This is a genomic window from Mesorhizobium sp. M0208 (assembly GCF_040322015.1).
GTDB lineage: Bacteria > Pseudomonadota > Alphaproteobacteria > Rhizobiales > Rhizobiaceae > Mesorhizobium.
In genome coordinates, this window is sequence record NZ_JAMYSP010000028.1 from 1 (window position 1) to 80,832 (window position 80,832).

The 80,832-nt window shown below is 63.9% G+C and carries 76 protein-coding genes, 1 tRNA gene and 1 pseudogene; 33 read left to right on the forward strand and 45 right to left on the reverse strand.

All coding sequences use genetic code 11. The features are described from left to right. Window positions 1–115: 115 nt before the first annotated feature. Window positions 116–1,399: an MFS transporter gene (locus NKJ17_RS23885; RefSeq protein WP_352509068.1), complete on the reverse strand. Its 1,284-nt coding sequence runs from the start codon at window positions 1,397–1,399 to the stop codon at window positions 116–118. 82 nt (window positions 1,400–1,481) lie between these two features. Here NKJ17_RS23885 and NKJ17_RS23890 point away from each other — a divergent pair, with 82 nt between their 5' ends. Both NKJ17_RS23890 and NKJ17_RS23895 read left to right on the forward strand, forming a co-directional pair. After that, window positions 1,482–2,087 (forward strand): TetR/AcrR family transcriptional regulator, encoded by a 606-nt coding sequence (locus tag NKJ17_RS23890; RefSeq protein WP_352509069.1) that lies wholly within the window; start codon window positions 1,482–1,484, stop codon window positions 2,085–2,087. Window positions 2,088–2,184: 97 nt separating this feature from the next. Beyond that, on the forward strand, window positions 2,185–2,775 hold the full coding sequence (locus NKJ17_RS23895) for a hypothetical protein (protein ID WP_352509070.1): 591 nt from the start codon (window positions 2,185–2,187) through the stop codon (window positions 2,773–2,775). Between the two features lie 17 nt (window positions 2,776–2,792). On the opposite strand, the gene ppa is transcribed toward NKJ17_RS23895, so the two are convergent. From ppa to NKJ17_RS23925, 6 genes are all read right to left on the reverse strand, one after another. Next, window positions 2,793–3,323, reverse strand: a complete 531-nt coding sequence (gene ppa / locus NKJ17_RS23900; RefSeq protein ID WP_023721304.1) for an inorganic diphosphatase — start codon at window positions 3,321–3,323, stop codon at window positions 2,793–2,795. 116 nt (window positions 3,324–3,439) lie between these two features. After that, a complete protein-coding gene (locus NKJ17_RS23905) occupies window positions 3,440–3,946 on the reverse strand; it encodes a GNAT family N-acetyltransferase (protein ID WP_254817749.1) in 507 nt (168 codons plus the stop codon). 117 nt (window positions 3,947–4,063) lie between these two features. Then, window positions 4,064–4,702 carry a TPM domain-containing protein gene (locus NKJ17_RS23910; protein ID WP_352509071.1) on the reverse strand — a complete coding sequence of 213 codons (639 nt, stop codon included), beginning with the start codon at window positions 4,700–4,702 and terminating at the stop codon, window positions 4,064–4,066. A 10-nt stretch (window positions 4,703–4,712) separates the two neighbouring features. Beyond that, the gene (locus NKJ17_RS23915; RefSeq protein ID WP_502896210.1) at window positions 4,713–5,537 is read right to left on the reverse strand and encodes a TPM domain-containing protein; all 825 of its coding nucleotides are present in this window, start codon (window positions 5,535–5,537) and stop codon (window positions 4,713–4,715) included. A 70-nt stretch (window positions 5,538–5,607) separates the two neighbouring features. Further along, complete coding sequence (locus NKJ17_RS23920) at window positions 5,608–6,417, reverse strand: TPM domain-containing protein (protein WP_352509073.1); 810 nt, start codon at window positions 6,415–6,417, stop codon at window positions 5,608–5,610. An 85-nt stretch (window positions 6,418–6,502) separates the two neighbouring features. Beyond that, window positions 6,503–7,147, reverse strand: a complete 645-nt coding sequence (locus NKJ17_RS23925) for a LemA family protein (protein WP_352509074.1) — start codon at window positions 7,145–7,147, stop codon at window positions 6,503–6,505. 162 nt (window positions 7,148–7,309) lie between these two features. On the opposite strand from NKJ17_RS23925, the gene NKJ17_RS23930 reads away from it, so the two are divergent. The 3 genes from NKJ17_RS23930 to NKJ17_RS23940 all read left to right on the forward strand — a co-directional run bounded on the left by NKJ17_RS23930 (window position 7,310) and on the right by NKJ17_RS23940 (window position 9,315). Continuing rightward, the gene (locus tag NKJ17_RS23930; protein ID WP_352509075.1) at window positions 7,310–7,561 is read left to right on the forward strand and encodes a hypothetical protein; all 252 of its coding nucleotides are present in this window, start codon (window positions 7,310–7,312) and stop codon (window positions 7,559–7,561) included. Between the two features lie 9 nt (window positions 7,562–7,570). Next, the gene (gene pdxY, locus NKJ17_RS23935; RefSeq protein ID WP_352690243.1) at window positions 7,571–8,455 is read left to right on the forward strand and encodes a pyridoxal kinase PdxY; all 885 of its coding nucleotides are present in this window, start codon (window positions 7,571–7,573) and stop codon (window positions 8,453–8,455) included. Between the two features lie 92 nt (window positions 8,456–8,547). Then, window positions 8,548–9,315: a DUF429 domain-containing protein gene (locus tag NKJ17_RS23940; RefSeq protein WP_352690300.1), complete on the forward strand. Its 768-nt coding sequence runs from the start codon at window positions 8,548–8,550 to the stop codon at window positions 9,313–9,315. A gap of 11 nt (window positions 9,316–9,326) precedes the next feature. On the opposite strand, the gene NKJ17_RS23945 is transcribed toward NKJ17_RS23940, so the two are convergent. Beyond that, entirely contained in the window at window positions 9,327–10,529 is a 1,203-nt protein-coding gene (locus tag NKJ17_RS23945) for an aromatic ring-hydroxylating oxygenase subunit alpha (protein WP_352690245.1), read from the reverse strand. 413 nt (window positions 10,530–10,942) lie between these two features. Here NKJ17_RS23945 and NKJ17_RS23950 point away from each other — a divergent pair, with 413 nt between their 5' ends. Next, window positions 10,943–11,347 carry a hypothetical protein gene (locus NKJ17_RS23950; RefSeq protein WP_352649429.1) on the forward strand — a complete coding sequence of 135 codons (405 nt, stop codon included), beginning with the start codon at window positions 10,943–10,945 and terminating at the stop codon, window positions 11,345–11,347. A gap of 88 nt (window positions 11,348–11,435) precedes the next feature. On the opposite strand, the gene NKJ17_RS23955 is transcribed toward NKJ17_RS23950, so the two are convergent. Both NKJ17_RS23955 and NKJ17_RS23960 read right to left on the reverse strand, forming a co-directional pair. Further along, the gene (locus NKJ17_RS23955) at window positions 11,436–13,523 is read right to left on the reverse strand and encodes a PAS domain S-box protein (protein WP_352690246.1); all 2,088 of its coding nucleotides are present in this window, start codon (window positions 13,521–13,523) and stop codon (window positions 11,436–11,438) included. 44 nt (window positions 13,524–13,567) lie between these two features. Beyond that, a complete protein-coding gene (locus NKJ17_RS23960; RefSeq protein ID WP_254817757.1) occupies window positions 13,568–14,347 on the reverse strand; it encodes a response regulator in 780 nt (259 codons plus the stop codon). Window positions 14,348–14,393: 46 nt separating this feature from the next. Between NKJ17_RS23960 and NKJ17_RS23965 the strand changes: the two genes are divergently transcribed. Continuing rightward, entirely contained in the window at window positions 14,394–15,080 is a 687-nt protein-coding gene (locus tag NKJ17_RS23965) for a response regulator transcription factor (RefSeq protein WP_292663715.1), read from the forward strand. Window positions 15,081–15,156: 76 nt separating this feature from the next. Here NKJ17_RS23965 and NKJ17_RS23970 read toward each other — a convergent pair whose 3' ends face one another. Continuing rightward, window positions 15,157–15,324 (reverse strand): hypothetical protein, encoded by a 168-nt coding sequence (locus NKJ17_RS23970; protein WP_254817759.1) that lies wholly within the window; start codon window positions 15,322–15,324, stop codon window positions 15,157–15,159. A gap of 599 nt (window positions 15,325–15,923) precedes the next feature. Between NKJ17_RS23970 and NKJ17_RS23975 the strand changes: the two genes are divergently transcribed. After that, a complete protein-coding gene (locus NKJ17_RS23975; protein WP_254817760.1) occupies window positions 15,924–16,388 on the forward strand; it encodes a L,D-transpeptidase in 465 nt (154 codons plus the stop codon). 70 nt (window positions 16,389–16,458) lie between these two features. Here the strand turns inward: NKJ17_RS23975 and NKJ17_RS23980 are convergent, their stop codons facing one another. Beyond that, window positions 16,459–19,542 (reverse strand): efflux RND transporter permease subunit, encoded by a 3,084-nt coding sequence (locus NKJ17_RS23980; RefSeq protein WP_352690248.1) that lies wholly within the window; start codon window positions 19,540–19,542, stop codon window positions 16,459–16,461. Further along, window positions 19,539–20,816, reverse strand: coding sequence for an efflux RND transporter periplasmic adaptor subunit (locus NKJ17_RS23985; protein ID WP_502900501.1), 1,278 nt, complete (start codon window positions 20,814–20,816; stop codon window positions 19,539–19,541). Before NKJ17_RS23985 ends, NKJ17_RS23980 begins: the two co-directional genes overlap by 4 nt. A 150-nt stretch (window positions 20,817–20,966) precedes the next feature. Here NKJ17_RS23985 and NKJ17_RS23990 point away from each other — a divergent pair, with 150 nt between their 5' ends. The 4 genes from NKJ17_RS23990 to NKJ17_RS24005 all read left to right on the forward strand — a co-directional run bounded on the left by NKJ17_RS23990 (window position 20,967) and on the right by NKJ17_RS24005 (window position 24,926). Continuing rightward, on the forward strand, window positions 20,967–21,503 hold the full coding sequence (locus NKJ17_RS23990; protein WP_352690250.1) for a TetR/AcrR family transcriptional regulator: 537 nt from the start codon (window positions 20,967–20,969) through the stop codon (window positions 21,501–21,503). A 211-nt stretch (window positions 21,504–21,714) separates the two neighbouring features. Then, window positions 21,715–22,359, forward strand: coding sequence for a carbonic anhydrase (locus NKJ17_RS23995; RefSeq protein ID WP_352690251.1), 645 nt, complete (start codon window positions 21,715–21,717; stop codon window positions 22,357–22,359). Between the two features lie 14 nt (window positions 22,360–22,373). Continuing rightward, window positions 22,374–22,781 carry a nuclear transport factor 2 family protein gene (locus NKJ17_RS24000; RefSeq protein ID WP_352509095.1) on the forward strand — a complete coding sequence of 136 codons (408 nt, stop codon included), beginning with the start codon at window positions 22,374–22,376 and terminating at the stop codon, window positions 22,779–22,781. 90 nt (window positions 22,782–22,871) lie between these two features. Further along, complete coding sequence (locus tag NKJ17_RS24005; protein ID WP_352690253.1) at window positions 22,872–24,926, forward strand: M3 family metallopeptidase; 2,055 nt, start codon at window positions 22,872–22,874, stop codon at window positions 24,924–24,926. A 298-nt stretch (window positions 24,927–25,224) separates the two neighbouring features. Here NKJ17_RS24005 and NKJ17_RS24010 read toward each other — a convergent pair whose 3' ends face one another. The 4 genes from NKJ17_RS24010 to NKJ17_RS24025 form a co-directional block, all read right to left on the reverse strand. Further along, window positions 25,225–26,562: an LGFP repeat-containing protein gene (locus tag NKJ17_RS24010; protein WP_352690254.1), complete on the reverse strand. Its 1,338-nt coding sequence runs from the start codon at window positions 26,560–26,562 to the stop codon at window positions 25,225–25,227. A gap of 224 nt (window positions 26,563–26,786) precedes the next feature. Then, a complete protein-coding gene (locus tag NKJ17_RS24015) occupies window positions 26,787–29,999 on the reverse strand; it encodes an AfsR/SARP family transcriptional regulator (RefSeq protein ID WP_352690256.1) in 3,213 nt (1,070 codons plus the stop codon). A 120-nt stretch (window positions 30,000–30,119) separates the two neighbouring features. Then, window positions 30,120–30,578, reverse strand: a complete 459-nt coding sequence (locus NKJ17_RS24020) for a hypothetical protein (RefSeq protein WP_352480022.1) — start codon at window positions 30,576–30,578, stop codon at window positions 30,120–30,122. Between the two features lie 233 nt (window positions 30,579–30,811). Further along, window positions 30,812–30,887, reverse strand: a tRNA-Ala gene (locus NKJ17_RS24025). 164 nt (window positions 30,888–31,051) lie between these two features. Between NKJ17_RS24025 and NKJ17_RS24030 the strand changes: the two genes are divergently transcribed. Then, entirely contained in the window at window positions 31,052–31,342 is a 291-nt protein-coding gene (locus NKJ17_RS24030; RefSeq protein WP_023678162.1) for a YggT family protein, read from the forward strand. Between the two features lie 13 nt (window positions 31,343–31,355). Then, window positions 31,356–31,676, forward strand: coding sequence for a DUF167 family protein (locus NKJ17_RS24035; RefSeq protein ID WP_352690258.1), 321 nt, complete (start codon window positions 31,356–31,358; stop codon window positions 31,674–31,676). 253 nt (window positions 31,677–31,929) lie between these two features. Here the strand turns inward: NKJ17_RS24035 and NKJ17_RS24040 are convergent, their stop codons facing one another. The 7 genes from NKJ17_RS24040 to NKJ17_RS24070 form a co-directional block, all read right to left on the reverse strand. Next, entirely contained in the window at window positions 31,930–32,898 is a 969-nt protein-coding gene (locus NKJ17_RS24040) for an ABC transporter ATP-binding protein (RefSeq protein WP_352690260.1), read from the reverse strand. Continuing rightward, window positions 32,898–33,908: an ABC transporter ATP-binding protein gene (locus tag NKJ17_RS24045; RefSeq protein ID WP_352690304.1), complete on the reverse strand. Its 1,011-nt coding sequence runs from the start codon at window positions 33,906–33,908 to the stop codon at window positions 32,898–32,900. Before NKJ17_RS24045 ends, NKJ17_RS24040 begins: the two co-directional genes overlap by 1 nt. Then, window positions 33,905–34,822 carry a dihydrodipicolinate synthase family protein gene (locus NKJ17_RS24050; RefSeq protein WP_352690263.1) on the reverse strand — a complete coding sequence of 306 codons (918 nt, stop codon included), beginning with the start codon at window positions 34,820–34,822 and terminating at the stop codon, window positions 33,905–33,907. The genes NKJ17_RS24045 and NKJ17_RS24050 overlap by 4 nt, the downstream gene beginning before the upstream one ends. 18 nt (window positions 34,823–34,840) lie before the next feature. Next, window positions 34,841–35,740 carry an ABC transporter permease gene (locus tag NKJ17_RS24055; protein ID WP_352690265.1) on the reverse strand — a complete coding sequence of 300 codons (900 nt, stop codon included), beginning with the start codon at window positions 35,738–35,740 and terminating at the stop codon, window positions 34,841–34,843. Then, on the reverse strand, window positions 35,740–36,699 hold the full coding sequence (locus tag NKJ17_RS24060) for an ABC transporter permease (protein WP_352690267.1): 960 nt from the start codon (window positions 36,697–36,699) through the stop codon (window positions 35,740–35,742). The genes NKJ17_RS24055 and NKJ17_RS24060 overlap by 1 nt, the downstream gene beginning before the upstream one ends. Before the next feature lie 65 nt (window positions 36,700–36,764). After that, window positions 36,765–38,345 (reverse strand): ABC transporter substrate-binding protein, encoded by a 1,581-nt coding sequence (locus NKJ17_RS24065; protein ID WP_352690269.1) that lies wholly within the window; start codon window positions 38,343–38,345, stop codon window positions 36,765–36,767. Between the two features lie 20 nt (window positions 38,346–38,365). Continuing rightward, window positions 38,366–39,079, reverse strand: coding sequence for a FadR/GntR family transcriptional regulator (locus NKJ17_RS24070; RefSeq protein ID WP_352690271.1), 714 nt, complete (start codon window positions 39,077–39,079; stop codon window positions 38,366–38,368). Window positions 39,080–39,180: 101 nt separating this feature from the next. Here NKJ17_RS24070 and NKJ17_RS24075 point away from each other — a divergent pair, with 101 nt between their 5' ends. Genes NKJ17_RS24075 through NKJ17_RS24085 form a run of 3 tightly spaced genes read left to right on the forward strand, consistent with a single transcriptional unit; the run spans window position 39,181 to window position 42,084 of the window. Then, entirely contained in the window at window positions 39,181–40,152 is a 972-nt protein-coding gene (locus NKJ17_RS24075) for a Gfo/Idh/MocA family protein (RefSeq protein WP_352690274.1), read from the forward strand. Then, entirely contained in the window at window positions 40,149–41,144 is a 996-nt protein-coding gene (locus NKJ17_RS24080; protein WP_352690277.1) for a Gfo/Idh/MocA family protein, read from the forward strand. The genes NKJ17_RS24075 and NKJ17_RS24080 overlap by 4 nt, the downstream gene beginning before the upstream one ends. Continuing rightward, a complete protein-coding gene (locus NKJ17_RS24085; RefSeq protein ID WP_352690278.1) occupies window positions 41,134–42,084 on the forward strand; it encodes a dihydrodipicolinate synthase family protein in 951 nt (316 codons plus the stop codon). The genes NKJ17_RS24080 and NKJ17_RS24085 overlap by 11 nt, the downstream gene beginning before the upstream one ends. Window positions 42,085–42,118: 34 nt before the next feature. Here the strand turns inward: NKJ17_RS24085 and NKJ17_RS24090 are convergent, their stop codons facing one another. Next, on the reverse strand, window positions 42,119–43,066 hold the full coding sequence (locus tag NKJ17_RS24090; protein ID WP_352509100.1) for an LLM class flavin-dependent oxidoreductase: 948 nt from the start codon (window positions 43,064–43,066) through the stop codon (window positions 42,119–42,121). Window positions 43,067–43,196: 130 nt separating this feature from the next. Beyond that, on the reverse strand, window positions 43,197–43,352 hold the full coding sequence (locus tag NKJ17_RS24095) for a hypothetical protein (RefSeq protein ID WP_023678176.1): 156 nt from the start codon (window positions 43,350–43,352) through the stop codon (window positions 43,197–43,199). A 264-nt stretch (window positions 43,353–43,616) separates the two neighbouring features. Here NKJ17_RS24095 and NKJ17_RS24100 point away from each other — a divergent pair, with 264 nt between their 5' ends. Beyond that, complete coding sequence (locus NKJ17_RS24100; protein ID WP_352509101.1) at window positions 43,617–44,384, forward strand: SDR family NAD(P)-dependent oxidoreductase; 768 nt, start codon at window positions 43,617–43,619, stop codon at window positions 44,382–44,384. Between the two features lie 16 nt (window positions 44,385–44,400). Here NKJ17_RS24100 and NKJ17_RS24105 read toward each other — a convergent pair whose 3' ends face one another. The 10 genes from NKJ17_RS24105 to NKJ17_RS24150 form a co-directional block, all read right to left on the reverse strand. Further along, window positions 44,401–45,345: an ABC transporter permease gene (locus tag NKJ17_RS24105; protein ID WP_352509102.1), complete on the reverse strand. Its 945-nt coding sequence runs from the start codon at window positions 45,343–45,345 to the stop codon at window positions 44,401–44,403. Next, window positions 45,342–46,397 (reverse strand): ABC transporter permease, encoded by a 1,056-nt coding sequence (locus NKJ17_RS24110; protein ID WP_352509103.1) that lies wholly within the window; start codon window positions 46,395–46,397, stop codon window positions 45,342–45,344. The genes NKJ17_RS24105 and NKJ17_RS24110 overlap by 4 nt, the downstream gene beginning before the upstream one ends. Then, window positions 46,397–47,881, reverse strand: a complete 1,485-nt coding sequence (locus tag NKJ17_RS24115; protein WP_502896211.1) for an ABC transporter ATP-binding protein — start codon at window positions 47,879–47,881, stop codon at window positions 46,397–46,399. Before NKJ17_RS24115 ends, NKJ17_RS24110 begins: the two co-directional genes overlap by 1 nt. A 209-nt stretch (window positions 47,882–48,090) precedes the next feature. Further along, window positions 48,091–49,122, reverse strand: coding sequence for a BMP family protein (locus NKJ17_RS24120; protein WP_352509104.1), 1,032 nt, complete (start codon window positions 49,120–49,122; stop codon window positions 48,091–48,093). Window positions 49,123–49,291: 169 nt separating this feature from the next. Beyond that, window positions 49,292–50,497, reverse strand: coding sequence for a 3-oxoadipyl-CoA thiolase (gene pcaF / locus NKJ17_RS24125; RefSeq protein ID WP_352509105.1), 1,206 nt, complete (start codon window positions 50,495–50,497; stop codon window positions 49,292–49,294). 175 nt (window positions 50,498–50,672) lie between these two features. Further along, on the reverse strand, window positions 50,673–52,736 hold the full coding sequence (locus tag NKJ17_RS24130) for a 3-hydroxyacyl-CoA dehydrogenase NAD-binding domain-containing protein (RefSeq protein WP_352690280.1): 2,064 nt from the start codon (window positions 52,734–52,736) through the stop codon (window positions 50,673–50,675). Window positions 52,737–52,856: 120 nt separating this feature from the next. Then, window positions 52,857–53,804: an ABC transporter permease gene (locus NKJ17_RS24135; RefSeq protein ID WP_023678189.1), complete on the reverse strand. Its 948-nt coding sequence runs from the start codon at window positions 53,802–53,804 to the stop codon at window positions 52,857–52,859. Between the two features lie 2 nt (window positions 53,805–53,806). Beyond that, on the reverse strand, window positions 53,807–54,781 hold the full coding sequence (locus NKJ17_RS24140; protein ID WP_352690281.1) for an ABC transporter permease: 975 nt from the start codon (window positions 54,779–54,781) through the stop codon (window positions 53,807–53,809). 1 nt (window position 54,782) lies between these two features. Further along, on the reverse strand, window positions 54,783–56,276 hold the full coding sequence (locus NKJ17_RS24145; protein ID WP_352690306.1) for a sugar ABC transporter ATP-binding protein: 1,494 nt from the start codon (window positions 56,274–56,276) through the stop codon (window positions 54,783–54,785). Window positions 56,277–56,350: 74 nt separating this feature from the next. After that, a complete protein-coding gene (locus tag NKJ17_RS24150; RefSeq protein ID WP_254817784.1) occupies window positions 56,351–57,364 on the reverse strand; it encodes an ABC transporter substrate-binding protein in 1,014 nt (337 codons plus the stop codon). Between the two features lie 212 nt (window positions 57,365–57,576). On the opposite strand from NKJ17_RS24150, the gene NKJ17_RS24155 reads away from it, so the two are divergent. The 6 genes from NKJ17_RS24155 to NKJ17_RS24180 all read left to right on the forward strand — a co-directional run bounded on the left by NKJ17_RS24155 (window position 57,577) and on the right by NKJ17_RS24180 (window position 65,577). Then, on the forward strand, window positions 57,577–60,003 hold the full coding sequence (locus tag NKJ17_RS24155) for a glucan 1,4-alpha-glucosidase (protein WP_352690283.1): 2,427 nt from the start codon (window positions 57,577–57,579) through the stop codon (window positions 60,001–60,003). Window positions 60,004–60,017: 14 nt separating this feature from the next. Further along, window positions 60,018–61,034, forward strand: coding sequence for a phosphogluconate dehydrogenase (NAD(+)-dependent, decarboxylating) (gnd, locus tag NKJ17_RS24160; protein WP_352649406.1), 1,017 nt, complete (start codon window positions 60,018–60,020; stop codon window positions 61,032–61,034). A 22-nt stretch (window positions 61,035–61,056) separates the two neighbouring features. Continuing rightward, window positions 61,057–62,433 (forward strand): glucose-6-phosphate dehydrogenase, encoded by a 1,377-nt coding sequence (zwf, locus tag NKJ17_RS24165; RefSeq protein ID WP_352690285.1) that lies wholly within the window; start codon window positions 61,057–61,059, stop codon window positions 62,431–62,433. A 19-nt stretch (window positions 62,434–62,452) separates the two neighbouring features. Further along, window positions 62,453–63,157: an ROK family protein gene (locus NKJ17_RS24170; RefSeq protein WP_352690288.1), complete on the forward strand. Its 705-nt coding sequence runs from the start codon at window positions 62,453–62,455 to the stop codon at window positions 63,155–63,157. Window positions 63,158–63,320: 163 nt separating this feature from the next. After that, window positions 63,321–63,785: a Ros/MucR family transcriptional regulator gene (locus NKJ17_RS24175; protein ID WP_352479997.1), complete on the forward strand. Its 465-nt coding sequence runs from the start codon at window positions 63,321–63,323 to the stop codon at window positions 63,783–63,785. Between the two features lie 550 nt (window positions 63,786–64,335). Beyond that, the gene (locus NKJ17_RS24180) at window positions 64,336–65,577 is read left to right on the forward strand and encodes an MFS transporter (RefSeq protein ID WP_352690290.1); all 1,242 of its coding nucleotides are present in this window, start codon (window positions 64,336–64,338) and stop codon (window positions 65,575–65,577) included. On the opposite strand, the gene NKJ17_RS24185 is transcribed toward NKJ17_RS24180, so the two are convergent. From NKJ17_RS24185 to hemC, 6 genes are all read right to left on the reverse strand, one after another. Continuing rightward, complete coding sequence (locus NKJ17_RS24185) at window positions 65,578–66,294, reverse strand: glutamine amidotransferase (RefSeq protein ID WP_352690292.1); 717 nt, start codon at window positions 66,292–66,294, stop codon at window positions 65,578–65,580. An 18-nt stretch (window positions 66,295–66,312) separates the two neighbouring features. Continuing rightward, a complete protein-coding gene (locus NKJ17_RS24190; RefSeq protein WP_352509112.1) occupies window positions 66,313–66,792 on the reverse strand; it encodes a tellurite resistance TerB family protein in 480 nt (159 codons plus the stop codon). A gap of 39 nt (window positions 66,793–66,831) precedes the next feature. Then, window positions 66,832–68,448 carry a heme biosynthesis protein HemY gene (locus NKJ17_RS24195; RefSeq protein ID WP_254817793.1) on the reverse strand — a complete coding sequence of 539 codons (1,617 nt, stop codon included), beginning with the start codon at window positions 68,446–68,448 and terminating at the stop codon, window positions 66,832–66,834. An 8-nt stretch (window positions 68,449–68,456) separates the two neighbouring features. Further along, window positions 68,457–69,977, reverse strand: a complete 1,521-nt coding sequence (locus NKJ17_RS24200) for a COG4223 family protein (protein ID WP_352690294.1) — start codon at window positions 69,975–69,977, stop codon at window positions 68,457–68,459. Window positions 69,978–70,479: 502 nt separating this feature from the next. Then, on the reverse strand, window positions 70,480–71,187 hold the full coding sequence (locus NKJ17_RS24205) for a uroporphyrinogen-III synthase (protein WP_352509115.1): 708 nt from the start codon (window positions 71,185–71,187) through the stop codon (window positions 70,480–70,482). A gap of 1 nt (window position 71,188) precedes the next feature. Next, on the reverse strand, window positions 71,189–72,115 hold the full coding sequence (gene hemC, locus NKJ17_RS24210; RefSeq protein WP_352509116.1) for a hydroxymethylbilane synthase: 927 nt from the start codon (window positions 72,113–72,115) through the stop codon (window positions 71,189–71,191). Window positions 72,116–72,216: 101 nt separating this feature from the next. On the opposite strand from hemC, the gene tsaD reads away from it, so the two are divergent. The 6 genes and pseudogenes from tsaD (at window position 72,217) to NKJ17_RS24240 (ending at window position 76,311) form a co-directional block, all read left to right on the forward strand. Next, entirely contained in the window at window positions 72,217–73,302 is a 1,086-nt protein-coding gene (gene tsaD, locus NKJ17_RS24215; RefSeq protein ID WP_352509123.1) for a tRNA (adenosine(37)-N6)-threonylcarbamoyltransferase complex transferase subunit TsaD, read from the forward strand. Beyond that, window positions 73,299–74,309, forward strand: a complete 1,011-nt coding sequence (locus NKJ17_RS24220; RefSeq protein WP_352509117.1) for an NAD(P)H-dependent glycerol-3-phosphate dehydrogenase — start codon at window positions 73,299–73,301, stop codon at window positions 74,307–74,309. Before tsaD ends, NKJ17_RS24220 begins: the two co-directional genes overlap by 4 nt. Before the next feature lie 26 nt (window positions 74,310–74,335). Further along, on the forward strand, window positions 74,336–74,632 hold the full coding sequence (locus NKJ17_RS24225; protein ID WP_352509118.1) for a YciI-like protein: 297 nt from the start codon (window positions 74,336–74,338) through the stop codon (window positions 74,630–74,632). Between the two features lie 134 nt (window positions 74,633–74,766). Continuing rightward, window positions 74,767–75,193 (forward strand): annotated as a pseudogene (locus tag NKJ17_RS24230) (EVE domain-containing protein). After that, the gene (locus NKJ17_RS24235) at window positions 75,190–75,846 is read left to right on the forward strand and encodes a class I SAM-dependent methyltransferase (protein WP_352509124.1); all 657 of its coding nucleotides are present in this window, start codon (window positions 75,190–75,192) and stop codon (window positions 75,844–75,846) included. Before NKJ17_RS24230 ends, NKJ17_RS24235 begins: the two are co-directional and overlap by 4 nt. Before the next feature lie 48 nt (window positions 75,847–75,894). Beyond that, complete coding sequence (locus tag NKJ17_RS24240; RefSeq protein WP_352509119.1) at window positions 75,895–76,311, forward strand: DUF1761 domain-containing protein; 417 nt, start codon at window positions 75,895–75,897, stop codon at window positions 76,309–76,311. 3 nt (window positions 76,312–76,314) lie between these two features. Here NKJ17_RS24240 and NKJ17_RS24245 read toward each other — a convergent pair whose 3' ends face one another. Then, window positions 76,315–77,271, reverse strand: a complete 957-nt coding sequence (locus NKJ17_RS24245) for a LysR substrate-binding domain-containing protein (RefSeq protein ID WP_352690296.1) — start codon at window positions 77,269–77,271, stop codon at window positions 76,315–76,317. A gap of 162 nt (window positions 77,272–77,433) precedes the next feature. Here NKJ17_RS24245 and NKJ17_RS24250 point away from each other — a divergent pair, with 162 nt between their 5' ends. After that, window positions 77,434–77,673 (forward strand): hypothetical protein, encoded by a 240-nt coding sequence (locus tag NKJ17_RS24250; RefSeq protein WP_254817801.1) that lies wholly within the window; start codon window positions 77,434–77,436, stop codon window positions 77,671–77,673. A gap of 76 nt (window positions 77,674–77,749) precedes the next feature. On the opposite strand, the gene NKJ17_RS24255 is transcribed toward NKJ17_RS24250, so the two are convergent. Further along, window positions 77,750–78,286: a L,D-transpeptidase family protein gene (locus NKJ17_RS24255; protein WP_352690308.1), complete on the reverse strand. Its 537-nt coding sequence runs from the start codon at window positions 78,284–78,286 to the stop codon at window positions 77,750–77,752. A gap of 144 nt (window positions 78,287–78,430) precedes the next feature. On the opposite strand from NKJ17_RS24255, the gene NKJ17_RS24260 reads away from it, so the two are divergent. Together NKJ17_RS24260 and NKJ17_RS24265 are read left to right on the forward strand one after the other, a co-directional pair. Then, window positions 78,431–79,114: a response regulator transcription factor gene (locus NKJ17_RS24260; RefSeq protein WP_023680479.1), complete on the forward strand. Its 684-nt coding sequence runs from the start codon at window positions 78,431–78,433 to the stop codon at window positions 79,112–79,114. 125 nt (window positions 79,115–79,239) lie between these two features. After that, a complete protein-coding gene (locus NKJ17_RS24265) occupies window positions 79,240–79,695 on the forward strand; it encodes a Crp/Fnr family transcriptional regulator (RefSeq protein ID WP_352690298.1) in 456 nt (151 codons plus the stop codon). A 46-nt stretch (window positions 79,696–79,741) separates the two neighbouring features. Here NKJ17_RS24265 and NKJ17_RS24270 read toward each other — a convergent pair whose 3' ends face one another. Beyond that, entirely contained in the window at window positions 79,742–80,635 is an 894-nt protein-coding gene (locus tag NKJ17_RS24270; RefSeq protein WP_352649396.1) for a sugar phosphate isomerase/epimerase family protein, read from the reverse strand. Between the last annotated feature and the right edge of the window lie 197 nt (window positions 80,636–80,832).

Consider the following 80,832-nt stretch of genomic DNA (forward strand, 5'->3'; position numbering starts at 1 on the left):
GGCATCCCGAACCCCCCAGCGCAAAGCGCGCCAAACTGTTCGCGATGTCCTCGCACACCTGTTCGCGATGTCCCCGGTCCAAACAGGGGGAAGATTAGCGCTCAGCCGTTACAACTCAAGCCGCCTGCGGTTCCGGCTCGAAGGCCGGGCGGCTGGTGTTGATCAGCAGCGAGATGCAGGCGGCGGCTATTGCCGTCATACCGGCGATCAGGAAGGCAAGCTCGTAATTGCCTTGCAGCTCGCGCATGGTGCCGCCGAAGAAGGCCGCTGTCGCGGCGCCAACCTGATGGCCGGCGACGATCCAACCGAAGACGATCGGTCCGCTGCGGTCGCCGAACGCCTCGTTGGAAAGCCTCAGCGTCGGCGGCACCGTGGCGATCCAGTCCAGTCCGTAAAACACGGCGAAGATGATCAGGCTGGTTGCCGAAAAGCCGGAATAGGGCAGATAGATCAACGACAGGCCGCGGATGCCGTAATAGACGCCGAGCAGCTTGCGCGGATCGAAACGGTCGGTGAGCCAGCCCGATAGCGTCGTGCCGATCAGGTCGAAAATGCCCATCATCGACAGCAGGCCGGCGGCTTGCACTTCGCCTATGCCCATGTCGCCGCAAAAGGCGATCAGGTGCGTGCCGACCAGCCCGTTGGTGGTGAAGCCGCAGACGAAGAAAGTGGCGAACAGGTACCAGAACACACGTGTACCGGCGGCGCGGCGCAGCGTGCTCAGCGTATGCGAAAGGAAATTGCCTTGCGCGGCCGGCGGCGCCGGCGGCACGTCGTTGGCATCGGCGCCATAGCGGACCATGCCGATCGAGGCCGGGCGCTCCGGCACCAGCATATAGACCAGCGGCACCAGGCAGGCGGTGGCCACGGCAATGGCGATGGCGACCGGCTTCCAGCCGCCTGACTGGGCGAGCGAGGCGAGCAACGGCAGGAAGACCAGCAGCCCGGTGGCGCTGGACGCCGACATCAGTCCCATCACCAGGCCGCGATTGGTCTTGAACCAGCGGTTGACGATGGTTGCGCCGAGCACGGTGGCGACGGCGCCCGAGCTGACGCCGGAAAACACGCCCCAGGTGAGGAGCAGATGCCACGGCTTGGTCATCAACAGGCTGAGCGCGGTCGATCCCGACATCAAAAGCAGCGCGGCAAGCAAGGTGCGGCGCAGCCCGATCCGCTCCATCAGCGCCGCGGCAAACGGCCCGGTCAGGCCATAGAGGAAGATGCCAGTGGCAGCGGCCAGTGAGACGACGTCGCGCCGCCAGCCGAAACTGTTCTCCAGCGGCAGCATCATGACTGCCGGCGCCGAACGCAGGCCCGCTGCGATCAGCAGGCAAAGGAAGATGACGGCGACCACGACGAAAGCGTAGCGCTGGCCAAACGGGCGGGATTGAGCTATCATGTTACTGACCGGTACGTTGCAGGAGCGCGAAACATACGTACCGACCGGTAACATTGTCAACCAGCTAATCGGTACACCAGACATGAAAAGCATTGAACCAACGATCAAGGCGAATGACGCACCGCCGCCTCGCGCCGCCGAACGGATTCTCCAGGTGGCGCGCGACCTGTTTTACCGGCAAGGCATCAGGGCGATCGGCGTCGACGAGATCGTGCGGCGTGCCGGCGTCACCAAGCCCAGCCTCTACCGCAGCTTTCCGTCCAAGGATGAGTTGGCCGCATCCTATCTCCGGCACTATGACCTCGAATTTTGGGAGCGCTTCGACGAGGCGGTGAATGCCCATCCCGGCGATCCGCGCGCGCAGATCCTCGCCTTCCTGACGCGTGTCGGCAAGCGTACGCAAAGGCCCGATTATCGCGGCTGCGGCATGACCAATGCCGCGGTCGAATATCCCGAACATGGCCATCCAGCCCGCGTCGTGAGCGAAGCCAACAAGCGGGAATTGCGCCGGCGCCTGCGTGCCATGGCGGCAGAGATGGGCGCCGGCGACGCCGACACGCTAGGCGACGGGCTGCTGCTCCTGATCGAGGGCGCCTATATCAGCGGCCAGCTGTTCGGTGTCGGCGGGCCGGCGCAGTCGGTCGCCCGCAACGCCGACCTTCTGATCGAGGCAAGCTTGAAGAAATAGCGTTCCGTTTACCAGATCACTGTGAGCAGCCTGAGTTCGTCTAGGCTGCTGCTAGATTTGACGGTACGCTGCGGCAGCCCGAACGGAGTTGTCCGCCATGCGCGCTCTTTTGATCCCGCTTGCCTTCGCCGGCTTCTGCAACGCCGCCCGGGCTGGCGACATATCCAGCGTCTATACCGATCTCGTCTGGGAGAAGGACTGCGTGACTTATGCCCAGGCGGAGGAAGGCGACGGCGACTGGGCCGACCTCGCCTGTTCGGGTTATGGCGGCTACCCGGTGATGGTTTCCTACGACGACGCGCGGGAATCGCTGTTCTACGGCTTTCCACCCGGCGATATGACCACGGTCTGGGAAAGCTTTTCCGGCCTCAACTCGGCTGGACCTAAAGTCGAGTGGCGGATCGAAACCAACGGCAAAACTACCATTCCGTTCGCCGTCATTCATCGTCGCTCGATCAGCGATACCGAGGGCGAGAACAAGTCGACGGAAGTGTTGATCGTCGCCAAGGTTGCCCAGCCTGACGCCCACGAAGGCTGCACGATCGGCCTTGTGCTCGCCACCGGCAATCCCGCCGCCAACGATCAGGCGCGCAAGCTTGCCGACGAGAAGGCACGCACCTTCGCCTGCGGCAAGGACAAGCGCGTAGTGATCGGCGACGCGCCCGCTTTCGGCCGCGTCGACAACTGATTATTTGCGCCCGATAATTATTTGCGCTTGGCCCGCTCGATTGCCTCGACGATCATCTTCTTGGCATAGGCCGCATCGTACCAGCCTTCGATCTTAACCCATTTGCCGGGTTCGAGATCCTTGTAGTGCTCGAAGAAATGCTGCACTTGCTGGCGGGTAATGTCAGGCAATTGCGTGTATTCGTGGACGTCCTCGTAGCGTAAGGTCAGCTTGGGCGAAGGCACCGCGATGACCTTCTCGTCCTGGCCGGCATTGTCCTCCATCACCAGCACGCCGATCGGCCGCACATTGATGACGCAGCCTGGCACCAGCGCGCGCGTGTTGCAGACCAGCACGTCGATCGGGTCGCCGTCGCCCGATAGCGTGTGTGGTACGAAACCGTAATTGCCGGGATAGCGCATCGAAGTGTGAAGGAAGCGGTCGACGAACAGCGTGCCGGCCTCTTTGTCCATCTCGTATTTGATCGGCTCGCCGCCGATCGGCACCTCGATAATGACGTTGACGTCCTCGGGCGGGTTCTTTCCGCTGGCAATCGCTTCGATCCGCATCGCTTTATCCCTCTCTCGATTGAAGATCGATAGCGGCCGATGGCGAATGGTGCAATGCGGCGAATGGTACTGGGGGGATCGTCCGAACCGAAACCGGCCGGATCATGCGCTGGCCGTCATTCCCAGACGAAAGCGACCTTCTTCAGCGCCTTCTGCTCGAAGATCTCGACGCCCTCGGCCACATCGCGGCCGCCGGCGCCGGCATAGAAGGCAAGTGCGTTCTGATTGTCTTCCAGCGCCCAAACCACCATGCCTTTCAGGCCATGGTCGGCCAGCCGTGCCCGTGCGGCTGCGAACAGCCGGCTGCCGAGCCCGATGCCTTGATACTCCGGCCGCAAGTAAAGCTCGTAGATCTCGCCCTGCTGCCTGAGCTCACGTGCTCGGTTCTTGCCGATCGTCGCGTATCCGGCAATTTTGCCGCCGATTTCGACGACCAAGACGGTGGCGGCCCGGCGAATGGCATTTGCCCACCAATCGGCACCGCGGCGGTTGATCATCGATGTCAGTGTACGGTGCGGGATGATGCCCGAATAGGCGCCGCGCCAGGCCTCGAGATGCACGTCGGCAATGGCGGCTGCATCGCGTGGTTCGGCTTTCCTGATGTCGATGCTCAGCGTATTCATGATTGGTTAACCATAAACCCGCCGCGCCCGATTGCAAGAGTCCGGTCGGCCGCCGCGATGCTTTCACACAGCCGAACAGTGCGTCCTTGAGACGCTGGAAAACCGCTTTTAGCGAGATCAAATCTCGACCAGATGGTCGTCCAGTTCGTTGCTGTCGCCGGTCGAGACCGGAAAATGCTCGGCCAGTACCGCACCGACCGCTTCGATCGCCTTGACGAACCCGTCGGCAAGCCGATCGTCGCCGGCATGCGCCGTAAGGTCGCGGACGACACCGTCCCAGACATGCTGGCCGACACGAGAATCGATGCCGCTGTCGGCGACCACCTCGGCATAGCGCTCGGCGATCGAGACGAACACCAGCACGCCCGTGCGCGCCGTGGTGCGGTGGACGTTGCGGGCGAGAAACTGCTTCATCGCATTGGCGTGGGCGGCTTGGTAGCGCAGACGCCTCGGCACCAAATGGATGCGCAATGCGGGCAATGCCCACAACAGAATGAGCACACTGGCAAGCGCCAGCAGCTCGGCGATGACGAAATGCGGCAAGCGGATCGACAGCCACCAGGCTTCCAGCCCGTAACCGACGGCGAGGCTGACGATGAGCATGCCTAGCATCGCCATGAAAGCGGCCGGGAAAAAATAGCCGTCGCTGGCATGCGCCACGACGCAGTAGATCTCGCCGTCGGTCTTTGCTTCGGCAGCGCGGATCGCATCGGCGATCCGCTCATGATCTTCGGGGCTGATCGGTCGTGTTGCCATGATTGATGTCTCACCAGCTTCCTGAAGAACCGCCGCCGCCGGACGAACCGCCGCCACCTGAAAACCCACCACCCGAACTTCCGGACGACCAACCGCTGCCGGAACTTCCAGACGACCAGCCACTGCCGGACGAGGTCCCCGACGTCCAGCCAGCGCCACCGGAGGATGACGAAGCTGGCCCACGGCCGTAGCGGAACGTCATGCCCAGCCACTTGTACACGCCCGGCGACAGCTTCGTGCCGAAGATCGGCGGCAGGAATGCCATTGCCAGGCCGCCGAAGAACATCGTCGCCCACAGGACGATGAACAGAACGAAGATGGGATCGACAGGATTGTCATTCGCCGGATTGCGCTTGCCGCGCGCTTCCAGCTCTTCGGGATTGCCTTCCAGCACCATGATCATGTCATTGACGGCCTTGCTGATGCCGCCAGAGAAATCGCCGGCACGGAAGGCCGGCACCATGTCGTTTTCGATGATCAGCTTGGTGTGCAGGTCGGTCAGCGTGCCTTCCAGCCCATAGCCGACCTCGATGCGCATCTTGCGGTCGTTCGGCGCCACCAGAAGCAGGACGCCGTTGTTCTCCTTCGCCTGGCCCAGTTTCCAGGCGCGGAACAGCCGGTTGGCGTAAGGCTCGATCTCCTCGCCGTCGAGGCTGGGGATGGTCGCGACGACGATCTGGTCCGAACCTTTGGTCTCGAAATCGGCAAGCTTCTGCGTCAGCGCCGCCTCGGTTGCGGCATCGATGATGCCGGCATTGTCGACGACTCGTCCGGTCAGCGCCGGCAATTCGGCGGCAATGGCCGCGAAGCCGACCAGCAGCACCGCCATGCCCATAAGCGCGGTGCCGATCGTTTTGATGAAACGGCCGAATTCCACCGGGCTGATGGCGTGTCTTGTCATCTCGTCACCAACTTCCCGAGGAGCCGCCGCCACCGGACGAACCGCCGCCGCCGGAAAACCCGCCACCGCTTGAACCCGACGACCATCCCCCGCCGGAACCTCCCGACCAGCCGCCGGATGACCGCCGGTTTGGCTCGAAGGTCATGCCCAGCCAGCGATAGCGGCCGGGACCGATCTTCTGGCCGAAGATCGGCGGCAGGATGGAGGCTGCGAGGCCACCGAAAAAGATGATTGCCCAGATGGCTATGAAGATCGTGAAGAACAGATCGTCGCTGTTGAACGGCGCCTGCTGGTTGCGTTTACCGCGCGCTTCCAGCTCTTCGGGATTGCCCTCCAGCACCATGATCATGTCGTCGACGGCCTTGCTGATGCCGCCAGAGAAATCGCCGGCACGGAAGGCCGGCACCATGTCGTTTTCGATGATCAGCTTGGTGTGCAGGTCGGTCAGCGTGCCTTCCAGCCCATAGCCGACCTCGATGCGCATCTTGCGGTCGTTCGGCGCCACCAGAAGCAGGACGCCGTTGTTCTCCTTCGCCTGGCCCAGTTTCCAGGCGCGGAACAGCCGGTTGGCGTAAGGCTCGATCTCCTCACCGTCGAGGCTGGGGATGGTCGCGACCACGATCTGGTCCGAACCCTTGGTCTCGAAATCGGCAAGCTTCTGCGTCAGCGCCGCCTCGGTTGCGGCATCGATGATGCCGGCATTGTCGACGACCCGTCCGGTCAGCGCCGGCAATTCGGCGGCGAGAACGATGAGAGGGAGCAGGAGAAAGGTTAGAACGAAGCCAAGAAAAATCAGGGCGGCGTTTCTTCCCACCCCCCGCTGTGGGGAGATGTCCGGCAGGACAGAGGGGGGCGCGAAGGAATACAAGGCCAACAGGCCCAGGCTCAACAGGCGCCGTTCACCCGCCTTGCGTGGTGTTGGTGCCGAAATCGACCTTCGGCGGCTGCATCTTATCCTCCTCGATGGTGAAATTCGCAAACGGCTGGTTGCCGCGAAACCACAAGGTCGCCCAGATCACCGACGGGAAGGTCCTCAGCGTCAGATTGTACTCTCTCACTGCCTGGATATAGTCGCGGCGAGCGACCGTGATGCGGTTCTCGGTGCCTTCGAGTTGTGCTTGCAGCGCCAGAAAGTTCTGGTTGGCCTTGAGATCGGGGTAGTTCTCCACCACCGCCAGCAGGCGCGACAGCGCGCTGGTCAAGCCGGCCTGGCTGTCCTGGAATTTCTTGAAGGCTTCCGGATTGTTCAGCGTTTCCGGCGTCACGGTCACCTGCGTCGCCTTGGCGCGCGCTTCGACCACGGCGTCGAGCGTATCCTTCTCGTGCGCGGCGTATCCCTTGACCGTGTTGACAAGATTGGGGATGAGATCGGCGCGGCGCTGGTATTGATTTAACACCTCGCTCCATGCTGCCTTGGCGTTTTCCTCAGCTGTCGGGATGGTGTTGTAGCCGCAGCCCGCAAGCAGCGGCAGCATGACGGCCATGACCAGGAACGCAGCTAAATTACGGAAGATTGGCGGTGAACAAAGGCGCTGGGCAAGCATGATAAGGTCCCCTCGATAGCATTGGCAGGCGAAGCATTAGCACAATCCTTGCGTAAGAAAATGACTTCGGCCGAGAAGTGTTACTGGTTTCTGCCATTCACCGTCAGGCCCTGTGACAGACAAGGCGAACGGGTTAAGCTCGGCATGAAACGGGGTATCACCATGGCGAAACGCCACGGCAGCGACGCGGAATCGCGCCGCATCATGGAGCGGGTGGCGCGCGAGACCGACCCGGGCGGCACCTCGTTCCTCGCGCGAACAGCCAGAGGTGCGCGCGACCGCGTCACCGCGGCCGATGCCGACCGGTCGGATCCGATCGAATATTGGGGCACCCGCATCGGTCGGGCAGCGGGCTTGCTTATTGCCATCGGCCTGTTGATCTGGCTCGTGCTTTTCGTCACCAGGGGCAGTTAGGAAAAATCAATGAGTGCCGAAAAAACCGACGCGCCGCGCGCGGTCATCGTCGTCTCCAGCCATGTCGCACGTGGCTCGGTCGGCAACCGTGCCGCCGTCTTTGCGCTGGAGACGCTCGGCTTTCCGGTTTGGGCGGTGCCGACCGTCATCCTGCCCTGGCATCCGGGCCATGGCCGGGCCACCCGCATCGTGCCGCCGATGGACCAGTTCAAGGCGCTGATGACCGACCTCGAGCGCGCGCCGTGGCTGGGCGAGGTCGGCGCCGTGCTGTCCGGCTATCTCGGCGAGGCTGGCCAGGCCGACGCCGTTGCTTCGCTGGTCGGCGCGGTCAAGGCGAAGACACCGGAAGCCCTCTATATCTGCGACCCGGTGATGGGCGATTCGGGCGGCCTCTACGTACCTGAGCCGACCGCTATCGCCATGCGCGACCGGCTGATGCCGATCGCCGATATCGCCACGCCCAACCGCTATGAGCTGGAATGGATGGCCGGAGCGCCGCTGCCAGACCTGAAATCGGCAATGGCTGCGGCCCTGCAGGCCGGCCCACCGGCCATGCTGGTCACTTCGGCGCCGGCGATGATGGCCGGCGGCACCGGCAATTTGCTGCTCACAGGCAGGGAGGCGCTGCTTGCCGAACACCGGCTCATCGACAAGCCGCCGAATGGGCTCGGCGACCTGACGGCTGCCGTCTACCTGGCGCGGATCCTGTCCGGCCAGCCGGCCGCCAAGGCTCTGCAATCGACCACCGCGGCGGTCTACGAGATCCTGGCGCGCACCGCCAAGCGCGGCGGCGACGAGTTGCAGCTCGAGACCGATGCCCAGAGCCTGTCGCACCCAATGGCGATGGTGCAGCTTCGCCATCTCCTGCATCCGGAACGGGACCGCCGGGCGTGACTCGGGCCGAAAACGCCGTGCCGCAGGACGATGCGCCCGAGGATGTTGTGCCCGACCATGTTGTGCCCGAGAGCGTTGTGCCCGAGGACGTTGTGCCCGAGGACGTTGTGCTTGTCGGCGTCGACGGTTGCAAGGCTGGCTGGATTGCCGTCCGCCGCGATCCCGGTGCGGCACCGTCTACAACCGTTTTCCCAAGCTTCGCGGCGTTGCTCGACCGACTGCCCGTCAATGCGATCGTGGCGGTCGATATGCCGATCGGCCTGCCCGATTTCTCGCAAAGAGGCGGTCGCGGCCCGGAGGCGCTGGTGCGGCCGCTGCTCGGGGCTCGGCAGTCCAGTGTCTTTGCCATCCCCTCCCGCGCCGCGCTCTACGCCGAGATCGAAGCCTTCACCACGGTCGATGCCTGGTACGCCGCACATCGCAAGGCAAGCGAGGTGGCCAGGACGACATCAGATCCGCCGCGCGGCGTCTCGATCCAGGCCTTCGGCATCTTCGCCAAGATCCGCGAGATCGATTCGCTGCTGATCGCGCGGCCCGAACTGCGCAGCCGCGTCTTCGAATCGCATCCGGAAGTTGCCTTCTGCAAACTGAACGGCGACCGCGCTATGCGCCTGCCCAAGAAGATCAGGGGCAACATCAATCCGGCCGGCATGGCCGAACGCAAGGCGCTGCTTGCCCAGCATGGCTATAGCGAGGATTTTCTCGAACAGACGCCGCCGCGCGGCGCGGCTGCCGACGATTTCCTCGACGCCGCGGCAATGATGGTGGTTGCCGGACGCATCGTCAGAGGCGAGGCAATGCCGTTTCCGGATCCGCCGCTCGCCGATCGTTTAGGCATTCCGGTCGCCATTTGGGCCTGAGGACCAGGGCGTCAGGAGCGTGATCTGAGCGCCTCGTTGAGTGCCCACATATCCTTCTCCTCGGGCGCGGTCTCCAATCCGAGCACGGGAATTTGCTTACGCAAATGGTCGTGGTGGGTGCGCACGCCATATTCGAGATCGGAGAGGTAAAAACCTCCGAAGGCTTCGGACAGCATAGATTCGTTGGACCATATCGAGAGCTGCACGTCCTCGGCCAGCGTGTCGCGATCGATGCGGTGGGATAGGTAGCGCGCAGCCGCCTGTTGCCTGGTCTCGTCGCGATAGCGGTAGATGGCGCCGCGCAGCAGCGTCTCACCCGTCGACAGCGGGAATTCCTGATAGAACTGCACCGATTCCGGCATGATCGACAGCACGTTGTTCGGGAAGATGCTGTAGTAGATCCAGGCCTTGCGCAGGTGCTCCGGCAGGTGCTTCGCCTCGGGTGCGAGCTTGATATATTGCGCGACGCTCCAGCGCCGTCCGGCATGCGGATTGTAAGTGGCGAAGGAGCGCGACACGCCGTTGACGAACGGCTCGTCGAAATAGGTCGCACCGTAAAGATCCTGCAGCGCCGGATGTGCCATGGCGACGTGGTAGCCTTCATTGTCGACGTCGCGCACCGACTTCCAGTTGACCGGCGTATTTTGGGTCCAGATGCCCCGGGACGGCACCATCTCGACCACGCCGTAATGAGCAATCTCGGCTTCGATCGGCTTCAACAGCTCGGCCACGGATGGCTGCGGCCCACCCTTGCGGAAGCGGATGAAGATGAAGCCCATCCAGATTTCGAGCTCGAGCGGCATCAAGCCGAATTCGGTCTTGTCGAGGTCGGGGAAGGAACGCGGGCGGGCAGCACCGCGCAGTGTGCCGTCGAGATTGTAGACCCAGCCATGGAAAGGGCAGACCAGCGCGTTCTTGCAAGTGCCCTGACTGTCGGCGACAACGCGACTGCCGCGGTGGCGGCACATATTGTTGAAGGCGCGTACAACGCCATCCTTGCCGCGCACGATCAGCGCCCGCTCGCCGACCACATCCATCGTCAGATAGTCGCCGGCGTTCGGCACGTCGCAGACATGGCCGGCGATCTGCCAATGATTGCGGAAGACGTGCTCTTTCTCGAGTTCGAGCAAGGCGTCGGAATGATAGCTCCAGCCCGGCAGCCCCCGCCGATCCCAATCGTTGGGAATTGCCACGTCACGCAGATGCGGGTTCATAAAGGCTCTTTATTTATTGAATGATCGTTCAATAAAAGCATATTTTCCGTTGAAATGCAATGGCTTGCAAAAATGGGGAGAATTCTTGGCGGGAAATCGAGCCGGATTTGAGAGCCGAGTCCGAACGATCGAAGCCGGGAAAATCCCGGGAATTCCGGACGTTAATCCCCTCACGCTTGTTGAGCGCCCGACGCTCCGTGGGCCTGGCAAGGCGACGTGGATCTGGTGCCGTGGGTAGCGGAAAACGAGAATGCCACCTGTGCTGCAGCTACGCCTGATCGCTTTGCCCAGGAATGGCCGCGGGCTTGGTTTCATGCCGGTTACACAATCGTTAATCCATCATCGTTGGCCGGTTACAAGGTGCGATTAGGTTCGTTTCAACAGAGAAAAGAAGAAGACCGAAGGAAACGACGATGCGTACGAAAATCCAGATCACCGATACCGACCTTCGCCAGCAGGGTCCCCAGCGTAGCGACCGGCGCCCGAAGCTGGCGCTGCGCCAGCGCGCCAGTGATCATCCAATGGCGATGTTCATGCTGCTGGCGGCTGCCGCATTTGCCGGCATGGCGTTGACGCCGACTGTCGGTCCGGCCTTCGCCTCACTGAACCCGCCGGCCAACCTCATCGATGGCGCGACGACCACCACCAAGACGGCGCGCCTGCCGATTTCGGAGATCGATTTCGCCTGCAAGGGGCAGGCCTGGGGCGCCGAGAGCCTAGACTGCCTGCGCGTCATCGCCGCCCAGTCGGGCAAGGCACGGCCGGTCCGCATGATCGCCAACGCCGCCCCGCTGGCCGATACGCCGAACGTTTTTTGATTTTTTGCGAGCGCCCTCCAGCACTCCAGTCAGGCTCCCGCCGCAATGTCGGCCGGGAGCCTTTTTCTTCCGGGAGAGATGGCGGAGTCTAGCCGCCCAGAGCGGCCTGCTCGGCAATGGCCGAGAGCACGCCGCGCACATCCAGCGTGCTGAACGGTTTTTCGAGGATTGGCGGCCGTTGCGGCGCCGGCAGCGCCTCGATCTCGCCTTTCGCGCCGATCAGATCGCCGGTGACAAGCACGAAGCGCCGCGCTAGACCCGGCAATTCGCCGAGTAGCTCGCGATAGACGGCTATGCCGCTGGTGCCGGGCATGCGCAAATCGGAAAACACGATGTCCGGCGGGACATGGCCACTCAGCGTAGCGGCGGCCGAGACCCAGGCCGGCACGATCCGCGACTTGATGCCCATCAACTCCAGAATGTCGGACAGCGACGCGGCGACATCCGGCTCATCGTCTATGATCAGCGCGTGACGCAAGCCGCTCGACCGCGACGGAGCTTCGCCGGCGGCGGCCGCGCCGGCCGCGATCGCCGGCAGCTGCACGACAAAACGCACACCTCTCGGCGAAACCTCCTCGAACCAGATATTGCCATTGTGCCGCTCGATGATCGATTTCGAGATTGACAGACCGATGCCGGTACCGACACCGACCGGCTTGGTGGTGAAATAGGATTCGAATATGCGTGAACGTATCGCTTCCGGCACGCCTGGTCCGTTGTCCTCGACCGAGAATCCGGGATTGCCGCGGTCGCTGCGAAACGTCCGGACCTTGATCCGGCGGTCGCCGGCAACGCCGGCCAAGGCATGCTGGCTGTTGATGAGGAAGTTGGCGGCTACCTGCGTCACGTGGTCGGCATCTGCCATGGCCAGCAGTGGGCCGCTGGCGAAATCGGTGTCGATGATGATGCCGCTCGACCGTGCGCCATAGGCGGTCACTTCGAGTGCGGCGCGGATCACCTGGTTGAGGTCGGTTTCTGCCTGTGCAGCCGGGTGCAGGCGGACCATCGACAGGAAGCTCTTGACGATACGGCCGCAGCGCTCGGCAGCGGCGCGCACCTTTTCGGCGCGCACCTTGGTCTGCGGATCGGCGGCGAATTCGTGCAGCAGCGTCGACTGGGCGACAACCACGGCCAGCGGATTGTTGAGCTCGTGCGAAACGCCGGCGAGCAGCGACCCCATTGCCGCCATCTTCTCGTTCTGGTGCAGTTTTTCGCGCTGGCGGTTGATTTCCTCCTCAGCCCGCAACTTGTCGCGCAGGTCGCGGATGGAGCCGAAGATCAGCTGGCGATCGGCGACCCGCATCTCGGTTGCCGTCAGCTCGATCGGAAAAACCTCGCCGGCGGCATTCTGGGTGACCGTTTCAAGCCGTTGGCCGACCATCGGCGCACCGCGGCCCGACATGTATTCGGCGCCCGACGCATAGCCCTTGCGATAATATTCCGGCACGACCGTATCGAGCAGGTCCTTGCCGAGGATATCGCTGCGCCGATAGCCGAACATCTTCTCGGCGGCCGGATTGAATTCGATGATCGAGCCGGTCTCGTCGATGACGATGATAGCATCGAGCGAAGCCTGCAGCATGGTGCGGCGAATGACGTCGCTGGCATGCGCGTCGGACGGCGACCGTTCGATGGCATCGCCGATGGCGAGTGCCACCATGTGCAACGCCGCCTCTTCCTGGTCGGTCCATTCGCGTTCGTGGATGCAGTCGTTGATCGCCAGCGTGCCCCACAAATTACCGTGCGAAAAGACCGACACCGAGAGGAACGACTTGATGTTCTGCTTTTCGAAATCCGTCCGCAGAAAGCCTTCGAGATCGCGTGTGTGCCCGGCGAAGATCTTGCCTTGACGCTCGTCCTCCGCCAGCCGTTCCAGCAATGGGTCCGAATCGACGACCGACTGCATGATGACGGTCGGTGACGCCAGCTCGCCGCCAAACCGGGGGGCGATCCAATAAGCGGCGACCGACTGGGCGAAGCCCTGGCCGGGCAGTTCGCGCAGGCGAAACAGGATGCCGCGGTGACAATCCATGGCTTCGCAAAGCGTTTGGAGGATACCCTCCATCTCGCGCTGCCAGTCACCGGCTTCGCGCAGCCGGCGAACCACATGCACGGCCACCATCGCCGCGCCCTGCCTGGCGCCCTGCACGTCCACGCGTGTTGTTTCAGCCGTCATGATCAGCCGTCATTTCCTGGCCGCGGCTTCCTCAAGCCGTCGCCTTAGTTATTTTCGCCCACTGGCAGCGAGAAGATATAGCCCTCGCCGCGCACCGTGCGCAGGAATTTCGGATTGGCCGGATCCGCCTCGATCTTCTTTCTCAGCCGCATGATGCGGATGTCGACGGCGCGGGACGATTCCGGATCCTCGACGAAACCGATCGCCTCGGAGATCGCCGCCCGCGTCAACAGCCGGTTGGCGCGCGTCAGGAACACCTCCAGCACGTCGAACTCGCTCTTGGCCATGTCAATGACCGCGCCGTTGGCGCCGGTGACGAGCCTGCCGTCGAGATCGGCGTGAAAGGGTCCGAAGCTCACGGACCGGCGGCCGCCGGATGTTTCAGCCTTGGCCTTTTGTGGCTCGGTCGGCTCCGGAACGCGACGCAGCACGCTGCGCACCCTGGCCAGCACTTCGCGCAATTCGTAAGGCTTGACGATGTAGTCGTCAGCGCCGAGCTCCAGTCCGACGATGCGGTCGAGCGCGGTACCGGCGGCCGTCGCATAGATGATGCCGATCGGCATTTTCGAGCGCATCCAGCGCCCGAGCGACAAGCCGTCCTCGCCCGGCATGGCGATGTCGAGAATGGCCAGGTGGAAGGACTGCACTTCCAAGAGGTCGCGCGCCGCCGCCGCACTTTCGGCCGTGGCCACATCATAGCCGCTGGCGCCGAGATACTCGGCGACCGCGTCCCTCAGGTCGGGCTCGTCCTCGACGATGACAATTCGTGCACGCACGATGCTTTCGCTCCCGCTTTCAGTGGAAAGTAGATTGGGTATAAACATGATGTCCAGCACTCTTCTTGGGTTGCCGTATGCGGGGTAGAAAAACATGGCTGCACGATCCGTTATCGCGCTTGTTTCCGTCGCTGAAGTAATTGCCACCGATCTCGCCGATCATCTCGAGCGGCGCGGTCATGACGTCCGTGCGGCGCGACAGCCGTGGGAAGCCGAATCGCTGCTTTCGGAAAAGGGTATCGATGTCGTGGTTGTCGGCGACAGCGTCAGCCAGGCGGAGGGGCGAGACCTGCTCAGGCGACATGGCGGCGAAGGTGGCCCGGATTTCATCCTGATCTGCCGCCCGGCCGATCTGGTCGACAAGGTTCTGGCGCTCGAACTCGGCGCCGCCGACGTCGTCGAAAGCCCGCTCAATGTCAGGGAGCTTGCGGCTCGCGTCGGCGGCCTTCTGGCTCGGCGCGGCAGGAGCGCCGGGGAACTGATCGTGCTGGAGAACGCGACCGTCGATCTCCGATCGGCCATTGTCATGCACCGCTCGGGAACGGAAGAACAGCTGTCCCCCGGGCAGGTGGCGCTGCTCAGGCTGTTCCTGGCCAGCCCGCGCAAGGTGCTGACGCGGGACGACATCATCGCCGCCGCGCCCGCCGAAAATGCCGAAGCCTTCGATCGGTCGATCGATTCGCGCATCGTGCGGCTGCGCCGCAAGCTCGATACCGAAACCATCACCACCATACGGGGTGCCGGTTACCGGTTCGATCCGCCGACGCAATTCGCCGATTGAATGCAGGACAGCCACCCTTTTGTCTTGAGCATCGGGTTTTCCCAAAACCGGTTTCCACTTTGGGGTCCGATGCTCTTCAGCGCACCACGAGAAGCGACGGGCCGGACGGCATGTCACCGGTCGTACTGACCTCGCCGGCATGAGCACGTTCCTTCAACAGCACGGTGGCGAGGCCGGCAATGCCGAGCAGCCCCTGGACGTAAAGCAGGGCGGAAAGCACGGAAGCGGCGAATTTCGTTTTCATCCTGTTCGTTCCTCAAAATTGGAATTTACGGGCACTTCAGGGGAACCCCCGAAGCGCCCGCGCCGCCAGCGGAGCCCCCCGTTGCGGCGCGGGCCTTCGGTCCTCTCGGCTGCAAGTTGCCGGAGGCGCCGCGCATCCTCAACGGCCCTAAGCCGCCCCCGCCAGAGGGGCTTGAGCCGGTCGACGCGCAGGCTGGAAAGTGTCCAGATCAATCCAGGCCGTAGCGAAACAGTGTTGGCTTCCGATCGTTCGTTGCCCGCTGTTTTCGTTAGGTCAACTTTGCCTGTTCGCTGTATCCGGATCATGCCGCCGACGCTGCGCTTTGTTGCAGCTCGGTTTCGGAGTCAGGTGAATTCCTATCAAACGAAAGGCAATCGCGTATTGGCGCCGCGGTTTGGCCGATCCGCCTAGGCAAACACGCCACCCGTCATGACGACGTCGTGCGACTGCAAGCTGCTTTGCACGGACCTTTTCTGTTAACCAGGGGAAACAGAATCGAAACACAAACGAGCATCTTGCGAAATCGGCTTGAAACATGACGCCCCGATAAGCCGGTCATGAATTGCGCCGGCCCCGACCGGCAGAATAGGGGAGACATCATGTACACTGCCATTTCCGCCAAGCTCATCAACATCGCCGCCGCCGTCATCACCGGTACTGCCTTGCTTGTCAGTGCCGGCAACGGCGCAGCCCACGCCGCCGCCAACAAGATCGTCGCGCGTGTGTCGCTATCGCAGCAGACCATGGAAATTCTGGTCGACGGCCGGCCGACATTCGCCTGGAAGGTTTCGACGGGCGACAGGACGCACGTCACACCGACCGGTTCGTTCAAGCCGACCCGCATGCATGAAATTTGGTATTCGAAGAAATACGACAACGCCCCGATGCCGCATTCGGTGTTCTTCAACGGCGGCTACGCCGTACATGCGACAAGCGCCATCAAGCGCCTCGGCCAGCCGGCCTCGCATGGCTGCGTGCGTCTGCATCCGGACAACGCCGCCGATTTCTACCAGCTCGTCGAGGTCTTCGGCCCGGCCAACACCAGCATCGTCATCGTCAAATGAGCGATGCTGCTCTCGTCGCTCTCAAAAAGGCCGGAAATCCGGCCTTTTTATTGTACAATATCAGTACAATCTAATCCGGCATCGCCGGCATCAGCTTCGGATCCGGCTTTTCGGCGTGATGCGGCAGGTCCTTGCTGGCGATAAAGGTGTAGAACATCGGCACCACGAACAGCGTGAACATGGTTCCGACCAGGATGCCGGTGAAGATCACCAGGCCCATCGAATAGCGTGCCGCGGCACCGGCGCCGCTGGAGATGATCAGCGGCACCACGCCTAGCGCCATCGCCGCCGTCGTCATCAGGATCGGCCGCAGCCGCACCCTGGCCGAGGCGATGATCGCATCGCGCCGCCGCATGCCGTGCATTTCACGCTGCTGGTTGGCGAACTCGACCAGAAGGATGCCGTGCTTGGTGATCAGGCCGATCAAGGTGATCAAGCCGACCTGGGTGTAGATGTTGAGGGTGCCGAGCCCGATATTAAGCGGCACGATCGCGCCGAAGATCGAGAGTGGCACCGCCATCATGATGATCAACGGATCGCGGAAGCTTTCGAACTGCGCCGCCAGCACCAGGTAGATGACGAGCACTGCCGCCGCGAAGGCGATGATGATCGTGTAGCCCTGTTCCTTCTCCTGCCGCGATTGACCGGTATAGTCGATGAAGAAAGTGTCCGGCAGGCTCTCCTTGGCGATATCCTCGATCGCTTTCAAACCGTCGCCGGTGGTGACGCCAGGCAGCGGCAAGGCGGAAATCGTTGCGGAATTCAACTGGTTGAATTGCTCGATCGCCGCCGGCGACGCGTTGGTCGAGATCTTCACCACCGCAGAGAGCGGCACCATCTCACCCGAGACGCTGCGCACGAAATACTCCCCAAGTTTTTCGGGATTGTCGCGGAATTGCTGCGGCACCTGCGGGATGATGTCGTAGCTGTTGGATTCGCGGTCGAATTGCGCCACCTCGGCGCCACCGACCAAGAGGGTCAGCGTCCGGCCGATTTCGGCGATCGGCAGGTTGAGTGCCGCGGCGCGGTCGCGGTCGATCGTCACTGTCACTTGCGGCGCATCGTAGGACATGGAATTCTGCACGGCGAGGAAGCGACCGGAGGCCTGCGCCTTGTTCTTGATATTCTCGGCGGCCTCGTACACTTGGGAGGCCTCGCCGGTCGAGCGCACCACCATCGTGATTGGCAGGCCGCCGCCGGAGCCGGGCAGCGTCGGTGGTGCGAAGACGAAAGCCTCGACGCCTGCCACCTTGGCAAGGCGGGCAGTGATGTCTTCCTGAAGTTCCTTCGAGCTGCGCGCGCGCTCGGCCCAGTCCTTGAACGCAAAGCCGACGAAAGCGCTGTTGGTCGGGCCTTGGAACGCGACGGCGGAGAACCGTGCCCTGGTTTCGGGGATATCATTCACCAGCCCGAGAATCTGGTTCACATAGGTCTCGGTGTAGTCCGACGTCGCGTAACGCGGCGCGTTCACAATAGACAGCAAGAAGCCCTGGTCTTCTTCCGGCGCCAGTTCGCTCGCGGTCTTTGTGAACATGAAGCCGGTCGTGGCGACCAGTGCGATGACGATCATCAGCGTCACCGGGCGATATTTCAGCGAGCCGCTGACCAGCCGCTCGTAGACGTGTTCGACGCGCCCGAACGTGTTGTCGACAATGCGCTGGAAGCGGCTGTGCGAGCCGGCCCTCAGGATGCGTGCCGACATCATCGGCGTGACGGTTAGGGCGACGACCCCCGAAAGCACCACCGAGCCGGCAAGCGTCACCGCGAATTCGCGAAACAGTGCGCCTGTCAGGCCGCCGGTGAAGGCCAGCGGCGCGAACACCGCGGCCAGCGTTATCGTCATGGCGACGACGGCGGACGAGATCTCCCGCATGCCGTTGAAGGCCGCCTGCATCGGCGACAAGCCGTCTTCCTCCATGTGGCGGTGGATGTTTTCCACCACCACGATGGCATCGTCAACAACCAGTCCGATCGCCAGCACCATGGCCAGCAACGATAAAAGGTTGATCGAATAACCCAAAGAAAACAGCAGGAAACAGACGCCGATCAGCGACAGCGGAATGGTCACGATCGGCATCAGCACCGAGCGGAACGAGCCGAGGAAGAGCAGGATGACGACGATGACGATGGCGACCGCCTCGCCGATGGTCTTGAACACCTCCTCGATCGACGCGCTGATCTGCTCGGTCGAATCGTAGACGATCTCGATCGTCATGCCGAGCGGCAGCGTCTCCTGGATGGTCGGCACAATCTTGTGGATCGCCGCCGCGGTGGTCAGTGGATTGGCGGCGGGCGTCGGAAAGATGGCGAGAAAGATGCCGGGCTTGCCGTTGAACGTGACCCTGGTGTCGGTGCTCGCCGCGGCGAGCTCGACGCGGGCCACGTCGCGCAGCCTCACCACATTGCCGTCTTTCGAGCGGAGCGGAAGGGCAGCGAAAGCCTCCGGCGTCTGCAGGGTCGAGCGAACCGTGATCGAGGAAGCCACATATTCGTTTTCGGTATCGCCGGGCGCGGAGAGGAAATTCGATTCGTTGATGGCGGTCAGCACTTCCGCCGCCGTCACGCCGCGCGCCGCCAGTTTGATCGGGTCGATCCAGACACGCATCGAATATTCGGCGGCGCCGAAAATCTGCACGTCGGCGACACCTTCGACCGTCGAGATACGCGGCCGCACGACACGCTCGATATATTCGGTGAGCTGTTCCGGTGTCATGTTCGGATTCTGCATCGATATGTACATCATCGCGAACTGCTGGCCGGTGCCCTTGACGATCACCGGGTCTTTGGTTTCGTCCGGCAGATCGCCGCGAACACTCTGAACCTTCGACAAGACTTCGTTCAGCGCGACGTCGGGGTCGGAGCCGAGCTTCATCTGCACCGTCACGGTGCTGGAGGACGGCCGGCTCGACGACGTGACATAATCGATGTTTTCGGTCGAAGCGACGGCACGCGCGATCGGCGCGGAAATGAACCCCTGGATCAGGTCGGCGCTGGCGCCGGGATAGGCCGTGGTGATGGTGATGGCCGTTTCTTCAACCTCTGGATACTGCCGGATCGAAAGGTTGAAGATGCCCTGAAAACCCAGAAGCAGGATCATGCAGGCAAGCACGGTCGAAAGGACCGGGCGGCGGATGAAGAGATCGGAAAAGCTCATTGCTGGGCTGCCTGCTGGTTCGCCGGCTTGCTCGGATCGATCGTGTTGTCGACGGCAACGGACATGCCGTTGGAGAGCCGGTTCTGGCCGGCCGTAACGACTTCGTCGCCGGGCTGGATGCCTTCCAGGATCTCGACCAGGCCGGCGTTGTGGCGGCCTGGCTTGACGAACACCTGGGCGAGCACGAGCTGCGGCTTCTGTTCTTCCGCTGCCGGCTTGCCTTCCGCTGCCGGTTTGGCTGGGGTAGCGGCCGGCTTTTCTTCGGGTTTTGCCGCGGGTGCTTCGGCTGCGGGCTTGGCAGCATCTGCAGCCGGCTTTTCTTCCGGCTTTGCCTCGGGAGCCGCGCCGTTGGCTTCGGCGGGTTTGGCCGGGCGCACCACGAAGACGAAGTCGCCGTACAGGCTGGAAGTCAGCGCCGTCTGCGGCAGCGCCAGCACGTCGTTCTCCTCGGGCAGTTCGACGCGCACCTGGACGAACTGGCCCGGCGTCAGCTTGCCTTCGGGATTGCCGACCTCCGCCCTTACCGTCACCAGCCGGCTGGTCGGGTCGATCTTCGGATCGATGCCGCGGATGCTGCCGGTGAACGGCATGTCGCCGCCGCCGACGCCCAACCGCACCGTCTGTCCGATCTTCAGCTGCGGAAGCTGCTGCTCCGGCACGGTGAAATCGACACGCATCGTATCCATGTCCTGCAAGGTCACCACGGCGGTGCCGGGTGTGAGATACTGGCCAAGGTCGATTTTCGGAATACCGACAGTGCCCTTGAAGGGGGCGGTCAACTGCTTTTGGTCGAGCACCGCTTGCAGCTTGTTTACCTGCGCGGCGGAGACCGATGCTGCTGCCTGCGCCGTGTCGAGCGTGGCATCGGTGCCGACCCCGCGCTTCTGCAGCTCGAGAGCGCGCATCAGCGTCGTCTGGTCGGAGGTGGCTTGCGCCTTCGACGCGACGAGGTCGGCTCGCTCGACGGCATCGTCAAGCTGCAGCAGGACGGCGTTGGCGGCGACCTTCTGATTGGCATGGAACAGGATGTCCTTGACGATGCCAGCAGTTTCGACCGTCAGGTCGACGCCGCGTACGGCACTGACAGTGCCGATCGCCTCGATGCCGGGCGTCCAGGACATCGGTTTGACGATGACTGTCGACACGGTCGCGGCCGGCGGCTTCATGGTGGCGAAGAACTGTTTGATCGCATTGTCGCGAAACAGGTTGAAGCCGACGATGCCGCCGCACACCAGCACGAGCAGAATGAAGGCGATGATGAAGCGCTTGATCACGAACAGTTCCCTCGGCCATGGCCCAGCATAACGGTCGGATGACCGGAACACATACCTGTGACTGGTCCCACTTTCAAATGATGGCGATCTTACTGTACCGTCTGGACGGTCTTGTCAATTCCGCCTAAGCCAATGAACGGGGAACGATTGATGAAGGTCCGCAGAGCAAATTCGCGCGAAAAAATTCTCGCTGCTGCCGCCGCGGTAGCGCGCGAGACGGGTCCTGGCAGCCTGTCGCTGGACGCTGTTGCCAGCCGTGCCGGCGTGTCGAAGGGTGGTCTTCTCTACAATTTCCCGACCAAGGCGAAATTGATGCAGGCGCTGGTGGAGGATTATCTCAGCGCATTCCAACAGGCGCTGGAGGCCGCCCGCAAGAACAGCGGCAGCGGCGAGAGCCCGCTCGCCGCCTATATCAGGCTTTCGGCCGAGCATGCCGAGGAGACGAAGCCATCGGCATCCTGGATATTTTCGGCTATCGCCGAGGATCCCGACTTCCTGACGCCGATAAAATCGTTCAGGCGGCAGGTGTTCGAACGGCTGAAGGAGGAGACGCCGAACCTCAAGGCGCTGCTGATCTGCTATCTCGCCATCGAGGGACTTCGCAGCATGAATCTGTTCGGTTCGGATATTCTTTCCGCCGACGAGCGCCGGCTGCTGATATCGACCCTGCTGGAGATCGCGGAATAGTCTAGGAATACGCTGGCCGGGTTCAGTTGCTTCGACTGTCGGGATGTGGCTGGAGCGAGGTGCCGTCCACTTGGGGCAGAGTGAGCTCCACGCTTTGAACCTGCGTCTCGGTGCTTTCCGAAAATCGGTTCCGATTTTCGGGCCGATGCGCTAGAGCCTTTCGGGATTGAACCGAGCTGCCTTCAACCCGGAAAGGCTCCCACCGCTGCCCATGCCCCATCTTCCCGAGCATCTTCTCACCGGCTACCGCAGTTTCATGAGCGGCCGCTATCTCACCGAAAGCGGCCGTTATCGCTCGCTGGCGCGGGAGGGCCAGGCACCGGAAACAATGATCGTCGCCTGCTGCGATTCCCGTGCCGCGCCCGAAGCGATCTTCGATGCCGGGCCGGGCGAGTTGTTCGTGCTGCGCAATGTCGGCAATCTGGTGCCGCCCTATGCGCCAGACGATCAGTTCCACTCGACATCGGCGGCGCTCGAATTTGCGGTGCAGAGCCTCAAGGTCAAGAACATCGTGGTGATGGGCCACGGCCGCTGCGGCGGCATCCGCGCGGCACTCGACACCACGGCCGCACCCTTGTCGCCGGGCGATTTCATCGGCAGATGGATGAGCCTGATCGCACCTGCGGCCGAGACCGTATCGTCGAGCACCTTCATGACCGCGACCGAGCGCCAGACGGCGCTGGAGCGCATCTCGATCCGTTATTCCATCGCCAATCTGCGCACCTTCCCTTGTGTTTCGATCCTCGAAGGCAAGGGGCGGCTGTCGCTGCACGGCGCCTGGTTCGACATCTCGACCGGCGAGCTTTGGGTGATGAACAAGGACACAGGCGATTTCGAGCGGCCGGAGACGGAGTAGGAGACGAGGGCATGATGCGAGCTCGGTTCGCGTTCGCGGCGGCGGCACTACTGTGCTCAGCAAATGTTGCCAGCGCCGACGATAGCGCGATCATAGACCGCTGGTATTCGGCACTGCTGGTCGCCGACCGCACCGAATTGTCGGACCTGCTCGCCGACAACGTCCGCATCAAGCTCGACGACCTCGGCGTCGTGCAAAGCAAGCAGGAATTCATCGCCTCGATCGCCGAGTGGCAGGGCGCCGTCGCCGGGGCCGAAATCCGCCACCGGATCGAGAAGACGGAGGGCGGCGTCACCACTGTGATCGCCTGCTATGATTTTCCCAGCAACGACATGCTGATGCAGGAGACTTTCGCGGTCGCCAACGACCAGATCAGCGCCAGTTCGCAAGCCGCGATCGCCGAAAATTGCGACGGTTACTGACGGAACCATGAACGGGACCCGCTGTTGCGCGCAACCGGCCGGCGCCTTACATCGGTGACGATTCATCTTCTCCCGCCACTCAGCGAAAGTTTGCCCATGCCGTCCACCGTCGACCTCGCTGCCCATCCGCTGACCGCATGGCAAGGGCCGCTCGGCCTGCCCGATTTCACGCGCATCGGCGATGGCGATTTTTCTCCGGTCTTCGACGCGGCCCTGAAGGCGCATGAAGCCGAGATCGAGGCGATTGCCGGCAACACCGGGACGCCGACCATCGAAAACACGCTTGCCGCGCTCGAGCTTGCCGGCGAGGCTCTCGACCATGTCTCGTCGATCTTCTGGTGCCGCGCCGGCGCCCACACCAACGAGGCGATCCAGGCGCTGGAGCGCGACATCTCGCCGAAGATGTCGCGGCACTTCTCGGCAATCTCGATGAACGAACGCCTGTTCGCCCGCATCGACCACCTGCATCAGCGCCGCGATGCTTTGAAGCTCGATGCCGAAACGCTGCGGGTCTTGGAAAAGACCTGGAAAAACTTCGTTCGCTCCGGCGCCATGCTCGACGCCGAAGGCAAGAAGCGGCTGGCCTCGATCAACGAGGAATTGTCGTCGCTCGGCACCAATTTCGGCCAGAACGTGCTTGCCGACGAGCGCGACTGGGCGTTGTTCCTCGACGAAGCCGACCTTGCCGGCCTGCCGGAATTCCTGAAGAGCTCGATGGCGGAAGCCGCCGAGATGCGCGGCCAGAAGGGCCGCTACGCCGTCACTCTGTCGCGTTCGATCTACGAGCCGTTCTCGACCTTCTCAGAACGCCGCGATCTGCGCGAGACAGCGTTCCGCGCCTTCATCATGCGTGGTCAGAATGGCGGCGCTGCCGACAACACGGAAGTGGTGCGCGAGATGCTGCGGCTGCGCGCCGAGAAAGCGAAGCTGCTCGGCTATGCTTCCTACGCCGCATTGAAGCTCGACGATACTATGGCCAAGACGCCGGAGGCGGTGCACGCGCTGCTCGATCCGGTCTGGGAAAAGGCGGTGGAAAAGGCCGCAAGCGACCAAGCCGAATTGCAGCGGCTGGCGGCCGAGGCCGGCAGCAACGAAAAATTCGCTGCCTGGGACTGGCGCTTCTATCAGGAGAAGCTGCGCGCAGAGAAATTCGCCTTCGACGAGGCCGAGCTGAAGCCGTACCTGCAGCTAGACCGCATCATCGACGCCTGTTTCGATGTGGCAACACGATTGTTCGGCATTTCTTTCGAAGAAAAGAAGGGCATTGCCACCTGGCATCCGGACGCTCGGGTTTTCGTGGTGAAGAATGCCGACGGCAGCGAGCGCGGCCTGTTCCTTGCTGATTATTTCGCGCGACCCTCGAAGCGCTCCGGCGCCTGGATGAGCGCGCTGAAATCCGGCTACAAGCTTGGCGATGGCTCCAAGCCGGTCATCTACAACATCATGAACTTCGCCAAGCCACCGGCCGGCGAGGCAGCCTTGCTGTCGGTCGACGAGGCCAAGACCCTGTTCCACGAATTCGGTCACGCGCTGCACGGCATGCTGACCGACGTTACCTGGCCATCGGTCGCTGGCACCTCGGTCAGCCGCGATTTCGTCGAGCTGCCTTCGCAGCTTTACGAGCACTGGCTGACGGTACCGGCGGTGCTGGAAAAACATGCGCTGCATGTCAAGACCGGCAAGCCGATGCCAAAGGCGCTGGTCGACAAGATGCTGGCGGCGCGCACCTTCGGCGCGGGCTTCGCCACGGTCGAGTTCACTGCCTCGGCGTTGGTCGACATGGCTTACCACGCGCGGCCGGATGCACCGGACCGGCCGCTTCGTTTCGAAGCCGAAACGCTGGAACGGCTTAACATGCCCGACACCATCGCCATGCGTCACCGCACCCCGCATTTCGGCCACATCTTTGCCGGCGACGGCTATTCGGCCGGCTATTATTCCTACATGTGGTCGGAAGTGCTCGATGCCGACGCCTTCGCCGCCTTCGAGGAGACGGGCGATCCGTTCAATCCGGCGCTGGCCGAGCGGCTGCGCAAGAACATCTACGCCGCCGGCGGCTCGAAGGACCCCGAAGAACTCTACACCGCCTTCCGCGGCAAGATGCCTTCACCGGAAGCAATGATGGCCAAGCGCGGACTGGTGTGATGCGTGCCCGCTCTTGTCACGGTTCTCTTCCATCCTGATTGATGTCGGCCGTCATGGCGTCGGGTTGCGCCCCGCCTGATCAGGTTTCTGTCGGCCCCGGCTCGGCCTCGCTGGCTGCGGCAGTGTCGTTGAGGTGACTGCCCGCTATGCTGATCGGCCGCTGGCGCATCCGGACCGCCTTGTGACGACCGCTACGGAAATAAATCTCTCAGTCGCGAACGTCAGCCCCGCCAACGGAAGGCGGGGCTGGTAAGTTGATTGTCCCGGCAAGCTTTTTTGCCGGGGCGATTGGCCTAGACTAGGCAGGCACAAAGCCAAAATAGGCTTTGTAGGACGCCCCTTCGCCGGAAATCAGGGGCGTTTCCACTTTGAACCCAATCCCGCTGAAGGTGGTATTGTTCGTACGTGCCGCGAGCAACACCATCTGCTTTGCGGAGATGGTCACTGTCGCGCTCCCGATCCTGTCATCGCCCCAATCGAAGAGATCGCTGATGGCGCCGCCGATCGATGGCATCAAGGATCCCAGGGCCGGGCCGGCTATTGCGGCAATGATAGGTCCTGCCACCGGAATGAGGCCCAAAGCCAGCGTACCCGCCGTATGGACGCCCATCACGACCTTCTGCACTTCGTCCTTGTACTTGTTTGGATCGCCGAAATCGTTTTCCATCAGCACCGTACCGATATTGATGCCGTAGGGCTTGCCTCGATAGACCTCCATCAGGTCGGGTCTCGTATCTCCCGCATCGACGTCGCCATAGACCTGGCTGCGCTTGGTGTCGGCCATCTGCGGCGTTGTCACGCTGACGATGACATAGGGCTCGTCCGCACTCGACCCCTGATCCCAGTCGGTCTCGCCGAAGCAATGGAGGCCGGTATAGTGGACGACGACATCTCGAAGGTCGATCGCGCCGGTGTCGGGCCACCAGTATATGCCGCCGTTTTCAAACAGATTGGCACGGCCACCGTCGGCAAATTCGGTCTCGTCGGTGGTTGGGTACCCCAGATATGACTGTTCCCAGCCCAGGCTTTCCCACTTCTTGCGGATGTCACCGTACACCACGTTGGCTCCGGTGTTCGGTGTCCAGTAGATCGAGCCGGCATTGGCAAAATGGTTGTAGCGCCCGACGCCGTCGGGAGTTCCGGTTTCGTCGGTGACCGGATAGCCGAGAACCGAGCGCTCCCAGCCCATTGCTGCCCATTTGCTGCGAATTGCCCCCCAAATCGCTTGAGCACCGGTATTCGGTGTCCAGTAGATCGAAGCGGTATTGTTGTTGAAGTGATTGTATCGCCCGACGCCGTCGGGTGTTCCGGTTTCGTCGGTGCAGGGAATGCCCCACGCGAGACCGCCAAGCGCAATCCATTTCCTGTAGATGTCGCCGTGGATCTCAAAGGCGTCGTGCATGGCATCGTTGTAACAAATGCATGAGCCGTTCTTGAGATACCAGGCTTTTCCAGTCTCCTTCCTGTCGATCTCGGCGAAGCCGGCGCCTCCAAGGGAGTTGTACTTTTGCTGTATGACAGCTTCGGGCGAGAGGAGCGACCAAGGCCCGATCCTGAGCTGGTCGGAAAGTCTTGTGGCTCCAGCGCGGATGGTGCCGGCACGCACTCTCGAAGTTGCTCTGGCAGTATACGGCATGACCTTTTCCTTCCTGTGAGTGTTGGTATCGGGGGCTTCAGGCCTCCGGCGATCGGTTTTGATCGACGGGCCGAGGTTCCCAGACCGCGACTTACGGACGGCTTACAGAGTTCTGAGCTGCGCCAGAGCAATTCCAGGAAAAGTGTGGAACGGTTTTCCGTCCGGAACTGCGAAAAAATAAAGAGATAGAGCGGTTCGGCGTTTCCGTGAAACGATGAACCGGTCTAGAGAAACGGGCGCACGAGCGAACGCAGCAAAGGCGAGGGCTCGTCATCGCCGGTCGAAGCGAGCGCGCGTTCATAGCGCCGGTAATCCTCGATGGCGCCGGCGTGGTCGTTTCTGGAGAGGCTCTCCTGGATGAGCGTGCCATGGAGTTTGGCCGATTCCGGGTAGAAATCGAGCGCACGCCGGCACGCTTGGCGTGCCCGATCTGCGTTGCCTCGGCTCTGCCAGTGTTTGGCGATCCGCACGGCAAGCTCCACCAACCCGTCCCGCACCCGGTCGGCCGCGGCGTTCGACCAGGCGGGCGTCGGGCCATTCGAGAAAAGCGGGCCGACAAAGCCTTCCAGCAGCATCTCCTGCTCCTCGATTGCGCTGTCTCTTTGGCCCGACAGAACGGGTTTCAGCCGGTCTTCCCAATCCTGCAGATCGATCCAGACCTTGTCGGCAGCGAGCCGCAAACGGCCTTCTCTCAGCGTTACGAGTTCGCCTTGCCCGAGCAATTTGCGCAGACGATGCAGCGCCTGCTCCAAGGCCGCTTTGGCCTGGTCGCCGTCGAGGTCGGGCCAGAGCCAATCCTGCAGGGTTTCCACCGAACAGACCTGATCCCTCGACAGGCAGATAATGCGCAATATGTCGAGAGCGCGGGTAGGTTTGGCACCGGGCGCGACCTCGGCGCCATCGATCTCGAGGCGGAAGCCTCCCATCAAGTGTATCCTGAGCGGCCAAGGCCACTGGGCGGGGCGACCAGCGGGCGGGACCAGATATCGCGCCCGAACGACGCGGCGGCAGAGATCGACATCGATCTTTCGCTCCAGCGCATCGGCGATCAGCTCGGCTAGCAAGTCCGGCAGGTTGAGCAAGATCGCCGAGGGATTGACCTCGCGCAATGCCGCCATGAATTCAGCCAGACGAGTGCCATAGGACGCGCCGCCGTTCCACTTCTGCTCCAGGGCCCGTGCGGCTAGAATGCTGAGTTCGACACGCTGGCGAGGGCCGCCGCTCAGCCTTTCGGCGATCCCCTGAAGTAGCGCAATCGCCTCCGCCGGACGCCGGTCGGCCAGCAGGACCTGGTATTTGGTGACGTAATGCGGCCAGCGCTCGATCATCGGCTCGTTCGCCCGCTCGATCGCATCCATGAAGACATCGCAGTCGAGATAGGCCTTGGCGAAGTCGCCGTTGCGCGTGTGCATCGCCGCATGGCAGTCGGCGACGACCGCGACCTGGGTGGTGAACCTGCTGTCCGCGATCTCGCCCAGTCGGGAGACCAGCGCATTGAACTCCGAGAACCTGTTGTGAAGCTTCATCAGCAATTGGAGCTGGTAGAGGGCGCTGAACTCGACGCCCCGTAAGGCGTGCTGCTCGCCTATCGCCGTTGCGCGTCGCAACGCATCCTCGGCCGAGGCATAGACAAAACCGCGCCGCGAATAGGGGAAGTAACGGCCGCTGGCCGAGCCAAAGGACACCAGCCACATGCCGAGCACCAGCGGTGGGATATCCGGATGTTCGAGATCGGCGGCAACGCTGTCCACGGCATTGGCAAAAATGTCGCGCTGCCCCGACGAGGTCGCGTAGTCGATGAGCGCTTCGCTTGCCAGCAGGCGCAACTCGACCGAATCCTCGATCGGCAGATGTGTCAGGCGCTGCTGGATATCATTCACGAGGCGCTTCGCGTCATGGGCGTCGAATTCGCCAGGTTCGGCGAAATCGACGGCCCGCAAGATGCCGAGCCTGACCATCATGAGTTCCTCCGGATCCAATTCCGGCAACCCCTTGGCAAGAACCTGTGAGGCTCGGCGCGTCCAATCCGCCAGCCCCTCATGCGTACGCCAGCTGGCGGTCTTGACTACGACCGCCCGCGCGACCGTCAGGCATTGGCCGCGCATGTCGGTGTTCTCGAATGCTTGCCATGCCTTGGAGAAGTGCGGCTCGGCCTTCGCATCGTCCGACGCGAAGGCGACGCCCAGCCAATAATGGACCCACCCGTCCATCTCGTCGGGGGGCAGCCTGTTGCACCATTCGACGAAGCTGGCCCTGCGCCCTTGCGAGAGAACGCCGTTAGCGCACTCCAGAATGAGCTGGCGTGCCAGCGGCCAGGCGCCCGCCTGCAACGCCAGCACGATTGCCGCGTCGGTTTTGCCGGCCTCGTGCAGGACCTTTGCTGCCTGCTCGCGCAGCCTGGAACGGTCCGCTTCCGTCACGCGCCGGTCCAGTAGGGCGGCAAGGTATTCGCGCAACAAGTCATGCAGCTGGAAGGCGGCGCCGCCCGGACCGTCGCGCGTGATCAGCAGCTGGCGATGCTGCAGCCGCACCAGCAGGCGGGCAGCCTGCGGCGAACCCAGGAACGCATCGGCAAGGTCCGTGCTGATCTCCGGCAGAAGGTTGAGCCTGATCAGCAGATCCTGGTCCTCCGGCGCGATGTCGCGCAGGAAATAACGTCCGACAATCTCCCGAAGGCCGGCGCCTCCGGCAAGGCCGGTCTGCGAAAGCGGGTAGTACATTCCAGCATTGGCCAGCAGGAGAAGGCCCACCGCCCAGCCGCGCGCCTCCGAAATGTCGCCGACCTCGGACGGCGATTGCGAGCGGGCGGTGACGAGGTTGCGAGCCTCCGCAGGCGAAAACTCCAGCAGCGTTTGGTTGAGGACCGGCAACTGTCCCGACAGCACGAGGTCGGCGACATCGCCCTCGGGCAGCATCCGCGATGTGCAGATGCAGCGGACGGTATTGGGGCGTTCGCGCAACAGGATCGCCAGCGTCCGGCGAAAGCCTGGTGCATCGGCACGATGCAGATCGTCGAGGACTAGGATCGTGCCCGGATCAAGCCGCGAGAAATAGGTGCGGAAGAACAGCCGCGCGAAATCGTCGGAATTGTCGGCATATTCCGGACCAAAGACCGGCATGCCGGCATGCCTGCCGTCGAGCGACAGCGTCAGATAATGGAAAAGCCGCGCAACGTCCTGGTCCTCGGTGTCGACCCGATACCAGTTGTATGCCGATTCGCTTTGCTCCGGCCCGCCTTGTTCCAGCCCGCCGTGTTCCAGAAAGTCGATCACCGCGGTGGTCTTGCCGTATCCACCAGGCGCAGCCAGCCAGCATGCACCGCTGTCGAGGGCCTGCGAAAGCAGCGCCACTACGCGCGGACGGCTGACAATTCCCACTGGCCGGGGTGCCGAGAGCTTTGCTATCTCGCGCGGCGCGTCCCGGAAGGATTTATCCATTGTGAGGACTCTCGCAGCGCAGTCGCCTCGCGAAAACAGGTAATCGGTTCGCCCGCAACAACAAATCGCCGGCCGGCGTTGTGCTCGCCTGACGCGCCGTGCTCGCCGGCAAGGTCGCGGTTATCCCTTGTGCGACATGATATGCGAAACCCCGACACTCACGTCAGCGGTGTGTCTTGCCATCACTGCGTTCATTCGCATTGCAATCGTCGCATAGCCATTTCGTTCGTGGTCGGTAACTTCCGAGGGCTTGAAGAGCCACGGAAGGGGTGCAACCTGCGCGTCTTCGAAATTGGCCGGCAGATTCGATGGCACCGCCTTTTTTCCTAGAGGCAGCTCTAGCCCAAGGTCACTAAATTCCTTCTCGAGGCTGGCGTGCAGATGAGAAAGGACGACATAGATCGCCAGCTTTGATCTAGTCCTTTCTGTGTTGTTTAGATTGTACTCTTGAAGAACCTCATCGAACGATGGCGATACGTCACTTTCGGCAGCGGTAGCTCGTGTTGCAACAGCACCGGCCAGGGCCGTCGCTGCCACTCCTGTAAGACCTACAAAATCACGTCTTGTCGTGCCGGTCATGGTGAATTCCCCTCGGTTTTGAAGACGGGCCAAGTCTGGCAAGGAGGAGGCGCAGTGGCAATAGGCCGCATACGCTATTGGTGTAGAGGGCCTTTACGTCGCCGATGTGAATCCACCCGGCGACGACAGTGCCAAGCCGGCAGAGGCTCGCGATGCATTCGGTTGCTTGATCTGAGGACCCATGGAATCCAAGAAAGGTTCCTCAGCATTCACGGGGGGTTCGAAAAATCCGCTGGTGGAGCTGAGGAGGATCGAACTCCTGACCTCGTCATTGCGAACGACGCGCTCTCCCAGCTGAGCTACAGCCCCGTCCAGCGGATTGGGCTTTTATCGGCCGCTGCGGTTTCCTGTCAAGGCTGCCCTTGCTGCCGAAATGCCGTTCGGCCGTTCGTGCGCCTCGCCCACGCGTCGGAACGCGGCTCTTGCCGCTTTCAGCTACAGTGGCTACATGTCGGCAACAATCGGAGACCGGCATGATCGCCCTCATTCAGACCATTGTCATGGCGCTTGACCTTTACTGGTGGATCATCATCGCCTCGGCGATATTTTCCTGGCTCTACGCCTTCAACGTCGTCAACTCCCGCAACCAGTTCGTCGATACCATCAGCAACATGCTCTATCGGCTGACCGAACCGGCGCTGCGGCCGATCCGCCGCTTCATGCCCGATCTCGGCGGCATCGACATCTCGCCGATCATCCTGCTGCTGATCCTGTTCTTCATCCGGCAGTTCCTGCTCACCACCGTGCTTTCGCTGGTCGTCTGAGTGCAGGCGTCCCATGCGCGCGCTGTTCCGGACGCGCGCCGACGGTATCGACCTGTTCGTCCGGCTGACGCCGAAATCAGCGATGGACAGGCTCGAGGGGGCCGAAACGACTGCGGATGGGCGAAGCCATCTGAAGGCTCGCGTTCGCGCCGTGCCGGAAAACGGGGCCGCCAATCGAGCGCTGGAAAGGCTGGTCGCCAAGGCGCTTGGCGTGGCCGCTTCGGCCGTCTCGATCGTCGCCGGCGGCACCGCTCGGCTGAAGACGGTCCGTGTGCTTGGCGATCCCGCGGCGCTGGCGAAACGCATCGATACGCTGGGCACGCCTGCGCCATGATCTCGGCTCGCTCACCAACCCCGTAGAAAAAAGGCCGGGCTGCAAAGCCCGGCCAGATGTGAAGGTCGAAAACCTTCAGAGGGGAACGCGCCGGACGAATGGGAGGAAACATCCGGCGCAGCGTGCATATGGGTCGGCATCGCTGACGTTTCAATGACGGGAACGACAATAACAGCTTCGTGAAACCGGGCGGTGGATGTCGATGAACGCCTGGGATTGGGGACCTGTTTGACCGTTGTCTGGGCAATTATTCCTAAGCGATGTCGTCGCGAATGCAGGCCTTCAGATGGCCGTCGGCTGTCGCCCTCAGTGGCGGCACGGCCGCGGCGCAAGCCTCCAACGCGAACGGGCAACGGGTTCGGAAAACACAGCCCGACGGCGGGTTCGCCGGACTGGGAATATCGCCTTTGAGCACCTGCCGGCCTTGCCTCGCCAGCGGATCGAGCGATGGAATGGCTGACAGCAGCGCACGCGTGTAGGGATGCTGCGGCCGGGCATAAAGCTCGGCCGCCGGCGCAACCTCCATGATGCGCCCGAGATAGAGCACGATGACTGTGTCGCAGATGTACTCGACGACGGCCAGATCGTGCGAAATGAACAGCATGGTCAGGCCGAGCCGGAGCTGCAGGTCGCGCAACAAATTGATGATTTGCGCCTGGATCGAGACGTCGAGTGCCGAGACCGGCTCGTCGGCGACGATGAATTCCGGCTCGAGCGTCAGCGCCCGGGCGATGCCGATGCGCTGGCGCTGGCCGCCCGAGAATTCATGGGCGTAGCGGTCATAGGCGTCGAACGGCAACTCGACCGCGGCAAGTGCCTTCGCGGCCTTCGCCCGCCGCTCGGACCTCTTGCCAATGGCTTGAATGTCAAGGCCTTCGGTGAGGATCTGCCCTATCGTCATGCGCGGCGACAGGCTGGCGAAGGGATCCTGGAAAATATATTGCATCTTGCGACGCTGGCGGCGCAACTGGGCGGCACCCAGCCTGGTGATATCGGTGCCGTCATAGGTGATTTGGCCGGATGTCGGCTCGATCAGACGCAGCACCGAGCGGCCGATCGTGGTCTTGCCGGAGCCGGACTCGCCGACCAGGCCGACCACCTGGCCACGCCTGACATCGAAGGAAATGTCCTCCAGCGCCCTGACCACCGGGGCACGCGAGAATGCTGTCGGCGCAAAATGCTTAGTCAGGTTTTTGACCGAGAGGAAGGGAACGTCGGCCATCAGAGCTCCTCCCAACGCAGGCAGCGGCTTTGCTGGGTCGGCGTCGCCGCAAACAAGGGCGGGACTGCGGCGCGGCAGGCAGCGATAGCCATCGGGCAGCGCGGCGCGAAGGAACAGCCTTTGGGCAGCAGCGCGAGCGACGGAACATTTCCGGCAATGGTCGGCAGCGGCGTGCCCGCCAGCTTCAGTGCCGTGGCCTGGCCGAGCCGCGGCACCGAGCGCATCAACCCGGCGGTGTAGGGATGACGCGGACGGGTGAACACTTCGCTCACCGGACCTGTCTCGACGATACGCCCGGCATACATCACTGCTACCCGGTCGGCGATTTCGGCGACGACGCCGAGATTGTGGGTGACGAACAGGATGCCCATGCCGCGCTGCGCCTGCAGCTCGGCCAAAAGATCGAGGATCTGGGCCTGGATGGTGACGTCCAGTGCGGTCGTCGGCTCGTCGGCGATCAGCAAGCCTGGATCGCAGGACAGGGCCATGGCGATGGTGGCGCGCTGGCGCATCCCGCCCGAAAGTTCGTGTGGATACTGCCGCGCCCGCCGCTTCGGATCGGGAATGCCGACCTGCTCCAGCAGCCGCACCGCGTCTGCTTCTGCCTCGCGGTGCGATCTGCCGAGATGGATGCGGATCGGTTCGGCGATCTGCTCGCCGATCGTGTAGACCGGGTTGAGGCTGGTCATCGGCTCCTGGAACACCATGCCGATCTCGTTGCCGCGTATCTTGCGCAGCGACTCGGCATCGAGGTTGGTCAGTTCGGTGAGCGTGCCGTTCTTGCGGCGCAGCGCGATCGACCCCTCGGCGATATGTCCGACCCCTTTCGGCAGCAATCCGATGATCGACAGGCTGGTGACGGACTTGCCCGATCCGGATTCGCCAACGAGCGCCACGGTCTCGCCGGAGCCGATCGTCAGGTTGACATCCCTTACCGCCGCGATGTCGCGCCCCGCAATGCGGAACACCGCGCGCAGGCCGGAAATCGACAGGATCGGCGTGGCGCTCAGCGGAGCAGCCCCACATCGCGAAGGATCATGTCGATCTTTGCGGTTTCCTCGTCGTTCAGGCTGCGCTGCGGCCGCGCCATGGTGTTCGAGGCGATGATGCCGAGGCTCTTCATCGCCGCCTTGAAGGCGCCGACGCCGGCCGAGCCGGCGCTGGTCCTGCCGAGCGAGATCCAGACGATCTCGAACAGTTTCAACAACCGCTCCTGCTCGAGGCGGGCTTCGGCAAGCTGGCCCGCCTGCGTCAGCTTCCACAGCCTGACATAACCATGCGGGTCGACATTGGCGAGGCCCGGCACGACGCCATGCGCACCCATCGCCAGCACGCTGTCGACCAGGATCTCGGAACCGGTCATGCCGAAAAAACTGGGATCGTCGGCCATGTCCTTGAGCACGTAACGCAGATTGCCGTCATCGCCGCTGGAATCCTTGATACCCGCAATGGCTCCTTCCCTGGCGAGACCGACCGTGGTCTTGCGCTCCAGCTTGACGTGCACGCAGACCGGGATGTCGTAGGCGATGACCGGAATGTCGATCGCATCTTTGATGTAGCGGAAGTGATCGCCGATCTCAGGCTGGCTGGTGCGGGTATAAAACGGCGCGGTGACGACGATGGCGTCGGCACCGGCCGATCTGGCGATGCGGGCGTGGTTGATGACGCGGTCGGTCGTCGGGTCGATAACACCGGCGAAGATCGGAACCCGGCCGTTATTGACCTTGACCGCGTGCTCGAGGATGGCCCTGCGGCCTGCCTCGTCGTGGAAGACCACCTCGCTGGTCGAGCCCAGCACGAACAACCCGTGGACGCCGCCGTCGAGCAGATTCTCGATGGTGCGCGTGAACGACGGGAAATCGACGCTGAAATCGGCATTGAGCGGGGTGACGACAGGTGGGACGACGCCGGTAAACAGGGGCATTTTTATGAACCTTCGAGGTCAGTTGAGATCGGAGCGGGGATCGAATGCATCGCGCAGGCCGTCGCCGATGAAGTTGATGGCGAGCACCGTGAGCACCAGCGCGGCGCCTGGGAACATCCATTGCCACGGATAATTTTCAAGCACGACGGTGGAGCGGGCGAGATTGAGCATGTTGCCCCAGCTGGCTTCGGGCGGCGCGATGCCGAGGCCGAGGAAGGACAGGCCAGCCTCGAGCAGGATGGCGTTGGCGATCTGCAAGGTGGCATAGACGACCAGGATATCGATGCAATTGGGCAGGCCGTGCCGGAACAGCAGATGCGGCAGCCCCGCGCCCATGCCGCGGGCGGCAACGACGAAATCGCGCTCGCGCAGTTCGAGCAGCCGGGCGCGCACCATGCGCGACAGCACCGGCCAGGAGAGCAGCGAGATCACCAGTATGGTGGGCGCGATGCCGGTGCCGGCTATCGAAGCCAGCACCAGCAGGAAGATCACCGGCGGCAGCGTCATCGCCAGATCGACCAAGCGCATCACCGTGCCGTCGACGAGGCGCCCGCCAAAGCTGGCGGCGCCGACCAGGAAGCCGATGACGGTCGATATGGCGACCGAGCAGACGGCGACCAGCAATGAGATCCGCCCACCTTGCAGCAACCGGGCCATGACGTCGCGCCCGACGCCGTCGCTACCCAGCCAATGAATGGCCGACGGCGCCTTGTTCATCGCCCTGAGGTCGATGGCGTTCGGGCCGAACGGCCACCACAAAGAATAGGTCGAAACCACCAGCAGGATCGGGATGACGATCAAAAGCCCGGCACGCGCCGCGCGGTTTTCGAAAAAGCGGTCGAACGCGCGGCGGAGCGGCCCCTTGGTGTGCGGTAAGGCTGTCGGGTCGACCGTTGGGTCCGGCGCAGTGATTGCCATCACGCCACCTGAATGCGCGGGTCGACGACGGCATAGACGACGTCGGTCAACAGGTTGACCAGGATGACGCAAACGCCGATCACCAGCGTGGCGCCCATGATCACCGGGTAATCGCGGGTGCCAACGGCATTGACCAGAAGCAGTCCCATGCCCGGCCAATTGAACACGCTTTCCAGGAAAATGGCGCCGCCGATGGCGATGCCGACGGTCGAGCCGATCAGCGTGATGACCGGCAAGAGCGCGTTGCGGGTTGCATGCTTGATGATAACCCAGAATTCGCGCACGCCCTTGGCGCGCGCCGTCCGCACGTAATCCTGGTTGAGCACTTCCAGCAGCGAAGCGCGCATGTAGCGCATGATCAGCGCGGCATGGCCGATGGACAGCAGGCAAGCGGGCAGGATGAGGTGCGCAAGCACGTCGGTCATCGAGAACGGCGCACCCGCGGTCTGCATGCCGCCGGACGGCGCCCAGCGCAGCAGCACCGAGAAGAAATAGAGGCCAAGCAGCGCCGTCAGAAAAGCCGGGCTGGAGATACCGATAAACGACAGCACCGACAGCGCGATGTCGGACGGTTCGTTACGGCGCACCGCGCTGAAAATGCCGGCGGAAATGCCGAGCACGATGGCGATCGCCAGGCCCGTGCCCATCAGCAGCGCGGTCGGGCCGATGCGCTCCATGACCAGCGGCAGCACGGCGACGCCGCTGCGCTGGATCGAAAAGCCGAAATCGCCGCCCAGCGCCGCGCGCAGCCAGGCCAGATATTGCACGGGAAGCGGCCGGTCGAGCCCAAGCCGTTCGCGCAGCCCCTCGAGATCGGAGGCGGACATCGGCACCGACGGGTTGATATAGGCGTCGATCGGATCGCCCGGCGCCAGCCGCAACAGGATGAAGATGAGGATGCTGAGCGCGACCAGCATCAGCAATCCTGTAGCGCTGCGGCGGGCAATGAAGCTCAACATGGGCTGTCCGTGGCGGTGGCAGGCGGCGCCAAAGTGGTCCGCCTGCTCGCTTCGTTGCGGGGTTCTTACTGGATATCCCAGCGCTCCGGGTGAGCTGCGTAGGGGCCGCCGCCCGGCGCCGGCGTCCAGACGAAGTCACGCAGCTTGTTGGAGGCCACGCCATAGCGGTTGGCCACCCACAGCGTTGCCCAGGGCAGGTCCTTGTTCATCACCTTGCAGACCTCCTGCCAGGATTGATCGATCTTGGCCGGATCGGTCTGGCCGAGGGCGGCGTCCAATGCAGCGCTCAGATCGTCGAATTCGATGCGCATGGTGTTGAAGCCTGCCGGCGGGATCTGCGACTTGTTGAGGCCGGGGTTGAGGCTGGCCGGATTGGGGCCGTTCTGCAGGCCGGCATAGACCATCGGAAAGGCGTTCCAGTCCGGCGTGCCTTGTTTGTAGACGATGCCGTTATAGGTCGGCGTATCGACGACGCGCGGCACCACGTTAATGCCGACTTCGGCCAGCATCGACTGAATGGCGGCCATCACGTTGGCCGCTTGCGGCGAGCCGTAATAGGTCAGCAGGGTGATCGGTTTGTCGCCGTTGATCTTGTCCCAGCCCGCCTCGGTCAGCAGCGCCTTGGCCTTGGCCGGATCGTAGGCATATGGTTCGAGACCCTCGGGAACGAGATGCGGCGCGACATAGCCGCAATTGGCCGGCTTGGCGGCACCGCCATAGAGGCTGTCTATGATGGCGTTGCGGTCGATCGCGTACATGATCGCCTGGCGGACACGGGTATCCCTGAACAGGTCGACCTTCTGATTCAGGCCGATATAGTTGACCACGTAGGAGGCACCTTCGATCACCTTGAAATTGCTGTCGCTTTTGAAGGAGGCCGCATCGTCGGGCTCGACATAGGTGAACTGGATTTCGCCGGCACGGAGCGCGGCGACGGCCGCCGCCGGTGACTCGAAATAGCGGTTGATGAGCACGTCTACCTTCGGCTTGCCGCTGCGATAGTCGTCGTCGGCTGCCAGCTCGACATATTGGTCGCTCACGTAGCGTTTGAACTTGAACGGGCCGGTGCCGACCGGAGTGGTCGACCACCAGGTGCTGGTCGCCAGCGCTTCCGGCGACAGGGTGGCCAGGGCATGCTCCGGCAGGATCATCAGCTGCGAGAGGATCGATAGAAACGATCCGTTCGGTTTCGATAGCTTCACCACTGCGGTGTGGTCATCCGGCGCATCGACCGAGGCGATGTCGGCGAGACGGGCGGCAAACAGGCTGCCGGAGGCCTTGTTCTTGGCAAGCTCGAGCGTGAACTTGACGTCCTTCGAGGTGAACGGCTTGCCGTCGTGCCAAGTCTCGTTGACCAGGTTGAACGTATAGGTCAGCTGGTCGTCGCTGATCTTGTAGTCCTTCGCGAGGTCGCCTTCGATCTCGGTCAGCCCGGCATTGTAGATGACCAGCGGTTCAAAATAGGTGCTGAGCCAGGTGTAGCCGCCGGTCGCGACCAGCGGGTTGAAGTTCTTGGGAAAGCCGCCGGGACCGACGTCGAAGCCGCCGGCGATGGTTTTGGCGTTTTGTGCCTGGACGCTGGTCACTGGGGCAATGCTGGCGAGCAGCAGCCCTGCGATAGAGAATGCGGTGGTCCTGATGCGCATGGTTTCCTCCCTTGGCATGTTCAGGGTGTTCGGTTTTTGGCGATAACCTGCTGGATTCCCCGGTAATGGTCGTCGAGCCGCCGACGCGCCTGGTCGACATCCTTGGCGGCGACGGCCTCGACGATCTCGTGATGGTCGCGCCATGTCGCCAGCGGCGTCGGATTATCGAGATTGGTGAAATTCGAGGCCTTGTTGAACGCCATCCAGAAGATGTCGATCAGCGCGCTCAGCATGCGATTGTTCTGGCAGCGGAACAGCAGCTGATGGAATTGCTGGTCCTCTTCGGCGAAGCTCTCATGGCGCTCGGCACGTTGCCGCATGCGCTCGGTCAACTGGCGCAGCGCCTCGATGTCGTCGGCGCTGATCATCTCGATTGTCTTGGCGATGAGGCCGGTTTCCAGCACGCGACGGATTTCGCGCAGCTCTTCGACGTCGCGGAGCGAATCCTGCAAACCGTAGGCCAGGTTGTCCAGCAGTGGCTTGAACGAGAACTCCTTGACGAACACGCCGATGCCGCGTCGCGTCTCCAGGATGCCGATCGATTCCAGCGCCTTGATGGCCTCCCGCACGGAGTTGCGGCCGACGCCGAGCCGCTGCGCCAGGAACGTCTCCGGCGGCAAGGGATCGCCGGCCTTGAGCTGGTTGCTTTCGATATAGGCCCTGAGGCTTTCCTGCACGGTGACGTGAAGGAGCGGCGGCCTGCTCAACGGTTCGATCGACTTCAGTTCCGCCATCCCACTGCTTTCATCATCCGCTGGACTACCCCTGCCCGCTGCTTGTCGTATAGCTACTTGTAGGATATCCTGCAAGCCCATAGCAAACATGTTGCTCCCGAATGAAGATAATCCTCGCCGGCTCGAGCCACTGGCACGCCGAAATGCACCTCGACGCCGCACGCTTTTACGGTGCGGAGATCGCCGGTATCTGGGATGAGAATCCTGGCCAAGCGCATGCGTTCGCCGCGCACCACGACCTGCCGTTTATTGAAGATTTCACGGAGATACTCTCCAGCCCGCCGGACGTGATCCTGTTGATGGGGCACCCTTCGACGGTGCCGGCGCGGGTACGTGCGATCATCGGGGCAGGGATACCGCTGATCCTGGAGAAGCCGGCGGCCAGCCATACGAGGGAACTGATGGCGCTGCGCGACCTCGCCCGACAGCACCAGGCCTTTGTCGCTGTGCCCCTGCCCAATCGTTTCGGGCCGGCCGTTGCCGCCTTTGAGCGGCTGCACCGGCAGGGCCGTGCCGGTGTGGTGGCGCATTGCCAGTTCCGGCTGGTCAATGGCCCGCCTGGGCGCTACATCGCCGACGGTGTCGCCTGGGTCGTCGACCCGGCGGTTGGTGGTGGAGGTGCGTTGCGGAATCTCGGCATACACGGCGTGGATGCTGCACTCAGCCTCGCAACCGGTAGGCTTGGCCTGAAGACCGTTTCGATCGCGAACCGCATCCATCCGGGCCCGGTCGAGGATCATGCGCTGCTGGTGCTGGAAGACGAGGCCGGCGCGCTGTTCATCGTCGAGGCCGGCTACACCTTTGCCTCGATGCGCCCCGGTGGCGACTTCGAATGGCGCATCGTCGCTGCCAATGCGACCCTGGTCGACCACGGTGATCGTGCCATCTGCGCCACGCTCGACGATGCGGCAATCGTCGATCTGCCGGTCGAATTGCCGGCAACGCGCTACCGTCTGTGCATGCGCGACACGCTTGACCGGCTGGCCAGAAAGGCGCCTCCGTCGGTGTCCATCGAGGATTACGTTGCGGCGATGTCGCTGATCGACGCCGCTTACGAAAAGGCAGGACCATGATTGGACTAGGAATTATCGGCGCCGGCGATTTCGGCGCAGCCCATGCGCGGGCAATCCGCGAGGTTGGAGGCATTCGCCTCGCCGCCGCCTCTCGTGGAAATTCCGATGCACTGCGGCAATTCACCGCCGAATATGGCGGCAGCGGCTACACCGACTGGCGTCGGCTGCTGGACGACAAGGAGGTCGACGCGGTCCTCATTGCCAGCCCGCATCACCTCCACGCCGAAATGGCCATCGGCGCGGCAGAGGCCGGCAAGCACATCCTGCTCGAAAAGCCGATGGCGCCGACGGCGGCCGCCTGCGATGCGATCAATGCCGCCGTGGCCGAGAGCGGCGTCAAGCTGATGGTCGCCCACCTCATGCATTTCGCCCTGCCCTGCATGGCGGCCAAGCAGGTGCTGGAGGAAGGAGTGCTCGGCCGGCCGCTCATCGGATCGAGCTGGATCATCAAGCTGTGGATGGAACACAATCGCCGCGACTGGCATCTGCGCAAGGCGAGCGGCGGCGGCATGCTGTTGACTGCCGGCATCCACGCGCTCGACCGCCTCGTCTGGCTGATGGATGACGATGTCGTGTCGGTAAGCGGCATGCTCGGCGCCAAGTTCCATGACCAGGAAGCAGACGACACCGCCTTGCTCGGACTGCGCTTCGCCGGCGGCGGCATCGGCCAGGTGCAGAGCGTCGGGTACCGCACCGGCGCTACGACCTACGCCATGGACCTTATCTGCGAGCAGGGAACGCTGCGCATCGACATGGACCGCGGCACCATGCTTGGCCGCGAGACGGTCTGGACCGAGCTGCCCGGTTCCTTTGAGCCGAACTGGATGCATAACGCGCTGGTGCGCGAATGGCGCGCGATGCGCAATGCCATTGCCGACGACACGCCGGTGCCGGTCGACGGTGCCTATGGGCGCAAGATGATCGCCATCATCGAGGCCGCCTTTGCCTCGAACGAAACCCGCCGCGAACACGAGATCGCCGGTGGACGCTGACCTCGACGACCATCTGGCCCGCTTGCCCGCACACGCACCGCGCGGCGTCTGGGGCGCGGTGCTGCTGGCCATCGACGATCGCGGAGCGATCGACTGGCAGGCGACGGAAGAGACGATCGCCCGGCTCTGCGCCTCAGGCGTCGACGGCGTCTTTTCCAATGGCACGGCCTGCGAGTTCCATTGCCAGACCGAGCCCGAATTCGACCGGCTTTGTGAGTTGGTCGCAACCATAGCCGGCCGCGCGCGCCTTCCTTTCCAGATCGGCATCAGCCAGTCCAATCCGCGCGTCGCGCTGGAGCGGCTGACGCGGGTCGCCGGACTTCGCCCGGCGGCGGTGCAGTTCACGCTGCCCGACTGGTGGCCGCCCAGCGACGACGAGGTCATGCGCTTTGCCGGCGGCCTGTGCGACGCCGCGCCTGAAACGCCGCTGGTGCTCTACAATCCGCCGCACGCCAAGCGCCACCTGACGCTCGACGGCATCGCCAGTCTGCGTGCGGCCGTGCCATCGCTGGTCGGCGCCAAGCTGCCGGGCGGCGACCCCGGCTGGTATGCCGACATGCGCCGCAAACTGGACGGATTTTCCGTCTTCGTCCCCGGCCACACGCTGGCAACAGGCTATGCTGGAGGGGCCCATGGCAGCTATTCCAACGTTGCCTGCCTCAACCCGAAGGGCGCGATGATGTGGTGGCAGATAATCCGCACCGACATGGCCGCCGCTGCCGAGGTCGAGGCCCGCATACAGGCCTTCCTCGCCGCACATGTCCTACCGTTTCGCACCCGTTACAATGTCGGTGATGCAGCACTCGATAAGGCGATGGCGGCGGCCGGCGGCTGGGCGCCGCTCGGGCCGCGACTGCTCTGGCCCTACAGCTCCGTTCCCGATCAGGAAATACCGACGCTGGTCAGGGCGGCTCACGCGGCTTTCCCGGAATGGTGGTAGACCCGTCACCAAGGCGCGGGACGACGGAGGCTCTTCAGCAGCCGGCGCGTGCTCCCTGTGTCGCGCGTGACGCAAACGCCCCCGGCTGAGGGACATCGGCCTCGCGCCGTGCCAGCGAATTGCGCAAGAGCGCGATCGCCTCGCGGCCGGCGGTCGCAATCTCGCGTGGCCTGTCGACGCCGACGATCATGAACTCCTTGATCCCCAAAGCGGCGTAAGAAAGCAGCGAAAGCGCGACCTGCGCCGGCGGCCCGGCAAGTTCGAGCGCCTTCTGGCAGGAAGCGGCCGGTTTGTCTTCCGAACGGATTCGGACCGGAAGCGCGAAACGCAGCTTGCCGGCCCGGCCGTGTTCGGCAGCAGCGCCGCGTACACGCTCCATTGACTGGCGGATTTCTGCAAGCGAGCCCGGCGCCAGCTCGAACACATCCGCATGCCTGCCCGCGACCCTGAGCGCCGTGCCCGACTGTCCGCCCATGCGGATGGTCACATCGGCACCATGCGGCCCCTTGCGCGGCACATAGCCGCCTTTGATGCTGTAAAAGGTGCCTTCATGGTCGAACGGCCTGTCGTTCGACCACAACCGCTTCAGCAGCACCAGATATTCATCGATGCGTTGCCAGACCACTGTGTGGCCGGCCGGACGTGCCTCGGCATCGTCGTCGCTCAGCGGCTCGCTGAGCATCCTGAGCGACAGCCGGCCACCGCTTCTCGCGTCGAGGGCAGCGAGTTGCCGCGCCGCCACGGTTGGTTCGATCACGCCTGCCCAATGCGTGAGCACGACCTCCAGGGACGAGGTCCGGTCCAGCGTCTGGGCGGCAAGGTCCATATTGGTCAGCAGTCCGGCCTGGTCGTCGATGACGATCTTCCGGAATCCGGCATCCTCGATCAGTGACAGCTTCGTCGCGGTCTCGACAAAGTCGTAGAAAAAGCTGGCGTTGGTGGCGTGGATCTTACCGGGAACATGCGTGAACTCGATCGGCATTGCCATCTCCTCCATCACGTTGGAATCAGGGCGCGCAAAAGCGCACCGGCATTCGGTTCATCAACTCCGGAATTTCTGCAAACGGCAGGCCGCTATCCCGAGGAAGCCTCGATGATCAGAGCCTTGACAATCAGGGGATCAGCCCCAGTACCACTGCCCCGGTGAATACAAACGCAAGGGCAAAGACGAGATAGGCGAAAGCGCCGGCGTAGGCCGGCCGCCACACCTGGTCGGAACCCAGCCTTTGGCCTTTGCGGGCAGTCTGAGCGTTCTGGCTATAGGACATATCGACCTCCGTCTCGGCGCTTAATCTATAAAATCAGTAGACTTTGTCGAGTGCTATTTTCGCGCGATCCTTAGAACAATTTTCTCCAAATGATAGACACATTAGTGCTTTTACTGCTTAGCGCTGCCTTTTGCGGCATGCCGGGGTGACGGCAGGAAACGTCAGGTCCATGTGTCTGTGGCTCCTTGGCCATCCAATGGATGAGGGATAGCATCGCTTCAGCGGAAAGCCGCGACGTCACGGCAAGGCAGCAGGGAGCATACCATGGGCACAAGACTGGCCGGCAAGGTCGCCATCATTTCGGGCGGCGCGACGGGAATGGGCGGTGCGGCCTCGGAGCTTTTCGCGGCCGAGGGCGCCAAGGTGGCGATCGTCGACCGCAACGGCGAAGCGGCGGCGGCTACCGCAGCGGTAATCAGGCAACGCGGCCATGTCGCCGAGCACTGGGTCGCCGACGTATCGGATGAGGCGCAGGTCGAAGCGGCGGTGAAGGGCGCGACGGAAAAATTCGGCCCGGTTACGGTTCTGTTAAACCACGCCGGCACCATCGTCATCAAACCCTTCCTGGAGACCACGCTGCAGGAATGGGACTGGCTGCATGCCGTCAATGTGCGTTCGATGTTCCTGATGACGCGTGCCGTGCTGCCCGGCATGATCGCCGCCGGCGGCGGTTCCATCGTCTGCACCTCGTCGATCTCGGCGGTGGCGGCGACGCCGATGGAGGTGCTTTACGACACCACCAAGGGCGCCTGCCATATGTTCGCGCGTGCCATCGCCGTCGAGTTCCGCGACCGCAACATCCGCTGCAATGCGGTCTGTCCAGGGTTCATCAGGACACCGCATGGCCTGCGCGAGGTCGCCGATCTCGACAAACTCGGCGTCGATGTCTCCGACGCGGCAATGGCGGCGCAACAAGGGCGGATCGGCGAGCCGGAAGAGGTCGCGAAGGCAGCCCTGTTCCTGGCCAGCGACGAGGCCAGCTTCGTCAACGGCGCGCATCTGTTCGTCGACAACGGCTTCACGGCGATGTGAAAAGCGGAGCGCCGCTCTACCGCTCTTCGCGCCGGAACGGCTTGAGCAGCGCCGACGGGGCCACCGCATTGCGCGACATCACCGCCATAGCGACGATGGTGAAGATGAACGGCAGCATCAGGAAGGCCTCGTAGGGGATATGGCCAAGCCCGCTCGCCTGCATGCGCAACTGCAGGGCATCGACGAAGGCAAACAGCAGTGCCGCGCCTGCCGATCGCCACGGATCCCAGCGGCCGAAAACGACGAGCGCGATTGCCACCCAGCCACGCCCCGAAACCACGCCGAAGGTGAAGGCGTTGAATTGCGCCATCGACAGGAAGGCACCGGCCAGTCCCATCAAGGCACCGCCGAGGATCACCGCCTGGAAGCGCGTAGCGATGACGCTGACGCCGGCCGAATCGGCGGCGCGCGGGTTTTCGCCGACCATGCGGACCGACAGGCCCCAGGGTGTGCGGTAGAGCACGAAGGCGGCCAGGGGAATAGACAGCATCGCCATGTAGACCAGCGAAAACTGGTTGAACACCGCCGGCCCAAGCACCGGTACGTCGGACAGGATCGGGATCGGCAGCGTCTCGAACCCCTTGATGTTCGGTGGCACCGATTGCTGGCCGAAGATCAGCCGGTAGAGGAAATAGGCAAGGCCCGACGAGAACAGCGTCACGCCGATGCCGCAGACATGCTGGCTGAGGCCGAGCGCTACCGTGAACAGCGCATGCACGGCACCCATCAGCGCCCCGGTCAGCACCGCCGCAAGCACGCCGAGCCACAGGCTGCCGCCCAGGCTCGCCGCGGTGAAGCCGGTCATTGCCGACAAAAGCATGATGCCTTCGATGCCGAGATTGAGCACCCCGGCGCGCTCGGAGAACATCTCGCCCAGCGTCGCGAAGGCCAGCGGCGTGGCGATGCGGATGATGGCGGCCAGGAAGCCGACCTGGAAGATCTGTTCCAGCACCACGCTCATTTGGCTATTCCCACGCGACGGATGCGATAGGCGGTGAACAGCAGCGCCACCAGCATGGCGAGCAGCGCAGTTCCCTGGATGACATCGCTGAGGAAGGCCGGAACGCCGGTCGCCCGCGACATCGCCTCGGCGCCGGTCATCACCGCGGCAAGGAAGATCGCCGCCGGCACCACGCCGAGCGGATTGAGCCTCGCCAGCATGGCGACGACGATGCCGGAATAGCCATAGCCCGGCGAGATGTCACTCATCACCTGGAAATGCACGCCGCCGACCTCGCCGACGCCCGCAAGGCCGGCCAATGCGCCAGACAGCAGCGCCGTCGAAATCAGCACCCGCTCGACATTGATGCCGCCATAGCGCGCGGCTTCCGGGTTCTCGCCGGTGACCCTGATGCGGAAGCCGAGCGTCGTACGCGCGACCACGAACCAGATCAGGGGTGCCGCGACCAGCGCCGCGACGACGCCGAGATGCAGCCGCGTGCCTTCGATGAGTACCGGGAAATTGGCCGTATCCTCGATCGGCGGCGAGATCGGGTAGCCGCTGAAACTGTCCTTCCATGGCCCCTCGATCAGCGCCATCAGTGCGTAGAAAATGACCGAGTTGAGCAGCAGCGAGCTGACCACGTCATCGACCCTGAATTTTACCCGCAGCGTGGCGGGGATCAGGGCGACGGCCGCGCCGGCGGCGGCACCCGCCAGCGCCATCAGCAGCATGGCGAGCGGCCCCGGCATCGGGATTGCACCGACGGCACAGCTCGCCACCGCACCAGCCAGCAATTGCCCTTCGGCGCCGATATTCCAGAATTTGGCGCGGAAGGCGACTGCCACGGCCAGTCCCGTGAAGATCATCGGGGTGGCACGCACCAGCGTTTCGGTGACGGCGTAGCTGTCGCCCAGCGACGCCGAAAACATTACGCCATAAGCCTCGACGACGCCGGCGCCGGCCAGTGCGATGAGGCCGCTGCACAGGATCAGCGTCGCGCCGATTGCGAGCAGCGGCAGCGCCAGATTGAACCAGGCGGGCGTTGAGGTGCGGGCCTCGAGACGGAACATCACGCCTCCGCTCCGGTCATCATCAACCCGAGTCTAGCGACGCTGGCGTCGGCACTGTCGAGCGTGCCGACGATGCGGCCCTCATACATCACCGCGATACGATCCGAGAGCATCAGCAACTCTTCCAGGTCCTCGCCAATGACGATGATGCCGCAGCCCTTGGCGCGCATGTCGAGGAATTTTTCGTGGATGAAGCGCGCGGCGCCGATGTCGAGGCCGCGAGTCGGCTGCGAAACGATCAGCACCTTTGGATCGAAGGCGAGTTCGCGCGCCAGAAGCGCCTTCTGCAGATTGCCGCCGGAAAGCGCCCCGGCGCGCGTCATCGGGCCGGGGCAACGTATGTCGTAGGCCTTGATCTGCGCCTCGGCGAAGGCGCGGATCGCATCCGGCTTGAGCAGGCCGTTGCGGCTGAACGCCGCCGTGCCGATGCGTGGCAGCACCATGGAATCGGCAAGCGGCAGATTGGTGACCAGCCCTGTCGTCATGCGGTCTTCCGGGATGCGGCCGAGGCCGAGCGCCTGGACTGTGCTCGGCGAGAACCGCGAAACCGCTTTGCCGGCTATGGTCATCTTCCCGGCATCGGGCGCACGCACGCCGGAGATGACCTCGGCAAGCGCGCGCTGGCCATTGCCGGAGACGCCGGCGATGCCAAGGATCTCGCCGCCACGAACCGACAGCGAAACATCGTGCAGCGCCATGCCGGAATGATGCGATGTCGAGATACCGTCGAGGGTCAGCACGGCCGCACCGGGCATCGACGGTCCTCTGGCCGGAGGCACGATCTCGTGGCCGCACATCAGCCGCGCCATCTCCGAGGACGTCGTGCTGGCCGGCGCATCGACCCGGCCGGCGACGCGCCCGTGCCTGAGCACGACGCAGCGATGCGTCAGCGCCCGCACCTCGTTGAGCTTGTGCGAGATGAAGATGATGCCGAGCCCTTGTGCCGCCATCGAGCGCAGCGCCGAAAACAGTCCGTCGACCTCTGTCGGCGCCAACACCGCTGTCGGCTCGTCGAGGATCAGCAGCCTTGCGCCGCGAAACAGCGCCTTGACGATTTCGAGCCGCTGCTGCTCGCCGACCGCCAGCGCCGAGACGGGAAGGTCCGGGTCGAGCGTCAGCCCGTGCTGGCGGCCGATCTCGGCGAGCCGCGCCAGCCCGCCGGGACGATCGATCCGGCCCGATCTGCCGGGAATACCGATCAAGAGGTTTTCCAGCACCGAAAGCCGCGATGCGAGATGGAAATGCTGGTGCACCATGCCGATGCCGGCGGCAAGCGCATCGGCCGAACTGTTGATCGTCACCGGCCGGCCCTGCACCAGGATCTCGCCGGCATCGGGCGCATAGGCGCCGAACAGCACATTCATCAGCGTCGTCTTGCCGGCACCGTTTTCGCCGAGCAGCCCGAGGATTTCACCCGGCGCGACGCTGAGATCGACGGCTTCGTTCGCCTTGACGGCGCCAAAGCTCTTGGAGATGCCGCGCATTTCGATGAGAGGGGCAGGCGTTGACAAGGCGGGATCCTGGTGGCGTTGACGCCGATATCCCTCCCCCTTGAGGGGAGGGTGCCGAGCGAAGCGAGGCGGGAGGGGTCACCTCAACTGCCTCGACCTCTGACTGAAAAAGATGGAGCGCGTCGCCGCGGACCCCACCCGGCTCTGCGGGCCACCCTCCCCACGAGGGGGAGGGCAAGCACCTAATCCGAGACCGGCGTATTCTCATCGACATCGACGCGGAAATTGCCGTCAAGGATTTCGGCCTTCTTCTTTTCGACCAAGTCCTTGACCTCGGCCGGCAGCGTCTTGTCGAACTTGTGGTAGGGCGCGAGGTAGGAGCCGCCCTTGGCCATGCGCGAGAAATCGCCGTAATCCTGCGCGGTGAAGACGCCGGCCTTGACCAGCTTGATTGCCTGCTCGACGGTCGGATACATGTCCCAGACCGGGCCGGTGATCACGGTGTCGGGGCCGAGGCTCGATTGGTCCGACATGTTGGAGATAGCGAGGATCTTCTTCTCGACCGCCGCTTCGATGACGCCAAAACGCTCGGCATAGATGACGTCGACGCCGGCGTCGATCTGGGCGACAGCAGCTTCCTTTGCCTTCGGCGGATCGAAGAACGAGCCGATGAAGGCGACCTTCTTCTTGATGTTGGGATTGACCTCCTTGGCGCCGGCAAAGAAGGCGTTGACCAGCCGGTTCACTTCCGGAATGCCCATCGCCGCGACGGCGCCGATCGTGCCCGATTTCGACATTTTTCCGGCAATCATGCCGGACAGATAGGCCGGCTCGTGGATCCAGTTGTCGAAAACCCCGAAATTCGGTTCGGCCGGCCCGGCGCCGGAGCCGAACAGGAAGGCGGTCTTCGGGAATTGCTTGGCGGTCCTGCGCGATTCGCGCTCGGCGGCGAAGGCATCGCCCAGCACCAGCTCATAGCCGCCCTGCGCATATTCGCGCATGACACGGCTGAAATCGGCGGTCTGTACCTTCTCCGACCATTTGTATTCGATGCCGAGTTCCTTCTCGGCCTTCTGCAGGGCGACATGGATCTGGTTGTCCCACGGTTCCTCGATCGGCGTGGCGAAGATCGCCGCCACTTTCAGCTTCTTGGTCTTGGCAAAGGCGCTCCTCGGCAGCATCGCCGCCGCCAGGCCGAGCGCGCCCAGCTCCAGCACGTTGCGTCGCGAAAGCCCTTCGCGTTTCGATTGGATTCTGCTCTTCCCGTTGTCCATTGCATGCCCCTCTGATTGGCGCCGTGTCGAGCCGGCTCTCTTCTCTGGAATATCGGCGAAGGAACTATGGAACGGTGCCCGGCTTTTGTCCACATGGTCAAATTTGGCCGGGCGGAACTGCTGTAAACGTTCGTGTAATCGCACCTTTAGAACGACCGGAGCTGCTTGCTCACAATCTCTCGAGCGCCACCGCGATCCCCTGGCCGACCCCGATGCACATGGTCGCGAGGCCGTAGCGGCCGCCGCGTTCGCGCAGCTCCAGCGCAGCCGTGCCCGTGATGCGCGCCCCGGACATGCCGAGCGGATGGCCGAGCGCGATGGCGCCGCCATTCGGGTTGACGTGCTCCGCATCCTCGGCAATGCCGAGTTGGCGCAGCACCGCGATGCCTTGCGAGGCGAAGGCCTCGTTGAGCTCGATGACATCGAATTGTCGCGGCTCCAGGCCGAGCCGGGCGCATAGCTTTTGCGTGGCCGGCACCGGACCAATGCCCATGATGCGCGGCGCCACGCCGGCGGTGGCACCGCCGAGAATACGGGCGATCGGCGTCAACCCGTATCTTTTCACGGCCGTTTCCGAGGCGACGATCAGCGCTGCGGCACCATCGTTAACGCCCGAGGCATTGCCGGCGGTAACCGTGCCGCCTTGCCGGAACGGCGTCGGCAACTTGGCTAACGAGTCGATCGTCGTGCCTGCTCGCGGATGCTCGTCCTTTGATACGATCACCGGATCGCCCTTGCGCTGCGCGATCGTCACCGGCGTAATTTCCTTCGCCAGCCGACCATTGGCTTGCGCGGCGATTGCCTTGTCCTGGCTGCGCACGGCAAACGCATCCTGGTCTGCGCGGGAGACAGCGAACTCTTCCGCCACGTTCTCACCGGTCTCCGGCATCGAATCGACGCCGTATTGCTTCTTCATCAGCGGATTGATGAAGCGCCAGCCGATCGTGGTGTCGTAAATCTCGGCATTGCGCGAAAAGGCGGTCTCCGCCTTCGGCATGACAAACGGAGCACGGCTCATCGATTCGACGCCGCCTGATACTATCAGCTCCGCCTCGCCGGCTTTGATGGCGCGGGCAGCAATCATCACCGCATCCATGCCCGAACCGCAGAGGCGATTGACGGTCGAGCCGGGAACCTCCTTGGGCAGGCCGGCCAGCAGCAGGGACATCCGCGCCACATTACGATTGTCCTCACCGGCCTGGTTGGCGCAGCCATAGACGACATCGTCGATGGCGGCCCAGTCGATGCCCGAATTACGCTCGACCAGCGCCTTCAAAGGGATAGCGCCGAGATCGTCGGCACGGACCGCCGACAGCGAACCGCCGAAGCGTCCAATCGGCGTGCGGATGTAGTCGCAGATATAGGCCTCGGCCATAATGCAGCCTTCCCTTTCCCGGCCCAGCCATGTTGGCCGCATTCTCCTCGAGACGAAAGCACATCTCGCCGCCGGCCGTTAGGCCAAAGACAATTTCAGCTGCCGCCTGCGGGGAGCGGCGGATCAGCCGATGCTTTCTCCACCGTCGATCACCAGCGCCTGACCGGCGTTGATACTAGCCGCCGTCCCAGGAACCGGTTTCGGCCATTTGCCTAAGCAGAGGTGCCACTCGAAAGACGTCCTTGCCGGTCTGCTGGTGCCAGTGATCCAGCCGCTGGATGATCTTGTCCACGCCTTCGAGGCTCGCCCAGAACATCGGCCCGCCTTTGCCGACCGGGAAGCCGTAGCCGTTGACCCAGACAAGGTCGATATCGGACGCCCGGGCGGCAATCTTTTCCTCGAGGATTTTGGCGCCCTCGTTGATCATCGGATAGAGCGTCCGCTCGATGATCTCCTCGGCGCCGATTGGCCGCGGTGCAATGCCGCGTTCGGCAGCTTTGTTACGGATCAGCGTCTCGACCTCGGGATCGGGCAGCGGCGTGCGCGAACCGTTCTCATAACGATAGAAGCCGCTGCCGGTCTTCTGGCCGAAATGTCCCTGTTCGCACAACGCATCGGCGATCACGGCCGACTGGCCACGCGCCTTGCGGTTGCGCCAGCCTATGTCGAGGCCGGCGAGATCGCTCATCTCGAACGGCCCCATCGGCCAGCCAAAATCGGTGAACACCTGGTCGACCTGGCTCGGCATGGCGCCTTCCAGCAGAAGCGTCTCCAGTTCCGCACCGCGCGCCGCCAGCATGCGATTGCCGACGAAGCCGTGGCAGACGCCGACAACGACCGGCACCTTGCCGATCCGCCGTGCCAGATCGACGATGGTCGCCAGCACGTCGGGCGAAGTCTTGTCGGCGCGGACGATTTCCGAAAGCTTCATGACGTTAGCCGGCGAAAAGAAATGCATGCCGAGGAGATCTTGCGGCCGCGACGTCGAACCGGCGATCTCGTTGACGTCGAGATAGGAGGTGTTGGTGGCGAGGATCGCGCCCGGTTTGGCCACCGCATCGAGCCTGCCGAAGACATCCTTCTTGACCGCCATCTCCTCGAACACGGCCTCGACGATCAGGTCGCAATCGGCGAGGTCGGCATAGTCGGTGCTGCCCCTGAACAAATCCAGCCGCTCGCGCTTGGCGTCTTCGCTCAGCGATCCGCGGATAACGGAAACGGCATAATTCTTGTCGATCGTCGTCAGTCCGCGTTGCAATGCTTCCTGCGTCGTCTCCAGCAAGGTCACGGGAAGACCGCCATTGACGAACGCCATGGCGATGCCGCCGCCCATGGTGCCGGCGCCGATGACGCCGACCCGGGCGATCTTGCGCCTGACGACATCCTTGCCGGCAATCTTTGCCGCCTCACGTTCAGCGAAGAACAGATGCCGCTGCGCGCGTGACTGGTCACCGGCGACAAGCTTGAGGAACAGGTCGCGCTCCGCCGCCAGCGCTTCGTCGAAGGGCAGCGTCAGGGCGTTGCGGACCGACTGCGCACAGGCGATCGGCGCTTCGAGGCCGCGTGCTTTTTTGGAAAACGCTGCCGCCTGCTTGTCGAAAGCCGGCAAGTCGGCCTGGTCGAGGCGATCATTGCGGTCGCGCACGGGCGTGAACGGATCGCCTTTCGCGGCCGTTTCGCTGGCGAAACTCACCGCTTTCGCGATCAGGTCGCCATCGAAGACGGCATCCACGAGGCCGTCGGCGAGCGCCTCGGCAGCACCGATCGGCGTTCCCGAAACGATCATGCTGAGTGCCTTTAGCGGACCAACCAGGCGCGGCAGGCGAACCGTGCCGCCGCCGCCCGGCAGCAGGCCGAGCTTGACTTCCGGCAGGCCGAGCCTTGCCGTTCGGTCGGCAACACGGAAATGGCAGCCGAGCGCCAGTTCCAGGCCGCCGCCGAGCGCAGTGCCGTGAATAGCTGCGACCGTCGGCTTGGTAATAGTTTCCAGCACGGCGACAATAGCGCGCAATTCCGGCTGCTGCGCCGGTCTGCCGAATTCGGTGATATCGGCGCCGGCGACGAAGGTCCGCCCGGCGCAGGCGATCACGATTGCTCCGACCGACGGCTCGTCCCGCAGGGAAACGAGCGCCCGCATCAACGGCTCGCGCACATGGAAGCTCAGCGCGTTGACCGGCGGATTGTCGATGATCACCACCGCGACGTTGCCATGCCTTGTGGTGCTGACGAAATCGGACACGCAAACCTCATACAACGATGTTGGCCAATAGCGCGACGGGATTTACAGCGCTGGCATGCGGATGGGAACCACGTGTTTTGCGGGCCGGATCGTTATCCCCTCGCCGCCGGGTGCCTTGCCTTAGCGCAGCGCCTTCTGCCCACCGGCGGCGGTGATGACGCCGACGATGATCAGCCCTGTCAGCACCAGGCGGACGCCGACGCTGACGCCGAATGTGTTGAGCATGGTCAACAGCAGCACGAGAAACAGCGCCGCGCCCCAGACCCCCGGCACGTTGGCCTTGCCGCCAGCTACCGACGTGCCGCCGATGACGACGACCGCGATCGAGGCCAGCAGATACTCATTGCCGATGTCGACATTGGCGCCGCGGAAATAGCCGGCGAGCAGTGCGCCGTCGAGGCCGCCGAGCGCGCCCGACAGCGTGTAGGTGAGGAAGCGGGTGCGGCCGACATTGACGCCGGCCAGCCAGGCGGCGCGGATGTTCTGGCCGATCGCCAACACCGAGCGTCCGTAGATCATGCGCTGCAAAACGATGCCGGCGCCGATGGTGAACAGCACGGTGAGGATCGCCAGCACCGGGATGCCGAACACCTGCCAGTTGGTGAAGTCGGCAAAGCCCGGCGGCGGCTTGATCTGCAGGCCGCGCCCATAGCTGATATCGACCGACTGGATAACGAAACTGGCCGACAGCGTCGCGATGATCGGCGGAATGCGCAGCGCCCAGATCAGCAGATAGTTGACGGCGCCGATCGCCATGCCGCAGGCAAGCGCGGCCAGCAGCCCGACCGCAATCATCGCATCATTGCCGTCCATGACCTTCATGGCGACGGCGCTGGCAAGGCCGATGTTGGCCGGCAGCGACAAGTCGACATTGCCCGGCCCGAGCGTGATGACGAACATCTGGCCGACGCCGACAATGACGGTGAAGACGGCGAGCGACAGCGCCGCCGTGATCATGCCGCCGCCGCCATAGCCGCCGGTGAAGGCGATGGTCGCCAGCCACACCAGCAGCGCCCCGAAGAATGACCAGATCCAGGGTCTGGCGAGCAGGGTCCGCAGCGAAGCCATGCTCACCTCTCCCTGCGGCTGATCAGCACCCGCGCTGCCAGCACGATGATCAGGATGGCGCCATTGGCGGCGACCTGCCAGTCGGGCGGAATGTGCATGAAGGTCAAGAGCGGCGATGCGGCCAGAGCCAGCGTCAGCGCGCCGATGACGGCGCCGATCGGCGACACCCGGCCGCCGACGAACTCGCCGCCGCCGAGGATGACGCCGGCGATCGAAAGCAGCGTGTAGCCATTGCCGATATTGGCATCGGCCGAGGTGGTGATGCCGATCAGCGCCATGCCGGACAAAACGCCGAACAGACCGGTCAGCGCAAACAGCGCGATCTTGGTGCGCAGCAGCGACCAGCCGGCGCGCTTGAGTGCGGCTGAATTGCCGCCCGATCCACGCAGGATGACGCCATACGAGGTGCGCATCAGGCCAAAGTGGACGACGGCCGCAATCAGCAATGCCGCGATGATCGGGAACGGAATGAAGGGTGGTTTGAAGGCCATCAGCGCCAGCAGCCAGTCCGGCGCCTTGCCGCCGGGTTTGGGCAGGATGAGGATGGCCAGGCCCTGCCAGACGAAACTCATGCCGAGCGTCACCACGATAGAGGGCAGGTTGCGCAGGTGGATCAGCGCGCCGAGCAGCGCGTAGACGCCGATCGACCCGAGCAGGATAACGACGCCGAGCAGCGGCGCGTCCTTCAGCCACGTCGCCGTCACACAGCCGACGAAGCCGACAAAGGTGCCGATCGACAGATCGAGCTCATTGCCGGCGATGACGAACATCTGCGCGATCGTCGCCAGTGCGATCGGGATCGCCAGATTGAGCATCAGGCTGAAGCCGAAATAGCTGATGGCGCGCGGGTTGAGCCAGGCGATAGCGATGAGCACCAGCGCCAGCGACAGTGCCGGCAGCAGGCTGCGCAGCATACGCGCCCGTCTCGTGGCGCGAGCCGAAGATCTTAGCCCATTCTCAACGGATGCCGCTGTCATCTCAGGCCGCCTCGCCGAACGATGACTGGATGATTTTTTCCTCCGTCAGTTCGTCGCGACGAAGGTTGGCGACGATCCGGCCGTTCTTGAACACATAGATATGGTCGCAATTGTCGAGCTCTTCGGTTTCGGTGGTGTACCAGAGGAAAGTGCGGCCATGGCGAGCCTCCTCGCGCACCAGGTCGTAAACTTCGAGCTTGGTTCCGATGTCGACGCCGCGCATCGGATCGTCCATCAGCACGATCTTGGCGTCGGAGCCGAGCGCCCGCGCGAACAGCGCCTTCTGCTGGTTGCCGCCGGACAGCGAGAAGATGTTGTTGTTCATGTCCGGCGTACGAATGCCGATTTTCCGCTGCCACAACTCGGCGAGCTCGGCTTCGCGGTGCGGCGAGATCAAGAGGCCGTTGCGCAATCGCGCCAGCGAACGGATGCCGATGTTCTCGGCAATCGACCACTGCGGAAAAATCCCGTCCGACTGGCGGTCGCCGGCAACCAGCGCCACCGGGGCGGTGACCTCGATGCCGGTCCTGGCGCGGGAAGCCGCCGCAAAGATCGCCAGCAAAAGATCGGTCTGCCCATGCCCGGCAAGTCCGGCAAGGCCGATGATCTCACCGGCACGGGCAACAAGCTCGCTGCCGTCCTGCTGTCGCGCCGGCCGCGCCCGGACCCGCAGCGGACCGGGCTCCGGCTTGCCGCTCGCAATCTCTGCGGCGGCCTTCTCGCGTGCCGCAGCTCCGCCCATCGCCGTCACCAGCCTGTCGCGGTCGAATTGATCGGCCTCCCCGGCGGCGACGACCTTGCCGTCGCGCATCACGACGATGCGGTCGGCATTTCCGAGCACTTCGCCGAGCACATGCGAGATCAGGATGCAGCTCTTGCCGGCGGCTACGAAGCGGCGCACGAACGCCAGCAGCTGGCCGGCGGTATGCGCATCGAGCGAGGATGTCGGCTCGTCGAGGATGACCAGTTCGAGCGGCTCCTGCGTGACCGTGAAGGCGCGCGCCACCTCCACCATTTGCCGGCTGGTGATGGAAAGATCACCGACGATGTCGGATGCCGAGATGCTGTGGCCGGGAAAAATCTCGTCGAGCTTGGCGGCGATCAGATCGGCCGCCTTGCGCCGCCAGCCGAAGCCATTAAGCGACGCGTGGTTGATCCGCGTGTTCTCGGCGACGCTGAGGTTCGGGCAGAGCGATAGTTCCTGGAAAACACAACGGATGCCGAGCTGCTGTGCGCGCGGCACCGAATAACTTGCCTCGACACCGCCGCGGACCGCGATCTGCCCGCTGTCGGGGGCAAGCGTGCCCGCCACCATATGCATGAGCGTCGATTTTCCGGCCCCGTTATGGCCGACGAGACCGACGCATTCTCCGGCACGAACGCTGAAATCGACACCGGCGAGCGCCCTGACGGCGCCGAAATGTTTTTCAGCTCCGTCCAGTCTTATGATGTCCAAACTGACGGCGCCGAAAAGCTTTTCGGCGCCGTCCGGCATGATGATGTCTGCATTGGCCTCGGGCATCCCTCAACGATACCCGGTTATCCGTGGCGGCAACAATAGTGCCATGCTCACTTGATGTTGGCCTTGATCGCCGCGATGGCGTCTTCCTGCGTGTATTCGTGGCTGGCGACGCCGCCCTTCGGAATCTTCGGCAGCGCGGCCTCGAAATCATCCTGTGTGAAGGCAAGATAGGGAACCAGCAAGTCGTGCGGCACGTCGGTGCGGCCGTCGAGCACCTGCTGCGCCACCCAGAAGGCAAGCGTCGATACGCCCGGTGCGATCGATGCCGACCAGGTCTGGTAACCGTCCTTTTCCTTCTGCTCCTTCCACCACTGCAATTCGTCCTGGCGATTGCCCATGATGATGGTCGGGCGCGGCTTGCCGGCGGCGGCGAAAGCCTGCGCCGCGCCGTAGCCGTCACCGCCCTGGTCGACGACCCCGACAACATCCGGCAGCGACGGCAGGATCGTTGCGACGGCTTTCTGTGCCGTTGTCTGGTCCCAGTCGCCGGTCACCGAGCCGACGATCTTGAACTCGGGATGGGCAGCGACACCCTCGAGGATGCCGGCGTGGATGGCGTCGTCGATCGAGGTGCCGGCGAGACCGCGGATTTCCAGGAGATTGCCACCCTTGGGCTGGAACTTGGCCATCTGTTCGACTTCCTGCTTGCCCATGTCCTTGAAGTCGACGACGACGCGGTAGGCGCAGGGTTCGGTGACGATGCCGTCGAACGAGACGACGACGATGCCGGCGTCGCAGGCCTGCTTGATGGCGCCGTTGAGGGCATCCGGAGACGCCGCGTTGATGACGATGGCATCATACCCCTGCAGGATCAGGTTCTGCACTTGCGCTGCTTGCGTCGGCACTTCCTTGTCGGCCGTCGTGAAGACGTCCGCGGCGCCGACCACCTTGTCGGCAACCGCCTTCTTGGTGACGATGGCGTAGCTGTCCAGCATCGCCTGCCGCCAGGAATTGCCGGCGTAATTGTTGGAGAAGGCGATTTTCTTGCCGCTGGTGTCGGCAAGCGCGGTGCCCGAGGCGAGCATCGCCGCAAGGGCGCCCAAAACGAATATTTTCTTCATGTCATACTCCTCCCGTGAGTTGCTGTCTTACTGGTGGCTAATGGCTGGCTGATGGCTGATACGCTCACAACGCTGTTTTTTATCTATTATCAGACAAATGCAGATGGGCGACAAGCTGTCAACAGCAATCCATGGCCGGCGATCAACTTGCGGTGCAATCATTGAAAACGGTTCGGCTCCTGGTCTAGGGATGGCACTGGAGACCGATTTGAATGGCAGCGAACCTTGCCCCGGGTGCACCCGGCATTCCGGCGCGCTGGACCTCGAGCGCCAAGAGCGGCGTCGGCACTGCGCTCTCGCCGGCCTGCCCGATCTGGTTCACCATCAGTCACGGCATTCTCAACGAGATCTACTATCCCCGCCTCGACAGCGCCTGCACCCGCGATCTGGGGCTGATCGTCACCGGACCCGACGGCTATTTCTCGGAAGAAAAGCGAGACGCCGAGCACAGCATCGAACCGCTCGAGGACGGGGTGCCTGCCTATCGGCTGGTCAACACCGCGGCCGATGGAAGCTATCGGATCCAAAAGCGGATCATTACGGATCCGGAACGTCCCGTCGTGCTGCAAGAGATCATTTTCACGCGGCTCAAAGGCGCGGCCGCCGACTACCGCGTCTACGCGCTGCTGGCGCCGCACCTCGTCAACGCCGGCATGGGCAACACCGCCTGGATCGACGGCCATGAAGGACAGCCTGTCCTGTTTGCATCGGGACGCGGCGTCTGCCTGGCGCTCGCCTCGTCGCTGCCGTGGAAGGCGTGCTCGGCCGGCTATGTCGGCGCCTCCGACGGCTGGCAGCAGCTTCGTCAAGGCGGCCGGCTCGATCCGGCCTGCCGCAGGGCCGAGGATGGCAATGTCGCGCTGACCGGCGAGATCGGCTTTTCGGCCGCGAATCCAAAAATATTGCTGGCGCTCGGCTTCGGCACGACACCGCAACAGGCGGCGGAAACCGCTTTTGCCAGCCTGAGGCAAGGTTTTGAGCCCGCGGTCAGATCCTATGGTCAAAAATGGCGCCAATGGCAGGCCGGTTTGCTGCCGCTGGACCGGCAAGCGGCGTTCGGCCTCAATCCCTACCGCATCAGCACTGCGGTGCTGGCGGCACACCGCTCGTCGACCGGAGCAGCCGTCGCCAGCCTGTCGATCCCGTGGGGCTTCAACAAGGGCGACGACGATCTGGGCGGCTATCACCTGGTCTGGCCGCGCGATCTGGTCGAAACCGCCGGCGGTTTCCTCGCCGCCGGCGACCCGGCGGAAGCCTTGCGCATCCTTGGCTATCTGCGCTCGATCCAGCAGCCGGACGGGCATTGGCCGCAGAACGCCTGGCTCGACGGTTCGGCCTATTGGCCGGGCATCCAGATGGACGAATGCGCCTTCCCGCTGCTGCTCGCCGACGCGCTGCGCCGCGCCGGGCATTTGCCGCCTGCGGTACTCTCCTCCTTCATGCCGATGATCGAGCGCGCGGCCTCCTACGTCGTGCGCAACGGCCCCGTCACCGGCGAAGACCGCTGGGAAGAGGACGCCGGCTACAGCCCGTTCACGCTTGCCGTCGAGATCGCCGCATTGCTAGCGGCTGCGGACATGTTCGATGCCGCCAGCAAAACAGAGCCGGCAAACTACCTGCGCGAAACCGCCGATGTCTGGAACGATCAGATCGAGCGCTGGACCTACGTCGCCGGTAGCTCCTCGGGCGATGAAGCCGGCGTCGAGGGCTACTATGTCCGCATTGCGCCGCCCGACAAAGCCGGCGCGGCATCGCCGAAAGACGGCTACGTCCCGATCAAGAACCGCCCGCCGGCCGATACGGACCGGCCGGCCAAGGCGATCGTCAGCCCCGACGCGCTGGCGCTGGTCCGTTTCGGCCTCAGGGCGGCCGACGATCCGCGCATCCTCGACACGGTCAAGGTGATCGACGCGCAATTGCGTTGCGAGCTGCCGCAGGGGCCGCTCTGGTACCGCTACAACGGCGACGGCTACGGTGAGCATGCGGACGGCGCGCCCTTCGATGGAACCGGCCAGGGCCGGCCCAGGCCGCTGCTGGTCGGCGAGCGCGCGCATTACGAGCTGGCGGCGGGGCGCAAGGACAAAGCGGCAAGCCTGCTCGCGACGTTTGAGGGCTCCGCCGGGCCGGGCGGCCTGCTGCCGGAGCAGGTCTGGGATGGTCCAGACATGCCGGAGCGCGAATTGCGGCATGGCGGCCCCTCCGGCAGCGCCAAGCCGCTGGTTTGGGCGCATTCCGAGCACATCAAGCTGCTGCGTTCGCTCCGCGACGGCGCCGTCTTCGACATGCCGCCACAAGGCGTCAAGCGCTATATCGAGGGCAGAACGGTGTCGCGCCTCAGGGCATGGCGCTTCAACCACAAGATCCGTACCATCCCGGCAGGCAAGGCGCTGCGCATCGAAGTTCTGGCCCGGGCGGTGGTTCATTGGAGCAGCGACAATTGGGCTACCGTCCATGACACCGGGACCGCCGCGAACCTTTTCGGCATCTATCTCGCGGAGTTGCCGGTTGCCGACGCCGCTCCGGGCAATAGCATTGTCTTCACATTCTTCTGGTCCGATGCCAGCCGTTGGGAGAATGTCGACTTTTCCGTTGGTATCGACGATGCGTCACAGCCACTAGATCATCGATCCCTCAAGTAAGGCAGGACGAGACCATGCAGATAGGAATGATGGGACTGGGCAGGATGGGCGCCAACATGGTTCGGCGCCTGCTGCGCGATGGCCACGAATGCGTCGTCTACGACATCAACCCGGCGAGCGTCGCGGCGCTTGTGACCGCCGGCGCGGTCGGAGCCGCCTCGATGGAGGACTTCGTCGGCAAGCTGACGAAGCCGCGCAGCGCCTGGCTGATGCTGCCTGCGGCGATCACCGGCCGGATCGTCGACCAGGTGGCCGCCCTGATGGAGCCCGGGGACATCATCATCGACGGCGGCAACTCCTATTATCATGAGGCCGTCGACCACGCCGCGCGCCTGGCCTTGAAAGGCTTGAGCTATGTCGATGTCGGCACCAGCGGCGGCGTCTGGGGCCTCGAGCGCGGCTACTGCCTGATGATCGGCGGCCCTGACAGCGCGGTCCAGCATCTCGATCCGATCTTCGCCACGCTGGCGCCCGGCGCCGACGCCGCTTCGCCTGCCCCCGGCAAGGACGCCGGAACCGCTCCCTTCGGCTATCTGCATTGCGGGCCAAGCGGCGCCGGCCATTTCGTCAAGATGGTCCATAACGGCATCGAATATGGTGTCATGGCCGCCTATGCCGAAGGCATGAACATCCTGAAGTCGGCGAATGCCGGCAAACGGCAGCGCACCGCCGACGCCGAAACCAGCCCGCTGGAAAACCCGCAATATTACCAGTTCGACATTGACATCGCCGAAGTGGCCGAGGTCTGGCGGCATGGCAGCGTCATCGGCTCGTGGCTGCTCGACCTGACGGCAGGCGTGTTGAAGGCCGATTCGGCGCTGACGCAGTTCGGCGGACGGGTATCGGATTCCGGCGAAGGCCGCTGGACGCTGAAGGCGGCGATCGACACCGGCGTGCCGGCGCCGGTGCTGTCGTCGGCGCTGTTCGACAGGTTCTCCTCGCAAGGCGAGTCCGAATTTGCCGACAAGCTTCTGTCCGCCATGCGCTATGCCTTTGGCGGTCATGTCGAAAAACCGAAGGCCGGCTCGTGACGGGCGACAGGGAGGCACGCCCATGAGCCAGGAACGGTCCGACACGCGGGTGCTTTTCGGCGCCACCGGCGATCTCGCCCACAAGAAGATCTTTCCCGCCCTCTACGCCATGGTGGCCAAGGGAACGCTGAACGAGCCGGTGATCGGCGTCGCCTTCGATCCCTGGGATCTCGCCAAGCTGCAGGCGCGCGCCCGCGACGGTATCGTCAATGCCATCGGCAGCATCGACGAGAAGATCTTCGCCAGGCTTGCCTCGCTGCTTCGCTATGTCAGCGGCGACTACCGGGCGCCTGCGACCTTCGAGAAGCTGAAGACCGCGCTCGGCAGCGCTGAGCGGCCGCTGCACTATCTGGCGGTGCCGCCGGCGATGTTCGAGGTGGTCGTCCAGGGGCTGGAACAGTCGGGCGCCGCCCAGGGCGCACGCCTGATGGTCGAAAAGCCGTTCGGCCACGATCTGCAATCGGCGCGCTGGCTGAACCGAGTGCTGCATCTGGTCTTCGACGAGAAGTCGATCTTTCGCATCGACCACTATCTTGGCAAGGAGGCGATCCAGAACCTGCTCTATTTCCGCTTCGCCAATTCCTTCCTCGAGCCGATCTGGAACCGCAACTTCGTCGAGAGCGTGCAGATCACCATGGCCGAGGATTTCGGTGTCGAGGGCCGCGGCCGCTTCTATGATGAGGTCGGCTGCATCCGCGACGTCATCGAAAACCACCTGCTCAACATCCTCTTGCTGCTCGCCATGGAGCCCCCGGTCGGCCGCTCGGCCGACGATCTGATCGACGAGAAGGTGCAGGTGCTGCGGGCGATCCGGACGCTGACCAGGGACGATGTCGTGCGCGGCCAGTTCGACGGCTATCTCAACGAGCCGGGCGTGGCGCCGAACTCGCCGGTCGAGACCTTCGCGGCGGTGCGCTTTTTCGTCGATACCTGGCGCTGGCAGGATGTGCCGTTCTTCATCCGCGCCGGCAAGTCCCTGCCGGTACACGCCACCGAGGTCATCGTGCGGCTGAAGCGGCCGCCGCTCGACGTCTTCGATCCAATCAAACCTGGCGACTGCAATCACGTGCGCTTCCGCATCGATCCGCAAGTGGCGATCTCGATCGGAGCCCGGCGCAAGGCACCCGGCGACGACATGGTCGGCGAACAGGTTGAGCTCACCGCGCTCGACGATTCGAAGGGCGACATGCCGCCTTACGAGCGGTTGATCGGCGACGCCATGAACGGCAACGGCCAGCTGTTCACCCGCCAGGACGCCAGCGAGCTCGCCTGGCGCATCGTCGGCCCGGTGCTCGGCGACACCACGCCGCCGCCTGTCTACGCGCCAAAGACCTGGGGGCCGGCCGAAGCCATGGCTGGATTCGGGCCGCCGAACGGCTGGATCAATCCGGCGAAATGATTTGTGGGAGGCGAAAGCGATGGCCAAAGCGGTGAAGCGACCGGCACCCGACGCCGAACAGATCGTGCTTGCGATCGACATCGGCGGCTCGCACGTCAAGATCCGCACCAGCGCCGGCGCAGAGGAGCGCAAGACCGCTTCCGGACCGGAGCTGACGCCGCAGCAGATGGTCGCTGCGGTGAAGACGCTCGCCGAAGGGCTGCACTACGATGTCGTCTCGATGGGCTATCCGGGTCCCGTGCACCACAACCGGCCTTTGACCGAACCGGCCAATCTCGGCAAAGGCTGGGTCGGCTGCGATTTCGCCGCTGAGTTCGGCAAGCCGGTGAAGGTCGTCAACGATGCGCTGATGCAGGCCGTCGGCAGTTATGAAGGCGGCCGCATGCTGTTCCTTGGCCTCGGCACCGGCCTTGGGGCCGCGATGATCGTCGATAACGTCGTGCAGCCGATGGAGCTTGCCCATCTTCCCTACAAGAAGCGCGGCAGTTTCGAAGACTATGTCGGCGAACGCGGGCTGCAAAAGCGCGGCAAGAAGAAATGGCGCAAATACGTCTTCGACGTCGTCGACCGGCTTCGCACCGCCATGCAGCCGGATTACGTGGTCATCGGCGGCGGCAATGTCGATGAACTCACCGACTTGCCCGCCGATTGCAGACGCGGCGACAACACACGCGCCTTCGAAGGCGGATTTCGACTGTGGCGCGACAAATCCCTGATTATCTGATATTGCTGATTGTCTGATATTATCGAGCACCGGCTCAGGGTTGTTAATCCCGCGCTGCCGTTAATATTATAATTCAAAATAATGTGTGACGTGGTGCGGCGTCATTGCATTGCGCAGATTTGCCGATTAGGAATTTCTGCGACCCCACGGACGGAGAGATAGATTGACCGACGACAACAACAACGCTCGCAAAGACATCGACCTGCTCGAGCTGACCGCCCATATCGTCTCCGCATATGTCGAGAAGAACCGCTTGCCGGCTTCCGGCCTCGGCGATCTCATCGCCAGCGTCAGCGCTTCCATAGGTGGGCTGGGGCAACCGGCAGTGCCGGTCGCCGCGCCGCTGACGCCTGCCGTCAATCCCAAGAAATCGGTGACGCCGGACTACATCATCTGTCTCGAGGACGGCAAGAAGTTCAAATCCTTGAAGCGCCATATCGGCGTTCATTTCGGGCTGACGCCAGACGCCTACCGCGCCAAATGGGGCCTGCCGTCGGACTACCCGATGGTCGCTCCCAACTACGCGGCCTCGCGTTCGCAGCTGGCCAAGGCGATCGGCCTCGGCCGCAAAGCCGCCCCGCCCGCGCCCGTCAAGAGCCGGGGCAGGAAGGCCAAGGCGACGGCTTGATACCAAGGCGGGAGCAGGTTTGATCCTTCAGCGATACCACGTGGGCAGGCGTGGGAGCGCGCTTCGTTATCCCCAGCGAAGCGACGTCGTGGAAACCTTGGTATCCATGCTGCGACTTTCTCCGCGTGGCGAAGGTGCGGAATTTTTTGGTACCAGAGGGACAGCGCCCCCCTCTGTCCTGCCGGACATCTCCCCCTCTAGTGGGGAGATTGGCTACCTCGCCAGTCGTCTCTTTAAACGCAGGAATCGCCTTTGACGCTGGAGGTTGGCGAAAGCCGTCGGGACGTCCAATCTCCCCCCTTGAGGGGGAGATGTCCGGCAGGACAGAGGGGGGGCGCGAAGGAACTCGACCTGTGCGCCAAATAACCTCTCCACCTCCGCCGAGCGCGTTTGCCATATGCAATTAGCATGGTAGCCCGAAATTCCTTGATCCAGGCCGGATTTTTGCGCGCGCCTTGCGCCGAACTGCGCTAAAGGCTCTCTTGGCCGGACCAGCGCCCATCGTGGAAGTGCCCCGCCGGCCGACATCGCCGCCACGGGGCCTTATTCCATGACCGCAGAATCCCAAGTACCATCCGACCAGCGCTATGCCGCCTTTCGCCACCGGCCGTTCCTGAGCTATTGGGCGGCGCGCTTCCTCTCGACATTCTCCACCCAGATCGTGTCGGTGGCCGTCGGCTGGCAGATCTACGATTTGACCCGCGACCCGTTCGACCTCGGCCTTGTCGGCATCGTCCAGTTCCTGCCTTCGCTGCTGCTGGTGCTGGTCACCGGCGACGTTGCCGACCGTTTCGGGCGCCGGCTGATCATGGCGCTGGCGGTGCTGGTCGAGGCGGGCTGCGCCTTGGCCCTCCTGCTGCTGACGCTGCGCGGCCTCTCCGGGCCGATGCCGGTCTTCATCGTGCTCGCCATGTTCGGCATTGCGCGCGCCTTCTTCGGGCCGGCCTCGTCATCGCTGTTCGCCAATCTGGTGCCGCCTGAGGATTTCGCCAACGCCATCGCCTGGAACTCGTCCGCCTGGCAGACGGCAACCATCGTCGGGCCGGTCGCCGGCGGCCTGCTCTATGGGCTTTCGGCCGAAGCTGCCTACACCACAGCGGCCGTGCTGATGCTCATTGCCGCCGTGCTGATCTTCACCATCCCGAAGCCTGCCCAGCGCAGCAGGACCGACAGGCCGACGGTACAGACCCTGTTCGCCGGCTTCGGCTATATCTGGAGCGAAAAGATCGTGCTCGGCGCGATTTCGCTCGACCTGTTCGCGGTGCTCCTGTCCGGCGCCTCGGCGCTGCTGCCGGTCTACGCGCGCGATATCCTCGAACTCGGCCCGTGGGGGCTCGGCCTGTTGCGCTCGGCGCCCGGCGTCGGCGCCATCTGCGTCGCCATCTGGCTGGCCGGACACCCGATCCGCAACCATGCCGGCCTTGTCATGCTTGGCTTCGTTGCGCTGTTCGGCGCGTTCACCGTCCTGTTCGGCCTCTCGACCATCACCTGGCTGTCGATCGCTGCTCTCGCCTTGCTCGGCGCCACCGACATGTTCAGCGTCTATATCCGCGAGACGCTGATCCAGCTGTGGACGCCGGACGACGTTCGCGGCCGCGTCAACGCCGTCAACCAGGTGTTTGTCGGCGCCTCGAATGAGCTCGGCGAATTCCGCGCCGGCACCATGGCCGCGCTGATCGGCACGGTTCCGGCCGTGGTGGTCGGCGGTGTCGGGGCGATCGCTGTCGCCGGGCTATGGGCGGTGCTGTTCCCGCAACTGCGCAAGGTGCGTCATCTCAAGGGGCGAAACTGATTACCGCAGCGCCGGCTTGCCGAAAATCATCGGCAGGAACTCGCTGAGCCAGCGCTTGAGGTGCATGTCCCAGATCAGCCGGCCGCCGAGATGGTCGCGGCCGGGCTGTGCGCCGGGCAGTTCGAAGCGGTGCGCGCCGCGCACCACCCAGCGCTGCATCATCGCCCGGGTCAATTCGCCATGGAACTGGATGCCCCAGGCATTGTCGCCATAGCGGAAGGCCTGGTTGGGATAGGTTTCGGCCGTCGCCAAAAGCGTCGCGTCCTTCGGCAGCGAAAAGCCCTCGCGATGGAATTGATAGACCATTTCCGGCCAATGCATCAGCCTGCTGCCCGCTTCGGTCGCCTTAAGCGGATACCAGCCGATTTCGACGAGGCCCTCACCGTGGCCCTCGACCCTGCCGCCAAGATGCTTGACCAGCATTTGCGCGCCGAGGCAGATGCCAAGCAGCGGCCGGTTCTCGTTGAGCGGAATTTTAAGCCAGTCGGTCTCGCGGCGGACGAACTCGTCGCCGTCATTGGCGCTCATCGGGCCGCCGAACACCACCGCGCCGGCATGTCCATCCAGCGTCTGCGGTAAGGCCTCGCCGAGCGGCGGTCGGCGAATGTCGAGGTCGAAGCCTTCCTCGATAAGCATATGGCCGACCCGTCCGGGGCTCGAATGCTCCTGATGCAGCACGATCAGGATCTTTGGTCTCGGGCTTGGCTTGGGCGGCATTGGAAGGCTGGACCCTGTCTATTCGTCGCTTGACGTTCCGGCAGCACCAGGAGCCGCGGCGGCCGCCTTGAGGCGCGCCTCGACACGGTCGCGACGTTCGACGCCGATCAGCTCGGCGACCCGCCAGACGGTATTGTCCTCGAGTTCGTGCAGCTCGCCATCGGCATAGACGATCTCCCACATCAGACCGATGAAGGCCTTTCGCGCCTCGGCGTCGAGATGGCGCTTGAGTACGCTGGTGAAGGCGTAGAGGTCGATCGCCTCATTGTCGGCCCGCTCGCCGGCAGCCGCCAACGCGTCGAGTTCGTCGCCGCTGATCGAGTAGCTTTCCGCCAGCACCTTCTTGAACCGCTCCCATTCGGTATCCTGGCGCACCCCGTCGGCGTTCATCACGTGGAAAAGCAGGGCGGACGCGGCAACGCGCGGATCGTCGGCGCTGGGGCTGGCGCCACCACCGGACGGCAGATCCCTTAGAAACGACAAAACGCGTTCGAACATTAAATCATTCCCAATAAGCCCGGGTCCACTCGACCCTGATCAGAACAAACGAAACCGGCGCGTCGATTTGTCCGCCGCGTCGTCGGGATCGACGCCGGGATCGTCGGGCAGCCGCGTCAGCTCCTGCGCCGGCTCGACGGCTTCGGCATCTTCCGGCACTTGGGCAAACGCCGCCGCGGTGATTGGTGTCACATGATCCTCGGCGGCACGGTTTTCGGTCCTCACTTCGGTCGCTGTGCCCGGTGTCTCGGCAGCAACGGCTGTGTGCTCGATCGCCTCGGCTGTTTCCTGTACCGGTTTGGCTGGAGCCGCGATGGCCGGCATCGGTCCCTCCGGAGTCTCTTCATGGCTGTCGATCAACTGGCCGAGCCGCTCCATCGGCGCCCGCCATTCGAATGCGTCGAGCCTGCCGGTGATCGGCGATACCGGAGCCCAGCGTTCGGAGACGACGCCGTCGGCGACCCAGGCCGGGTCGCGCGGCGCTCTCACCGCCTTCGACAGCAACTGCCGCACCTTGCCCTGGTCACCGCTCTCGGCCTCCTCGATGTCGGCCAGCAGCAGATAGGCGCCTTCGCGGCGATCCATGCGGATGGCGGCTTCCGCCTCGCGGCGGGCGGTTGCAAAATCCTGCGCATCGAGCGCGGCGCGCGCCACGGCCAGCGAGGACTCGGCATGATTCTTCTTCAGCTCCTGCAGCTTCTTTGCCCGGTTCAGCCGGTCGAGCACGGCATCGCCCGGCCTGGCATGGACATAGAGCTCCGCGATCTCCGGGTGCGGCTCGGCCTTCCACGCCGCCTCGAGGATTTTCGAGCCTTTGCGCACGTCGTTCTGCCGAAACAGCAATTTCGCCGCGACGACCGCCGCCGGTGCGAAATCCGGCCGCAGCCGGTTGGCTTCGAGCGCCGCTGCCCTTGCAGCATTGGCATCGCTGTCGATCAGCGCCTGCGCCTTGGCAGTCAGCAGCACGGCGCGACGCCGGTTGGCCGCATCGCGCTCGATCTGCCGGGTCGACTTCTGGGCATCGACCAGTTTCAGCGCGCCATCCCAGTCGCCACGCCCGGTCAGGTCTTCCAACGTCGATTCGGCCGCCCAGGCCAGTTGCGGCGCTACCGCCGCGGCCCGGCCGGCATAGTGGCGGGCTGCGTTGCGGTCGCCGAGCCGCTCGGCCTCGAGATAAAGCCCGCGCAGGCCGAGCAGCCGCATTTCGGGATCGTCGAGCATGGTCTCGAACTTTTCGCGGGCGCCTTCATGGTCGCCTTCGAGCAGCGAGGCCTGCGCGTCGAGCAGCTGGATCAGCGGCTCCTGGTCGGAGCGGATCAGCTTTGCCGCTTCCTTGGTCTTCTTGCGGGCGAGCGCGCCGTCACCGGCGCCAGCGGCGATCATCCCGGTCGACAGCGCCTGATAGCCGCGGTCGCGGCGACGCACGCGGAAATAGCGCGAGATCGTATAGGGACTGTTCCACAGCGCCTTGACCAGCCACCAGACGATCATCACCGCGGCAACCACGGCAACGACCGCCACCGCCGCGACCATCAGGCTGACCTGGTATTGATAGCCGTTGAAGGTAACGAGCATTTCACCCGGCCGGTCGGCCAGCCAGGCGAAGCCGAGCCCGAGCGCAAAGACGACGGCAAGGAATGCGAGGATGCGGATCATTGGGTTCCTCACGCCTTCATCGCGCCGGCGATGAGCGAATCGATCTGTGTCTCGACCTCCATCCGCGCTTTCAGTTTCCCGGCAAAGTCGGCGCCGGCGGCCTTGGCCGCCTCAGGCAGGGCTTCGTATTCACTGAGCGCCTTGGCGTAGTCACCCTGATTGACCGCGACCTCCATACGGGCAACGGTTTCCGGGACGCCGGTGCCTTCGACGGCGCCGATCGGCCTGACCTTGACCAGCGATTCGGCGCTCGACAGCAGCTTTTGCAGGATGCCGGCATTCTGGTCGACAGGCATTGCGGCAGCGACCATGGCGTTGGCGGCGGCGTCCGCTTCGGCGGCAATCTCGGCCCGCGTCGGCACCCCCTTTTCGGCATAGGCGCGCAGCGTCGCGATCTCGGGCGCATCCGGTGAGATCGCGGCAAAGGTTTCGAGTTCGGCTGCGAACGGCGCACCTCGGTCGAGCGCAGCCTTGAGCGCCGAGGCGGCAATGGCCAGCGCGATCTTCGGCTGCGAAGCCTGTGCATCGACCTTGCCCGAGAGCTGGGAAACCGACTGTTCCAGGGCCGCAAGCCGGCCTTCCTGCGCCTTTGCCGTTTCGCCGGCTGACTTCACCAAGGCGTCGAGCGCGGCCAGCCTTTCGTTGAGCGGGCCGAGATCGACCGGCGCCGTGCCGCCGGCCTTGCCGAGGGCCGCGACCGCCTGCTCGATCTGCCGGACCTTGTCGCCAAGTGCCGCCAGCCCGGCATTGTCGCCGGCGCCGCCTTGTTCGACCGTCGACTTCAACGCCGCGACGTCCGCCCTGACCTGGTCCAGCGCCGACGACAGCCCGTCCACCTTGGCCGAGGCGTCATTGTTGGCGTCGGCCTGTCTGAGGTCCGCGACCTCGCGTTTCAGCGAAACGATCTCGCCATTGACCGCGTCGAGCGACACGCCGCCCGACCCCGGCGCACCGAGCAGGCCGGCAAATTGCAGCCCGCCGGCGGCGGCGAGCGCGATGACGCCGCCGACAATACCGGCGGCGATGCCGCTGATGCCGCTCCGCTTCGGCTGCGCTGCCATATGGTCGTCCCTCGCCTCAGCTGTCTTCTCGCCGGAGCCTGGGATCCCCGGTTCGTTGACCCCGGTTGGGCTGGATGCATCTTCGAAACTGTAGTCGGAAGCCGTGGAGCGCCCGGCCGGCGCATCCGAACCGGCGGGATAAGAGGTTTCCGTTTCCCTGGTAGGATCGGCGCCGGCGTCCGCCGGCTCTTGCGTGCCGGCCGGCGCGGCTGCGTCGGCATGTTCCCACGGCTCGAGATCGGTCTGGTCGGCATGCACCGGCTCTTCAGGCGGCTCGGGCTGCGAGGCGTTCGCCGCTTCCTCGGCTTTCGCCTCGTCGGTTTGCGCCCCCGCTGACTCTGCACTGTCTGGCTGCTGTTTGCCGGCCTCCTGTTCGGCGGCGACTCGCGAGACGGCGCCGGGCTCGAGCTCGATGGTCACCGGCTCACGGCGGCTCTTGGAATGCCGCATCTTCGGCGTCTTGACCATGCTCGGGCTCCGCAAAATTCGCTTCGGATGGTTTGAAGGGTCTAGCACATCACCAAGCGGTGAAAAGGGGCGGCGTGATGACGCCACGGCTTGGAGTTCAGTTTTGGCAAAACGCCGCAGGGCCGAATCCACGTGTCAAGCCAAGGCCCATGCTCGGCACACAAAAAACCCGCCTCGGCGGGCGGGTCGTTGGAGCCAATTAGCACCATAACCAAATTAGTAGCATAGCTGCCGGCACAAAGCAAGAACAAAATGTGCCCCGAGCGCAGTCATCCACGTTGGCACTGCCCCTCATCGCCCTGCCGGGCCCTTCTCCCCGTACAGTGACGGGGAGAAGGGCTCTCACGAGTCTCGACGCTTCTTCTGCAACGCTGGAGGTTGGCGAAATCCTCGGCGAAGGCACCCTCTCCCCGTCACTATACGGGGAGAGGATGCCGGCAGGCAGGTGAGGGGCGGCGCCAACGTTTGGAACAAGCTGGCACAGAGCAGCGGCGGATGCCGGTCAGCGCGGCGCCTGCAAAAGTCCCAGCAGCGCATCCTCGCTGGGCTCAGGCGCAATCCGGATCTCGGCGACGTCGCCCAACGCCGCGGCGATGCGCCCCGATAATCCGAAAAAGCGCGTTTTTTCAAAAACACCACGCAGCGCCGGCCGGCTAGCCAGGGCCTGCATAGCGGTGGCCGCCTTGGCCGAATAGAGCAGCACCGCCTCGACCGGCTGGGCGGACAGGCGCGCAAGAACGGCCTCGTCGGAGTAATCCAGGACAACGGTGTCGTAGGTCTCGACGGCGCGGACCTGAACGCCCGACGCCAACAGCCCTTCCTCGAAGCCGGGAAATCGCACTCGCCCGCAGAGATAGACGATCGTCTGCCCCGCGTAACCGCCAGCAAGCGCATCGGCCAGCGCCTCGGCATTGCCCGGGCCTTCGCTGACCGACAGAAACCCGGCAGCGCGGGCGGCTTCCGCCGTCTTCCTGCCGACGGCGTGGCACGGCAAGCCGGCGAGCGCCGCGATGACCTCTTTCGGCGCATGGCGAACGGCATTGGCGCTGGTGACCGCGACCGCCGCGGCGTCAGCGAGCGCGCCGGCATCGACCGGCAGCGCCACGGTTCCGGTCAATGGCAGCAGGATCGGCTGAAAGCCGGCATCCGCAAGCCGGCGCCCCGTGCGCGACGCGCCCGGTTCGGGCCTCGTCACAAGGACGCGGAGCATGTCAGGTCCAGCCATCGAAGAATGTTTCGCCGGCCCTGGCCCGAACGGTCGCCGCGGCTTCCGCGCCAATGCGCGCCGCCTCCTGCGCCGGCCCTTGCAGCCTGACTTCATGCGACTGCGTGCCATCGGGCGAGATGATCAGCCCGGCAAAGGAAACCGTTCCGCCCGATATCGTCGCATGTCCGGCGATCGGCGTGCGGCAGGACCCGTCGAGCGCCGCCAGGAAGGCGCGCTCGCAGGCCAGCGCCTCGCCGGTCGGCCCGTCGTGGATCGCTGCCAGCATCTGTTCCACGTCGCGGTCTCCGATGCGGCTTTCGATGCAGATCGCGCCTTGCCCCGGCGCCGGCGGAAAGACCTCGAGCGGCATCAGGTCGGTGACCACGTCTTCGAGCCCGAGCCGCTTCAGCCCGGCATAGGCGAGGATGGTGCCGTCGGCGATGCCGTCGTCGAGCTTGCGCAGCCGCGTCTGCACATTGCCGCGAAACATCACCACTTCGACGTCCGGCCGCATCCGCCGGATCAGCGCCTGGCGCCGCAGCGACGACGAACCGACCCTGGCGCCTTGCGGCAGGCCGGCAATCGTTCGCGCCGCCTTGCCGATGAAGGCATCGCGCGCGTCTTCGCGCGGTAGGAACGCGGACAGTTCCAGCCCCTCGGGCAACAGCGTCGGCATGTCCTTCGACGAATGCACGGCGATGTCGATGCGGCGCGCCAGCAGCGCCTCCTCGATCTCCTTGGTGAACAGGCCCTTGCCGCCGGCTTCCGACAGCGGCCGGTCCTGGATGCGGTCGCCGCTGGTCGAGATGACGACCACCTCGAAAGCTTCCGCCGGCATGCCATGCGCCGCCATCAGTCGCGCCTGCGTTTCATGCGCCTGCGCCAGCGCCAGCGGGCTGCCGCGTGTTCCGATTTTCAAGGTTGTTTGCATGACGCGCCGTCCGTGATAACCCCCGGCAGGTTTTCGGGTTTTCTCCTATCGGGGAAAGGCCGACAGTACAATCTGTACGATTTTTGGACAGCGACGAATTGATCCGCGTTCTGGGCATCGAGACGAGTTGCGACGAGACCGCCGCCAGCGTGGTGGCGCTGGACGGTCGCAGCACGCCGCAAATCCTGTCGAACATCGTGCTCAGCCAGATCGAGGAGCATGCCGCTTTCGGCGGCGTCGTGCCGGAGATCGCCGCGCGCGCCCATGTCGAGGCGCTCGACGGCATCATCGAAGCAGCGCTCGCCGATTCCGGCGTCGACCTCGCCGATATCGATGCGATTGCCGCCACCGCCGGTCCCGGTCTTGTCGGCGGGCTGATCGTCGGCCTGATGACGGCCAAAGCAATCGCCGCGGCAGCCAAAAAACCGCTGATCGCCATCAACCATCTCGAAGGTCACGCGCTGACGGCCAGATTGATCGACGGGCTCGACTTTCCCTACCTCTTGCTGCTGGTCTCCGGCGGTCATACCCAGATCGTCGCCGTACGCGGCGTCGGCGACTACCAGCGCTGGGCGACGACGATCGATGACGCGCTTGGCGAGGCCTTCGACAAGACGGCCAAGATGCTCGGCCTGCCCTATCCGGGCGGACCGAATGTCGAGAAGGCGGCGGCAACCGGTGACGCGACGCGTTTCGCCTTTCCGCGCCCGATGAAGGGCTCGGTGCAGCCCGATTTTTCCTTCTCCGGCCTCAAGACCGCGGTGCGCCAGGCGGCAACCGCGATCGCCCCGCTGAGCGATCAGGATGTTGCCGATATCTGCGCCTCGTTCCAGGCGGCGGTGGCGGATGCGCTGGGCGACCGTGTTGCGCGGGCGCTGACCCGGTTCCGTCAGCAATTCCCGGACAAAGCCGAGCCTGCATTGGTTGTCGCCGGCGGCGTGGCCGCCAATCGGACCATCAAGGCGACATTGCAGAGTCTTTGCGAGCAGGCCGGGTTCAGCTTCGTCGCGCCGCCGCTCAACCTCTGCACCGACAATGCGGCGATGATCGCCTGGGCCGGCATCGAGCGCCTGCGCGCCGGCATATCAGGTGAAAACGCCGCCGATCTCGTGCCGCGCTCGCGCTGGCCGCTGGACAGCATCTCGGCCCCGATGGTCGGCTCGGGCCGGCGTGGGGCCAAGGCATGACCGGCAGCGAGCACAAGGCGCCAAGCGGCTGGCGCGTCGCCGTGCTCGGCGGCGGCGCCTGGGGCACGGCGCTGGCGCTGGCCACGCTGCGCGCCGGTCATTTCGTCCGCCTCTATGCGCGCGACCCGGAGACCGTCGCGGCGGTCGACCGTGGCGAAAATCCGCGCTATCTGCCGGGCATCGCGCTCGATCCCGGCATCGTGGCGACGAGCGACATCGAGGCGGCGCTCGACGGTGCCGACTGCGTTCTGGCGGTAGCGCCGGCGCAATCGTTGCGGATTATGCTGACGGCCGCGTCCAGCCATATGCCGAAAGGCGTCCCGCTGGTCCTCTGCGCCAAGGGCATCGAGCGCGACACCGGCGCGCTGCTATCGTCCATCACCGAGGAAATACTGCCGGCAAATCCGGTCGCCGCTTTGTCCGGCCCAAGCTTTGCCACCGACGTCGCCAGGGGCCTGCCGACGGCCGTCGTGGTCGCCGCCCGCGACGAGGCTCTGGCCACCGACCTTGCCGCCCGCTTTTCGGCGGAAAATCTGCGCTGTTATTCGAGCGACGATCTAATCGGCGTCGAGATCGGCGGCGCGCTGAAGAACGTCTTTGCCATTGCCGCGGGTGCCGTCACCGGCGCCGGGCTCGGTGCCAGCGCCCAGGCGGCGATGGTGACGCGCGGCTTCGTCGAATTGCGCCGCATCGGCGCCGCCTTTGGCGCCAAGCCGGAGACGCTGATGGGGCTTTCCGGCCTCGGCGACCTGCTGCTCACCTGCTCGTCCGCGCAGTCGCGCAATTTCGCCTATGGGCTGGCGCTGGGGCAAGGCAAGCCGCTTGCCGGCTTGCCTTTGGCCGAAGGCGTGCCGACGGCGGCAATCGCCGCCCGCATCGCCGGCGAGCGCCGGATCGACGCGCCGATCATCGCCGCCGTCGCCGCCATACTGGACGGCACCATAACCATAGACCAGGCTGTGTCGGCGTTGATGACAAGGCCACTCAAGACCGAAACCGACATGTGATCGCGAACGATTGCGGAGATGGAAAGATGCTGTTTGCGTTGATTTGCAAGGACAAGCCAGGAAGGCTGCAGGTGCGGCTCGATACGCGGCCCAAGCACCTTGCCTTCCTGGAAGGGCTGAACGGCGACAAGAAATTGGCCTTCGCCGGCCCGTTCCTCGACGCCGACGGCAAGCCGAACGGCACTCTCGCCGTTGTCGAGGCGCCTGATCTGGCTGCGGCAAAAGCCCTGTCGGCGGCCGACCCCTATACCAAGGCAGGGCTGTTCGAAAGCGTCGAAATCCGGCAGTGGAACTGGAGTTTCAACAAGCCGGCGGATATCTGATGCATGTCGCGCAAAAGTGTGCAGCGGTTTTGTGATAGCGACATGCATACAACAAGAACCTAAAGCGCGTCGCATGAGGCCGGTCGAACGCGACGCGCTTTTAGTCGCGGCGGCACCTGAGGAGGAGCAACACAATGAACTACTGGCTGTTCAAATCCGAACCTTCGGTCTTCTCCTTCGAGGACCTCAAGGCCAAAGGGCAAGGCCGGCACGCAATGGGACGGCGTGCGCAATTATGCGGCGCGCAACAACATGAAGGCGATGCAGATCGGCGATCTCGGCTTCTTCTACCATTCCAATGACGGGCTGGACATCGTCGGCATCGCCGAAGTCTGCGCTCTGGCCCATCAGGACAGCACCACCGACGATCCCCGCTGGGAGTGCGTCGACATCCGCGCCTTCAAGGCCATGCCGAAGCCGGTGACGCTGGAGCAAGCCAAGGCCAATCAAAAGCTGGCCGACATGGCGCTGGTGCGGCTCGGGCGGCTGTCTGTGCAGCCGGTGACGCCGGCCGAATGGCAAGAGGTTTGCCGCATGGGCGGCCTGACGCCGGCGCCATGACGGCGCTGACGCCGGACAGCGCCAGGAAATTCATCCTCGACAACACGGCGCTGATGGCGCCGCCACATGTGCCGGAGATCCGCCTGCACCTGGCCGACGAGGCGCACGAACTGTGGCGGCGGACCGAGGACGAGCTGACCGAAATCGGCCTGCCGCCGCCCTTCTGGGCTTTTGCCTGGGCCGGCGGCCAAGGCCTTGCCCGCTACATCCTCGACAATCCGGCGGCGGTGCGCGGCAAGCGCGTGCTGGACTTCGCCTCCGGCTCCGGCGTTGTCGCCATTGCCGCGGTGAAGGCCGGAGCTGCCGAGGTGATCGCCGCCGATATCGACCCGTTCTGCGCGACCGCGATCCGCCTCAATGCCGAGGCAAATGGGACCGAGATAAAATTCCTCATCGGCGACTGCATCGGCAGCGATGCCGGCTGGGACGTGGTGCTGGCCGGCGACGTCTTCTACGACAAAACTTTCGCCGACAGGCTGATGCCGTGGTTCGCCCGGCTGAGGGCGCGCGGTGCCGACATTCTCGTCGGCGATCCCGGCCGCTCCTATCTGCCGAAGACCGGGCTGGAGCCGCTTGACGTCTACGAAGTGGCGGTGACCCGGGCGCTGGAGGACGCCGAGGTCAAGCGCACCACCGTCTGGCGCCTTGCTTGACGGCATCGCCGAACAGGCGTTCCATCGCGCAATCGACCGGAGGGAACCATGGATTTTTCAGCAATCAATTGGCTGGCGGTAATCGTCGCCGCCGTCGTGGCGTGGTTGTTCGGCGGGGCCTGGTACATGGGCTTGAGCAAGCCGTGGCTGAAGGCCGCCAAGCTTGATCCGGCGACGATGAGCAAATCGATGCTGCCCTTCGTCGTCTCCTTCATCGCGGAGCTCGTCATGGCGCTGGTCATGTCGCTGATCATCGGCGCCGTGACCGGCGGCGAGCCGAGCCTGCTTGCCGGGGTGATCTTCGGCTTCGTTCTCTGGCTGGGGTTCGTCGCCACCACGCTTTCGGTCAACCATCGCTACGAAGGTTTCGGCTGGGATCTGACGCTCATCGATGTTGGTCACTGGCTCGGCGTGCTGCTTCTCATCGGCGCGGTGATCGGCTGGTTCGGCGCGGCGGCGGGCTGACCGTCAGCTCGGGGTCCTGGCGATTTCCTCGAGAAGCCAATCGCGAAAGGCGACGATGCGCGGATCATTCGCCGCGGTCTCCGGATAGACCAGGAAATAGGCGAATTCGGGCGCGACCTTGATGCCGAGTTCGAACGGCCGGATCAGCCTACCTTCCGAAAGGTCGTTTGCCACCATGGCGAAATCGGCGAGCGCGACCGCGTTGCCGTCGAGCGCGGCCTGGACGGCATCCGTCGAGTTGCCGAACACGATGGTCCGGCTGTCGTCGAAATCGTCGACGCCCGCCGCCGCCATCCACATGCTCCAGTTCGGCCAGGTGACGCCCTGGCGCGACCACTCGATATGCGCCAGCGTATGATGAAACAGGTCGCGCGGCTCCTTGAGCGGCGGCCCGGCCCGCAACAGGGCCGGGCTGCAGACCGGAATGATAACGTTTTCGAACAGCCGGTGCGAGCGAAGCCCCTGATATTTGCCGGTGCCGAAACGGATGCCGAGATCGACGTCGTCGCGATCGAAGTCGCGCACCTCGTAGCTGATGTCGAAACGCAGCTCGATCGCCGGATGCTGCTTGCGAAAATCGTCGACGCGCCGCATCAGCCACTTCGTCGCGAATTGCGCATCGAGGGTGACCTTCAGCAGCGCCGATCCGCGTGCCGTCTTCTGCGCCCGTGAGACGGCCCGGCCAAGCAGGTCGAGCGCATCGGTCGAAGCTTCGAACAGCACCGCACCCGCCTCGGTCAGCCGGATCGTGCGGCTGGTGCGTGTGAACAGCACGATGCCGAGCTGATCCTCGATTTCCTTGATCTTATGGCTGACCGCTGCCGGCGTCAGGCCGAGGATCTTATGGCTGACCGCTGCCGGCGTCAGGCCGAGCTCGTCGGCGGCGCGGGTGAAATTGAGATGCCGGGCCGCTGCCTCCAGCGTCCGCAGCGCACGGGTTCCAGGCAGCAGGCGCGCCATTAGTGCCAGACGAGGAGAGTTCGGTCGAGCATTCCAATTCTCAAAAAAAACTTGAAGATGCAGAAAAAACTACTCGTTTCCCGTTTTGATTTCAATCGGTCATGATCTGGTCATCGAAGAAACATCAAACCGGATTTGATGTCCGGAGAAGCGGATTGCACCATGTCTGACATCACCTTGCGCCCTGTTACCCTCCGCCCGGCCTGGCTGCGCGCCGTGCTTGACTGGTTTCGCTACGCAAAAATCGCGGTCAATCTTCCCTACGAGAATGTCGAGGATCTCTCTGATCGCCAGCTGCGCGACATCGGCGGCGAACGCAAGGACATCGCACGCGCCATGGACCGCGAACTCGGTCGGCTCGGCCTTCTCGACACGGGTTGGCAGCTGCCGAGGAAGCGCTAGGACGGTGTAGTGAGTAGTGAAGCTAAGCGGCGGGTCCGCGAATATCCTTCCCGACCAATTCGCTCACTATTCTCCCCTACCTTGCCACCCTTATCACCGTCCGTTCCGACAGCAGCGGCAGCAGCCGCGCCATGGTGCGAGCCGTTACCGCGACGCAGCCTTGCGTCGGCGTAAAGCCGGGGCGCGCCAGGTGGAAGAAGATGGCGCTGCCGCGCCCGCGCCGCCGCGGCACAATGTTCCAGTCCAGCACCAGGCAGGCGTCATAGAGATCGTCGGTGCGCAGCATCCGCTCATGGTTGGCGCCATAGGGGATTTTGACCGGGCGGTTGTAGTTGCGGTCCCCAGGCACTTCGCACCAGCCGAGGTCGCGGCCAATCGGCGTCATCGCGAGCCGCGTCCGGCGGCCGCCGGCAAAACGGTCGCCGCGAAAATATCCCGACAATATCCGCATCGAGGCAAGCGGCGTGGCGCCGTCGCCCTCGCGCTTGGCCGCCGAGATGCCGCCATGCCCCAGCGCACATGGAAACACCAGTTTGCCGGCCTGCAGAAAGCCTTGGCTGGCATGGCCTGGGCGCGCGCGCACGGTGAGCACGGCGAGCCCTTTCGGCAAAATTGCGCCGACTGCATTGCGATCGTGTTTTTTCTTGTATGATCGTGCCACGGAACAAATCACTGTGAACGGCTGTTGTGCCGGTCAGCTTCCGCATAAACAGGCTGCGGTCAACTGAAATCTCTTTTCAAAACAACGGATTGATCCATGACTTCACGCACCATTCTGATCGTCGACGACGATGACGACCTGCGCGGCACCCTTGTCGAGCAATTGTCGCTTTATGAGGAATTCGATGTCCTGCAGGAAGCGACCGCCGCCAAAGGCGTCGCCACGGCGCGCGGCGGGCTCATCGACCTGCTCATCATGGATGTCGGCCTGCCCGACATGGATGGCCGCGAGGCGGTAAAGATATTGCGCAAGGGCGGCTACAAGGCGCCGATCATCATGCTGACCGGCCACGATACCGATTCCGACACCATCCTTGGCCTCGAGGCCGGCGCCAACGACTATGTGACGAAGCCGTTCCGCTTTGCCGTGCTGCTGGCCCGCATCCGCGCCCAGCTGCGCCAGCACGAGCAGAGCGAGGACGCCACTTTCTCGGTCGGCCCCTACACGTTCAAGCCCAGCCAGAAGCTTCTGATCGACCCGCGCGGCGCCAAGGTACGGCTGACCGAAAAGGAAGCCTCGATCATCAAATATCTCTACCGCGCCGACCAGAAGGTGGTGACCCGCGACGTGCTGCTGGAGGAAGTCTGGGGCTACAATTCCGGCGTCACCACTCACACCCTCGAAACTCACGTCTACCGGCTGCGCCAGAAGATCGAGCGCGATCCTTCCAACGCGGAAATTCTCGTGACAGAAAGCGGCGGCTACAAGCTGGTTCCTTAAACATTTCATTATTCAAATAAGCGATCCGGGCGGGGCGCTTTTCGGGTACGGTCCTGAGGCTGGAGGTGGTTTTGGATCGGCCTCGTAGGGGAGGAGTCGGACTGACGGTTCGGGGACATAGCTAGATGGCGCTGGATGACGACATCCGCATCCTGTCCACCGTGAGGCTCTTCGAGGGCTTTACGCAGGAACAGCTGCGTCTGCTCGCCTTCGGCGCCGAAACCACCAGGTTGCAAGCCGACCACAAGCTTTACCGCGAGGACGACGAGGCCGATTGCGCCTATATCGTGATCAGCGGCCGCATCGTCCTCTACCGCGAGCACGACGGCGAGCGCATCCCGATCGGCACCGCCGGCCCCGGCACCATGCTCAGCGAACTGGCGCTGATCGCCGATACCAACCGGCTGACCAGCGCCTCTGCCGAAATCGATTCGGAAGTGCTGCGGCTCAGCCGCAAGATGTTCCGCCGCATCCTTGAGGAATACCCGGAGCTGGCGGTTCACCTGCACCAGCGCATCTCGGAGGACTTCCAGGCGATGATCCGCCGCATCGAGGAACTTGGGCCGCGTTTTGCCGGCTAATACAGCGCCTCTGGTCTAACCAGATCGATTTCGGAACTGCGAGTTCTCAAGGCCGGTGCGTTGCGGAAACAAGCTCGGCCTTGCGCCGCGCCGTCTCCAGTCCGAGCGCAATGAAGCGGCGCGCATGTTTGGCCAGCTCCATATTGTCGGTCCACAGATTGCGCCAGATGGCGGTTTTCCGCGACAGGTTCTCATCGACGATTTCCGACGAGAAGGATTCGAAGCTGAGGTCGTCGCTGTAGCCGATGGCGGTCAGCGCGTCGAATATCGCGGCAAAATCGATATTGCCGGTGCCGAGGAAGCCGCGATGGCTCTCACCGATATGGACATAGCCGATCTTGCTTGCGGCGTTGCGAATGGCCAAGCCGACATCGGCCTCCTCGATGTTCATATGGAAGCTGTCGAGATGCAGGAAGATGTTGTCGGAGCCGCTGTCCGCGATGAAGGCCATGCCTTGCGCGGCGGTGTTGAGCAGGTTGCTTTCGAAGCGGTTGACGATCTCGAGGTTGAGGCTGACGCCGGCTGATTTTGCTGTCTCGGCCACCTCGGCAAGCGTGCCGGCGCTGCGGTTCCACTGGTCGCGCGTCGGCGCCTCGCTCTGCAATCCATGGCTGGTGCTGAGGATGCCGGCGACCTTTTGCCCGCCAAGATCGCGGGTCAGCGCGATCGTACGTCTCAGGATTTCGACTCCGCGCGCGGCAATCGTTTTGTCGGCGCTCGAAATATCGCCGTCGGCCGGCAGTCCGATGCTGATCGCGACGCCGAGGCCGAGATCGCCGATCCGCTTGGCCAAGCCGTCAATGTCGACATTGGCGGGGTCGAGATAAGAGAATTCGATCAGGTCGAAGCCGGCCTCCCTGGTGTTGGCCAGCGTCCGCTCGAGGTCGCTCTGCGCCGAGCTCGCCGACCAGACGAATGAGTGGATTCCGATGCGCGACATGATTGTCTCCGGTCATTCCAGGAGTAGCGGACCCAAGTCCAAATCGGCTTTTGGCAATCCATTGCTCCGATAAAAAGGTGGGGGGGGGGGAACCGGCCCCCCCCGCGATGGGCGGGGTAGGGCGCGTGGGGTCGCCCGTCTTAATGAGTGATATTTTGAGGGGGGTGTTGGGTGAGGTCGAGAGGTGTCCGACCGGG

Coding starts and splice junctions, on each gene's coding strand:
- NKJ17_RS24010 (WP_352690254.1), bottom strand. CDS start 26,562: ATGCCGTATACTGCCAGAGCAACTTCGAGAGTGCGTGCCGGCACCATC.
- NKJ17_RS24240 (WP_352509119.1), top strand. CDS start 75,895: ATGGATTTTTCAGCAATCAATTGGCTGGCGGTAATCGTCGCCGCCGTC.
- NKJ17_RS24100 (WP_352509101.1), top strand. CDS start 43,617: ATGGGCACAAGACTGGCCGGCAAGGTCGCCATCATTTCGGGCGGCGCG.
- NKJ17_RS23965 (WP_292663715.1), top strand. CDS start 14,394: ATGGCTGCACGATCCGTTATCGCGCTTGTTTCCGTCGCTGAAGTAATT.
- NKJ17_RS24090 (WP_352509100.1), bottom strand. CDS start 43,066: ATGCCGATCGAGTTCACGCATGTTCCCGGTAAGATCCACGCCACCAAC.
- ppa (WP_023721304.1), bottom strand. CDS start 3,323: ATGCGGATCGAAGCGATTGCCAGCGGAAAGAACCCGCCCGAGGACGTC.
- NKJ17_RS23980 (WP_352690248.1), bottom strand. CDS start 19,542: ATGAGCTTTTCCGATCTCTTCATCCGCCGCCCGGTCCTTTCGACCGTG.
- NKJ17_RS24000 (WP_352509095.1), top strand. CDS start 22,374: ATGCGAGCTCGGTTCGCGTTCGCGGCGGCGGCACTACTGTGCTCAGCA.
- NKJ17_RS24095 (WP_023678176.1), bottom strand. CDS start 43,352: ATGTCCTATAGCCAGAACGCTCAGACTGCCCGCAAAGGCCAAAGGCTG.
- NKJ17_RS23995 (WP_352690251.1), top strand. CDS start 21,715: ATGCCCCATCTTCCCGAGCATCTTCTCACCGGCTACCGCAGTTTCATG.
- NKJ17_RS23890 (WP_352509069.1), top strand. CDS start 1,482: ATGAAAAGCATTGAACCAACGATCAAGGCGAATGACGCACCGCCGCCT.
- NKJ17_RS24140 (WP_352690281.1), bottom strand. CDS start 54,781: ATGACAGCGGCATCCGTTGAGAATGGGCTAAGATCTTCGGCTCGCGCC.
- NKJ17_RS24075 (WP_352690274.1), top strand. CDS start 39,181: ATGAAGATAATCCTCGCCGGCTCGAGCCACTGGCACGCCGAAATGCAC.
- NKJ17_RS24250 (WP_254817801.1), top strand. CDS start 77,434: ATGTCTGACATCACCTTGCGCCCTGTTACCCTCCGCCCGGCCTGGCTG.
- NKJ17_RS24015 (WP_352690256.1), bottom strand. CDS start 29,999: ATGGATAAATCCTTCCGGGACGCGCCGCGCGAGATAGCAAAGCTCTCG.
- NKJ17_RS24205 (WP_352509115.1), bottom strand. CDS start 71,187: ATGCTCCGCGTCCTTGTGACGAGGCCCGAACCGGGCGCGTCGCGCACG.
- NKJ17_RS24270 (WP_352649396.1), bottom strand. CDS start 80,635: ATGTCGCGCATCGGAATCCACTCATTCGTCTGGTCGGCGAGCTCGGCG.
- NKJ17_RS24155 (WP_352690283.1), top strand. CDS start 57,577: ATGGCAGCGAACCTTGCCCCGGGTGCACCCGGCATTCCGGCGCGCTGG.
- NKJ17_RS23905 (WP_254817749.1), bottom strand. CDS start 3,946: ATGAATACGCTGAGCATCGACATCAGGAAAGCCGAACCACGCGATGCA.
- NKJ17_RS24225 (WP_352509118.1), top strand. CDS start 74,336: ATGCTGTTTGCGTTGATTTGCAAGGACAAGCCAGGAAGGCTGCAGGTG.
- NKJ17_RS23885 (WP_352509068.1), bottom strand. CDS start 1,399: ATGATAGCTCAATCCCGCCCGTTTGGCCAGCGCTACGCTTTCGTCGTG.
- NKJ17_RS24020 (WP_352480022.1), bottom strand. CDS start 30,578: ATGACCGGCACGACAAGACGTGATTTTGTAGGTCTTACAGGAGTGGCA.
- NKJ17_RS23950 (WP_352649429.1), top strand. CDS start 10,943: ATGCGTACGAAAATCCAGATCACCGATACCGACCTTCGCCAGCAGGGT.
- NKJ17_RS23990 (WP_352690250.1), top strand. CDS start 20,967: ATGAAGGTCCGCAGAGCAAATTCGCGCGAAAAAATTCTCGCTGCTGCC.
- NKJ17_RS24050 (WP_352690263.1), bottom strand. CDS start 34,822: ATGCCCCTGTTTACCGGCGTCGTCCCACCTGTCGTCACCCCGCTCAAT.
- NKJ17_RS24065 (WP_352690269.1), bottom strand. CDS start 38,345: ATGCGCATCAGGACCACCGCATTCTCTATCGCAGGGCTGCTGCTCGCC.
- NKJ17_RS24150 (WP_254817784.1), bottom strand. CDS start 57,364: ATGAAGAAAATATTCGTTTTGGGCGCCCTTGCGGCGATGCTCGCCTCG.
- NKJ17_RS24200 (WP_352690294.1), bottom strand. CDS start 69,977: ATGGTCAAGACGCCGAAGATGCGGCATTCCAAGAGCCGCCGTGAGCCG.
- NKJ17_RS24235 (WP_352509124.1), top strand. CDS start 75,190: ATGACGGCGCTGACGCCGGACAGCGCCAGGAAATTCATCCTCGACAAC.
- pcaF (WP_352509105.1), bottom strand. CDS start 50,497: ATGGCCGAGGCCTATATCTGCGACTACATCCGCACGCCGATTGGACGC.
- NKJ17_RS24260 (WP_023680479.1), top strand. CDS start 78,431: ATGACTTCACGCACCATTCTGATCGTCGACGACGATGACGACCTGCGC.
- NKJ17_RS24180 (WP_352690290.1), top strand. CDS start 64,336: ATGACCGCAGAATCCCAAGTACCATCCGACCAGCGCTATGCCGCCTTT.
- NKJ17_RS23925 (WP_352509074.1), bottom strand. CDS start 7,147: ATGCTTGCCCAGCGCCTTTGTTCACCGCCAATCTTCCGTAATTTAGCT.
- NKJ17_RS24120 (WP_352509104.1), bottom strand. CDS start 49,122: ATGGACAACGGGAAGAGCAGAATCCAATCGAAACGCGAAGGGCTTTCG.
- NKJ17_RS24060 (WP_352690267.1), bottom strand. CDS start 36,699: ATGTTGAGCTTCATTGCCCGCCGCAGCGCTACAGGATTGCTGATGCTG.
- NKJ17_RS24110 (WP_352509103.1), bottom strand. CDS start 46,397: ATGTTCCGTCTCGAGGCCCGCACCTCAACGCCCGCCTGGTTCAATCTG.
- NKJ17_RS24040 (WP_352690260.1), bottom strand. CDS start 32,898: ATGGCCGACGTTCCCTTCCTCTCGGTCAAAAACCTGACTAAGCATTTT.
- NKJ17_RS23955 (WP_352690246.1), bottom strand. CDS start 13,523: ATGACGGCTGAAACAACACGCGTGGACGTGCAGGGCGCCAGGCAGGGC.
- NKJ17_RS24190 (WP_352509112.1), bottom strand. CDS start 66,792: ATGTTCGAACGCGTTTTGTCGTTTCTAAGGGATCTGCCGTCCGGTGGT.
- NKJ17_RS24135 (WP_023678189.1), bottom strand. CDS start 53,804: ATGGCTTCGCTGCGGACCCTGCTCGCCAGACCCTGGATCTGGTCATTC.
- NKJ17_RS23970 (WP_254817759.1), bottom strand. CDS start 15,324: ATGAAAACGAAATTCGCCGCTTCCGTGCTTTCCGCCCTGCTTTACGTC.
- NKJ17_RS24080 (WP_352690277.1), top strand. CDS start 40,149: ATGATTGGACTAGGAATTATCGGCGCCGGCGATTTCGGCGCAGCCCAT.
- NKJ17_RS23975 (WP_254817760.1), top strand. CDS start 15,924: ATGTACACTGCCATTTCCGCCAAGCTCATCAACATCGCCGCCGCCGTC.
- zwf (WP_352690285.1), top strand. CDS start 61,057: ATGAGCCAGGAACGGTCCGACACGCGGGTGCTTTTCGGCGCCACCGGC.
- NKJ17_RS23895 (WP_352509070.1), top strand. CDS start 2,185: ATGCGCGCTCTTTTGATCCCGCTTGCCTTCGCCGGCTTCTGCAACGCC.
- NKJ17_RS23945 (WP_352690245.1), bottom strand. CDS start 10,529: ATGAACCCGCATCTGCGTGACGTGGCAATTCCCAACGATTGGGATCGG.
- NKJ17_RS24115 (WP_502896211.1), bottom strand. CDS start 47,881: ATGCGCGGCATCTCCAAGAGCTTTGGCGCCGTCAAGGCGAACGAAGCC.
- NKJ17_RS24185 (WP_352690292.1), bottom strand. CDS start 66,294: ATGCCGCCCAAGCCAAGCCCGAGACCAAAGATCCTGATCGTGCTGCAT.
- NKJ17_RS23960 (WP_254817757.1), bottom strand. CDS start 14,347: ATGTTTATACCCAATCTACTTTCCACTGAAAGCGGGAGCGAAAGCATC.
- NKJ17_RS23930 (WP_352509075.1), top strand. CDS start 7,310: ATGGCGAAACGCCACGGCAGCGACGCGGAATCGCGCCGCATCATGGAG.
- gnd (WP_352649406.1), top strand. CDS start 60,018: ATGCAGATAGGAATGATGGGACTGGGCAGGATGGGCGCCAACATGGTT.
- NKJ17_RS24055 (WP_352690265.1), bottom strand. CDS start 35,740: ATGGCAATCACTGCGCCGGACCCAACGGTCGACCCGACAGCCTTACCG.
- pdxY (WP_352690243.1), top strand. CDS start 7,571: ATGAGTGCCGAAAAAACCGACGCGCCGCGCGCGGTCATCGTCGTCTCC.
- NKJ17_RS24070 (WP_352690271.1), bottom strand. CDS start 39,079: ATGGCGGAACTGAAGTCGATCGAACCGTTGAGCAGGCCGCCGCTCCTT.
- NKJ17_RS24220 (WP_352509117.1), top strand. CDS start 73,299: ATGACCGGCAGCGAGCACAAGGCGCCAAGCGGCTGGCGCGTCGCCGTG.
- NKJ17_RS23915 (WP_502896210.1), bottom strand. CDS start 5,537: ATGGGCATGGCGGTGCTGCTGGTCGGCTTCGCGGCCATTGCCGCCGAA.
- NKJ17_RS24030 (WP_023678162.1), top strand. CDS start 31,052: ATGATCGCCCTCATTCAGACCATTGTCATGGCGCTTGACCTTTACTGG.
- NKJ17_RS24195 (WP_254817793.1), bottom strand. CDS start 68,448: ATGATCCGCATCCTCGCATTCCTTGCCGTCGTCTTTGCGCTCGGGCTC.
- hemC (WP_352509116.1), bottom strand. CDS start 72,115: ATGCAAACAACCTTGAAAATCGGAACACGCGGCAGCCCGCTGGCGCTG.
- NKJ17_RS24170 (WP_352690288.1), top strand. CDS start 62,453: ATGGCCAAAGCGGTGAAGCGACCGGCACCCGACGCCGAACAGATCGTG.
- NKJ17_RS24035 (WP_352690258.1), top strand. CDS start 31,356: ATGCGCGCGCTGTTCCGGACGCGCGCCGACGGTATCGACCTGTTCGTC.
- NKJ17_RS24265 (WP_352690298.1), top strand. CDS start 79,240: ATGGCGCTGGATGACGACATCCGCATCCTGTCCACCGTGAGGCTCTTC.
- NKJ17_RS24105 (WP_352509102.1), bottom strand. CDS start 45,345: ATGAGCGTGGTGCTGGAACAGATCTTCCAGGTCGGCTTCCTGGCCGCC.
- NKJ17_RS24245 (WP_352690296.1), bottom strand. CDS start 77,271: ATGGCGCGCCTGCTGCCTGGAACCCGTGCGCTGCGGACGCTGGAGGCA.
- NKJ17_RS24145 (WP_352690306.1), bottom strand. CDS start 56,276: ATGCCGGACGGCGCCGAAAAGCTTTTCGGCGCCGTCAGTTTGGACATC.
- NKJ17_RS23910 (WP_352509071.1), bottom strand. CDS start 4,702: ATGGCAACACGACCGATCAGCCCCGAAGATCATGAGCGGATCGCCGAT.